This window comes from Actinoplanes lobatus, assembly GCF_014205215.1.
GTDB classification, from domain to species: domain Bacteria; phylum Actinomycetota; class Actinomycetes; order Mycobacteriales; family Micromonosporaceae; genus Actinoplanes; species Actinoplanes lobatus.
On record NZ_JACHNC010000001.1, the window covers coordinates 8,860,694 to 8,976,036 of the forward strand.

The following is a 115,343-nucleotide window of genomic DNA, read 5'->3' on the forward strand; positions in this document are numbered from 1 at the left end:
GTCGAGGCGGTGCTCACCGACGCGGGCGCCACCGCCGTCACGGCGGCCGCACCGGCGCACGTCCGGGAGGCCCGCCGGCTGGTCTTCGACGTGCTCACCCCGGAGCAGGTGGAGCAGCTCACCCGGATCGGCTACCAGCTGCTGCGGGCCGCCGCGCCGCACCTCACAGCCTGTTTGGAGGTTCCCGCGGCCCGGCCGCCGGACTAGGCAGGGTCCTGCCGATCGGTGAGGTTCCCTTCCGGCGACGCCGACCCGGGATGAAACGCAGAGCCCAGCATGCCGAAGGCCTGATACAACGGGTGCGTGTGCCCGGTTCGGCTGACACTCAGCCGTCGCAACTGGTGTCGCTACCGGCACGTCCGCAAGGCGGCGACCGGAGGGGGTGCAGATGACGCTCGCTGAGGTGTTTCGTCATGTCGAGACGTTGGACGGTGACCCGTGGCCGTCAGTGCGTGAGCTGGCCATGAGCGGAGACGGCTCGCTGATCCCGCCCGTTCAGGCCGCGCTGGAACGGTATCTCGACGAGGGCAACTGGTACGGCCGGGACCTCATGGTCTACATCCTGGCCGGCCTTCGCGGGGTTGCCGCCTTCCCGCTGCTGCTGCGTGCCTTCGCCCGTCCCCTGCGGGGTAACGACCTCGACAATTTCTGCGCATGGCTGGCCGACATCATGGAGACGGACCCGGCGGCGTGCCGTCCCACCATCATGTCGTTCATCGCCACCGGCCATCGCGACCTGCGCAGTGCCGGGCTGTGGGCCCTCGGCCATGTCGTCCAGCCCAGCGACGTGGAACTGCTGCGGCAGGCGCTGGCCGACCCCGACCCAAGGATCCGTCAAGACGCGCTTGGCGCGCTGGGAGTGCCGCGACCCGCCGCGACCTGAAGGCCCGCTGCGCACGGCATACAGGTCGTCGGCGGTTGCGCGGCAAGATGCCGAAACCTCAGCGGGGCTGACATGACTGGCTACTCAAACAAGGGACGCCTGTGTCGTGTCGACGATGGCCGGTACTCTCGGCTCGAACAGGCACGTCCACCTCATCTGGGGAGATCATTGTGCGTCTGCGAACTGTGGTCCTGACCATCACGGCATTCGTGCTCGCCACCATCGCTGCCATCCTGGCCAGCCCGGGCGCCGCCATGGCCGGTTACACCTGGTCCAACTGAGGCGCGCGGAGCCCACCGCCCACGTGGCGCTGGTGGGCCTGACCCGCCTCGACGGACATCCGAACCGACGGTCGGCTGGTGGCACCCTGGTCTCACTGAGATACGGAACCCACCGCCGCCGTCGAAGCCACCGGGCCACGCGGAGTGGTGACTGTCTGGCGGCGCCATCGCTGGATGAATTCCGCGCAGTCAACGAGGTGGGGTCGCCGTCCAGGCCTGTCGCACGGATCTGCTGCCGACCGGGCGGGCGGCGGTCGTGACGTGTGTTGAACTGGGACATGCAGATACGCCCCGCGGAACTGGCGGCGATCCGTGCCGGTGATGTCGATGTGGCATTCCGCCGGTGGGAACAGCCTCGCGTCAGGATCGGTACCCGGATGCGTACCGCGGTCGGACTGGTTGAGATCACATCCGTCGACCGCGTGCCGGTGAGTTCGCTGACCGCCGCGGACGCCCGCCGGGCCGGTGCGGTGTCCCTGGCCGCGCTCCGGCGGGGGTTGGACCGTGTGCACCCCGACCGGCCGATTTATCGGATCGGGCTTAGGTACGCGGACGTCGACCCTCGGCACGCGCTGCGCGACGCGGTTCCCGACGCTGCGGAGATCGACACGATCGTCGCGTGGCTCGACCGGCTCGACCAGGCCTCGCCGACCGGGCCCTGGACTCGGGAAACCCTCCTGCTGATCGACGAACTGCCGGCCACCCGGGCACCTGACCTCGCACAACGGGCGGGGCGCGACACCCCGGCGTTCAAACAGAATGTGCGCAAGCTGAAGGAACGCGGTCTGACCGAATCGCTCGACATCGGCTACCGGCTTTCGGCGCGCGGCGCCGCCGTCCTGGACCACGAGGGACATCCCCGGCCGTCCCTGGGCCGACCGGAGCCGGAGCCGGGTGTTCCGCTGCCGCACCTCGGCGCAGCCGCGACCCGCGCGCTCACCGCGCACGGCCTCATTCGCCTTGAGCAGGTCGCCAGGCTCACCGAGAGCGAGGTGCGAGCACTGCACGGAGTCGGGCCGTACGCCCTTGACCATCTCCGAGCAGCGATGGAAGCGGCCGGTCTGGCCTTCCGTGGCGATCCCACAGAATCAGGGTGACCTGATCCAACGGCTGGCGCTGCGGCCAACACCGCAAGGCGGCGTCGCGGAGCCGATGAGCTGTGCCGAGCCACCGCGGCGTCTATCCGCTTGCTACACCCAAAATCTTCACAAGATTCAAGAGGGTGTCTTCGACGAATACGTTCTTGGCAGTGAGAGCCTGTGCGACCACCGTCGAATCGACGCTGCTACCGGCTTCACGGGCCCAGCCGACGATATGAGCAATCGCCTCTGGCAGCGGCTGCTCGAGTGCTGGCGCACCCAATTCTTCCGCGGTTTCCGGGTGCAGATAGACATGCCAGTGGTTGCCGCCAGGACTGGTGGCTTCCACGTCCGCGACGTCGCTGTCGAAGATGTAGGCGCACAACGCCGGTGCGCGGGTGACGGCAACCACCTCCTGCGGCTTCAGCGGTGAGTCTCTGTCAACCCACATGCAGCGCCAGCCGTCGTCGAAAACCAGTTCGTCAAGGACAGGCATCTCTCCGCTCAGCGATGAGCCGGCCACCGGCTGCTCGAACCGCGCGACGACGATCACTCCCGAATAACCCATCCTGCCTCCTTACGGGTTGCTCGACGTATTTTGGCGCATCATCGTGGTGGGGCTTGAACATGGGCCGTGCCCCCGCCACGGACCACGCGATTCGGGTCGCCCTCGGCATTGCACTCCGATGACGCGGTGGGCTGGTCCGGAGCGGCACTTGTGCTGGGAGCCGGAGGTCTGAACGGCGAACTCAGGCAGGGTGGCGCATCGGTTCCGGGATCAGGCCGAGGAGTGCCAGGCCGTGGGCGAAGCCGTCGTCCGTGGCCGTCCTGGTGGTGAAGGTGGCGGCGGCGCGTACCGCTGGGTGGGCGTTGCCCATCGCGACCGAACGGCCGCAGCAGGCGAACATCGGAAGGTCGTTGGGCATGTCGCCGAAGGCGACGGCCTCCTCCGGGGTGCGGCCGAGCACGGTGAGCCCGCGCCGGATCCCGGTCGCCTTGTCGACGCCGAGCGGGTTGACGTCGACCAGACGCTCCGCCGAGTAGGTCAGGTTGAGCCGGCCGGCGAAACCGGCGGCGGTGAGCTGGGCGATCAGGTCGTCCGAGGTCAGTGTGGGGTGCCGGATGGCGGCGGCGTAGCCGGGGCGGTCCGCGAGGGCGTCCGGCTCGACGGCTCGCCACGGCTCCCGCGGCGCCCGGCCGCGGAGTTCGAGGTAGGCGGGCGTCATCTTCCAGACGTCCACGCCGAACACCGACATGCCCGCGCCCGGCACCGTGCCGACGAACGCGGCGAGGTCAGCCAGGTCCGTGGTGGCGATGGTCTCCTGCCAGAGGATCTCACCGGTCGCCGGAGCCCAGCCGAGAGCGCCACCGTTGCCGACGACCAGGGCGAGATGTTCCGCGAACAGGCCCAGCCGGGAGACACCGGCCGGGGTTCGCGCGGTCACGGCCACGAGTGGAACGTCCCGGTCTCGCAGCGCGGCCGCGGCGGCCAGCGTGGCGGAACTGATCGTGTCCCCGTGCGGAACGACCGTTCCGTCGAGATCGGTGACCACGACCCGGCAGGCGCTCCCAGGATCCCCCGGCCCACTCTCGCGCACTTGGTAGCCCATAGAAGCGACATGCTTGCAGCCACCGCCCGGCGCCGCCACCCGAGACCTCAGGCCCGAGGCCCGCCGGGGCAGGGCAAGGGAGGTGGCTCAGAGCAGCAGCGTCGGCGGCACCTCCAGATCCTCGGACTTGTAGAGGGCCGCGACGGCCGCCGGGTCGTCCGCGGCGCAGGTGGCGGCGATGGTGTCGATCAGGGCGTCGTAGCCGGGGCCGGTCCGGTTCTGGTACGACGCCTCCATGCGGCCCCACTCGTCCCATGGGAGGATCTCCACCCGGTTGAGGGCGGCCAGATCCCGGATCGCGTTGCCCCGGATCTCGGCCGGACCGAAATTCTCCGTGCCGGGCACGCCGAAGACCGCCCCGTCGGCCTGCCCGGCCCGGAACAGCACCCACGCCTCGCCGCCGGTCAGGAACTCGCCGGGCCGCAGGGCCGCCGGATCCGGCCGGCCGCCCGGCCCGAACGGCGACGGCGGCAGCGTGGTCAGCGAGATGGTCTCCGGATCGGCGCGAACCCACGGCGCCCCGGCCGCCGGGCGGAACTCCACCACCCAGTGGTCCAGCGCCAGACCGGGCTGGAAGTAGGCCCCGAACCCGCAGCGCACCCGGGCCGGAATCCCCCGGTGGCGCAACAGCGCGCAGGTCAGCACGGCGAAGTGGCGGCAGGTGCCGATGACGCGGCGCTCGGGTGGGCGGGGCACGGTCAGCGGCGACGGATCGAGCGCCAGCAACGCGCGGATCAGGCGGGCCGCGGGCCGGAACTGGTTTTCCCCGAAGCGGCCGGGTGGTGGGCCGAGCTGCCCGGCGTCACCGGGCTGGATGACCAGGTGCTGCGCGAGCCGCAGGATGGCCGCGGGCTCCTCCGGCAGGTCCGCGAGGGCGCCGCGGTCGATCGTCGCGAGATCGGTGAGCGGGCCCGCTGAGGCATAATCGATGGTCCCCGTCATGTCCGGCATCGTAAACGCGGGGTGTGACAATCTCCCGAGTCCTACGTGGTGGCCGGGCGGCGCAGCTCCGTCTCGGAGAGGGCAGCCGGCTCGTCGTAGCCGAGCAGCGTGAGCAGGTTGCCGGTGGCCCGGTTGAAGGCCTCGGTGATGTCGTCGTCGAAGTGGTTGCGCCAGTCGCCGGCCTCGCCCTTGCGGTAGTGCGAGACCGCGCCGGCGCCCTTCTTGTCGTTCATCCGGCCGAAGCTGTACCGGTCGAGCAGAGTCGCCATCTCGGCGGGCGGGACGATGATCCCGCAGTGCCGGAAGAGGCGGTCGACCTGGGCGGCCTGGTCCGGGCCGACCAGGTCCTCGTAGCGGAAGAGCGCGACCTCGGCGGTGGACGGCGCCTTCACCCAGGAGCGGACGGCGTTGAACGTGCCCTTGCGGGCGAGGTGGTCGACCAGGTAGAGCAGGCCGTCCTTCTTCGACTTCTCCCGCAGGTTCCGGCGGACCTCGAGCACGTCACCCATCGGGCCGTGCGAGTCCTTGGTGGAGAAGTAGCTCGACACGACCAGGTCCCGCGGATCGCGATAGACGAAGAACGCGCGGTGAGCGTCGGGCTTCGGTGTGGTGTCGAAACGTTTACGGGAGAAGAACAGCGACAGTGCGATCCGGTTCGGCGGGCAGACCCGCGGATGGCTCCAGTTGTAGAAGCGCGGATCGTACGTCAGCAGGCCCGAGTACCGGTACGCGATCGGGTCGCTGAACAACGATTTGATCCACTGGCTGGCGGTCTTGCGGACCGCGCAGTGATAGATGTTCACGTATTCACAGCGTTCGACGACCGGCACGGTGAGGCGAAGCCGTGTGTTGTGGGCTTCGAGCTGTGCCCTTCGTGCGAGTACACGCATGGATTCGGGTGCGTGCTGCTTGGCGAACATGACCGTGCGATTGAGCATCGTCTGAGTCCGAATCTTTATCCCGGCCGGAGCGGTGCGGTTGTGCACTTTACAAGAGTCTCGACTTTGTTACGAGGGTGTCTCGCCTCAGGTTCACCTGAGAGTTCAATGTGAATTTCCATCGGGTGTCCGGTGTGGTGCGTGGCGCCGGGCGGCTCGGGTGCTCATGCCGGGTCCAACGACGAAGACGTACGAAACGGTGCACATCAGGCACGATGCTTAACGATCTTGAAGGGCGAAAGGTCATACTTTTGACCTATGCCGTTCCGGCAGGCCCACAACGCGCCGCACCTGATACTGAAATCGACCGCAGGCGAAATCGGATCGCATCCCGTGAAAGAGGAGAACCTTCGTGGCACGCAAGTATCTGGCGATCGCATCGGTGCTGGCGGCGGCGTCCGCCGGCGCCGCCGTTCCCGGTCCCGCCCAGGCCGATCCCGGTGACCGGAGCGTCAATGTGACCGTACGGAATTTCAGCGACGAAAGGCTGAGTCTGGTCGAATTCGATGTCTCCGAGGGGGAATGGCTGGTGAGACCCCCGAAGGGCGTCAACCGGAACAAGACGGCGACATTCTCGGCGGAGTCGACGAAGGACACCGGCGGCACAGCGGCCACCGCCACCTACAAGACACGTTTCGGCAAGGTGGAATTCTATTTGAGCAACCCGTGGACGCAGAGCAGCGACTACATCTGCGACGTCCCCGACGAACTGCGCTGTGACGTCGAAGGCGCCGGCGACGCGAACGAGGCCAAAATCGCCTACGTCATCCACTACAGCTGACCGGCGGTGGCCGGCGTCCACGGCGCCGGCTACCGCTCCACGGCCAGACGCACCCCCAGGCCGATCAGGATACCGCCGGTGGTGGCGTCGATCCGGCGGCTCAGCGTGCGCCGCTGCCGCAACCACGAGCCGATCCGGCCGGCGCCGACCCCCACGGCCCCGTCGATCAGGAACTCCAAGAAGATCAGAACCGCCCCGAGTACGGCGAACTGCGCCCACACCGACCCCCGCGCCGGATCCACGAACTGGGGCAGGAACGCCACCGAGAACGCGATCATCTTCGGGTTGGACAGATTGGTCAGGAACCCGCTCAGATACGCGCGCCGGCCGGTGGCGCCCGGCTTCTCCGACAGCACCTCCCCGCGCCGCCGGATCATCCGGACACCGAGCCAGCCGAGATAGACCGCCCCGGCCACCCGCAGCACGACGAACGCCTCCGGGACCGCGGTGAACAGCGCGCTCAACCCGGCGGCGGCCACCAGTACGTGCACCGCCTCGCTGGTGGCCAGTCCCGCCGTGGCCAGCAACCCGGCCCGCGGCCCACCCCGCATCCCACAGCTCAGCACGAACAGCATGTCCGGCCCCGGCGCCAGCATGGCGACGATCGTGGCGACGGTGAACGCGGCGAGAAGATGCGGATCCAACGGCATACGGCCAAGCCTGCCGACGGCCCAGCACAAGATCCATAGCCGGTGACGGAGGCTGAGCATAAGGTTGGCCGATGCTCGACCCCCGCCGGCTGCGCCTGCTGCGTGACGTCGCGGCCACCGGCACCATCGCCGCCGCCGCGGAACTGGCCGGATGCACCGCGGCGGCCGCCTCCCAGCAACTCGCCGCCCTGGAACGCGACCTGGGCGCGGCACTGCTGGAACGCTCGGCACGCAGCGTCCGGCTCACCGAGGCCGGCCGGGTCCTCGCCGACCACGCCGGCCCGCTGCTCGCCGGCATCGACGAGGCCGAACGCGCGGTTCGCGACGTGGCCGGACTGCGCGGGGGCACCCTGCGGGTCGCCGCCTTCGCCACCGCCGCGATCGGGTTCGTCGTCCCGGCGCTGACCACCTTCCGGCGCCGCCACCCCGACGTCGAACTGCGCTTCACCGAACTCGAATCGGCCGAGGCACTGCCCGAGCTGCGCGCCGGAACGGTCGATCTGGCGGTCACCCACGAGTACGCGCCACTGTCCCGGCCCGACCTGCGCGGCTTCGACCAGCGGCCGCTCTACCGCGAACCGATGCTGCTCGCCGTACCCCGCAAGGACGCACCGGCCGCAAGCGGCCCGATCGACCTGGCCGACTTCGCCGGCGCGGCCTGGGTCGCGGCACTGACCAGCACCGGCTTCCAGGCCGCCACCGAGATGGCCTGCCGGGCCGCCGACTTCGAACCACGGATCGAGACACGGGTGCACAGCTATCCGATGGCACTGGCCATGGTGGCCGCCGGATTCGGGGTCGCCCTCGTGCCGCGGCTCGCCGCCACGCCGCAGCCCGGGCTCGTGCACCTGCCGATCGCCCGGCCCACCGGGCTGGCCCGCCAGATCTACGCCACCACCCGGACCACCGACCGCTCCCCGGCGGTCCGGCACCTGTCCCGCTATCTGGTGGAGGCGCTCAAGGCGGCCACCTGAGCCAGAGTGTCGGCAGGACGCGATCGGCGGGCGAGCGGCTGTTCGACGGGGTTCCGCCACTCAAGCTGGAGCAGACCGGCTCCCGGGCCGCCTCGCTGGTCACCCACGTCACCCTCCGGGTGGGCTGGCGCGCACCGGTCACCATGACGTCGGCCGTCGGAGCACCGCCGGTTCGACGCCGGCCGCACGGTGTTCACCGGGCGGCCCGACGATGTGGACGTGTCGTTGACGGGGATCCGCTATCTCGGCCTGGCCGGAACGGTGCTGCTGGTGATCGGCGGTCGGCTCGGCGGCGCGCTGCCCACCGCCGATCTGGACGCCACACCGGCGAGCGTGGCGCGCGGCCCGCACGGGCTGGTGATCCTGGCGTGCTGGCTGGTGGGGACGGGTCTGCAGGCGTACGCCTGGTGGTCCGGCCGGGATCGGACGCCGTCGGTGCGCTGGGTTCTCGTCACCGCGGCGCTGTGGACCCTGCCGTTCCTTCTGGCGCCCCCGATGGGCAGCCGGGACGTGTATTCCTACGTCTGCCAGGGTGAGATGTTCCGGCACGGGATCGACCCGTACCACCATGGCGTGAACGCGCTGCCCTGCACCTGGATCGACACGGTCTCGATGAACTGGCGGGACACGGTCACCCCGTACGGCCCGCTCTTCATCCTGATCGCCGCCGCGGCGGTGGCGGTGGGCGCAAGCCTGGCCGGCGCCATTTTCATGCTGCGGCTGGCCGCACTGGCCGGAATCGTCGCGGTCGCCGTCGCCCTGCCGCCGCTGGCGCGCCGCTGCGGCATCCCGCCGCAGCGGGCCCTCTGGCTGGCGCTCGCCGGGCCGCTGGCCGGTGCCCACCTGCTCGCCGCGCCACACAACGACGCGGTCATGCTCGGCCTGGCGGTGGTCGCTCTTGCCCTGATCGTACGATCGGGAGCACGCACATCCTGGCTGCTCCCCGCCGGTGCGCTGCTCGGCCTGGCGATCTCCGTGAAGCTCACCGCCCTGGTGATCGTCCCGTTCGCGATCCTGGCCGCCGGACCGCTGCGCCGGGCCGCCGTGACGATCGGCGGTGGTGCGGCCGCGGCCCTGGTGACCCTCACCGTGGCGAGCGGCCTGGGCTGGGGCTGGATTCCGGCCACCGGCGTGGGCACCTCGCTGATCCAGTTCACCTCCCCGCCGACCGCGGTCGGGATGACCCTCACCTACCTGGGCAAGACCGTGCACCCCGGGTTCGACGCGGTGCCCGTGGTCCGCGCCCTGGCCGTCGTCCTGCTCGCCGCCACCCTGGTCCACCTCTGGTGGCGCGCCTACCGTGCCGCCGACCGCACCCGGGCCGCCCTGCACGGCGCCGCCCTGGCGCTGGCCGCGACCGTCCTGCTGGCCCCGGTCCTGCACCCGTGGTACCTGCTGTGGCCGCTCACCCTGCTCGCCGCCACCACCCGCCGCACCACGGCGATCATGGCGGCCACCGTGGTGTGCGCGTTCTCGGTGCTGCCGGACGGCGGCGGGCTGGCCCGGTTCGTCAAGTTCCCCGGCGCCCCGATCGCCACCGTGCTGCTCGCCGTCCTGCTGGTCATGGCTATCAGGCGACGCACAGGCTCCGCACAACCCACTCCTGAGCCCGCGACGTCTTCTTGAGCCGTCCCCGCCGCACCGCGATCAAGGATGGCCCGCATGCTCGACCACAAGCTCTCCCGCCGCTCGTTCGGCGCCGCGCTCGCCGGCGCCTTCGGAGTGGCCGTCCTCGCCGGCTGCGGCCTGAAGAGCGGAACGACGGCGGCGGCGTCCACCACCGCCACGGCCGGCAGCGGACTGTTCGACGCCACGCTGGTCCACGACATCGACGTCATGTTCGAGCAGTCCGACTACGACACGATGATCGACGCCTTCCTGAACGACGGCGACAAGAACTGGATCGAGGCGGATGTCACGATCGACGGCACCACGTTCGAGAAGGCCGGGCTGCGGCTCAAGGGCAACTCGTCGCTGAAGGGCCTCACCAAGTCGGGCAGCACCGAGTCCAGCGGCACCCAGCAGCAGCGTGGCGGCGGGCCGGGCGGCAGCGTCTCCGCCGAGAACCCGCAGGACCTGCCGTGGCTGGTGCGGCTCGACAAGTTCACCGCCGGGCAGGCGTACGGCGGGTACACCGAGTTCGTGGTCCGCTCGAACACCACGAAGTCGGCGCTGAACGAGGCGGTCGCCCTGGAACTGCTGGGCCTGGCCGGGCTGGCCACCCAGAAGTCGGCGTCCACCCGGCTCAAGGTCAACGGCGGCGACCAGGTGCTGCGCCTCATTGTCGAGAACCTGGGCGACAAATGGGATTCCGACAACTTCGGCGCGGCCGGGATCCTCTACAAGGCGGAGAGCGGCGGCGACTACTCGTACCGGGGTGAGGACGCCGAGAGCTACAAGGACGTCTTCGACCAGGAGACCGACTCCGGCAACCCCGACCTGGTCCCGTTGATCGCCTTCCTCAAGTTCATCAACCAGTCCAAGGACGCGGCCTTCACGTCCGATCTGGGCTCGCACCTGGACGTGTCGGCGTTCGCGACCTACCTGGCGTTCCAGGAACTGGTCAAGAACACGGACGACATCGACGGGCCGGGCAACAACTCGTACCTGCGCTACACGACCGGCAAGGACCAGTTCACCGTGGTGGCCTGGGACCACAACCTGGCCTTCGGCGGGATGGGCGGCGGCGGTGGCCGTGGCGGAAACCCGGGCGGCGGGCAGATGCAGCCGCCGACCGACGGCAACGCACCGGCCGGCGGAGGCCAGCGCAACGGCAACGGCGGCGGGGGTGGACGGCCCGGTGGCCGCAGCAACATCCTGGTCCAGCGGTTCAACGCCGACACCACCTTCAAAGCGGCGTACGACAAAGCGCTCACCGACCTCAAGGCCAGTCTCTACACCAGCGGCAAGGCCACCGAGATCCTCCAGAAGCGGGCCGCGGTGCTGACGGCCCACGCGAGCGACCTGGTCCCCGCCGACACCGTCACGAGCGAGTCCGACCAGATCAAGGCCTACTTCACGGCCTGAGCCGGGCGGCGCGAGCCCGGGCGGAGTGGGACGAGGTCGAGTCCGGGGCGCGGGCCACGGCCGCCGGATCGGCCGCTTTCCGGCGGCCGCCGTTGCTGGAGGTCTGCGCGGAGTTGTACGCGGAGGCCGAGCGCTCCGGGCTCGGGGCCGCGGACATGGCGGCCGTGGTTCGCGCCCTCGAGGACCGTTCCACCCGCTGACCCCAGTAGACACCGGCCAGCACCAGCCCGATTCCGGCCACCGCCGTGGCGGTCAGGTGCTCGCCGCCGATGCCCACGCCGATCAGCACGGCCCACACCGGCTCGGTGCCCAGCAGCAGGCTGGCCCGGGCCGCCGAGGTCCGCCGGATCGCCCACAACTGCACCAGGAACGCGAACACGCTGCACCCCAGCGCCAGGTAGAGCACACCCAGCCACTGCGCGGTCCCGAATCCGGCGGCGGTGGGCAGAAGCGCCGGCCCGGCCGCCACGCCGAAGACGACCGTCCCGACGACCGTCTGCACCGTGGTCAGCGTGACCGTGTCGTAGCCGGGCCTGGCGAGCCGCCCGGAGAGCGTCACGTGGGCGGCGCGGACCACGGCGGCGGCCAGGATCAGCGCGTCACCGGCCGACGGCGACCGCAGCCCGGGGCCCGCGACCAGGAGCGCCACCCCGGCCGTCGCCGTCGCGGCGGCCAGCAGGAACCGGCCCGGCAGCCCGCCCTGCATCAGCGCGGTGAGCAGGATGGTCAGGCTGATCAGCACGCCGGCGTTGGTGGCGCTGGTCTGCGACACCCCGTACGTCTCCAGCACCAGCACCGACGCCTGCGTGCACCCGAGCAGGACGCCGGCGCCCAGTTCCCGCCGTCCCGGCCGGCGTGTGACAGCCAGCGGCAGCAGGGCGGCCGTCGACACGAGGTAGCGCAGCGCCAGCACCACGAGCACGCCCCCGGCCACGGTCAGGGTCTTGGCCGCCAGGTAGCTGCTGCCCCAGATCACGGCCACGGCCAGCAGTAGAAGGTCTCCGGTCACATCGGGAAGCGTGTGGGCGTTCGATCCGGTAGACAAGACGGCAACCAGTGAATCGACGATGTAGTAGGCCTAATGGATCCGCATCACCTGAGACTGTTGCGCGAGCTGGGAGAGCGGGGCAGCGTGGCGGCCGTCGCCCGTTCGCTGCACATCACGCCGTCCGCGGTGTCCCAGCAGTTGAACACCCTGCAACGGTCGGCGCGGGTGCCGCTGACCGAGCGCAGCGGCCGCCGGCTGGTGCTCACCGAGGCCGGGCGGGCCCTGGCGGCGGCCGCCGTCGAGGTGATGACCGCGCTCGACCGGGCGTCCCGGGCGGTCGGCGACTACCTGGACGATCCGGCCGCCCCGGTGACCGTGGCCGCGTTCCACAGCGCCGGGCTCACCTGGTTCGCCCCGCTCATCGCCCGGCTCGCCGCGACCGGCGGGCCGCCGGTGCGCTGCTGCGACGAGGATGTGGCACACGCCGACTTCCCGCCACTGGTCGGCGACTACGACCTGGTGCTGGCGCACCGGCTCGCGCACAGCCCGCCCTGGCCGGTCGACCGGCTGACCGTCGTGCCGCTGATCCACGAGCCGCTGTACGTCGCCATGTCGGTGGACCACCCGCTCGCCGCCCGGGAGCGGCTCACCGCGGCCGCCGTGAGCGCGTTCCCCTGGATCAGCGTGCACGAGGGGTTTCCCCTGGAGGGCGTGCTGACCGCGATCGCGGCGGCGGCCGGGCGACCACTGGACGTGGCGCACCGGATCAACGAGTTCACCGTGGCCGCGTCGGTGGTCGCGTCGGGCGCGGCGCTGGCGCTGCTGCCGGGGCGCACCACGCTGCCGGATCCGCGGCTGGCGCTGCGGCCTCTCGCGGATCTGCCGGCGGGCCGGCACATCGACGTGCTGACCAGGCCGGAGACGCTGCACCGGGCGTCGGTGCGCACGGTTCTGGACGTGCTGCGGGAGATCGCGAGCTAGGTGACCGGCGTCAAACGCGCTGGCGCAGCAGGGGTGGGTGCAGGAGGGTGGCCGGGCCGCGGCGGAAGAGCTGGGCGGGGCGGCCGCGGTCGCGGATGGCCGTGCCTCCGGTGGGTTCGATGAAGCCCTCGGCGCCGGTCACCTTGCGGTGGAAGTTGCGCGGGTCGAGGCGGGTCCGCCAGACGGTCTCGTAGACGGCACGCAGGTCGGCGACGGTGAACTCGGTGGGGCAGAAGGCCGTGGCCAGTGGGGTGTACTCGAGTTTGGCGCGGGCCCGTTCCAGGCCGTCGGCGAGGATGCGGCCGTGGTCGAAGGCCAGTTCGCCCGCGGTGATGTCGGCGGCGGGACGCCACTCGGCGCCGGCGGCGTCGCTGCCGGGCACCGGGGCCGGCAGGTCGGGCAGCAGGGCCAGGTAGGCGACGGTCACGACGCGGCCGCGCGGGTCGCGGCCGGGGGTGCCGTAGGTCGCCAGCTGTTCGAAGTGGCCGTGCTGCGGGTCGAGGCCGGTCTCCTCGCGCAGTTCGCGGGCCGCGGCCTCGCCGAGGTCCTCGCCGGGCAGGACGAAACCGCCGGGTAGCGCCCACCGGTCCGGGTAGGGCGGGATGCCCCGGCGGATCAGCAGCACCTGGAGCGCGGCCTGCCGGATGGTCAGCAGCACGAGGTCCACGGTGACCGACACCACGTTTAGCGTCATGTTGACGATAATAGCGTCCCAGGATTATCGTCATCACGACGAAAAAGCGAGTGAAGAAGTGAAGGACGGCTGAGATGGCTGACGTGACGCGACGACTGCACCTGCGGCACCTGCGCGGGGCCCCGGCCAGCTGGGTCAGCCACACCGTCAAGGGGCGCCCCAAGCAGTCCGGGACGGGGCTGTCGTTCTGGTACCGGCCGTTGACCGCGGTGCTGTCCGAGGTCCCGGTGGACGACCGGGAGCTGCCGCTGCTGTTCCACGCCCGGACCGGCGACTTCGCCGACGTGACCGTGCAGGCGACGGTCACCTACCGGTTCAGTGACCCGGCAGCGGCCGCGGGGCGCCTCGACTTCTCGATCGACCCGTTCACCGGCAAGTGGCGCGGTCAGCCCCTCGACCAGGTGGCGACGCTGCTGGCCGAGCTGGCCCAGCAGCCGGCCCTCGACGTGCTGGCCCGGGTGCCCCTGGGTGAGGCGCTGACCAGCGGCATCGCCCCGGTCCGCCAGTCGGTCGCGGACGCGCTGGCCGGCGACCCCCGGCTCAGCGAGACGGGTGTCTCGGTGGTCAGCGCCCGGGTCGTGGCGATCCGGCCGGAGCCGGACATCGAACGAGCGTTGCAGACGCCGACCCGCGAGCAGGTGCAGCAGGAGGCGGACAAGGCGACGTACGCCCGCCGCGCGCACGCCGTGCAGCAGGAGCGGCAGATCGCCGAGAACGAGTTGCAGAGCAAGATCGAGCTGGCCCGCCGGCAGCAGGAGCTGGTCGAACAGCACGGCGCCAACACCCGCCGGGAGGCCGAGCTGGACGCCGAGACCCAGCTGGTCGCCGCGAAGGCGGACGCCGACCGCAAGGAGATCGCCAGCATCGCGGCCGGGGAGCGGACCCGGCGCAGCGCCGTCACCGAGGCCGAGGCCACCCGGGCGCGCGACGAGGCCCGGGCGGCCGGGGCGCGGATCGTCGGTCTGGCCGAGGCGGAGGCGGAGGCGGCGCGCCTGGCCGCGTACCGGGACCTGCCGCCCGCGGTTCTCCAGGCGCTGGCGCTCAAGGAACTGGCCGGCCACCTGCCCGCGGTGAACGAGCTGACGATCACCCCGGACGTGCTCACCAAGCTGGTCGGGCGGCTCGGCCGGTGAGCCGGCTACAACCAGAGGCGAGGCGATGAGCAGCCTGGCTCCGCGGGTGGTGGTCGTGTCCCGGCGCAGTGAGCTCGACGAGCTGCTGGCCCGGCACGGCACGCTGGGTGCGGCCGCGTACTTCCTGCGCCAGCGCGGCCGCGACCTGGACGAGGTCACCGCCCGGCACGAGGCGCTGCGGGCCGCGCTCACCGAGGTGGGCGCGGCGGTGCCGGCGGACTGGCGGCGCGGTCATGTGGAGCGGGCCGATCTGCCGCGGTTCCTGTTCGCGCCGGAGGACGTGGTGGTCGCGGTCGGCCAGGACGGGCTGGTCGCGAACGTGGCGAAGTACCTGGACGGACAGCCCGTGATCGGGGTGGACCCGGAGCCGGGCCGCAATCCGGGGGTGTTGTCGCGGCACCGGGCGGCCGGGGTGGCGGCCCGGCTGCGCGACGCCGGCCGGCACACCGAGGAGCGGACGATGGTGGTGGCCCGGCTCGACGACGGCCAGGAGCTGTACGGGCTGAACGAGGTGTACGTCGGCCACGCCGGCCACCAGTCGGCCCGGTACGTGCTGACCACTCCGGACGGTGACCGGGAGCGGCAGTCGTCGTCCGGGCTGATCGCCGGCACCGGCACCGGGGCGACCGGCTGGTGCGCGTCGATCGCCCGGGAGCGGGCCGCCGCGCCGCCGCCGCCGGGGCCCGGTGACGCCGAGCTGTGCTGGTTCGTCCGGGAGGCGTGGCCCTCCCCCGCGACCGGGGTGCGGCAGACCGCCGGGCGGCTCACCGCGACCGCCGAGCTGGAGCTGACCAGCGAGTCGGAGCGCCTGGTCGTCTTCGCGGACGGGCTGGAGCCGGACGCGCTGGAGCTGTCCTGGGGCCAGCGGGTCCGGATCGGCGTGGCGTCGCGGAGACTGCGGCTGGTCTAGGCCAGGAGGGCTTCGCGCATCTCCTTGCCGGGGTTGAAGCCGCCGACGACCCGGCTGGTGGCCGGGTCGCGGACGTCGACGGTGTTGTTGCGGCGCATCTGCTCGCGGATCGGCGACGGCAGCGGCGGCGCGTCGGGCATGGCGTCGCGCAGGTCGCGGGCGGCCGCGACGAGGCGGGCCGCGAGGGTGGCGGAGTCCGTGTCGGGGAGCACGCCGCCGTACTCCCAGCCGGCCGTGACCAGGTCGAGCAGCTCCAGGACGTGGGTCAGGACCGGGTTCCCGTCGACGATCCGGACCAGCTGCTTGGCCTGGTTCCCGGCGACGGTCACGGCCGCGGTCGTCTGCACGTACGGATGGAAGGCACCGGCCGGCACCGTGGTCAAGGGTGACCGGAGCCGCGTGCCGGCGCTCTGCCAGGTCCAGCGGTAGTCGCGGCGCTCGACCGGGAAGCCCTGGGCGGCCATCGCCGCGAACGCGGTGTCCGCGGACTCGCGCAGCACGAGGGTCGCGGTGACGAGCCCGTCGTCACCGTCGAGCAGCGCGGCCGCCTCGGCGGCCTGGTCGGCGAACCGGGCCTGTGCCTGTCCGCCGAACCGGGTGCGCAGCTCGCGGAGCAGCTCCTGCTGGCGGCCGGGGTCCGTCTGCGCCTGCCGCCCACCCGACCCGAACCGGAACCACCGCATGTCGCCTCGTCTCAGCCGCCTCGAAGATCGCGCAACATGGTAGTCGCCGAGACGGGACCGCGTGCGACCGGATCGTGTCTATAATGACAACCGTTTCCAGCAGAAGTCGCTGAGACCGCGCCGGAATGCCCCGTTTGCCGGCGGGGCACTCCGGCGTTTCTCACACCGTGACCGGGCCCAGCTGGCCGGTGACGTCGCCGTGGGCGGCGCGGACCCAGCCCTTGCCGGCGACCCGCAGGTGAAGAGTGCGCATGAGGTCCTCGCGCCGGCCGGCGGAGATCGGCCGGAACTCGGCGTGCCGCGCGATGTTCGCCAGGGGGGCGGCGTCGTCCAGGTCCTGCGGCCGCGGCGGGCTGCCGGCCTGGCGGGCCCGGCGCAGACCGGCCTGCATGCCGAGGACCGCGATCGGGGCGACGCCCAGCTCCCGTTCCAGGTACTGGCGGTCCAGGTCGTCGGCCACCTTGTTCCCGACGACCGCCACGGCGTCCGCCACGCCGGCCGCCGCCGCCAGCTCCCGGTAGCGGCGGGCCACCGACACCGACTCCGGCGTGGGCTCGGCCACCACGACGATCATGTCGAACTGGGCGTGCAGCGAGTTCGCGAACGCGTCCGTCCCGGCGACCATGTCGCAGACCACCCAGCCGTCGTCGGCCGGATCCAGGTGGGAGAGCAGGTTCTCCAGGATGGCGAGATGCCCGTGGTAGCAGCCGGATCCGATGTCCCCGGGCTCGTAGGTGCCGACGTGCAGGACGTGCGACCGGTCGTCGAGCGGTGTCGCGTGCCGGGCCAGGACCGGGTCCGCAGGGTCGAGGGTGACCAGTCGCGATCCGGGGCCCGGCGGTGTCGTCGCCACGAAGTGGTCCACCCCGGCGATCCGGGTGTTGCCGCCGAGCAGGTGGGTGCGCACCGATCGCACGTTGTCCGGGTGCGACAGCGCGTCCTCGGCGCGCGCGGTCACACCGAGAAGGGGCGCGAGGTGCACGTTGACGTCCGCGTCGACGGCCAGGACCCGGTGCCCGGCCGCCCGCAGGTGCTGCACGAAAAGCGCCGCCAGGGTGCTCTTCCCGCTGCCGCCCTTGCCAGTGAAAGCGATTTTCATTTGCATGAAGGTAAGGATGGCACGGCGTGGTGGCAAGCACCGCCACTCCGCGATTCCGGTTCGGTACACCTACGTGAACCGCTCCGCGCCGGGACGGGCCGGCGCCACCAGGGTGCCGCGGTCGGCGTACCGGGAACGGGTTTGATCGGTCTCCGGACGGGCGCCGAGGTTGACCACCAGGGCCGTGGCGAACTCGGCGCCGAGCAGGCGCCAGCGCGAGGCCGGGGCCGGCGCGGCCGCCGGGCGGTGAGTGGCGGGGAAGGTCATCGGGAAGGTCATCTGCGTCATGTGAGGAAGCGTGACCCCCGATCTCGGGTCTCCCCCATGAGCCTGCTGTGGGCTTGCTGACGGCCCGTGCCGGCCGGTGGCGCCGTCATGGCAGGGTATGCGCCGTGATGGGAGTTCTACTGATGGCCGCGCTGACCGGAGCGCCCGTCGCCACGGCCGGACCGGCCGAGACCGTGTGCCGGATCGAGGACGACCGGCTCGTGGAGATCTCCGGCCTGGTCAGCGACGGCAGCGGCTACGTGGTGATCAACGACAGCTCCGACGACGCGGACCGGCGGCGGATCTTCTTCCTGGACGAGGACTGTGCGGTGACCCGGACGGTGAAGTACCCGTCGGAGCCGCGCGACACCGAGGACCTCACCCGCGCCGCCGACGGGACGTTGTGGGTGGGCGACACCGGCGACAACGACAAGGAGCGGGACTCCGTCGTGCTGTGGCGGCTGGACCCGGGATCGAAGAAGCCGGAACTGTTCCGGCTGGTCTACCCGGACGGGCCGCACGACGCGGAGGCGCTGCTGGTGGGCGCGGACGGCGTACCGGTGATCGTGACGAAGGATCCGCTGACCGCCGGGGTGTACGTGCCGGACGGTGAGTTGCGCGCCGACGGGACCACGACGCTGCGCCGGGCCGGCGCCTGGGGGATCCCGATCGGCACCGGGACCAGCAATCCGTACGGGATCCGGGGCCGGGCCGTGGTGACCGGCGGCGCGGTCAGCCCGGACGGTCGGCGGGTGGCGTTGCGGACGTACGCGGACGCGTTCGAGTTCGACGTGCCGGACGGTGACGTGGTGCGGGCGATCACCGAGGGCACGGCCACGCCGGTGGCGTTGCCGGACGAGCCGCAGGGTGAGTCGCTCGCGTATTCCTCGGACGGGACCGCCCTGTTGACGGTCTCCGAGGGCAAGGGCGGGGTGCCGCTGCTGCGCTACCCGTCGGCGTTGCCGGTCCCACCCTCGCCGTCGCCGTCGCCGTCCCCCGTCGTCGAGGCCACCTCCCCCCTGGACAGGCCGTTCCCGGTCGGCGCGATGATCGCCGGGATCGCCTTCGCCGGGGCAGCCGTCACACTGTTCGCCATGCGGCGCCGCCACCATTTGTGATCCGTTTTCTCCCCTCTTCCGTACCCATTCCGGAAGGGGGGAGAATCTTGCTGATCAAACGGCGTGTCATCGCTCCCGAAGTCCTCCTCCGGGGCGCGGCCATGCATTTTCTACAGCATTCCACAATGGACATGGATGTCCTCGCCACCGAGCTGGCGATCAGCCGGGCGACGCTCTACCGGGCGGCCGGCAGCCGGGACACCCTGCTCGGCGAGGTGTTCTGGGCGATCGGGCGGCTGCTGATCGAGGAGGCGTCCGGGGAGGTCACCGCGACCGGCCCGGACCGGGTCATCGGGATCTCCCGGCAGTTCGCCGAACTGGTCGACTCGGCCCAGCAGCTGCGCGCCTTCATCGCCGAGGAGCCGCAGACCGCGGCGCGGGTGCTGTTCACGACGGCCGCCGACGTGAACCACCGGGCGGTCGACGCGCAGCTCGCGATCTTCGTGGAGTCCGGGATCGAGGGCGAGCCCGGGGATCTGCGGAGTCGGGCCTTCATGTACGTACGGACCCTGGAGTCGGTGCTGTACGGCCCGCTGCTGGGCAGCGGGCCGATCGCCTTCGAGTCGGCGGAGCCGGCTCTGCGGGCGCTGCTCACACCGTGAAGGCGTCGCAGGTGCTGCGGTACTCGCTGACCGCCGTGCCCGCGCCCGGGCCGGGGCAGACGAACTGCCGGTAGCGGGTGTCGTCGTCGACGAACAGTTTCAGCCAGGCGACGCTGGTGGCGGCGATGGTGGCGTTCGGGGTGTTCGGCGCGAAGTGGCTGGCGTTGTTCAGCTCCAGGTAGGCCTTGCCGGGGCCGGACGGCAGGCTCTGGAAGAACGGTTCGGCGTGGCTGCGGACCGGGGCGATGGCGTCGGACTCCGCGCCGATGATCAGCGTCGGCACGGTGTCCCGGCTGAACGACTTGGTCAGGTTCCACGGGGTGAGCGGGATGGCGGCCTGTAGTTCGGGGCGGCTGCGGGCCGCCTCCAGGGCTCCGCCGCCGCCCATCGAGTGACCCATCACCGCCACCCGGGAGGCGTCGATCCGGGTCCGGGCGCTGCTCTGGCCGGTCAGGAAGTCGGCGGCGGCGAGCAACTGGCGGCCGCGACCGGCGGGCTGGTCGGACGTGGTCAGCGTGTCGATGTTGAACACCACGAACCCCTGTGAGGCGATCCGCGGGGCCAGCCAGGCCATGCTCGACCTACGGGCGGTGAAGCCGGGTGCGATGACCACCGCGCCGAAGGTGCCGGCACCGGTGCCGGTCGGGAAGTAGATGTCGCCGCCACCGAAGCCGGTCACCGAGGCGCGGGCGACGGAGGTCTGCGAGATCGCGAACGGTCCGCGTGCCGCCGCGATGCTGTTCGCGCTCGGCGCCGGGCCCCGCTGGAAACTGTCGGTGGCGGCGTCGGCACGCGGGATGAGCGTGATCCCGGCGGCGCCGATCGCGACGGCCGTCGCAATTCCGAATAGGCGCGGAATCGTCTTGCCCAATGTTCTCTCCCCACTGACGAAACGATTGTCTGCGTGGAAAGCGTGACTCCGGAATTCGCGGTCGCCAACGGTTCTGCGATTGTTGAGACGGGGGTCCAGGCAAATCCGGTGAATCGGGCGTCACTGATGGACAGCGACTGGTCGCCCACTGTTAATAATCAGATCGATTGATGGTCAGCAATCTCCACCACCGTCTGGCGCATGGATCGCCGAACCCTTCTTCGCAGCACCGTGGCCGGAGCCGGAGGCTTGGCTCTGCCCTTCACCGCGTGGTCGGCCGCGTACGCCGCACCCGCCCAGAACGCGACCGGACCCTACGGCGCGCTCCAGGCCGCCGACGCCAACGGCATCCAGCTGCCGGCCGGCTTCACCAGCACGGTGATCGCCCGCTCCCGGCAGACGGTGCCCGGCACCTCGTACGTCTGGCACGACGCGCCCGACGGCGGCGCGGTCATCCCCAACGGCTCCGGCTGGGTCTACGTCTCCAACTCCGAGGTCAGCTCGTCGGCCGGCGGCGGGGCGTCCCGGATCCTGTTCGACGGAGGCGGCGCGATCGTCGGCGCCTCCCGCATCCTGTCCGGCACCAACCAGAACTGCGCGGGCGGCAAGACCCCGTGGAACACCTGGCTGAGCTGCGAGGAGGTGGACCTGGGCCGGGTCTGGGAGACCTACCCGCTCGGCGGTACGGCGGTGGCGCGGCCGGCGATGGGCCGGTTCAAACATGAGGCGGCCGCGGCCGACCCGGTACGCCAGGTGATCTACCTGACCGAGGACGAGACGAACGGCCGGTTCTACCGGTTCGTGCCCACCACCTGGGGCGACCTGTCCTCCGGCACACTCCAGGTCCTCGTCGCGGGCTCCGGCACGTCCGGGTCGTTCACCTGGGCTGACGTGCCCGACCCGGACGGCTCGCCGACGCGTACCCGCAGTCAGGTGTCCGGGTCGAAGTCGTTCAACGGCGGCGAGGGCTGCCACTACGCCGACGACACCGTCTGGTTCACCACCAAGGGCGACAACCGGGTGTGGCAGGTCAACCTGCTGGCCGGCACGTACGAGCCGGCGTACGACGACAGCCTGGTCTCCCCCGGGACGGCCCCGCTGACCGGCGTCGACAACGTGACCGGGTCGTCGTACGGGGACCTCTACGTCGCGGAGGACGGCGGCAACATGGAGATCTGCCTGATCACGCCGGACGACAAGATCTCGGTGTTCCTGCGGGTCACCGGGCAGGGCTCGTCGGAGTTGTGCGGCCCGGCGTTCACCCCGGCCGGCAACCGGCTCTACTTCTCGTCGCAGCGCGGCACGACCGGGGCGTCGTCGGGCGGCATCACCTACTGCGTGACCGGGCCGTTCCGGACCTGAGGACGGGTCGCGTCGGCGATCGCCTTGTGTGACACGTGCGCGGTGAGGCCGCCGTCGACCACGATCTCCGCCCCGTTGACGTACGCCGACTCGTCCGAGATCAGGTAGACGATCAACGGGGCGACATCGGCCGGGACACCGACCCGGCCGAGCGGGATCTCCGGTAGCGCCGCGTCGAAGAACGCCTGCGGCGCCGACTCCATGAGCGGCGTGTCGATCAGGCCGGGCATCACCGCGTTCACCCGGATGCCGCGGATCCCCAGTTCCAGTGACGCGCTGCGGGTCAGGCCCCGCAGCGCCCACTTGCTGGCCGTGTAGGGCGCCGCGGCGTGCCCGGAGACTGCCGCCACCGAGCAGATGTTGACGATCGACGAGCCGGCCGGCATGAGCGGGACCAGGGTTTTCATGGCCAGCATCGGACCGGTCACGTTGATCGCCATGGTCCGTTCCCAGGCGGCCACGTCGATGTCCGGGAGCCGGTCACGGCCGGTCACCCCGGCGTTGTTGACCAGGGCGTCGAGCCGCCCGTGCCGGTCGAGGATCTCGGCGGCCAGCTCCTCCCACTGGTCCAGGCGGGTGACGTCCAGATGGCGTACGCCCGGGCCGTCGAGCACGTCGGCCGCGATCACCGTGGCGCCCTCGGCCCGCAGCGCCGCCGCCTCGGCCGCACCCTGCCCGCGGGCCGCGCCGGTGACCACCACGACCTTGCCCTCGCACCGCATGGTCAACCTCCCATGGCGGAGACGCCGCCGTCGATCGCGATGTCCGCGCCGTTGATGAACGTGGCGTCGTCGGAGGCCAGGAACGCGGCCAGTTTCGCCACGTCCGACGGCTCACCGACGCGCCGGGACGGGGTCATCGCCAGCAGGCCGGGCACCGGGCCGTCCGGATCGTCGACGAACTGCGCGGTCTCCGGCGTACGGATCATGCCGGGCGAGATGGTGTTGGCACGGATGCCCACGTCGGCGCCCTGCGCCGCCAGATGCTTCGTGAAGGCCAGCACCCCGCCCTTGGCCGCGCCGTGCGGCGCCATCGGCACGAACGCCACCCCGCGCTTGGCAGCCACCGACGCAACGTTGAGAATCACGCCACCGCCACGCTCGACCAGCCGCGGCCACGCCGCCCGGGTGCAGTGGAACACCAGGTGCAGCTCGTTGCGGATGGTGAAAAACCAGTCGTCCAACGGCATCGTGTCGACCGGGCCGTGCCGCAGCGCCGACGCGTTGTTGTAGAGGATGTCGACACCGCCGAACGCCTCCACCGCGGCCGCCACCCAGGCGTCCGCGCCGGTTTGTTCGCCCAGGTCGACCGGGGCGAGCGAGCGCATCATGCCGCCGGCCTCGCGGACCAGCCGCTCGGTCTCGGCGTTGGCGGCCGCGTCCAGGTCCGCGCCGAACACCCGCGCTCCACGCGCCGCGAACTCGCGGGCCGCGGCCCGGCCCACTCCCCTGCCGGTGCCGCTGATCAGCGCCACCTTCCCGGTCAGATCGGTCACGCCGCACGCTCCACCAGCTCGAGCAGATTGCCTTCCGGATCGGCGACATACGCCATGGTCACGCCAGGTTCGGGCGACGGGCCGGGTGCCATCACCGGCTTCGCGCCGAGGTCCAGCAGGTGCCGATAGGCAGAACCCACATCCGGTACGCCGAAAGCGCAGTGCCCGAAGCCGTGCCGCAGCACCTCGGCGGCCGGGTGCCCGGCGGGTTCGGCGTGCACGCCGCCGGGACGGTGCAGCAGCTCGAAGCGGTAGCCGTACTCGTCGTGGATCAGCATCACGATGTCCAGGTCCACCGGGTCGACCCGCAGCCGCAGCTCGACCCGCAGCCCGAAGGCGGCGGTGTACCAGGCCTCGGCGGCGGCCAGGTCGGCCACGCTCAGTCCGACGTGATCGAGTTTCATGACGGCAGCCAATCAAAGTGGCGCGGATCTCAGAAATCATTCGTCGACATGCCTGGTATGGCGACGCCGGCCCCGCGCGGCAAGCGGGTCAGCCTCACCGTGGACGGGGTGCCGACCGCGCTCCAGGCCGGTACGACGTACAGCGGGACGCTGGTCCTGACCGTCTCGTAGGTCCCGTATCGGTCGACCACCGAATCCGGTGGGAAAACGTCCAAGATCCGGCCGACCAGGTTGCAGGGCGGCCACCCCGTATCGACCGGGGTGGCCGCCTCCCTACCGCAGCGCGGGGCGCGCCCACCGCGGCGAGGGCGAGCGTGCCCGAGACAGTGGAGCCCAGGCAGACCAGCATCGGCAGGGTGCGCTGGGCACGGACGGCGACGTCTTTCGTGGTCAGAGGCTACGGGCGGTGATGTCGCCGTGGGTGGTGGTGGCCTTGATGGTGAGTGCGGCGGTGGGGCCGTCGGTGTTGAGCAGGGTGTTGTGGACGCGGCCGTAGCCGGTGCCGGCGTCGAGGGTGGCCGAGACACCCTTGGCGGCGGCGATGGTCAGGTTGCCCATCTGTGCGCTCAGCACGACGGTGCCGGCGGTGGCCTCGGCGACGGTGATGTCGCCCTTCTGGGTGCTGATCTCGGCGGGGCCGGTGAGCCGTCCGATGGTGATGTCGGCGCCGAGTGCGTCGATCGTCAGGCTGCCGGCTTCGTCGATCTTGACGGTGCCGTGCAGGCCGGTGGCGGTGACGTCGCCGAGCCGGCCGACGCCGCGGAACTCGGCGGCGCCCGCGGTGGCTTCGATCCGTGAGCCGGACGGCACCTGGAGGGTGACCTCGACGGTGCCGGACGGGCCGAACATCTGCTTCGTCGCGGCGGGGCCGGTGACCCGCAGCACGCCGTCGGTGAACTCGACGGTGGTCTGCTCGGCGGCCTTCACGTCGCGGCTCTTGCCGGGGTCGGTCGGGCGGACCTCGACGGTGGTGTCCGTGCGGTCGGCGGCGATCACCTGGATGCGGCCGGCGGGGATGTTCAGAACGGCGGTGACGGCGGTGGTGGTGTCGAACTTGTTCATGATGTTCTCCTCGCGAACTCGTTGTTTCCGATGCGGGAAACGCTACGTTGCGTTCGCAAGTCTGGCAACAAGCTTGTTGCACTGGAGTGGCAAACATGCAGTTCAGAGCCATCATTTCGTTGCAACGGGCGTACAGTTAACGCAATGGATGCGTTGCAATGGGGTGAGATGAACGCTACTGGGGCGCGACGGCCGAGACGCCTTGGAGGCCGGTTGCACCGGCGATGATCCGGGCAGCCTCATATAATTCATCCGATAAGGCGCGGCACACGGAACGGGGGTGCAGCGGTGGTCGGCATACCCATGCCCGACAGGGCCATCCTCGACGCCCCGGCCCGGCTACATGCCGTCTCGCAAGCCCGCGAAACCTTCGCCGGCATGCCCGTCCGCTTCGATGCCATCGCCCGGATGACCGCCCGTCTCACCAACGCGCCCATCGCGATGATCTCCCTGCTCGGCGACGCCGAAGAAGAGCTCATCGGGCGGTACGGGGTTCCCGGGTGGTCCGCACCGGACCGGCACGGTGCACGCCGCCACACGCTCTGCGCCCACGTGGTCTGCGGCAACCAGGTGCTCGCGGTCGACGAGCTGCTTGCGGGCGAGGTCGCGTCCGACGATCCGCTGCTCGTCGACGGCGGAATTCGTGCCTTCGCCGGCGCCCCGCTCCGTGACGAGGACGGCCGGCCGTTGGGTGCGGTGTCGGTCGCCGACACCGTGGCGCGCGCGTGGAGTCCGGACGAACTCGCGGTACTCGCCGAGGTCGCCGAGATGCTCCGGTTCGCGCCGGACGGCGAGCCCGGGCAGACCGGCCGGGCCTGGCCGTCGAGCATGCAAGCCGGCTTCGAGGGGGACCGTCGGTTCTTCGCCGCGCTCCTGGACAGCCTGCAGGTCGGCGTGGTGGTGGCCGACAGCACGGGCCGGCCGGTGCTGGTCAACCAGATGGCACGCAAGCGGAACAGGGTTCCCGACGGCCTCTCTGCGGACGAGGCCATCTCAGCGGTCTGTCGCCGGCTGCACCACCCCGACGGCACTCCGTTCGAGCGACACGAGATGGTCTACATGCGGGCGCTCGTCGACGAAACCGTGCAGCGAGCTGAATCGATCTTGCAAGGTCCCGGGTTCCAGGACCAGCACGTGCTCGCCTACGGTAAGGCGCTCCGCACCGACGAGGGCGAGCTGCTCGGCAGCGTCACGACGGTCCTGGACGTCACCGACCGGTGGCGCGCCGACCGGTTCCGCGAGTGCAATCTGCGGATCGCCACCATGCTCAACCACGCCGACACCGTCGAAGAGGCTGGTCCGGAGCTGGTCAGCGCGCTGGGCGAGGCCCTGGACTGGCCGTGCGCCGCGCTCTGGCTGGCCAACCCGGCCGAACAGGTGCTCGACCTCGTCGCGCACCACGTCGACCCCGGCATCGCGCTCGCCGCGCCGATTCCGGCACGGATGGGACCCGGCGCGAGCGTGACGGGTGAGTGCTGGCAGAGCGGCACGCTGCGGTGGGTTCCGCGATATGCCGAGTCCCGGTACGCCCGCGGGCCCGAAGCTCAGGAGTTCAGCCCGGCCGGCGACGGGCCGCTTCTCCACACAGCGGTGGCGGTGCCGATCCGCGATGAGGATTGCGTCGTCGGCGTGCTGACCTGCTTCGCCGACACGGTCGAACACGACAGGCCGTTGCTCACCGGCCTGCTCGAGGACATCGCCGAGCAGGTCGGCTACTTCCTCGCCCGTCGCCACAGCATGGAGCTGGCGATGCAGTTGGTCCGCGCGAGGGACGACTTCATCGCCCTGGCCGGGCATGAGCTGCGCACGCCTCTGACGTCGATCACCACCTGCAGCGACCTGCTGCTGGAGGACGACCAGCTGTCCGACGACGCGCGTGAGCTGGTCGAGATCGTCAGCCGCAACGTCGGATCCGTGCATGCGATCATCGACGACCTGCTCGACCTCGCCGCCCTGGAGTCGGGCCATCTGCGACCGCAGTTGCTGCCGGTCGACCTGGTCGCCATCGTCTCCGCCGCGATCGCGGAGCTCGGCGATCAAGCGGGGACACGGCTGCACACCTGCTTGCCGAGCACGGTCATGCTGGCCGGCGACGCCCGGCGGTTGCGTCAGGTGGTGGACAACCTGCTCTCCAACGCCGTCAAGTACAGCCCCGACGGCGGTGACATCCATGTCGAGTTGGTCGCCGGGGAGGACTTCGCGGAGCTCGCCGTCACCGACAACGGTATCGGCATCCCCCCGGACGACCGGGACCGGCTGTTCGACCGTTTCTACCGAGGCGGCAACGCCCGCCACAACATCCCCGGAACAGGGCTCGGGCTGACCCTGGTGCGAACCATCGTGCAGGCGCACTGCGGCACCGTGGCCCTGGATTCCACCAAGAAGGACGGGACCCGCATCCTCGTACGCCTACCGCTGCACGCCGCGGCGACGACCCCGGCCGACGGACAGCCCGGTATCGCGCTGCGCTACCCCCTGCGGGGCGTGTTCCGGCCGCTGGGGCCGAACCGGCACGTGCCGGATTGAAACCCGTCTCCGGTACGGGTACGCCTACCCTCTGCGGCATGCCCGCCCATGAGCAGCTCGGTCTCGGCACGCCGCATGATCCGTTCCATGCGGCCACCATCGGCGCTCATGCCCGTTCCCGGACACTCACAGCGAATGGCATGAGCTCCTGCACGAGTGCGGGCGGAGGGATTCGAACCCCCTGAGCGATGCACCTGGTTTACAGCCAGGCCCGACTCTCCAACGTCGGCGCGCCCGCGTGAGGGTGACCGGCCGGACTCGAACCGAGCCGCCTCACCGCCACCATGCCCGCCGCCGGACATGCCGGTGACGGGGTCGTACCCGTGCCGGGACTCGAACCCGGGACAGCCGGTTTGTAGGACCGGTGCTCTCGCCGCTGAGCTACACGGGCATGCGTGTTCCGGCCTGGAATCGAACCAGGGACCTCCGTCTTGTCGAGGCGGCGCTCTACCAACTGAGCTACCGGAACGGGAGCGGGGACGGGATTTGAACCACGTGATCTCGGACTTATGAGGCCCGCGAGGACGACCGAACTCCTCTACCCCGCAGTACGCCGTCGGGGACTCGAACCCCGGACATGCCGCTTAAGAGGCGGCAGCTCTACCAGCTGAGCTAACGGCGCGTGACGTCCCTTGGGCGGGACTACGTGGACCCGGTCGGAGTCGAACCGACAACCTTCGCTGTGCAAAAGCGTTGCTCTACCAATTGGAGCTACAGGCCCGTGGGTGTTCTGTGCTGGACACGAGCGGCTACGGGGAGTCGAACCCCGGTCTCCGCCATGGCGAGGCGGCGCACTGACCGTTGTGCTAAAGCCGCAAGCACGCTGGTCGCGCGCTTGAAAGTGATGCCGGGGGCCGAACCCCCATCGAAACATGCCATTCGCTGTTGAGTTGAGAGAGAACAATTCCGCTGAACGAATTCAGGGCGTGCATGAATGACACGGCGTTCGATGATGGAACAGCCGCGGGAAAACAGGAAAGCCGCCCGTTCCCCGAGTGCCGAGGTGGGCGGCTAGGACGCAGAATCCGCTGCGCTATCCACTCCACCAACCCGGGCCATGACCTCGCCGGGGCAGTCGCGCCGCCACGACGGGCACGGCATACCCATATCGCTTGGCCCAGGCTCGGGCGGTCACGCAGGTCGGCTGCGTCGACATGACGGTTCAACTCCCTTCGACGATCATGGTGTTGCGGGTTCTTCACCCGCCTCACCGGCGTTGAGATCACTCTGCACCATGCCGGCGGCCCGCGCGACGTATTTATGAGTCGTCCTGTCGTTCACGCCCGTCCGCGGGAGATCAAATATCATGATCGTCGATGTCCTGACCTGGAGCTTTCGCTTCACTCTGCCGTAGTTACGTCAGGAAGACCTTTACTTTCGTCGATCTCATCCATAGATTCTGCTGTATCAGGCATCACTGATATCAGCGAGCCGTTAACGCGACGACGCCCTTCGGCGGGACGCCAGGCCATCCCCATCCTTTTTAGATCTTGGGTGCTCTGCCGCGTCCATTTCGGCTCGAGAGGAACGGAGACGCATGGACGACACCGCCGACCGGACCCGACCAACGTTCTCCCGGCGTTCCCTGATCGCCGCCGGCACGCTGGGCGCCGCCGTACCCGCCATCGGCGGCGCGGCGACCCTGCCGGGCACCCCCGCACGCGCGGTCCTCTCCGTCACCAGACGGGTGACGATCTACGCCGAGGCCCTGCCGGGTGGCCTCTTCGGTTACGGGCTGCAACCCGGGCAGGCCACCGTGCCCGGTCCCGTGCTGGAGATCTACGAGGGGGACACGCTCGAGATCACGCTGGTCAACACCACGAACCAGCGTCTGTCCATCCATCCGCACGGGGTGGACTACAGCACCGGGTCCGACGGCAGTCCGCTGAACGACTCGTACAACGATCCGGGTGAGACACGCACCTACGTGTGGCGTTCACGGGAGATGTTCGCGGCCGCCGGTCGCCGTCTCATGCCGGGCAGCGCCGGTTACTGGCACTACCACGACCACGCCATGGGGACCGACCACGGCACCGCGGGCGTGGCCCGAGGGCTCTACGGCGCGCTGATCGTGCGCCGCCGGGGCGACATCCTGCCGGACAAGCAGTTCACCGTGGTCTTCCACGACATGACGATCAACAACCGGACGGCGCCCGACACGCCCCTGTTCGAGGCCGATCTCGGCCAGCGGGTGGAGTGGATCGCGATCGGGCACGGCAACCTGTTCCACACCTTCCACCTGCACGCGCATCGGTGGGTGGACAACCGCACCGGCATGCTGGAGAGCCTGAGCGACCCCAGTCCGGCGATCGACAACAAGGACCTCAACCCGGGTAGCTCCTTCGGCTTCCAGGTGCTGGCCGGTGAGGGCGTCGGCCCCGGCGCCTGGATGTACCACTGCCACGTGCAGAACCACTCCGACGGCGGCATGGCGGGGATCTTCCTGGTCCGCAACGCGGACGGCAGCATGCCGCCCGGCGCCGAGGAGGCCATCCACCGTTTCCAGGGTCACGCCCACCCCACCTCGGCGGGCCACTCCGATCATCAGGGGGCCAACGGATGAGCGCACGGGCACCACGACGAGGGCTCGCCGTCGTCACGGCGATGGCGCTGGTGATGGGCATGACACCGGCCTTGGGGAGCGCCGTTCCGGCATCGGCCGCCGTGGCGGAGCAGATCTCGGTGATCGTCTTCCACGGCGCGGCGGCGGAGCAGGAGGACCCGGTCACCACCGCCGCGCAGACCATCCAGCAGCTCGGGCAGGCAGCCGGAATCAGCGTCGAGGTCACCAGCGACCCGGCCGTGTTCACGGCCGCGGAACTGGCCGGGCACCGGGCGGTGGTGTTCCTGTCGGCGGGCGGCACGGCCCTGTCGCGTGATCAGGAGAGCGCGCTCACGGCGTACATCAGAGGGGGTGGTGGTTTTGTCGGCATCGCCGACGCGGCGAAGGCGCAGCTGGACTCGGCCTGGTTCACCGGCCTGATCGGCACCCGCCCGGCCGGCGCCGTCCCGGCCGCCGAGCCGGTCGCCAAGGTCGGCGCCAACGCCGAGAATCCGCCCAACGAGACCAAGGAGAAGCTGGCCGACGGCGATGCGAACACCAAATGGCTGGCCCGCAGCACCACCGGCTGGGTGAGTTACGAACTGGCCGCCCCCAAGGCGATCACGGGGTACGCGCTCACCTCGGCCAACGACGCGGCGGGGCGCGACCCCAGGGACTGGTCGTTGCAGACCTCACCGGACGGGCAGACGTGGACCGACGTGGACCGGCGCACCGGGCAGACGTTCCCCGACCGGTTCCAGACCCGCCGCTTCGACCTGGCCGCACCGCAGAACGCGAAGTTCTTCCGGTTGAACGTCACCGCCAACTCCGGTGAACCGCTCATCCAGCTCGCCGAGCTGAGGCTGTTCACCGCCGACAGCACGGCGCCGGGCTCCCCCGCGGTCAACCGTTCCGTCGTCGACGTGCTCGACCGGCGGCATCCGGCCACCGAGGGCCTGCCGGCCACCATCACCCGGGCGGACCGCTGGTACAACTGGTCCCCGAACCCGATCGGTACGGTGCACACCCTCGCCCAGGTCGAGGAGCGCCACTACAACCCGGGGCAGAGCGCCAACGGGCCGTTCCATCCGGTGTCGTGGTGCCGCGACTACGAGGGCGGACGGTCCTTCTACACCGGCATGGGCCACACCGCGGACAGCTACGCCGAAGCCGGCTTCCGGCAGCACCTGACCGGCGCACTGGGCTGGGCGACCGGCATCGTCCGCGGCGACTGCCAGGCGACCATCGCGGCCAACTACCGGACCGAGCGGCTGACCGTGGCCAACCAGAGCGGGCAGCTCGACCAGATCGGCGAACCGCACGGGCTGACCATCGCCGGTGACGGCACGGTCTTCTACGTGGGCAAGGCGGCCTGCCCGAGCGGGCCGGTCGTCAGCTGGGACGACCCCAAGGTCGGGCTGGGTTGCGGCACCATCCACTCCTGGAACCCGCGCACCAGACAGGTCAAGCTGCTGACCACGCTGCCGGTGATGGGCAACCGGGGAAGCGGTTCGGAGCTGGTGAAGAACGAGGAGGGTCTGCTCGGCATCGTGCCGGACCCGCGGTTCGCCGAGAACGGCTGGCTCTACGTCTACTGGATGCCGCACGAGTCGATCGACCGGGTCAAGCGCATCGGGCAGCGCACCGTCAGCCGGTTCACCTACGACCGCGAGACCCAGAGCATCGATCAGGCGACCCGCAAGGACCTGCTGCGGTTCCCGGTGCAGATCCACAGCTGCTGCCACGCCGGCGGCGGCATGGCCTTCGACAGGCAGGGCAATCTGTACGTCGGTTCCGGGGACAGCAACTCGTCGGAGGGTTCGCAGGGGTACTCCGGCAACAACTGGACCCAGGAGTACGCCGGGCTGTCCTTCCAGGACGCGCGCCGTACCGCCGGCAACACCGACGACCTGGCCGGGAAGATCATCCGCATTCATCCGGAGCCGGACGGGACGTACACGATTCCCGAGGGCAACCTCTTTCCGCCCGGTACCGAAAAAGCCCGGCCGGAGATCTACGTGATGGGCGTACGCAACATCGCCCGCCTGCAGATCGACCCGGAACACGACTGGCTGACCGCCGGCTGGGTCGGTCCGGACGCCGCACAGCCGAACCCCGAACTGGGGCCGGCGAAGTACGAGACGGCCACCGTCATCACCTCGGCCGGCAACCAGGGCTGGCCGTACTGCATGGGCAACCGGCAGCCGTACCGTGACCGCAGCACCACCGACGCCACCGTGCTCACCGGCTGGTACGACTGCGACAACCTGAGGAACACCTCACCGCGCAACACCGGCCTGGTGGACATCCCACCCGCCCGGGACAACATGATCTGGTACGCGCCGGGCGGCGGCGGCCCGGTCTTCCCGCCGCGCGCCGACGGCAGCGGCATTCCCACCTACAACGCCGCCGACGCCGTGTACACGCAGCCGTACCTGCGCGGCGGCGGCCAGGCGATCATGTCGGGGCCGACGTACCACCGCGACCGAGTCGACCCCGGCAGCACGGTCGCCTGGCCGGCCTACTGGGACGACAAGTGGTTCATCGGCGACCAGTCCAACTCCGCCAACCGGGTGGCGGTCACCCTCGACCCGGCCGGGGCGCCACCGCAGAGGCCGCCGCTGTTCGGCGAGTCGCTGCGGGCGATCCTGCCCGGCGGCAATGCCGACAACCGGCTGATGAGCTGGATGGACGCCAAGTTCGGCCCGGACGGCGCGCTGTACCTGCTCGACTACGGCGGCGGCTTCTTCAGCCTGCACCCGGCGCAGAAGCTGCTGCGCGTGACCTACACCGGTGGGGCGCCGACCCCCGCGCCGGCCGCGGCTTCGGTGGCGGTGCAGAACAAACCTCTGGCGTACGCCTTCACCGGCTCCCGATCCGGTGGAGTCAGCCACCTGTGGGAGTTCGGCGACGGCGCGAGTTCGGCGGTCGCCGACCCGCAGCACGTGTACGCCGATCCCGGAAGCTACACCGTCCGGCACACCGTGACCTACGCCGACGGTGAGAAGGCCACCGTGACGGTGGCCGTGAACGCCGGATGCGCCGTACCGGACGACCGGACCACCGTGTTCCTGGCCGACAGTGACACCGGGGTGCCGAACAAGGCGGCCGGCGGTGGCTGCACGATCAACGACCTGATCGACGACGAGAGCACCTGGGCCGGCCACGACGGTTTCGTACGCCATGTCACCGCGGTGGCCGGTGAACTCCAGGACGACGGCCTGCTCACCGCCCGGCAGGCGGGCACGCTGACCCGCGCGGCGGCGGCCGGCCCGGTCGGCCGGCCCGGCCACACCGGGTACGAGCCGCTGTTCGACGGCACCGCCCGGTCGCTGCGGGACTGGGTCCAGGCGCCGTCCGGGTCGTTCGGCATCCAACCGGACGGCTCGCTGCGGCCCTCCGGCGGCCTGGGAATGCTCTGGCACACGGGAGAGTTCGGGGACTTCTCGCTGCGGCTCCAGTTCCGCGACGTCGCACCCGGCACGTCGCGCGGCAACAGCGGGGTGTTCACCCGGTTCCCGGACCCGCGAATCCCGGTGGACCAGCGGCCGCCGGGCAGTTGCGGCACGTTCGGCTCGGCACGCACCTCGGCGGCCTGGGTGGCCATCTACTGCGGGCACGAGGTGCAGATCTACGACGGCGACACCGGGGAGCCGCAGAAGACCGGCTCGATCTACAACTTCGACCCGGTGCCGCTGCCGGACGCCCGCGCCACCCCGAAGAACGTGTGGAACGACTACGAGATCCGTGTCGTGGGGCAGCGCTACACCATCATCCGCGACGGCGTGGTGATCAACGAGTTCGACAACACCCCCGGCAAGACGTCGTCACGGGCCTCGGACCCGCCGACCGACCTGCGTCAGTTCCTGCGCGGGCACGTCGGGCTGCAGAACCACGGCGACAACGACCTGATCGAGTTCCGCAACATCCGCGTACGCAAGCTCTGAGCCGGTGGGGCCGGCCGGTGTCCCGGCCGGTCCCACCATCGGGAAAGGTGCCAACACTTGCGAACATCCGTGAGCCGGCGCGCCGGCGCGGCGCTGATCGGCCTGCTGCTCGCCGTGCTGCCGGTCGCCACGCCATCCGCGGTGGCCGGCGACGCACAGACCTTGACCTGGACCGTCGACGACGACATCACCAGATACCGCAGCGCACCGGCCACCGCCGAGGCCGGCGTGACCACCATCGTCTTCGAGAACAGCGCGGCCACCGGCAACACGACCGGGATGCCGCACACCCTGACCTTCGACACCAGCGCCGAGGGCTACAACCACGACGTCACCCTGAACATCCTGGCCGGCCCGTTCGACGTGAACAACGGCCGGCACCAGGCCACCGTCACCCTCACGCCGGGCAGGTACCGCTACTACTGCACCATCCCGGGCCACACCACCATGGTCGGCGAACTCACCGTCACCGGCGGCGGAGGCGGGGACACCACCGCGCCCACGGTGACCGGCGGCGTGACCGGAACCCGCAACGCCGACGGACACTACGTCGGCTCGGCCACCGTCACGGTGACCGCCGCCGACACCGGCTCCGGCGTGCACACCGTGGAATACCAGATGGACGACACCAGCTGGCGGCCGTACACCGCACCGGTCGCGGTCACCGCGATCGGCGACCACGCGGTGCAGTTCCGTGCCGCCGACCACGCCGGCAACGTCTCCCCCACCGGCTCGGTCTCGTTCCGCGTCGTGGCGGGCGACTCCACCCCGCCGACGACGGCCATCGCCCTGACCGGCGACCGGGACACCGCGGGACGCTATCTCGGCGCGGCGACCGCCACTGTCACCGCGGCCGACACCGGGTCGGGCGTGGACCGGGTCGAATACCAGCTCGACGGCGGCGCCTGGAGCGCCTGGACGGCGCCGCTGGTGATCAGCGCCCTCGGCGCGCACATGCTGCACTCACGGGCCACCGACAAGGCCGGCAACGTGTCGGCCGAACAGATGGCGCACTTCACCGTGGTGGAGCGGCCCGTCGAGGACACCACCCCACCCGCGGTCGCCGCCGGCGTGACCGGCCGGCGTGATCCCGCGGGCGACTACATCGGTACGGCGACCGTCACCGTCACCGCCACCGATGCCGGTTCCGGAGTGGACACCGTGGATTACCGGCAGGACTCGGGCGCGTGGACGGCGTACACCTCGCCGCTCGCGGTGAACGTGCCCGGCACCCACACCGTCCGCTACCGGGCGACCGACAACGCCGGCAACACCGCCGCCGAACAGCAGGTGTCGTTCACCGTGGCCGGAACCGGCGCCGATGCCTGCCCGGACTCCGACACCCGGGACACCGTGATCATCGACGGCGCCGACACCCGGGTGCCCAACACCGACTCCGGCAACGGCTGCACCGTCAACGACCTGATCGCCGAGAACGCCCAGTACCCGAACCACGCCGCCTTCGTCCGGCACGTCGAATCCGTCACCGCCGGCCTGGTCACCGCGGGGAAGCTGACCTCACGGCAGGCCGGAGCGATCGTACGGGCCGCCGCACGATCCGGAGTCGGCTCATGACCATCACCCGTACCTCGACGCCCGGGAGCGCACTCATGCGACGTACCGCCGCCCTCGCCGCCCTGACCACCGCCGTCGTCACCGGTTCCCTGCTGCCGTGGCTGTCAGCCGCCAACGCCGGCCTGGTCACGCACTGCATCGGCACCGGCGGTGCGGTGACCGTTCCCAACGACCTGCTCGTTCCCGCCGGGGAGTCGTGCGCGCTGACCGGCACCGTCATCACCGGCAACGTCACCGTGGCGGCCGGCGCCAACCTGGTGATCGACGGCGGCCGGACGGAGGGGACGATCCGCGTCGCCGCGGACGGCTATCTCGACGCCCGCGCCACCACGATCGGCGGCTCCGTGGTCCTGGCGTCCGGCGGCTACGGCGTGTTCCTGAAAGACGCGACGAGCGGCGCGGTCACCGTACGCCCGAAGGGCACCGCGCCGATCGACAGCTTCCTGTTCACCGAAGGCGCACGCATCACCGGCACGGTCAACACCCAGGGCGGGGAGGTACGCCTCGGCGAGGCGACCGAGGTCGCCGGCAATCTCGTCAGCTCCGGCACCTATTACACCGACCTGCACGACTCGTTCGTGGACGGCACGCTGTCGGTGCTCAACAGCAGCACCGGGACCGTCGTGTGCGGAAGTGCCGTGCGCGGCAAGGCGACGTTCGCCGGCAACGTCGGCGGCGTCCAGCTCGGCCCGAACGGCGCCCTGGACAGCTGCGCCTCCGGCGGCTACTTCGGCGGCGACGTCAGCGTCACCGACACCACCGGCGCGACGATCCTGGACGACAACATCATCGACGGTCAGCTGACCGCACACAGCAACGAACCGGCCGCCGTCATCGCCGCGAACAATCGCATCCGCCGCGGGGTGGCCGGGGCGCCACCCGCCACGGCCGCGCAGAGGCAGCAGGCATCGGCGGTGACCACCCCGCGGCAGGAGACGGTCCAGGAACGCGCCGAGGATCGCCGGTCCACGGCCGTGCAGGAGGCGGACGCGGCCGGCCGGGCACACCTGTAACAGGTACCGCTGACTCTCGCGTCCTTCCTCAGCGGATCAGCGTTCGGTGAGGCGTCCACAGTGACGCCTCACCGAACGCCGCGGATCCGCTATCGGCAGACGTGGTCGGCGAGGAACCGCTGCCACGGCACGGCGTCCGGGTCGTCGGTCGTACTGACGTGCCAGCCGCCGGTCGGGTACGGGCGCAGCGGGTACAACGGGACCTCGATCGTGTGCGGCCCGGTCAGGCGCCGGATGCGTACCGGGATCGGCTGGGCCGAGGCAGGCACCGCGCGGCAGTCGGTGACGTGGTAGTAGACCTTGATGCTCAGGGTCTCACCGGGCGGTAACACGTAAGGGCGGTCGGGGGTCAGCGTCTCGCCTCCGGTACGCGTCATCTGCAGGGCTTCGTCGTAGTAGAGGTTGCCGACGGTGACCCGTTCGACCGTCATGCCCGGCCGGTCTTCCTCCACCCCGACGATGGTCAGCGACATCTGGTTGTCGTTCGTGACGTCGAATCCCTGTGCGACGTGCTCGGTCGGCGCCGCGTACCGGCGGTTGACCATGGATTCCGTCTTGGCCAGAGGGTTCGTGGCGTCGCCGTAGACGAACCAGCCGAACCAGCCGGGATGGGCGGTCAGCCGCGGGGCGAGCACCCCGGAACGGTCGATCACCACGGCGGCGACGACCAGAGCGAGCAGCACGGCCGCGATCAGGGCGAGGCGCCGGCGCGTACGCACGGGCAGCATCCCGGTCCGCGGATCCAGCCCACGCCACACCTCATCGGTCAGCACGGAGTCAGACGGCACGGCAGGAATGTATCAGCAACTTGGTACATTGTGGAGATGAGCTTCTGGCTGCTGATCGTCACACTGCCGGTCGCCGTCGCGCTGTTCACCACGGTGCTGACCGATCTCCCGGCGCAACAGGCCGCGGTTCGCCGGTTCGCCGAACGCCAGAACCTCGTGGTCACCGCGGAAAACGGCGCTCGGATCGTCGACTATCTGGCCACGGTCCGGCGCTGGCGCTCAGCCGGGCTCGCCGCCGCGCTCACCGCGTACACGATCGTCGACGTGCGCAACAACCGGCTCAGCCTGAGCGTGACGTTTCTGCTGGCCGGATGGTTCGCCGGCGCGGTGATCGCCGAGGCGCGGCTGGCGGCTCTGCCGCCGGGCCGGCCGGGCGCCGGACTGACGCCGCGCACCGCGGCCCGTTACCTTCCCGCCGCCCAGCGGCACGCGCTGCCTGCCGCGATCCTGGCCTTCGCCGCACTGGCGGCGGCCGGCGACGCGCCATCGGGCCGGCTGGCAGCGCTTTCCGCCGCCGTCGCCGCCGTCACGGCACTGGTGGCCTTGACCGTACGCCGGATCCTGCTGCGCCCACAGCCCGTCGCAACCGCCGGTGTGCTGGCCGCCGACGAGGCGATCCGGTCCCGGTCGTTGCACGCGGTGACCGCCGCCGGAACGACCCTGGTCGCCTACTGCGCCGCGGACCTGCTGCTGCGCGCGGTCGCCGACCGGTCCGCGAATCTCGCGCTGTTGCTGATCCCCGTGGTCGCGATCGGGGTGCCGTGGTGGGGCTGGCGCCAGGGAACCGCCCGGCCACGACCGGCATGATCGTCACCATCGACCCGGGTAGCACCGTCCCGCCGTACGACCAGATCCGGGAACAGCTGGCCACGATGATCCGGGCGGGGGCGTTGGCCGCCGGGGTGCGCCTGCCGTCGATCCGCCAACTCGCAGCCGACCTGGGGCTGGCCCCGAACACGGTGGCCCGCTCCTACCGCGAACTGGAGTCGGCCGGGCTCATCGTCACCCGGGTCGGCCGGGGAACCACGGTGTCGCAGGTTCCCACGCTGCCCGCAGCCGAGCGGCAGCGGCTGCTGCAAGCCGCCGCCGATTCCTACCTCGCCACCGCGGCCCGCCTGGGCAGCACCGTCGACGAAGCGATTGCGGCGCTGCGCTCCAGGGCGTGATCCCATCGACCGAGACCTCGCTTCGGCTTCACCGGCGCCGACGACCTCGCGACCGTCGACGCCACACCGGGCGGGTAACGATGCCGGCGGCGGCGCAGTCGACGTTTCCCATGTGGCCGGCGACAGCGGCAGTGCCGGTGCGCAGGTGACGGCGTTCGTCAAGCAATGATGCCCGCCGCTACGACTGCCACCAGGCTTGATGCGCGCAATAACATTTTTCTCGAAAATATTTTTCGTCATCCCATTCCGGCGCCGCCGACCATTTGTTTTCGGCATATTGACGAACCGCAACGCCGAGGTAACAATTCACTCCACGGAGAGCGCTCTCTCATCGGTGCCGCACGGCACCGCCGTCCCCGCCGTACGTCTGTCCTCACAAACGCGCGGCAACCCGTCCGACAGGCAGGTCCATGACACCCCCGACACTGACTTCCCCACCGCCGCAGACACTCCGCCGCGGGCGGGTCGTACTGAGCGCCGTCCTCGCCGCGACCCTCGGCATCACCGTCGTCTCGGTCGCCACCGACGCCAGTGCCGCGGACGCCCTGATCTCGCAGGGCAAGCCGGCCACCGCCTCGTCCCTCGAGAGCACCGCCTTCCCCGCGTCCAACGCGGTCGACGGCAACACCGGAACCCGCTGGTCCAGCACGTTCGCCGACCCGCAGTGGCTGCAGGTCGACCTGGGCAGCACCCAGTCGATCAGCCAGGTCGTACTGAACTGGGAAGCGGCCTACGCCTCGGCCTTCACCATTCAGACGTCGGCGGACGGCAGCACCTGGACGAACATCAGCCCGGTCACGGTCGGCCAGAACGGCTCGCAGACCCTGAACGTCACCGGTAGCGGCCGGTACGTGCGGATGAACGGCACCACCCGCGCCACCCCGTACGGCTATTCGCTCTGGGAGTTCCAGGTCTTCGGCGGAAGCGGAACCAACCCGTCGCTGCCCACCTCGGACACCCCCGACCTGGGCTCCAACGTGCGCATCTTCGACCCGTCCACACCGGCGGCGACCATCCAGTCGGCGGTGGACCAGGCGTTCAACGCGCAGCTGCGCAGCTCGACCGCGCAGTTCGGATCCCAGCGCCACGTGTTCCTGTTCAAGCCCGGCACCTACGGGCGGGTGTGGGCCAACGTCGGGTTCTACACCTCGCTGGCCGGTCTCGGTCTCAACCCCGACGACGTGACGATCAACGGCGCGGTCAACGTCGACTCCGGCTGGAACTACGGCGACGAGTCCAATGCGACGCAGAACTTCTGGCGCAGCATGGAGAACCTGTCGATCGTGCCCGAGGGCGGCACCAACCGGTGGGCGGTCTCCCAGGCCGCCCCGATGCGCCGGGTGCACATCAAGGGCAACCTGACGTTGGCGCCGTCGAACCAGGACAACGGGCAGGGCTACTCCAGCGGCGGTTACCTGGCCGACTCGGTGGTCGACGGTGTCGTCTCCTCCGGTTCCCAGCAGCAGTGGTACACCCGGGACAGCCGGATCGGGCGCTGGGACGGCGGTGTCTGGAACATGGTGTACTCCGGTGTCCAGGGCGCCCCGGCCAACGCGTTCCCGAACCCGCCGCACACCACCCTGGCGACCACGCCGGTGACGCGGGAGAAGCCTTTCCTGTACGTCGACAGCGCCGGTCTCTACCGTGTCTTCGTACCCGCTCTGCGGCGCGACTCCGCGGGCGCCAACTGGCCGAACACGGCCGGCACGTCGATTCCGATGCGGGAGTTCTACGTCGCCAAGCCCGGTGACAGCGCCGCCCGGATCAACTCGGCTCTGGCCCAGGGCCTGAACCTGTTCTTCACCCCGGGCACCTACACCCTCAACGACACCATCCGGGTCACCCGCGCCAACACCGTGGTCACCGGCATCGGCTTCCCGACCCTGATCCCGGCCGGCGGGGTCGAGGCGCTGAACGTCGCCGACGTCGACGGGGTCAAGATCAGCGGTTTGACCTTCGACGCGGGTACGGTCAACAGCCCCACCCTGATGAGCGTCGGGAGCGCCGGCGTGCACACCGACCACGCCGCGAACCCGGTCAGCGTGCAGGACGTCTTCTTCCGGATCGGCAGCAGCGTCCAGGGCAAGGCCACCACCACCCTCGCCGTGCACAGCGACGACACGATCATCGACCACATCTGGGCCTGGCGGGCCGACCACGGCGGCGCGCCCACCGGCTGGGCGGTCAACACCGGCGACACCGGCCTGCTCGTCAACGGCGACGACGTCCTGGCCACCGGCCTGTTCGTCGAGCACTACCAGAAGTACGAGGTGATCTGGAACGGTAACCGCGGGCGGACGATCTTCTTCCAGAACGAGAAGCCGTACGACGTACCCAACCAGGCCGCCTGGACCGGGCCCCGCGGGAACGGGTACGCCGCCTACAAGGTCGCCGACAACGTCACCGACCACGAACTGTGGGGCGGCGGCTCCTACGCCTTCTTCAGCGCCAACCCCAGCGTGCGGGTGGACCGGGCGTTCGAGGTGCCCAACCGGTCGGGTGTCCGGCTCCGCAGTGTCCTGACCGTGTCGCTCGGTGACGTCGGCACCATCGCCAACGTCGTCAACGACGTCGGTGGCGCCGTCCCCAACCCCGCCGGCAACACCACGCCGCGCAACGTCGTCGCGTACCCCTGATCCCTTGAAGTCACAGCAACACTGATGTGAACGGCGGCCACCGGTGCGACTCGCACCGGTGGCCGCCCTCATCACATCGCCCGGCGGGTGACTGTCCTCAGTGCGGCCTGGCTCGCGAGTGGGCGGCCAACCGTGACGACCGTCAGAACCTGATCAGCTTGGTCGGGCGGTTTCCGAATCCCGGCGGCCGGTACCGATGGGAGGCAGGAGGCAGCCGATGACGATCGCCAGAATCGGCAGCACGGACAGGATGGCGAGCGGCTCCGCCCCGTAGATCACGAAACCGCCCCAGTACACCGAGGGCCCCGGTCCATTGCGTTGGGTGTTGGCCATCAGGGAGCCGGCCTCGGTGGGGATGTTGCCCAGGCAAGCGGGGGCGAGCATCAGCAGCGTGACGGAACAGAGGCCCACGTACGCCCGCTGCATCCCCCGGCTGTGCCGCCGCCAGCGCCGCGAGGTGAAGAGCCCGAGCAGCAGGCCGAGCAGCGCGCCGGCCAGACCGCCGGTGACGGTGTCGCGCAGGTGGCTGGTCGGCTCGGCCCACATCAGGTCGTACCCCAGGGTGGCCGGATTGAATTCGTCAGCCTGGGTGAACTGCGCCGCGGCGAGGTATCCGCCGCGCGTGCCGGTCACCTCGACAGTCGCCAGCGGCGAGGTTTGAATCGTGCTGTGCACGTCCTGCCAGCCGCCCGCACGCATCTGCTCGGCGACGGCGGCGGCGACCTCCTCGGGGCCGGCTTGCGCGGGCGCGGTGCCGGTCACGTGGGCCCGGCCCACCCGTACCCCCGTGCCGCCGTGCAGGGTGTTCTTGCTGTACGGGTTCCAGAAGGTGTGCCGCCCGTAGTAGTCGACCCGGTCGTCGAATGCTCCCGGCAGGACGGTGGGCGCGAGCCGGATCGCGGTGACCCGATCCGGCGCCATCGGGTCCACGTCCCGCCACGCGATCCAGGAGCCGAGCGCGACCCCGCTCAGCCCGCCGAGCAGCGCCGCGAGGATCGCGACCAGAAACGCTCGCCCGCCGAACCCGGCGATCCACCGGCCTCGGCCACCCCGCTGCGGTGGGGTGGGCTGCTGCGCCTGGTCCGGACCACCGGTGTCGAGTAGCGTCATGGCCGCCAATATACGGTCCATCGGCCACATGGCCAGGAAGCCGGCGCCCCACGGTTCCGGCAGTGGCCAACTTTGACAGGCAGAAAGAAAGGCCCACCCCGTCTGGGGTGGGCCTTTCTATCACGTTGAGTCCGGCGGCGTCCTACTCTCCCACACCCTCCCGAGTGCAGTACCATCGGCGCTGAAGGGCTTAGCTACCGGGTTCGGAATGTAACCGGGCGTTTCCCCTCCGCTATGACCACCGAAACAGCCATCAGCGTGGAACAAACCAGCAACCCAAAGTCTTTCAACCCTGGGGTGGTTGTTCGTTTGCTGTGAATCACACAGTGGACGCAAGTAAAATGTTTAGGGTGGTTAAGCCCTCGGCCTATTAGTACCGGTCAACTCAACACGTTACCGTGCTTACATCTCCGGCCTATCAACCCAGTAGTCTAGCTGGGAGCCTTACCCACTCAAAGGTGGTGGGATACCTCATCTCGAAGCAGGCTTCCCGCTTAGATGCTTTCAGCGGTTATCCCTTCCGAACGTAGCCAACCAGCCATGCTCCTGGCGGAACAACTGGCACACCAGAGGTTCGTCCGTCCCGGTCCTCTCGTACTAGGGACAGCCCTTCTCAAGTATCCAACGCGCACGGCGGATAGGGACCGAACTGTCTCACGACGTTCTAAACCCAGCTCGCGTACCGCTTTAATGGGCGAACAGCCCAACCCTTGGGACCTGCTACAGCCCCAGGATGCGACGAGCCGACATCGAGGTGCCAAACCATCCCGTCGATATGGACTCTTGGGGAAGATCAGCCTGTTATCCCCGGGGTACCTTTTATCCGTTGAGCGACACCGCTTCCACACGCAAGTGCCGGATCACTAGTCCCGACTTTCGTCCCTGCTCGACCCGTCAGTCTCACAGTCAAGCTCCCTTGTGCACTTACACTCAACACCTGATTGCCAACCAGGCTGAGGGAACCTTTGGGCGCCTCCGTTACCCTTTAGGAGGCAACCGCCCCAGTTAAACTACCCACCAGACACTGTCCCTCGACCCGATCAGGGCCGCAAGTTAGATACCCAAACCCAACAGAGTGGTATTTCAACAATGACTCCACCCGAACTGGCGTCCGAGCTTCACAGTCTCCCACCTATCCTACACAATTAAATTCAGATACCAATGTCAAGCTATAGTAAAGGTCCCGGGGTCTTTCCGTCCTGCCGCGCGTAACGAGCATCTTTACTCGTACTGCAATTTCGCCGGGCCTGTGGTTGAGACAGTGGGGAAGTCGTTACGCCATTCGTGCAGGTCGGAACTTACCCGACAAGGAATTTCGCTACCTTAGGATGGTTATAGTTACCACCGCCGTTTACTGGCGCTTAAGTTCTCCGCTTCGCCCCGAAGAGCTAACAGGTCCCCTTAACGTTCCAGCACCGGGCAGGCGTCAGTCCATATACATCGTCTTACGACTTGGCATGGACCTGTGTTTTTAGTAAACAGTCGCTTCCCCCTGCTCTCTGCGGCCATACCACGCTCCACCCGCAAGGGGCTTCACGCGTCCGGCCCCCCTTCTCCCTAAGTTACGGGGGCAATTTGCCGAGTTCCTTAACCACAGTTCACCCGTCGCCTCGGTATTCTCTACCTGACCACCTGTGTCGGTTTGGGGTACGGGCCGCTCAGAACATCGCTAGAGGCTTTTCTCGGCAGCATAGGATCAATGACTTCACCAGAACGGCTCGGCATCACGTCTCAGACTATATGCACCGCGGATTTGCCTACGGTACGTCCTACACGCTTACCCCGGCACAACCACCGGCCGGGATCATCTACCTTCCTGCGTCACCCCATCGCTAAACTACTACCCACCAAGTTCCTAGTCTCCATGCTTTTTGGTCCGAAGACCGCCGGCACTTCAAGTAGTTAGTACAGTGAGGTTCGTCTTGGGCGCTCTTTTGCGGGTACGGGAATATCAACCCGTTATCCATCGACTACGCCTCTCGGCCTCGCCTTAGGCCCCGACTCACCCAGGGCGGATTAGCCTGGCCCTGGAACCCTTGGTCATCCGGCGGAAGGGGTTCTCACCCTTCATTCGCTACTCATGCCTGCATTCTCACTCGTGTAGCGTCCACGGCTGGATCACTCCGCCGCTTCACCCGCAACACGACGCTCCCCTACCCATCAACACGCCTGGATCATGATCCGAAAACCATGACCGAGCAAAGTGTCAATGCCACAGCTTCGGCGGTGTGCTTGAGCCCCGCTACATTGTCGGCGCGGAACCACTTGACCAGTGAGCTATTACGCACTCTTTAAAGGGTGGCTGCTTCTAAGCCAACCTCCTGGTTGTCCATGCGATCCCACATCCTTTTCCACTTAGCACACGCTTAGGGGCCTTAGCTGGCGATCTGGGCTGTTTCCCTCTCGACTACGAAGCTTATCCCCCGCAGTCTCACTGCCGCGCTCTCACTTACCGGCATTCGGAGTTTGGCTGATTTCAGTAAGCTTGTGGGCCCCCTAGACCATCCAGTGCTCTACCTCCGGCAAGAAACACGCGACGCTGCACCTAAATGCATTTCGGGGAGAACCAGCTATCACGGAGTTTGATTGGCCTTTCACCCCTAACCACAGGTCATCCCCCAACTTTTCAACGTTGGTGGGTTCGGTCCTCCACGCGGTCTTACCCACGCTTCAACCTGCCCATGGCTAGATCACTCCGCTTCGGGTCTAGAGCATGCGACTAAAAACGCCCTATTAAGACTCGCTTTCGCTACGGCTTCCCCACACGGGTTAACCTCGCCACATGCCACTAACTCGCAGGCTCATTCTTCAAAAGGCACGCCATCACCCCGAAAGGCTCTGACGGATTGTAGGCGAACGGTTTCAGGTACTATTTCACTCCCCTCCCGGGGTACTTTTCACCATTCCCTCACGGTACTTGTCCGCTATCGGTCACCAGGAAGTATTCAGCCTTACCAGGTGGTCCTGGCAGATTCACAGCAGATTCTAGGAGTCCGCTGCTACTCGGGAACACCACAAAGAGGTCATACACTTTCGTCTACCGGGCTCTCACCGTCTACGGCCGACTTTCCCACGTCGTTCGACTAGCATAAGACTTTGTAACTCTTCGACTGTCTGTCAGAACAATCAAGTGGGTCCCACAACCCCTCACGTGCAACGCCTGACAGCTATCACACACGCAAGGTTTAGGCTACATCCGCTTTCGCTCGCCACTACTCACGGAATCACGGTTGTTTTCTCTTCCTACGGGTACTGAGATGTTTCACTTCCCCGCGTTCCCCTCACATGCCCTATGAATTCAGGCATGGATGACACGACATGACTCGTGCCAGGTTTCCCCATTCGGACATCCTGGGATCACAGCTAGGTTGGCAGCTCCCCCAGGCCTATCGCGGCCTCCTACGTCCTTCATCGGCTCCTGGTGCCAAGGCATCCACCGTTCGCCCTTGACAACTTAACCACAGAAAACAAGATGCTCGCGTCCACTGTGCAATTCTCAACCAACGACCAACCCACAACCTGATCCAGCCCAACATCAGCACCACCACGTGGTCGATATGAAGGGCCAGGTCGTGCCTGGCATTGAAAAACAACCACCCATATCTCAGGGCGCCGGCGAACCGGCTAGTTAGGGTTGTTCTTTCAGATACCCAACAGGGTGCTTTCTTTGTCGCCAGAATCCAGCCGCACCGACCCGCGTTCCACGCCACCGAAGCAGCTGTACTAACAAAGGCCGGCCGTTGCCGGTTCTGACTAGCCAGTGTCTCCGCCTGTGAGCACCCCGGTCGAGCATTCGTCGACCGCGGGCTACTGACCCACTTTCGTAGGTTAGTTGCTCCTTAGAAAGGAGGTGATCCAGCCGCACCTTCCGGTACGGCTACCTTGTTACGACTTCGTCCCAATCGCCAGCCCCACCTTCGACGGCTCCCTCCCTTACGGGTTAGGCCACCGGCTTCGGGTGTTGCCGACTTTCGTGACGTGACGGGCGGTGTGTACAAGGCCCGGGAACGTATTCACCGCAGCGTTGCTGATCTGCGATTACTAGCGACTCCGACTTCACGGGGTCGAGTTGCAGACCCCGATCCGAACTGAGACCGGCTTTTTGGGATTCGCTCAACCTCACGGTCTCGCAGCCCTTTGTACCGGCCATTGTAGCATGCGTGAAGCCCTGGACATAAGGGGCATGATGACTTGACGTCATCCCCACCTTCCTCCGAGTTGACCCCGGCAGTCTTCGATGAGTCCCCGCCATTACGCGCTGGCAACATCGAACGAGGGTTGCGCTCGTTGCGGGACTTAACCCAACATCTCACGACACGAGCTGACGACAGCCATGCACCACCTGTGCACGACCCCGAAGGACCCCCCATCTCTGGAGGATTTCCGTGCATGTCAAACCCAGGTAAGGTTCTTCGCGTTGCATCGAATTAATCCGCATGCTCCGCCGCTTGTGCGGGCCCCCGTCAATTCCTTTGAGTTTTAGCCTTGCGGCCGTACTCCCCAGGCGGGGCGCTTAATGCGTTAGCTGCGGCGCAGAAACCCGGAGAGGGTCCCCACACCTAGCGCCCAACGTTTACAGCGTGGACTACCAGGGTATCTAATCCTGTTCGCTCCCCACGCTTTCGCTCCTCAGCGTCAGTATCGGCCCAGAGACCCGCCTTCGCCACCGGTGTTCCTCCTGATATCTGCGCATTTCACCGCTACACCAGGAATTCCAGTCTCCCCTACCGAACTCTAGCCTGCCCGTATCGAATGCAATGTCAGAGTTGAGCCCTGAGATTTCACATTCGACGCGACAAGCCGCCTACGAGCTCTTTACGCCCAATAAATCCGGACAACGCTCGCGCCCTACGTCTTACCGCGGCTGCTGGCACGTAGTTGGCCGGCGCTTCTTCTGCAGGTACCGTCACTTGCGCTTCGTCCCTGCTGAAAGAGGTTTACAACCCGAAGGCCGTCATCCCTCACGCGGCGTCGCTGCATCAGGCTTCCGCCCATTGTGCAATATTCCCCACTGCTGCCTCCCGTAGGAGTCTGGGCCGTGTCTCAGTCCCAGTGTGGCCGGTCGCCCTCTCAGGCCGGCTACCCGTCGTCGCCTTGGTAGGCCATTACCCCACCAACAAGCTGATAGGCCGCGAGTCCATCCCAGACCGAAAAACTTTCCACACAGACTTCATGCGAAGCTGTGTCGTATTCGGTATTAGCCCCCGTTTCCGAGGGTTATCCCAAAGTCCAGGGCAGGTTACTCACGTGTTACTCACCCGTTCGCCGCTCGAGTACCCCGAAGGGCCTTTCCGCTCGACTTGCATGTGTTAAGCACGCCGCCAGCGTTCGTCCTGAGCCAGGATCAAACTCTCCAACAAAATCTGTTGAACAATCGTCCCGGCAACATAAAAGTTGCCAAAGGAATCCTCAACCCGTCCGAAGACAGGCCGGGGTATTGCCATAATTGGCACTGGCTTATCAAGCACCCTGTTGAGTTCTCAAAGAACAACCGCACACCATCAAACCGTTCCGCATTCCGCGGCCCGTTCTCCGGGGCACTCGCTCTACTTTACCCGCCGTTTCCGCCGTGTCAAATCCGCGTTTCGCAACCGAATTCAGCACCACAGAAACTGCACAGGCACCCCAAAAGAAGCACGACGCTAGATCGTACAATCTTGTTTGAGGTTTCCTCCAGGACGGCCGCGCCGGGCCCCCAAATCAGGTCCCGCTCGCTCGCCCGTTTCCCTGGCGGCCCGACAAACATTACCCGCCCCTTCCCGCAACATCAAATCGGGGGTCCCGCCGGCACACCGATGGGATCCGGTGGTGACCGCGGCGCGAGCCCGAACGAATCCGGAGTCGGATGCGCTGGCGCTCGGGCAGGTCTGATCCCTGTAGACCTGCCCGAGCGCCGGCATCGGCGCGTAGGACACGGCGGAACACGACCGGCCGCTCATCATCCGGCGGCTGCTCGGGCGACTCGAGCAGGTCGAGTGGGTCAGCCGAGATCGGTGATGATCTCCTGTGCTGCTCGCCGGCCGGTCTCGACCGCGCCGTTCAGGTAGCCCTGGTATTCGAGCGAGGTGTGCTCACCGGCGAAGTGGCAGCCGTTCACGGCCTCCTCCTCGACCCCGGTGATGGTGGTGTACTGGCCCGGGGCGTAGTAGGAGTACGACCCGCGGGTCCATGGGTAGGCGGTCCAGTACTGGAGGGTCGCCTTGCCGTTCCATGACGTGGTCAGGCCGGGAACGGTCGGTTCGGCCTGTGCGAGGAACCTCTTGGCGTACTCGGCGGTGTTGAGGGTGGCGAAATCGGCGCCGGCGCTGCCGCCGGTGAAGTTGACCAGGACTCCGGCGGTGCCGGTCTGTCCTCGCGTCACCTCCCAGGTGTTCTGGAACCCGAGGTCGGTGAAGACCTCACCGGTGTAGCCGAGCCGGTTCCAGACGCGTTCGGAGAACTGCATGTGCAGCTTGGTGTTGGTACCCATGTTGGAGGTGTTGATGGCGGTGAGCTTGCGGGCGGGGAAGCCCGCCAGGGAGAGGTCGACGTCCCGCAGCAGGCTGAACGGCAACGCGAGGATCACCCGGTCGGCCGTGACCGTGGTGGAACGTCCCGGCCCCGTGCTCGGTCCGACGGTGACGGCCCAGCCGCTGCTGGTACGGCTGAGGGCCCGGAGGGCGGTACCGGTGGTGATCTGCCCGGGCAGTTTCGCCGCCAGTCTACTGACGATGAGGTCGTTGCCGCCGGTGACGTGGAACGCCTCGTCGGAGGGGCCGAACAGGGTGATGTCGTCGGACTCCTGGTATCCGAACAGGTAGACCAGGTTGAGCGCGGACTGCTCGCTGCTGTCCGCCCCGTACTCGATGGTGAAGGCCGTGGAGAGCAGCCGGCCGGCCTTCGACCGGATGCCGCCCGGCACCCGCGTGTTGATCCAGTCGTCGATCGACATCGCGTCGAGTTTCCGGCCCTGCCGGGTGGAGCTGTAGTAGGTGGTGGGGAAGTCGGCGGCTTCGGCGTCGGCGGCGGCGCGGGCCGCGACGACGCTGAGGTCGCGCTGCGCGTCGGCGTAGGACCAGGGTGCGCCGTCGAAGTAGTACAGCGGCTCGGTTCCGGCCGGTTCCGCTTCGATCAGGTTCGTGGTCTTCAGGCCGAGTTCGTCGATGAGCCCGAGGATCGCGTCGTGTCCGGTGTCGATGAGTTCGCCGCCGTGCTCGACGATCTGGCCGCCGAACGTGGACCGGTCGGTGTAACAGCGGCCGCCGATCCGGTCAGCGGCTTCGATGACGGTTGCCCGGTAGCCCGCTTTGCGGAGTTCGTAGGCCGCGGTCAGCCCGGCCAGGCCGGCGCCGACCACGACGATGTCGGCGGTGGAGGCGGCGCGTGCGGGTGTCTCGGCGGAGAGGCCGGCGCCGGTGAGGCCCAGCGCCGCTACGGACGCCGCTGACGTCCGGAGCAGGGTCCGCCGGGAGATGCCTGCCTGCTCGGGTGCTTGCCGGGTGGCCCGGGCCGCGATGCGGTGCAGGGTGCGGAGCATGGGGGTGCGAGACATCGGTTTCCTTGTTCTTCGGGGGGCGGTACGTGGGGACGTGCTGAATGCGTGGCGCTGCTACCAGCGCCGTTCGACGGGTCCCGCGGTGCCGAAGACGCGGTTGCGGCCGGCCGACTTGGCCTGTCGCAGGGCCAGTTCGGCGTGCTCGATCAGTTCGCTGGAGCCGGCGCCGTCGTCGTGCAGGCTGGCGAGACCGATCGATACGGTGACCCGGACGTCCTCCTGGTCGCCGACGGCGAACTTCTCCCGCTCGACCACCTCTCGGATGCGGACCGCGGCGCCGTTGAGGTCGGCGCCGCCGTAGCCGGGCAGAACGGCGGCGAACATGTTGTCGCCCATCCGTCCGAGGATCGCGGCGTTGCCGCAGAGGCGGACCAGCCGGTGCGCCAGATCGGCGAGCACCTCGTGTCCACCGGGCTGTCCGTGGATCTGTTCGATGAGCTTGAACTGGTCGACGTCGAGCAGAATGATGCCCACCTCGTGCCGATGTTGCTGTCCCCGTTCGACCTCCAGGTCGAGGTGGGACAACAGCACGCCGCGGGCGTTCAGTCCGGTCAGATCGTCGACGATCGCGAGCCGCTGCTGGATGCCGAGAACCATCCACATCCTGGTGATCACCAGGGCGAACAGGCTGACACCGCACAGCAGGACGATCGGTGCGCCCGCGTGTTGTTCGGTGACGTACCGCGCGTAGAGCACCACCATGGGGAGCAGGGCCGCGAGCGACAGCAGGAGCACCCGGCCGGCCGTGACGCTGGGCAGCGCCACCTTGGCCCGCCGGTCCAGGGTCCGCATGCTCGGGTGCAGTGCGGCCGCGCCGAGCAGCACGTACTCGCAGAGCCACAGCACGTCCGGCGCGCCGCCGTCCTGATAGGTGTCGTTGGCGGTCTGCAGCCCGTACAGCATGTCGGCCGCGAGCATGGCCAGGAGGCTGGCCATCAACAGACGGAACGCCGTCGAGCGGGAGCCGGCGCCGACGGCGAGCCGGATGGCGGTGGCCAGCACGATCAGGTCCATGACCGGATAGGCGATGGAGACCAGGACGCTCGCCATGGACTCGGACGCGTCGAAGCCGGTGACGAGCGGGCCGATCAGATATACCCACCAGAGCATTCCGAGACCGAGCGCCAGGATCACCGCGTCCAGCAGGGTCGCCATGTCCCAGGCCGGCGTCCGGCGGCGTACCAGCAGGACCAGCGCCGCACCCACGAGCGGGTACTGCAACAGGTAGAACAGGTCGGCCACGGATGGGAAGGCGTCGCTGTCGAAGAACGCGTGGGCGATGTAGTAGGCGATGTCGCCGACGGTGTAGGAGAACTGTCCAGCGGCGAGCAGCAGCCATGACAACCGCCGTGAACGGCGCACACGCTGTGCTCCGGCGATCACCGCCCAGGTGGTGGCAGCGCTGATGCCCATGTAGTAGAAGTTCTGCCCGTCACCGCCGAGTCCGACGTAGGGCAGCAGGAGAAATCCGACTATTGCTAAGAAGCCTAACGCCGCGAACCAGGCGGACGCTGAGGCCGACGGGGCCGATCGGTTGACCGGACCCGCCATACCGGTGGAATACACGGTCATCACTTTGGACGGGAAGGTTCCGGAGGTGCAGAGCCGTCCGTACGAGTTGATCTATCTAATTAGATCTAAGAAATGGATGTATGACGATATAAACATTGATCACTTGCTGCTACCCTAGAAACACTTAACGTTATTAAATATTTGAACCGTCCCCCGCTGGCCGATCTGACGTTGCAGCGAGCCGGTGGCCGCCCGCAGCGAGATGACGACCGGGCCGGCGCCTTTGTCAGTCGGTGAGTTTGTTGAGTGTGGCGAGATAGCCCTGCTCGTAGCCGGTGTCGTTGGGGTGGTAGGTGGCGGTGAGGGCGAGCAGATCGACCCGGTTGAGCCACGGTGTGCCCGAGCAGACCCGGTGCCCCTCGAAGGCCGTCCGGACGTCGGCGAAGGTGAATCCCGCCGCCTGGGCCCGAGCCGCGATCAGGTCGTCCAGCCGGTCCGCGGTGTCGTTGAGAGCCTGCCGTTTGACCAGGCTGAGGCCGCCGGGGCAGGTGCCGGGCTCGAAGAGCCATGGATAGCCGACCACCACCACCTCGGCGTCCGGGGCGGCCGCACGGATCGCGGCGTTGACGGTGTCGAGCCGGCCGGGAAGATCGTTCTCCAGGATCTCGTTGCCGTCCGCGATCGCGCCGAGGCAACTGTCGTCGCTCCACAGCACGCAGGTGACGATCGTGTCGATGAAGCCGATGTCGTTGCCGCCGACGGTGAGCGTCACCAGGTCGGAGCCGGCGCCGAGCGCGGAGATCTGCTCGCTGAGCACGTCGCTGGTCCGGTCCCGGGCACAGGCGAGATTCTGGTACGAGGTGACGGCGTGCGACGCGGCCCAGAGCGCCGGGTAACCCGTGGACCGCCGGCCGCAGGAGTCGCCCGAGGCGCTGGAACCGGTGCCCGCCGCGTACGAGTCACCGAGTGCCACATAGTCCACCGCGGCCACCGCGGCTCCGGCCGGAACGGCGGTGCCGCCGAGGAACAGAACACCGACCGTAAAAGGTAGCCAGGCACGCACGATCGTTGATCCTTCCGGGGTGGACAGCGCCGGAAAGAATCATCACCGAGAATGCCCGCCGAATAGTCAACGCGCTTATACCGTCCAGTAACAACGGGGAGCGCCGCCGGCTACCCGTCCCGAACCGCGGAGCGCAACCGCAGGGCGAGGTCCAGCGTCGTCAGGTACCGGGTACGTTCGGGCCAGCGCGGCGGCGCGGCCGCAACGCTCGCACGGCCGGCATCGATCGCCTCGTCCAGGTCCACGATGCGCCGGGTCGTCGTGAATCGCCGGGTCAGCATGCCGCACAGGTTGTTGAGGCAGCGAGCCCGTCCGACCGGGTCGGTGCTGACCCGGACCGCGGACCGGGTGACGCTGATCGCCTCCTCGAGATCCACGAGGTCGCCTAGCAGTAAGAACCTGGCGGTCAGTACTTTGCCGAGATTGGCCAGCTCGGTGCCACTTCCGCTGTCGCCGGGGACGGCGACAGCGGCCCGGGCCGTCGTCACCGCCTCGTCCAGGTCGCCAGGCCCGCGCCGGATCTCCAGGCTGACCGCGAGATTCGACAGCGCCTTTCGCCGGGTCGCGGCATCCGCGCCGGATGTGGCCACCGCCGCCCGCGTGTGACTGATCGCCTCGTCGAGGTCGGCCTTCCGGCCCCGTCGCTGGAACCGGCCCACCAGCGCGCCGCCCAGATGCTGCAGCGCCCGAGCGTGGTCCTTGTGCTCCGGACCGGCTTCGGTGGCGGCCCGCAGACTGAGTACCTGCTCCGTTTCGTCGTCCGCCGACCAGGCGATTCTCAGCCGTTCGTCCAGTACCGAGGCGAGGTGCAGCAGGTGCGGGACACGCGCGCCGGGATCCGCCTCGCGAGCGGCCTGCCGGCTGACCGTCACCGCCTCGTCGAGGTTCCGCCGCTCCCAGGTACGGCCGTACCGGACGCCGAGCGCCTGCCCGAGCATGGACAGCCAGGTGACTCGCTCGTCCGGCGCCGGGGTGCCGCCGAGGGCACCGCGGCAGGTCGCGACGACCTCGTCGAGATCGGCGAGCGCCTCGGCTCGGCGGTAGCGCTCCCAGAGCGCATGCGCGAGCGCAAGGCGGAGTTCCGGCACCGGATCCGCTTCGGCCATACCGGCCCGGGCCGCATTCACGATCCGATCAAGATCGGCCAAAAGACCGGTACGGTCGAAGCAGGCCCGCACCGCCCGCACCAGGGCCCGGTGGATGGTGGCGCTGGTGGGGCGGGCGCGTGTCGCGGCCTCGGCCAGGCTGACCGCCTCGGTCAGGGCGGCGACATCGCCGTACGCCCGATACTGCGACAGCCGGGCGCTGCTGAGATTGGTCAGGAAGTCGGCCCGGGCGAGCGTCGCCACCGCCGCCCGGCCGAACGCCACCGCCTCGTCGAGCTCCGTGAGATCGGAGTTGTCGGCGTAGCGCAACTGCGCCGCGACGCTCAGGTCGGACAGGGCAGCGGCTCGCCGCGGATCCTCCGGTGCGGTCGCCTGCACGATCCGGTAGAGCAGACCGGTGGCGTACGGAAGGCCGGTGACGTCACCGGACGTGACGGCGGGCTCGAGTAACGCTCGCGCCTGACGTTCGTACTCCTCGATCAGCGGCTCCCGCAACGGCGCCGGCAGCAGGAGCGGATCGGCCTGCCCGACCGGCACGAACAGGTCGGTCGCTCGCCGCAGCGCGGGCAAACCGCCGTCGGGGTCGGCCTCGAACCGGCACCAGTACAGCCACCCCGCCACGGCCGCGACCTCCACCGGCAACGTGGCCGGGCCGGCCGCCCGCACCAGTTCCTCGGCCTGCTCGGCGGCCGCTCGGCTCAGCACGGCGGCGGCGTCGCCGTACTCGCGGAAGGCGGTGACCCGCGCCCGGACCGCCGTCAGCAGATCGGCGACCACGTCATGCACTCCCATCACTCGAACGTGGGCAGCACTAAAGTTGGCGGACCTGCTCCGTTCGACGATGGGGAGTTCATGTCCGCGCCAGACCTCCTCTCCGATCTGACGGACCGGGTCCGGGCGTACGAGCGAGGCGAACCCGCCGGGGTCTGCGACCCTCGGATCGTGGACCACGTGGTGCGGCTCATGGGGTCCGCCATCGCCTCGGGCGACACGAACCAGATCGTCGCCACGGCCAAGGTCGTGGTGCAGGCACATTGGTACCGGCATCAGGCCACCGGGCACGAGTTCGAGCTGCAGAGCGCGCTCAGTCTCGCCTCCCTCCTCACCGGCCTCGACGCCGGCGCCGTCCCACCGCCGGTCGCGGAGTGCCTGAACGAGCGGGGTCGTCGCGCCGACGAGGGCGTACGCCTGCTGGGCCAGGTGGTCAGCGGCAGCGACCCGAACGCGCTCGATCGCGCCGTCGCCCTGCTGACCGCGGCCCTGCACGCGACGGCCTCCGCCGAGCTCAGCCACGCGGTCCTGTCGACCAACCTCGGCAGCGCGCTGCGGATCCGGTTCGAGCGCCACGGCGACGGAGCCGACCTGGAGAGGGCGATCGAGTTGCACACCGCGGCGATGAACGCCACCGGCACCGGTCGTCCGGGGGCGACGGTCAACCTGGCCGGGGTGATGCACCTGCGGTTCAAGCTGGGCGGCGACCGCGCCGACCTGGACCGGTGCGTCGAGTTGCTGACCACCGCGGTGGACCTCTCGGGCTCGGACGACGCCGCCCGGCTCGGGGCCATGACCAGTCTCGGCAACATGCTGAACCTGCGGTTCCACCACACCGGCCGGACGACCGACCTCGACCGGGCGATCAGCCTGCTCGGCGACGCGCTGCGGCAGACCCCGCACCACGATCACGACACCCGCCAGTTCCATCTCGGCGGGGCTCACCTGAGCAGGTTCCGGTCGCTCGGCGCCACGGCGGACCTCGACAAGGCGATCCCCCTGCTCGCCGCAGCGGCCGACGCCACCGGGCCGGATCACCCGGAGCGCGCCTTCCGGCTGCGGGAACTGGGAGACGCGTACCAGCGCCGCTTCACCCGACGGCATGACCCGGCGGACCTGGAGCGGGCAGCCGACTGTCTCGACGCGGTGGCCCAGGCCGGCACGCATGAATACGTCAACCTCGGGATGGTTCTGGTCGAACTGTTCCAGCAGCGCGGCGATCCGGATCACCTCGATCGTGCGATCGAGGTCCTCACCACCGCCGGTGCCCTCTCCGATCTCGGCAACGCCTTGCACATGAGATTCCGGCATCGGCACCGGTCCGCTGACCTCGAGGGCGCGATCAGCCGGCTGACCGAGGCACTGGCGGCCACCGACCGAGGCTCCGAGCAATCCGGCTACACGGCGTCGAATCTGGCCGTAGCGCTGCAGACCCGGTACCACTGGCACGCCGACCCGGATGATCTCGAGCGGGTCATCGACCTTCTCGGTACCGCCCTGCCGCTGTTGAGCCCGGACGACCCGAAGCGGGTCGGGCTGCTGTGCAACCTCGGCACCGCGCTGCACGACCGCTTCGACCTGCACCAGCGACCGGCCGACCTGGACCAGGCCATCGCCTTGCTCGGCACCGCCGCGAACACCGCCGCCGCCATCCACCAGGACGGCGCCGCCGTGCTGGGGAATCTCGGCGCCGCGATGGCCGCCCGGTTCCAGCACCACCGCCACCGGGCGGACCTCGGCCAGGCCGTCGACGCGCATGCGGCCGCGATGGCCGCCACCGGCCCGCACCACGTCGACTTCCCGATCCGCCAGCAAAGCCTGGCCGGCGCGCTCTACGCCCGCTTCCAGGAGCTGGGCGACGAGGCGGACCTCCGGCGGGCGGAGGGCCTCTGGTCACAGGCGGGGCGGAAGGCCACGACGCCGGCCGGCCTGCGGGTCAGCGCCGGTCGTGAACGTGCCGCCGCGATCGCCCAGACGTACGGGCCCGGCGCCGCCGCCGACGCCTACGGTGAGGTCGTCGACCTGCTGCCGCTGCTGATCCAACGCGGATCCCACCGGTCCGACCAGTACCTTCAGCTTCGGCGCTACGCGTTCGGACTGGCCGGCGACGCCGCCGCGACGGCAGTGGCCGCGAACCGCGGCAAGGACGCGGCCGAAACGCTCGAACAGGGCCGGGGACTGCTGTGGGCCCAGCTGCTCGACACCCGGTCCGACCTGACTCGCCTCTGGCGAGTGAACCCCGCGCTGGCGGCGCGCCTCACGGCCTTGCGCACTGAACTCGATCATCCGGCCGGCGGGGACGCCGCGGGCTAACCGGTCACTCCTTGCGGACGGGCGGAAATACGTTTCTCCGATTGCCCGCGCTCCCTAGGATCTCCCGTGGTCAAGGAGGATGACAGGTTGAGCGATTTCCAGCAGTTCGTAGTGGATGTGACTACACGTCTGTCCGCGATGTCCAAGGGCGAGTTGTACGTCGTCGGCGACGGTCTCGACCGGGACTCGCTCTGGCTCACCTTTCTCGATTCCTTCCCCGCCGGCACCAATCCCCGGTTCCGTGAGCGGTCCGAATACGACTGCTCGACCTGCCGCGGGTTCATCAAGAACTTCGGTAACGTCGTCGAGATCCACAACGGACAGATTCGTACCGTCTGGTCCGGGGTTTCCGCGTCCGACCCGGTCTTCTCCGTCGTCGCCGCAGCAATGGACGAATTCGTCGGCACGCTGCCGTTGTCCGGCATTTTTCGGTCCAGCGAGGCGCAGTACGGGACGAGCACGACCCGGACGCTGCGCGACGGCCAGGTCGAGGTGTGGCACCACCTGCACGGCCGGGTGGAGAAGCAGCACCGCACCAAGGACGTCGGCGCGGCGCGGGGCACCTTCGACGCCGCGGTGCAGGTGTTCCAGCGTGGCCTGGCCGAGCTGACCCAGCACGCTCTGGACACCGTCGTCGACCTCATCGACGGCAACGCCCTCTATCGCGGCACGGAGCATCGCCGGGCGGTGACCGAGTTCCGGTCGCTGCGGAACCGGTGGACGCAGGCGGCCGACCCACGGGCCTTCGTGTTCGCCAACGCCATGAACCCGGCGGCCCGGTTCCGCAACACGGTGATCGGCACCCTCGTCCAGGATCTCTCCGCGGGCGTCGACCTGGAGCAGGCGGTCCGGTCGTTCGAGACGAAGGTGGCGCCGCAGAACTACCAGCGCCCCACGGCGTTGATCACCCCGGCCATGGTCAAGGCCGCCATGAGGACCATCGGCGAGCTGGGTATCGAGGAGTCGTTGCAGCGACGGTTCGCCCGGCTGTCCGACGTGTCGGTCACCAACGTGCTGTGGGTCGACAACGACACGCAGTCGCGGATGAAGGACGGCATCGAAGGACTGCTCATGCAGGCGGCCACCACGAGTTCGGCAGGTGCGCGCCTCCGTGACGCGACGCCGGAGGAGGTTCCCGTGGTCGCCTTCATGAAGGACATCCTGCCCGGCGCCGCGTCCATCGACCTGTGGGTGGCCAACAGCCACGAACCGCACTTCGTCAGTCTCACCACCGGCCGGAACCCGGCCGCCCCGCGGCTGTTCACCTGGGACAACGACTTCGCCTGGTCGTACGGCGGCAACGTCACCGACTCGATCAAGGAGAAGGTCAAGCGGGCCGGCGGCAACGTCACCGGCAAACTGCGGGTGAGCCTGTCCTGGTTCAACCACGACGACCTCGATCTGCACGTGTTCGAACCCGACGGCACCCACATCTGGTACCAGGACAAGCGCAACAAACTGGACGTCGACATGAACGCGAACGGGCCGTTCTCCCGCGAGCCGGTGGAGAACGTCACCTGGGCCGGCAAGATCGCCGACGGCGAGTACCGGATCGAGGTGAACCAGTTCCGTAAGCGGGACAGCAGCGGGGCCGGTTTCGTGATCGAGACCGAGAGCAACGGAAAGATCGAGCATTACAGCTACGAGCGGGCGGTCGGCCACAAGGAGACCGTCGAGGTGGGCCGGATGACGGTCGCCGGAGAGGTGATCACCGCTTTCCGGCCGGGTAAGGACATGCAGTCGGGCAGCGCCGGAAAGGGCCTGTGGGGCATCACCACCGAACAGTTCGTGCCGGTGTCCACCGTCATGTACTCGCCGAACTACTTCGACGACAACGAGGTCGGCAACCGCCACTACTTCTTCATGCTGAAGGGGTGCGTGAACGACCAGCCGACCCGGGGGATCTACAACGAGTTCCTCCGCGGTGACCTGCACCAGCACCGCAAGGTGTTCGAGGTTCTCGGCGACCGCACCAAGTGCGAGCCGTCCCCGGATCAGCTGTCCGGCCTCGGCTTCAGCTCCACGGTCCGCAACTCGGTGGTCGCCAAGGTGACCATGACCGGCGGCCGGCGCCGCCTCATCAGCATCCAGTTCTGATTCCCTACCCCGACATCCGAGAGAGGCCACCGTGACCATTTTCGAGAAGGCCACGCGGGAGAAGTTCCGCTACCCGTCGACCAAGGGCCTGCTGACCACGGAACAGCTGTGGGAGCTTCCGCTGACCGCCAAGTCCGGCTTCAGCCTCGATGACGTGGCCAAGGCCGTGAACGCCGAACTCAAGGCCGTCGACACCGAGTCGTTCGTGGCCACCGAGACCAATCCGGCCAAGGCGGCCTTGGAGGCCAAGTTGGAGGTCGTCAAGCACGTCATCGCCATCCGCCTCGCGGAGGAGCAGGCGGCGAAGGCAGCGGCGGCCAAGAAGCTGGAGAAGGAAAAGCTGCTGGCGGTCCTGGGTCGCAAGCAGGACGCGGTCCTGGAGAACCTGACCGAGGCGGAGCTGCTGGCCCGAATCAATAACCTGTAGCCCGCCGAAAAGCGGATGAGAGATCGGCCCAGCGCCTCGCCGCCGGGGCCGATCTCTGTGGCTGGCCAGCCAAGGATTCTGCGCTCCTTGACCCCCGTGACCAGCGCCGCCCATCGCTGGGAAGATCCGGCGCTGTCGAGCGTCCACCTCGACGAGGTCGCGTGGGCGGAGTCTGGACGAATTTGGACGCGAGAGTGGCACGGCGTAGGACGGCCGCGCGGCGAGCGGCCGGTGTCACGGTCAGCTCTGCGCGGGTGCGTCGAGTTCGGCCAGGTGAACGCGGATCTGGTCGGCCTCGGGCAGCCCGAGGTCGACGTAGTGGGTGAGGGCCTGCCGGTACTCGTCGCGGGCCCGCCCGGGGTCGGCGAGGGCGCGGTGGACGTCGCCGAGACCGGCGTGGGCACGGGCCTGCTGATGACGGTTGCCGGTGACGCCGGCGATGGCGCGGGCGGCAGTGTGGTGGGCCAGTGCGTCAGCGGTCCGCCCGGCGGCGCGGGACACCTCGCCGAGCCCGTTGCACACCCATGCCTCGTTGTCCTGGTTGCCGGTCTCCTGGAAGACGGTCAGGGCCTGCTGGTAGTACTCGGTGGCCTCGTCGAGCCGGTCGAGGCGGGCGTGCAGCGAGCCGAGGCTCTCCAGCGCACCGGCTTCGGAGGTGCGGTCGCCGATCTGCCGGTACAGCCGCAGGGCCTGCTCGAGGTGGTCGCCGGCCGCTTCGTACCGGCCCATGTGGACGTCGAGTTCGCCGAGGCCGTGCAGCGCCACGGCTTCACCGCGCGGGTTGCCGGTCTGGCGGGACACGGTCAGTGACTGACGGTAGTAGTCGGCGGCCTCGTCGAGGCGGCCCGCGCGTTCCATGACAGCTCCGAGCCCGCCCAGCGTGGTGGCCTCTCCGATGCGGTCGCCGATGCGCCGGTCGAGCTCCAGGGCCTGCTGCTTGTATTCGATGGCATCCGGGTATCGGCCGGTCCGTTCCGCGATGGTGCCGATGTTGAAGAGAACCCGCGCCTGCCCAGCCGTGTCGGCGGTCTGCCGGAACAGCTCGAGAGCCTGCCGGAGGTGGTCGTCGGCCGCGTCGGGCCGGCCAAGCCGCAGGTGGGCGATGGCAAGACCGCTCAGGGCGTGGGCCTGCCCCGCCAGGTCACCGCTGTCGCGGGCGGCGCGGTAGGCGTGGCCGTGCACGGTCAGGGCGTCGTTGTGGTGGCCGCCTTGAAGGTAGCGGGACAGGGTACGGGCCAGTCGGGTGGTGTGGTCCGGCCACCCGTGCGTAGCGGTGTGGTTGGCGACGGCGACCAGGGTGGGCCGTTCGGTGTCCAGCCAGTCGAGCGCGTCCGGGCGATCGGTCAGGGGCGGGACGGGGGTGCCGGCCGGGGAGACGTACGGTCGGACGTTGGCCTCGCCGGGCAGCAGGATCTCCATCGCGGCCGCGGTGGTGGCCAGGTAGTAGTCGTACAGGCGGGTGAGGGCGGCGCGGCGTGCGGGTGGGGAGTCATGGTCGTGGGCGCGCACGGTGGCGTAGGCGCGGACCAGGTCGTGGAGGACGTACCGGCCTGCCGTGGCCTGCTGGATGAGGTGATCACGGAACAGGGCGCCCAGGCAGGCTTCGGCGGTGTCGAGGGCGGTGTCCGTGAGGGCGGCTGCGGCGTACGCGTCGAAGTCCTGGCCGGGGTGCAGGGCGACCAGGCGGAGCAGACGCTGCTGGTCGGTGGGGAGGTGCCGGTAGGACAGGTCGAGAGCCAGTTCGACGCCGGCCTCGAGGCGCCGGTCACGGTGGCGCTCGTCGAGCCGATCGGCGTGGTCGGTCAATGTCCAGCCCACGGTGTTGCGGATGTGGCCGGCGATGAGGCCCAGTGCCAAGGGTAGGTAGCCGCAGCGTCGCGCGATCCGGGCGATCGCATCCGGATTCGGGCCGATGGGCAGCTCGGACACGGCGGCGGTCAGGAAGGCCGTCGCCTCGTCCGGGTCGAAGACGTCGACGGTGAGCTGGGCGGTGGGGTGCAGCTCGGCGAGGCTGCGCCGGCTGGTGACCAGGGTGACGCAGCCCGGCACGTCGGGCAGGAGCGGACGGACCTGTTCGGCGGTGGCCGCGTTGTCGAGCACGATCAGGGCCCGGGTGCCGGCGAGGCGGTTGCGGTAGGCGGCGGCGCGGGCGGCCAACTGGTGGGGTATCTGATGGCCGGGCATGCCGAGCAGCCGCAGGAATCCGTCGAGGACCGCCGCCGGCTCGGCCGGCGGCTGGGTGGGGTCGGGGTGGAAGCCGCGCAGATTGACGAACAGAACCCGGTCGAACTGTTCCTCCCGAAGGAACAGATGTCCGGCGTGGACGGCCAGCTGGGTCTTGCCGACCCCGGCCATGCCCTCGATTGCCGAGATCACCACCGCGCTGCCGGCCCGGGTGGCTTGCCGGACGGCGTCGCTCAGCCGGTTCAGCTCACCGGTCCGGCCGGCGAATCCCACCAGATCCCGCGGCAGGGTGTCCTGGACCCGTACCTGGGAGACCGCCTCGACCTCTCCGCCGATGACGCGCAGGGCCTGCCGCCATTGCGTCACGTACCCGGTGTCGTCGCGAAGGGCCTGGACCACGGCGACGACCAGGTCGGTGTTCAGCCGTCGCCGGCCGGCTTGAAAGCAGTTCGCCACCGTTGACCGTCGCGCCAGCTCGCCGGCCGGCCGGCCCTGCACGGTCCAGGCCGCGTTGACCCGCTCCTTGATCGTCTCGTACGAGGGGTCGCCGGCCCAGATCTTCAGCAGGCGTAACCGTTCGACGAGGCCGTCGACGGTGCCGGCCTCGGCGGGATCGGGCGGCGTGGCGAAGGTGTCCCGCGGCATGGCACCTCCATGGAGATGGTTCTCGACGTCGTAGCGGGTTCGAGGCTAGTACTCCAGCCGGGGATCGCGATCACGGGTCGATGAGGGCTTGTCGCTGGGCTTCTTGACCGAGTGGATCATCGCGTACGAAGCTCACTCGGATGAAACGTGTCATGCCTGCCTTGACCAGGACCGCGGCGACTGCCGCGACCATCTTCCTGGTGGCGCTCTGCCTGCGGCCCGCGATCACCGCGGTCGGGCCGTTGTTGCCACAGATCAGCGTGGACGTCGGGCTCGGCGAGGCGGCGCAGGGGCTGTTGGGGGCGCTGCCGTTGCTCGCGTTCGCGTTCGTGTCGCCGCAGGTGCATCGGATGGCCGGGCGGCTCGGGATGGAACGGGCGGTGCTCGCGGCGCTGCTGGTGCTGGCGGTGGGGACGCTGGTGCGGTCCTACACGGGACATGCGGGGCTGTGGGTGGGCACGATGGTGATCGGGTGTGCGATCGCGGTCGGGAACGTGCTGGTTCCCGCCATCGTGAAACGTGACTACGCGTCGAATGTGTCGCGGGCGACCGGGTTCTATACGGCATTCATCACGATCGGGGCGTCGGCGGCCTCGGCGGTGGCGGTTCCGGTCGCGGACGCCGTGGACTGGCGGTTGTCGCTGGCCGTGTGGGGCGGGCTGGCGCTGGCCGTCGCGGCGGTATGGCTGCCCCGGGCGCGCACCACGCCCGTTCCGGAGGTGGTCGCGGTCACCGGTTCCGTGGCGGTGTGGCGGCAGCCGCGGGCCTGGATGATCACCGCGTTCATGGGCCTGCAGTCGACGTGCTTCTACGTGCTGGTGACGTGGCTGCCGACGATCGAGATCGCGGCCGGGTTCCCGGAGCAGGTTGCGGGGTTGCACCTGTTCCTGTTCCAGGGAATGGGGATCCTGGGCGGGCTGACGATCCCTCTGCTGCTGCGTGATCCTGGGACCCGTCAGCTGGGTGCGGTCGTGGCGAGTCTCCCGGTGATCGTCGCGGTGCTGGGGCTGCTGGCCGCGCCGGGGCTGGCCGTCGTGTGGGCGGGCATCGCCGGGCTGGGGCAGGGTGCCGCGCTGGTGACGGCGTTGACGCTGATCAGTCTGGGTGGGCGGACCGCGGCGGAGACGACCCGGCTGTCCGGGATGGCGCAGTCGCTCGGGTATCTCCTCGCGGCGGCCGGGCCGGTGGCGGCCGGGATCCTCGCCGAGCAGACCGGCGCGTGGGACGCGACGTTGGTCATGATCGTGGGGTTGGGCGTGTTGCAGGTCGGGGCGGGGCTCATGGGAGCCCGGCCCGGATCCTGAGGGCGGGCCTGGGTGTGCTGAAGGCCTGGGTGTGCTGACTGCCTGGGTGTGCTGACTGCCTGGGTGGGGGGTCCTAGGATCCCGATCATGATGCGGGCGCTTGTTCTCACTGCTCCGGGCAAGGCCGAGGTACGTGAGGTGCCCGTGCCGATCGCCGCGCCCGGGCAGGTGATCATCGACGTCGAGCGGGTCGGCGTGTGCGGCACCGACGTCGAGCTGTTCACCGGCGAGATGAGTTACCTGCACAGTGGGGTGTCGTCGTACCCGCTACGTCCCGGGCACGAGTGGTCGGGGACGGTGCGCTCGGCCGGGGCGGGCGTCGGCGAGTCGTGGATCGGACGGCGGGTCACCGGCGACACCATGATCGGCTGCGGTGACTGCCGACGGTGCCTCGCCGGACGGCATCACGTCTGCCCCGAACGACATGAGCTGGGCATTCGCGACGGGCTTCCAGGAGCGCTGGCCGAGCAGATGGCGTTTCCGGCGGCCTACCTGCACCCGCTCCCGGACTCGGTCGACGCGACGGCCGGCGCGATGGTCGAGCCGGCCGGCAACGCCCAGCGCTGTGTCGACGCCGCCGATCTCACGGCCGGGGAACGGCTGCTGATCCTGGGCACCGGCACGATCGGCCTGCTCACCGCGATGCTGGCCCGGGCGCACGGGCTGGAGGTGCACCTGCTCGGGCAGGAACTGGGGTTCGCCCGGTCGCTGGGCTTCTCGCAGTCCTGGGATGCAGCATCCCTGCCCACGCTGTCCTGGGATGCGGTTGTCGACGCCACCAACGCGCCGTCGATGCCGGGCCTCGCGGTGTCGCTCGTCGAACCGGGACGCCGCGTGGTCTACATCGGCCTGTCCGGAACACCCAGCATGATCGACACCCGGGACGCCGTACTGAAGGACGTCACCACCGTCGGGATCCTCGGCGCGTCGGCCGGTCTCGCGAACGCCGTCGCGGCCTTCGCGTCGGGGGCGATCGATCCGCGGCCGCTGGTCGCCGCGACGGTCGGTCTGGAGGAGGCCGCGGCCGTCCTGTCCGGTTCACGCCCGGTGGGCGCGGGGCCCGGGCCGAAAATCCAGATCAACCCCCAGATCGCGTACGGGTGACGCTCACGCCCTAACCCAGGTGTGAGCCCCGGCCGGCGTGTGAAGAGGTGAGGTCGCGTCACGCGTGGCGCTCCGGTTCCTCACAACGCCCACTCGAAGGGATCAGGATGGACCGATGCCGCCACGCGTACTCCTCTTCACCCGCACGACCGGTTTCCGGCACGACTCGATCCCATCCGCGGTCACCGCGCTCACCGGGCGGGACGACCTCCGGGTGACCGCCTCCGAGGATCCGGCCGACGTCGCCGCCTGCGACCGTTTCGACGCCGTCGTCTTCGTCTCGACCTCGGGCGATGTGCTCGGCGAGCGGGCCCGGGACGCCCTGCGCTCGTTCGTCGAGGGCGGCCGGGGGGTTGCCGGGGTGCACGCCGCCACCACCACCGAGCCGTCCTGGGACTGGTGGCCGGATCTGCTCGGCGCCCGTTTCGCCGGCCATCCCGAGGGCGTGCAGCCCGCGACCGTCGACGTCGTTCCCACCGGTCATCCGTCGACCGCGCACCTGCCGCCGGCCTGGCACTTCACCGACGAGTGGTACGCCTTCTCCGACGTCCGCCCCGGCTCCACGCTGCTGCTCGGCGTGGACGAGTCCACCTACGCCCCGGGAGAGTTCGGGATGCCGTCGCCGCACCCGCAGGCGTGGTTCCGCCAGGTGGGCGCGGGCCGTTCCTGGTACACCGGGCTCGGCCACCGAGAAGAGGCCTGGTCGGACCACCTCTTCCTGACGCACGTGGTCAACGGCGTCCGGTGGACGGCGGAGTAGAAGCGACCTCACCACTAGGTCTTGATCGAGCGACTCGTGGGCCTGCCAGGAGGTCCGGCGGTCGGTCACGGAGAAAGCATGGAGTACAGGACGGCCTGCCTGTGGTCGGCCGTCGTGGCCGACCAGGTCGAGGCCGCCGTCGCGGAAGTAGTCGGTGACGCCCCACGCCGAGTGCATCATCTCAAGGACGGCGTCCTGGTCGCTGGCCCAGAGTGCGGCGAAGACCGCCACGTGCCGGGGCAGGCGTAGCCCGTACACCCGCCGGACCCGTTCGGCGACCAGCGGGAACCGCTCGGTCATGGTGGCGAGGGCCGTTTCCCGTGTCGTCATCAGCGGACCCTAGGCAGTCGTGAGGTAGCGGAGGTCGCGGGCCACCTCGGAGTAGGCGACCGGGTCGAGGTCACCGGTGGTCACGCCGGTGACGTGCTGGGGCTGGTCGGGGTCCTGCCAGTGGTAGCCGGGCGCGTACCGGATCTGGGTGTCCGCCCGTTCCAGTGACGTGTGGCCGTGGCCGAACCGCCAGCCGAGCGAGCTGAGGGTGAACAGTTTGCGGCCGGTGACCGGCTGTCCGACGAATGACTCCAGCGTCACCTCGGACGGTGTGTACAACTCCCGGCCGACCTGTGGGAACGGCTGGATGATCGCGTAGTCGGTGAGGATCTCGGCCCACGACGGCTGGTCGGCGGCGAAGTGCCATGGATGGGCCACCCCGACGGTGGCGGCGTCGTCGAGGTTCCAGGCCTTGTCGTCGAGGTCGGCGAACGAGCGGTCCTCGGCGGCCCGGAACACGACCGGCCCCGGCTGGTCGAAAGGCCCGTCGAAGCTGGCCCAGAGCAGCCGTTGGGTGAGCTGCCACATGAACGGGTGGTCGACGAGGAAGCGGCGGAACTCGGCGCCGGTCCACCGGCGGCCGGTGACCATCGCCTCCTCGATCGCGCGGATCCGTTCGGCGCCGACCGTCTTGGCCTCCTTCTTGAGGTCGGTGAACCGCCGGTACGCCTCGCCGGCCAGGGTCTGGTCGTCGGTCTTGGCGGGCCGGGGCAGCCGGGCGAGCCGCCGGCCGTCCTCGCCGGCCACCCACGGTTGCAGCTGCTCGTCGAAGCCGATGGTGAACCGCCGTGGCCCGTAGTCCAGGACGGCCGGCCCGAACTCCGGCACGATCCGGTCGGCGAGTTGCTCCGGTGTCAGCCCGCGGACCACGGCGACACCGTCGAGCCGTTGCCTGGCGAACCGCCGGAACCCTTCGGTCCTCGCCTTGCGGCTGAGCCGGCTCAGGTGGGTGAGCGCCACGTCGGTGCCGATGGCGGCGAGCACATCCATGCCGGTACGCACGCGCCCGCTCGCCGTCGCCCATCCGGGGAACAGTGCGGTCAGCTCGGGCACCACGGTGTCGTCGCCGAGGGCGGCCAGCGCCACCATGGCGAGGTTGTTCTTCGGCGGGAACTCGGCGGCCCGCCACTGCTCGAAGATCGCCCACGCGAAGACGCCCAGGTCCCGGGGCTCGCAAAGGTCCCGGATCTCGGCGATCTCCAGCCGCGGCGAACCGATCTTGGAGAGGGCGATCAGCTCGCAGAGGCGGCGGACCGCGGTCTCGGGCAGCCGGTCACCGCCGTCGCGCAGGGCCGGCGCCGGCAGCAGGGCCACGACCAGCCACTCCGGCAGACCCGGCACCCGGGACAGCTTCCCGGCGAGCACCGGCGGCGCACCACCACTTCCACCGGACAACGGCCCGGTGATCGCCTCAACCCGGGCGAGGGCCGCCGGGTCGAGGGCCGGCAGTTCCTCGGCGACCGCGCCCGGGTAGGCGAGCACGTGGTTGCGCAGCAGCACGCCGAGGCTGTCGCGGGACGCCAGCACACGCAACGCGAGCCGCGGGTCGCGTTTGGCGGCGGTCAGGAACGCCGGAAGGTAGTGCTTGCCGTCGATCCGGTCCACCACCAGGGTGAGCGCCTCCTCGGTGGGGATGGCGGCGAGCGCGACGACGGCCCGTTTCTCGTCGTCGGCGCTGTCGATCGGATGCTGCCAGTTGGCCGTGTCCAGCAGGTGCGCCCAGCCGGCGCCGATACCGGCGCCGCCGCTTTCGAGGAGCTCCGCGGCAGTGCCCCGGATCTCGGCGGGCAGGTGCGGAACCAGCTCGGGCCGGGTGAGCACGATGCCACCGAAAAGGTCACACGACACCGCGTCGTCGCGTTCGGCGAGCATCCGCAGCGCCCGCACCGGGTAGCGGCTCAGCACCCCGGACTTGAGCAGCTGGCCGGGGCGGTGCCGGGCGCCGTCGAGGGCGGCGGCCAGCACGATCCGGAACGCGTCGTCGGTCGGGATCTGCGCCATCAGCTTGATCACCGGCGGTGGGAGCCGATCGCGGTCGCGCCACCGGTCGTCCTGGAACCGGAACAGGTCGCGGTAGAACCGCTGGTCCAGGTACGGCGCGGCGGCCGGGCCGACCCCGTCGAGGACGGTGCCGGCCTCGGCGATCCGCGGGAACGTGAACAGTGTGTCCGGGGCGACGCCGTGCAGCGCCTCCAGGTGGCCGGTGGTGCTCGCGGCCAGGACGAGCAGGCTGACCAGGGGCCGGGTCTCATCGGTGACCCAGTCGGCGGCGGCCGCGCAGTCCGCGTCCACCCAATCGGTGCGGGTGGGCGCCAGGTAGGAGGTGACGATCCGGCCGGCCGGCTCCGAACGGTAGCCGGCCAGGACGTCGACGGCCTGCTCGTACTCCCCGGTGGGGGCCGCCGCGAGGTGCGCCCGCACGGCTTTGAGGTTGCCGTACAGGCCGTAGAGGTCGTCGTTGCGCCACACCGACTCGTAGGTGTCCTCGGTGGTGTCCGGGTCCACTCTCCACAATCGGCCGCCGGCATACAGCAGGGTCGCCTCCACGGCCGCCCGGGCGGCGAAGGCGGCTCCGGCGCGCGTCACCCACAGGTCGGCGAGCAGCCGGCCGTGCTCGCCCGAGCGCCCGGCCCCCAGCAGCACGGCGACCGCGGCGCCGATCGGGTCGGTGTCGCCGCCCAGGGCGGCCAGATGTCGCTGGCCCACCGCGTACAGATCAGGGTTATAGGTCGTCGGGCGTTGAGCCCGTTTCTCCCGCAGCCGGACGGCGCGTTCGGAGGCCAGGTGGGCGGTGAGCAGCTCGGCCGCGTCGCCGGGAGCCTCCGCTGGCACCGCGATCCCGCCCTGGCGTGGGTGCAGGCCCTCGCGCCAGGCGGTCGGCAGCACCCACGTGTCCTCGTTCGGCAGCACGGCATCTCCCCGCTTCGGTCACTGGACCACGAAGGTTAGACCTCGGGTACGACAGAATGTCGGCGTGCAGATGTCCGTCTTGATCGCCCAGGTCCCCACCGTCTGGGACGTCGCCACCAATCTGGCTACCTACCGTGAGGTCCTGGCCGAGGCCCGGCCCGGCGACGTGGTCCTGTTCCCGGAGGGGATGCTCTCCGGCTATGCCGAGGACCTGTCGCCATTGGACACGCTCGATCCCGTGGAGGTCCGCGACGCTGTCGATCAGGCCGCCGGCCTGGCCCGGGAGAGGAAGGCGCACGTGTTCTGCGGGTCCGTGCTGCCCGAGGAGCGGGGCTGGTCGAACGCCGCCCTGCATCTCTCCCCCGACCGCCCGCCGCACGTCTACCGGAAGATCAATCTGGCGATGAACGAGCGCGACCGAATGACGGCGGGTGACCGCCTGGAGACGACGACCGTGCACGGTGTCACCGCGGCGATCCAGCTGTGCCGGGAGATCCGTTTCCCGGAGCAGTGGCAGCATCTGGCCGCCGCCGGCGCGCGTTTCCTGGTCTATCTGACCAACGCCACGAATCCGCGCGAGCCGGACGGTGTCTGGCGTTCCCACCTGGTCAGCCGGGCCGCCGAGAACCAGCGTTTCGTGCTTTCCGCAAACATCCCCGATCCGGCGCAGCATTGCCCGAGCATGATCGTCTCTCCGCGCGGTGAGGTGTTGGCCGAGCTGCCGATGGGCGAGAAGGGCCTGCTCCGGCACACTTTCGACCCGACCGAGTCGAGCGACTGGTATCTCGGCCAGCGCCGCCGGGACGTGATCTCGCTGACATATCACGGCTGAGACCGCCCCCACCGGCGGCCGATCCCACACACGGCCGCCGGCCGGCCCCCTTGCGGTCCGGAGCTCGGCAAAACCCCGGCACCCCTTCATCGCACTGAACCGCCGCGTCAAGCAGAAACCCCCACTTATCTCTCACCCAGAGCGCAGCAAGACCTTCCCCCCTATTTCGTACGGGCGGCGAACAGAACCGTGGCCACCCCGCGAGGCGCTGCCCACTCACGCCTGTGCCGCGCCCGCCGGGCTGAGCTGCCGGGCCGGGCTTTCGTATGGGCGGTCCGGCCGGCAGGGTCCACAATGGGCCGCATGCTTCGTCGATGGCGACCGCGACCGTCCGGCCAGGTGGTGACCGGCAGCGTCGTCTTCGGCGACGTCGTCCAGATCACGGACGTCGGCGGTGACGTAACGGTCAACCCGTCCCCACGGCCGTACCGGGTCGCTCCGGCCATCGTCGAGGCCGCCGAACTCACCGCCGACCGGGCCCGAGCCCAGCCGAGCCGACTGCTGCTGGCCCGCCACCAGGTCGTGCCGTTCACCGGCCGCACCCGCACCCTCGACGAACTCGGCACGTGGATCACCGGCCCCGATCCGGTGGCGGCCCGCCTGATACACGCCGCCGGCGGCCAGGGCAAAACCCGCCTGGCCGCCGAGGTGACGAAACAATGCGCCACCTCGGGCTGGACGGTGTGGGCGGTCACCCACACCGCGACACCGGTCCCCGGCTCCCGCGTCGATCTGCCCAGCGGTGCCTTGCTGGCAGTCGTCGACTACGCCGACCGCTGGCCCGTCTCAGCGCTACAGGCCCTGCTCACCCAGTTGCGGCAACTCCACGCCCGGGCCGGCACGACCGTACGGGTGCTGCTGCTGTCCCGCTCCTCCGGCTACTGGTGGCAGGCGGTCGCCAAACAGGCCGAGTCCGACGGCGTCGAAACCTCCTCGGCCGCTCTCCCCGCCCTGGCCGCCGACAGCGACGACGACCGCCTCGCCCTGTTCACCACGGCCGCGGCCCACTTCGGCAAGGCGCTGCATCCGGCGTACCCCGGACCGTGGCCCGCCCCCGATCTGACCGCTCCCGGATTCGCGCAGGTCCTGGCCGTGCACATGGCCGCCTTGGCGGCCGTCGACGCCCACCGCCACGGCAGCGACCCGCCCGCACATCCGCATGCCGTCTCGGCCTACCTGCTCGGCCGCGAACAGGCCCACTGGCAGGAACTGCACGCCCGGCGCGAAAACCCGCTGACCACCGCGCCCACCGCCATGCAGCGCACCGCCTACGTCGCCGTCCTGGCCGGGTCACTCCCCCGCCCCGACGCCCGGCAGGCCCTCATCCAGGTCGCCCTGGCCGGCGACCCGCCCACCGCCGACCAGCTCATCGACGACCACAAGATCTGCTATCCCCCGGCCGACAGGCGCACCGTCCTGGAACCACTGCTCCCCGACCGCCTGGCCGAGGACTTCCTGGCCCTGTCCACACCCGGTCACGACCTCGACGACGATCTCGCCCTTCTCACCGACGACTGGACCCTGACCGCCCCCGGAGCCCTCCTGGAAGGCGGAGATCCAACCGGATGGATCATCGGCATGATCAACACTCTGGTGGAAGCGGCTCACCGGTGGCCGCACATCGCCGACGACGTGCTGTACCCCCTCATACGCCGTCATCCCGAGCTGATCACTTCCACGGGCGGCGCCACCTTGGCCCGCCTCGTATCGATCCCAGAGATCGACGTGTCCGTCCTCGAGGCCCTCGAGCCGCATCTGCCACTCGAACGGCACGCCGACTTCGATCTTGCCGCCGCCTCGATCAGCAGCCACCTGACCCGCCACCGCCTCGCCCACGCCAGCGACCCCTCGATATGCGCCGCCCTCCACGCCGAACACTCGTGGCGACTGGACAATGCCGGACGGCACGACGAGGCCCTGGCCGCCGCGGAGCAGGCCACCGCCGGCTATCTCGACCTCGCCGCGGAGAACCCGGCGGAACATGCGGCCGATCTCGGGGGCTCACTGGTCAATCTCAGCAACCAGATGGCACGGCTGAGCCGCCTCACAGAGGCTCTCACCGCAGCGGAGGAAGGCGTCTCCATCTTCCGCGGTCTGGCCTCCGACGATCCCGGCACCCACCTGCCCGATCTGGCCGCCTCGCTGATCGGCCTCGGTAATCGCCTGACCGAGGTGGGCCGCCTTGACGGGGCCCTCGCCGCGACGGAGGAAGCCGTCGCGGTCTGTCGCCGGCTCGCCGACGACGACCCCGACACCTACCTTTCCGACCTCGCCATGTCGATGAACAATCTCGGCAACCGCTTGTCACGCCTGGGCCGTAGTGCGGAGGCGGTGTCACCGGCGGAGACGGCCACGGCGCTCTGCCGCGAACTGGCCACCATCGCCCCAGCCACTCACCTGCCCGATCTCGCCCTGTGCCTCACCAACCTCGGCAACACGCTCTTCGCACTGGGTAACCGAGAGCGGGCCGTTTCCGCGTCCGGTGAAGCAGCGGAGATCTACCGACGGCTCGCCGACAACAACCCCGGCGTCTACCTCGAACAACTGGCGCTGTCGCTGAACAATCTCGGGGCACATCTCGCGGCTCAGGGCCGGTCTGACGAGGCGGTGGCCGCGGCGGAGGAGGCGCTGGCCATCCGGCGGCGTCTGGCCGATCTCCGCCCCGGCTCCCACCTACCCGGCCTGGCGGCATCGCTGGCCAATCTGGGGCTGTTCGTCTCACGGCTGGGCGATCACGAACGAGCGATCACGCTGGTCGAGGAATCGAACGCCATTCAGCGGCGTCTCGCCGAAAGCCATCCTGCCGTCCACCTGCAGGCTCTGGCGGTATCGCTGAGCAATCTCAGCGTCCAGTACCTGGAGACGGATCGTGTGGCGGAATCGCTAGCGGCGGCTCAGGAGGCCGCGGCGATCCACCGTGACCTGGTCACCGCGAATCCCGTGCCGCATCTCTCTGACCTCGCACAGTCGTTGTGCAACCTCAGCAACTCACAGGTCCGGATCGGTCTGCGCCGACAGGCCCTGGCAACGGCTCGAGAGGCCACCACGATCTCCCGGCGGTTGGCCACCGACGACCCCGGTGCCCACTTGCCGCTCCTCACGACTTCGTTGCACATCCTCGGCCAGCGGCTCAGCCACCAGGGCGACTGGCCCATGGCACTTGCCGTGGCGGACGAGGCGACTGACATCATCCGCGGGCTGGCACGGCAGAATCCGGAGGCCCACCTTGCCGATCTCGCGAAATCGTTGATGACGTATGCGGACCTGTGCACGATGGCGCAGAGGAATCTACGCCAGGCCTTGAGCTGCGCGATCGAATCGCTTCGGATCTACAAACTCTTGATGGCACGGACACCGGACGAATTCGAGGCATTGTCGTTCCGGGCCGGACTGGTGTTCGCCAACGTCCTGGCCAAGCTCGGCGAGGACGGCAAGGCGGCGATCGTTCGCACCCGGCTGCGACAGATCGCCGGATTCACCGAGAACGGCTGAACCGACACCCGCCATGCCACGTCGGCGATTCCTGTCTCAGGCGGCGTCGTCCGGAAGCGGGCGGCGGCCGGCGAAGCCGAGGTCGGCGCGGTGGTACCAGGTGATGTCGGTGTCGCCTTCGAGCCAGCACAGCAGGACCGGGACGCCGTCCAGGTCGGCCGGGAAGTCGACCAGCAGCGGGGCGACGCCCTTGAGTTCGGCGCCGGTCTCCTGGATCTCGGTCATCAGCTCGTTGAGGCGGGCCTCGGCGGCCTTGCGCTCCGGCAGCCCGCCCAGCCTGGTCGGCTCGCCACCGGGGACCAGGGCTGCGGACAGCTCGACCATGTCGGCGCGCAGGGTGATGACCTCGTCGAGGACCGGGCGCAGCCGGGCCAGTTCGGTACGTGCTTCCGCGAGCGTGAACAACCCCATACAGCAGAGTCTGTCACCCGGAAGGGAACGGCCCGGCGAACACCCGCCGAGCCGTTCGGTGAACGTGGGGAGATCAGACCGTCAGGGTCCAGGAGCCGATGGTGCCGGTGTCGGACGAGTAGACGTCCTGCACCCGCAGCTGCCAGGTGCCGTCGGCCGCCTCGCTGGACAGGTTCGCCGTGTAGGTGGTCTGCACGTTGTCGGCGCTGTCCGAGCTGCTGCTGCTCTTCAGGGTGTAGGTGGAGGCGTCCGGCGCGACCAGGGTGACGACCAGGTCACCCCGGTACGTGTGGGTGATGTCGACCGCCACGGTGGAGGTGGAGGAGGCGGACCGGCCGCAACCGGAGATGGTGATGGAGCTGGTCACCGCGGATCCGGCGTCCGGGATCGCGACGTCCGTACCGTTGGTGCCGGTGCATCCCGCCGGGGTCTCGCCCCCGCCGTCACCGCTGTCGCCGACCTGGAGCAGCAGGTTGGGTGAGCCGGTTCCGGCGCTGGTGACCTTGCCGCTGACCGCGTTGGAGGTGAGCGCCGAGGCGACCTGTGCGGGGGTGTAGGACGGGTTGTCCTGGAGTACGAGGGCGGCGGCGCCGACGACGTGCGGGGTGGCCATCGACGTACCGCTGATGGTGCTTGTCGCCGTGGTGCTGGTGTACCAGGCGGAGGTGATCGACGAGCCCGGCGCGAAGATGTCCAGGCTGCTGCCGTAGTTGGAGTAGCTGGCGCGGGCGTCGGTGCTGGTGGTGGCGCCGACGGTGATGGCGCTGGCGACCCGGGCCGGGGAGTAGGAGGAGGCGTTCGCGTTGTCGTTGCCGGCCGCGACGCCGTACGTGATGCCGGCCGCGATCGAGTTGGCGACCGCCGTGTCGAGGGTGGTGCTGGCGCTGCCGCCGAGGCTCATGTTGGCGACCGCCGGCTTGATCGCGTTGCTGGTCACCCAGTTGACGCCGGAGATGACGCCGGCCGTGGTGCCGCTGCCGTCGCAGTCGAGGACCCGGACGCCGACCAGCTGCACCGCCTTGGCCACGCCGTACGTCGATCCGCCGACCGTCCCGGCGACGTGCGTGCCGTGGCCGTTGCAGTCGGTGGCGTCGCTGTCGCTGTCGACGAAGTCGTAGCCGCTGACCGCGCGCCCGCCGAACTGGCCGTGCGTGGTCAGGATGCCGGTGTCGATGATGTAGGCGTGCACGCCGGACGCGGTGTTCGGGTAGGTGTAGGTGGTCGACAGCGGCAGGCTCTCCTGGTCGATGCGGTCGAGGCCCCAGGTGGCGCCGGTCTGTGTGCCCTCGGCCAGCCGGATGATCTGGTTCTGCTCGACGTAGGCGACGGCCGGGTCGGCGGCCAGCCGGGCGGCGTCACCGGCGTCGATGCGCGCCTCGAAGCCCTTGAGGACCCTGGCGTACACCTCTTCGACGGCGCCGTCGTACTTGCCGGCGAGTTTCCCGGCCCGGCTGCCGAGGGTGCTGGTGGTGCCGTCCTTGAGCACGACGATGTAGCTGCCCTCGATGGCGTCGGGCGAGTTCGCCTGCCGGATGGCGCCGGTCGGTTCGGCGGCCGTGGCGGGCGTGCCGAAGGCGGCGAGCGTGGTGACGGTCAGCGCGAGGGTGCCCACGCCGGAGATCGTTCGGAGTCTCACGTCCCCTGTTCCCTTTCGGTCGGTTCTGGAAAGGAGCCGTCGTCCCCCTAACGGCTTTCACCAGCGGACGCTACTGAGCGGTAGATAGACAGGGGTAGATCGCGGGTGACCCATTCCGGTCGTGATATGCCCACACATATCGGCCGAACCACGCAAGCGGGATAACCCTTGCATGCCCCCGCCGAGCGGCCTCGAGGAGATCTACTAGGTTGTGCATCCGTGCTGATCAGAGTGCGGGACACCGCGATCCGGACGCTCCTGTCCCCCTGCGGGTGGATCGTCGGGGTGGCGATCTATCTGTTCGCCCGGTGGGCGCAGGCCCAATACGACGCCCTCAGTGTCGGCGCGTGTGACCTGGGCATCTTCTACCAGGCTGTGCAGGGCTGGGCGCACGGCGGCTGGCCGATGGTGCCGATCAAGGGGTACGTGCAGCTGGGCGACCACTTCTCACCGGTCTTCGCCCTGCTCGCGCCGCTGGTGTGGATCCATGACTCGGCGATCACCCTGGTGTACGCCCAGATCGTCCTGATCTGCCTGTCCGGCATCCCGATCTACCACATCTTCCGCCGCCGCCACGGCATCGCGGTCGGTACCGGGATGCTCATCGCGTACCTGTGCAGTCATGCCGTCTTCGGCACCGTCGCCTTCCCGGTTCACGAGGTGATGTTCGGCGCATTGTTCCTGGCCTGGGGCCTGGAACGGATGCTCGCCGGGAAGTGGACGCAGGCGACGATCCTGTTCGCGGCGCTCGTCACGGTCAAGGAGGACGGCGGCCTCCTGTGCGCCATGCTCGGCCTCTACGCGCTGCTCAACCGGCGGTGGAAGCACGGCGGGTTCCTGATCGCCTGGGGCGCCTCGTGGTTCCTGGTGACACTCAAGTTCATCATCCCGAACCTCAACCCGGGCGGCTTCACCTACGCCAAGGACTACCAGGCCAGCCTGCACGCGGACGGGATCTTCGCCGGCATCCCGTACATGATCACGCACCCGCTCGAGATCCTGAACCTGATGACCGACGAGCCCGCCAAGCTCACCACCTGGGAACAACTGCTGATCCCGGTCGGCTTCGCGGCGCTCGCGTCCCCGCTGATCCTGATGATCGCGCCGGTGATGCTGAGCCGGATGCTGTCGTCGCGCAACACCCAGTGGTCCTCCGACCTCTACTACGACATGCCGCTCATCCCGATCCTGTTCGCCGCGGTCGCCGACGGCTTCCGCCGGATCGGCAGCCTCGTCGACCGGGCCCGCGGCCTGGGCCCCGACCCCGACCTGGCGATGGCGCCCCGCAGCACACCCGCCGAGGAACCGAAACGCCCCTGGTACCAGTTCCGCACCGCGACCGTCATGGCCGCCATCGCCGCACCGGTGTTCATCTTCTTCGCCGTCCAGGACCTTCAAAATCACAAAATCGTCGATTGGTACGAGGGGACAGCGGCCCCGTTCAACAACGCCACCGTGGTCGCGGAGGCCACCGACGCCCTGGAGCGCATCCCGAAGGGCGTCACCGTACGGGCCAGCAACAACCTGCTGATCCCGCTGCTGCCCACCAACGAGGTGACCCTGATCGGCTCGAACGTCGACAAGGGCGACTGGGCCGTCGTCGACATCTGGAACCCGAGCTGCCCGATCGGCCGCACCGAGATCCCCCAGATCATGAAACAGCTCGACCAGATGGGCTTCCGCCAGGTCTACAACGGCGGCCGCATCATCGTCCTCCAGCGCACCGCCCCCGCCACCCAGCCGATCCGGGGCACCGGCACCGCCAGTTGACCGGCTCCCACGCGGGTGAGCGGCTGCGGTCGGCGGGTGGGTGGCAGTGGCGAGGTCGCGGCGGATAGTCTCCGGCGGGTGCGAGGGCCGAGGCTGCGACCAGGTGATCGGGTCCGTGTCGTGTCGCCGGCCAGTTTCCCCGGCGCGGAGTGGGCCGAGCAGGTCGTGGCGACGCTGGCGGGTTGGGGGTTGCGGCCCGAGCTCGGTAGGCATGCCCTCGACCGGCGTGGTTTCCTGGCCGGCCGCGACGAGGACCGGCTTGCCGATGTCAACGATGCCCTACGCGATCCCGGGGTGCGGGCGGTCGTCGCGGCTACCGGCGGCGCAGGGGCGTACCGGATCGTGGACGGCCTGGACCTGGCCGCGGTCCGCGCCGACCCGAAGCCGGTCGTGGGGTTCAGCGACATCACCAATCTGCACATCGCCCTGTGGACGGCGACCGGCCTGGCCGGAGTCCACGGCTGCGTGGGCACCGGCGGCCGCACCGACGAGTCGTGCCGGCAGCTGCTGTTCGACACCGGCCCGCTCACTCTGCGTGCCGAACCTTCCCCGGTGACCGTCCCGGGCCGGGCGACGGGGATCCTCGTCGGCGGAAACGCCGGTGCGCTGAGCAACTTTCTCGGTGCCGGGCTGCCGCGTCTCGATGGCGTGATCCTCTGCCTCGAAGGTCCGCAGAACCCGCATTTCGACCGGATGCTCTGGGGCATGCTGCGGGCCGGGCTGCTCGACGGGATCCGCGGTGTCGCCATCGGTGATCTCACCGGGCTCGACCCGAGCGTTGCCGATCCGGGCCCCGACCAGGCCGCGACCGTCATCCGCGAACGTCTGGGCGGCCTCGGCGTGCCGATTCTCGGCGGGTTGCCCTTTGGACATCGTGCGGATCAGGTGTGTCTTCCACTGGGCGTTGCGGCGACGCTCGACGCGGACGCGGGCCGGCTGACCGCCGACTCGGCGGTGTGCTGATGAACACCACCCTGCTCAACCAGGCCCTGCGCGACCCGGCGGTCCGGGCGGTCGTCCTCGACGACGGCGATCACCGCCTGCTCGACGGTCTCGACCTCGATGCCGTACGCGCCGACCCCAAACCGATCATCGGTACGGGCGGCGCCACCTTCGTCCACCTGGAACTATGGCGTGAGTGCGGCCTGGTCGGCTACCACGGTGACGGAGAAGTCCAGCCCAGCCCGCTGCGGCTCACGGGCGAGTGCTGGGTGCCCGGCCGAGCCCGGGGTGTTCTGCTCGGTGGCAGCCTCGGCGCGCTGCGGGCGATGCTCGGCGCGGGCCTGCCCCGCCTCGACGGCGCGATCCTGCTGCTCACCGGCGAACGCACCCAAGGCCTGGGCCAAGTCGACCGGCAACTGACCCACCTGATCCGTGCGGGCGCCCTCCAGGGCATCCGCGGCATAGCGGTCGGCCACTTCACCGGCTTCGACGGCCTCGTCGACCGCGACTGGAACCTCGACGACGTCCTCACCGACCACCTGCACGCCCTCGGCGTACCGGTGCTGGCCGACCTGCTGATCGGCCCCGGACGACCGCCGGTCCCCATCGGCGTCCCCGCCGTCATCGACACGACCGAAGCACTACTGACGATCGGCTGAACGCCCCGGCCCCGACGTAACGACGGCGCGGACAGCCGCGTTTCAACGGCTCGCACGCTGGTGAAGTACCGTCGCCGCCATGATCGGTCGTAGTGACGCCGCCGCCCTCGCGCGTCTGCTTCACCGGCATGTCACCGCAAGTCGGATGCCGAACCCGGCCCGCTCCCGTCACGGTGTGTGACATCGTCGTCGGTGGCTCGCGCCTGCGCCGCCCGTTAGCGGCAGATCGCGTGGGTTGGCGCTGGCCAACTAGCCTGCAGCCATGAGTTTGATCAGCGAGTCCGCTCGGTGAGAAGCCGGCGCATCAGCTCCCGTCAGGTCGTTCTGACGGCCACGTTCCTGTCGCTGGCGGCCGGCGGCGCCGCGGCCTGCGACAGCTCCTCGCCGGATGAGTGGGAGTCAGCGGACAACTCTGGTTACACCTACGACGCCGCTGCCGAGGCGGAGGATTCCGAGCTGCCGGTAACCACGGCGCCCACGACGGCTCCGGTCAAGCCGGCGGCCAAGCCGGTCACGATCGCGCCCACCGAGGAGCCCATGGACCAGGCGGTGTTCTACTGCGCCGACGAGGAGGGCATGGTCGTCGAGGAGGAGTCCTGCGCCGAGGAGGACAGCGGCCTCTACTTCATCTGGCACTCCCCCACGTACTCGCGTGGCTACCCGGTCGGCACCTACCTTGATGGCGGCGACTACTTCCCGGCCGGTGACCGGGCGAGCCGGCGGGCGTTCCAGCTGCCCGCCACGGGCGCGGTGTCCAACGGCACGGTGAAGACCAATGTCGTCGGCCGCTCCAGCGGGGGTTCCACGACCGTCGGCGGCGACACCTCCTCCGGAGGCTGAGCCAGGCACGCACACCGGCGGATCAGTACGCCGGGCGGAAGGCTGGACCGGTTTCGCGGCTGGCCGGCCAGTAGGTCGAGCGCACATCGAACGCCGCTGAGATGGTTGGGGCGCGGCCGGCCACCCGAACAGCTCGACGTGGGAGATGACCAGGCGTGCCTCAACCACGACATTACCTAATATTTTACGCAATGACCGACACCTATCGCCAGGGTGAGATGTATGCAAATATGTGCAGGCGACGATCTTCGGTTCGCGGATCAACTGTCGACCCGGTCATTCTGCGGAGGGTCGATGGTGAGTGTCCCGGTCAGCCAGTCAAAGTAGGGGTGAGGATGACGGTCATAAAATCCTGGGCTCGGCGCTCCGCCATCATGGTCGGCGTCGTTCTGTTCGCGATAGTAGGTCTGGGCAATCCGGCTTTGGCCGGAGGATGGAACGAAAGCTACTTCGCAAGTCACTGCGGTGCGACGCGGGAGTCGCCGGTCGCGGGTGTGTACTGGCAGGCTTGCTCGATCGCCGTACTCGAATCGACCAATCCCCTTGCCACCGCGGCCAAGCCCTATGTGCTGATCTCCAATCACACGTCAACCGGACACTACGTTCAGGCTTGGCTGACTTTGTGGAGCGAAGGCTCCCTGAAGGCCCCGGCGGACAGTTGCCCGACGATATTGCTCGGGGCAGGCAAGAAGATGACTTGCTGGGGAGACCGAGTGATCATTGACTATTTGGATAATCAACAGTCACGGGGGCAGATTGCGATTGACGGTCAATATGACGTCTGGGCATGGGGGCAGACGTGGACTTTCCGGTAAGCCCCCTGGCTGTACCGCGGTAAAGACGTCGGCGCCGAAGACAGGTGCCGGGTCGGGAAACGGGCCTGGATCGATCCGGGCCCGTTTCCCGGGCTCGCCTGTTGAACCCGACGGCTCCTGGCCTCGGCCCTTCGTCAAGGGCCGCCCGCGTTGGGCGCGGGCAGCGACGGGACCCAGCGCGCGTCCTCTGGGGCAGTTGTGCAAACCGATCCAAACCGCTGGCACACTCGAAACATGCGAAGGTCGCTCGGTGACGGCTGGTCTATCCAGCTTCCGAAGGAATGGCGTGAAGACCACACGGATGGTGCGATGGCCGCCTGGCGCGCTGCCGGCAAGAGCATGCGTGCTTTCCCAGGGGATGACTACCGCTGCGCGACAACCCTCGATGTCCTTGCCGACATTGAGCGCGAACTGCCGCTGAACCCAACCGGCAAGGTCAGCGAGGGCGGTAGCAACGGGGTCGGCGTGCGAGCCGCGTGGTTCTACCGCGACCCCGGCGAAGGTCTTCGGTACGCCCTTTGGGGCTATAGCTTCACCGGCACTGACTCAACTCGATATCTGGTGACCCGGTTCCACAGCGAGGACACCGACAACGCCGAGTGGGCCTTCTCCGCCTGGCGTTCCATAACATATGAGTCCTGAAGTGGGCCTCGCCGGAAACCGCATTCGCCTTCAAATGACGCGAGATGGCGCTATCGGCACCCTATATATCAGTTCGCCGATCTGTGGAGAGTCGACGAACCGCCATTTTGAACGCGCTCTCATCGGCCGTGTCCGCGCGCTGGCCGCGTCGGCCAAACAGCAACGCCGCGTAGCGCACAGATCACGGAAGGTGATGATTCTTCAAAAGCGTACGCTCCATGATCTGCGGAGAGGAATCCCGCTTAACCCCTCATCGGAGGTATCGATCGTGTCTGATCTGGCTGGCCTACTCGCCCGAGTGCGGCTACTTCCCGGCGCAGACCGATTTCTGCACGAACACGCTCGTGCACTGCCGCAGCCGGACCAACTCTGCGGCCCATTTCTGGGCAGTCTGGCAATAGCCGCAGGAACTGCCGTGGCCTACGGTGGTACCGGCTCGGTCATCGATTTGGCGAAGGCAGCGCGCAGCGCACTGTGGCCGCGCGATCTGCCCGGTGGGAGGCCACCTGGCGAGAGCCCTCATCCGGTGGATCCGCTCGCGACGCGGCGACTGGATCAGGCGGCGAGCCCTTGGGAAGCAGGGACGCAGGCGTTTCGCCTCGGCAAGGCGATCGAAGAGATGTCCCCGTTGTGCTGTATCCCGGCATCGGGGACCTGGACGGCGGAGTCCGTCGCCACGTTGCTGAACCCTGAAGGTTCCGGCGACGGTAATCGCAAATGTCGACACCGCCCGGCTTTGGGGAAGTCAAAGTGCGACAGCCCTGGAACACTATCTGAACACCGGCGATGACTCCGACGGGCCACCTCCAGAGTGGCAGGTGGGGCACTTCGTCGCACTTTATGGAACTCTGACCGGTGAGCGCGGAACCCTCGTGGCGGTCGCCGATACTTACCCGTCGTTGGGTGACAACGGTCGCCTGTTGCAGCCTGCCTCCCGTGTGGCGGCGGCTCTCGCCCGCGATCGGCCGGGTACCGGAGGCGTCCTCGTTGTAGTTGCCAGCCACTCGGTTTCCGAAGCGGAGCAAGCCATTCAGCGAGCGGGCCTGCAGACGGTCTGGTGGTTCAATTGACCAGCGCAAGCGCCGAGCGAGGGCAAGCATTCTCGGGTCCCCTCGATTTCGCTACGCGCAGGTAGTCGGGTAGCCCCGACGCATTGCTGCGCCGGGGCCCCCTCAGAACCGTGCGTGCAACTCGTCGCGGCACACGGCTCAAGCAAGCCACTCGGGCGATTTCAGGAGTTCAGAGGTGCTGGTTCCTGCTGTCCGCCGGTGGTTCGGCGGAGGCAGAAGGAGTGAACGAGTCGGGCGTCGTCCGATAGGCCGTTCCCGTAGACGGCGATGATTTGTCTGGTTATCGCCTTGCGGGCGGTGCGGTGCCACTGTTCCCACTCGCGTGGGCTTTGTGGCTCGCGGTCGGCGTGCAGCAGTAGCTCTCCGCAGATCGGGCAGGTTCCGTGCTGCCTGCGGAGCAGGTGCAGGGTTCTGCGGTCGAGTAGCGGTTGGTTCTTGCTGCGCCGTTCGGCCCAGTAGCCGGCCTGGGCGGGGTCGTCCGGAGACGCGTTCCCGCGGACCAGCCGGTGCCGGACGATCTTCGTCCAGGCGAACTTGGGGAGGTAGGCGCCGCTGTTGCGGTCGCCGAACACCCAGCGGTCCTGCCTGTCCGGGTTGTACCGGCCGAAGTACCTGTTGACGATCCAGGGTCTCGGCTTGTGGGGATGGCTGTGGCAGGCCCACTTGTAGGTGAGCCGCCACAGGTGCACGTCCAGCGCTGCGAACACGATGGACGATGCGGCCCCTCGGTAGTAGTTCGCCCAGCCCCGCACGATCGGATTGATCTTCGCGAGGACTGTCGCCGGGTTCGTGCCGCGCAGGGCCCGGAACTCGGCGGACAGGCGATGCCTGACTCGTTTGACGGCGGCCTTGCTGGGTTTCATCAGGAGCTTGCCGTTGCGTCGGCGGGCGGTGAACCCGAGGAAGTCGAACCCGTCGTCGAGGTGGACGATTCTCGTCTTGTCCTCGTTGAAGGTCAGACCTCTCGGTGCCAGCCATGCGGCGAGCCGCGTTTTGACGTCTTCGGCCTGCTGCTTGGAGTAGCAGAGGGCGACCATGTCATCGGCGTATCTGATCAGCGAAGGGGAGCCACGTTTTGTTCGCTGCGGATCGCTGCGTTCTTTGCGGACTCCTGCCGCCTCTTCCAACCCATGCAATGCAATATTCAACAGCAGGGGACTAATGACCCCGCCTTGCGGAGTTCCCGCGTCAGTGGGGGTAAATCCCTTACCTTTCTCGAATACGCCCGCTTTCAACCAGCCCCGGATTTTGGTCCGGCCGGGGAAATTCCCGATGGTGGCGAGGAGACGGTCGTGGTCGATTTTGTCGAATGCTGCGGTGAGGTCCGCGTCCAGCACCCACAGGCGTTGCGCGGTCGCGCCGCACGCCGTCACATGAATGACTTGGATCGCGTCCTGGCAGCTGCGGCCCGGCCGGAACCCGTAACTCTTGGGCTCGAACCTGGCCTCCCATTCGGGTTCCAGGGCGTTACGGTGCCGCGCCTGGTGGACGCGGTCCGAGATGACAGGAATGCCGAGCGGGCGCTGTTTCCCATTGGCTTTCGGAATGTATACCCGCTTGACCGCGAGCGGCATGAACGACTGTGCGGTGCGATGTGTCTGCTCCGCCAGGTCCATGCGTGCCGGGGAGGTCAACGCGACCTGCCCGTCGATGCCCGCCGTCGCGCGTCCAGCGTTGTGCTGCGCGACCTGGCGCACGCTGACCAGCGTGTTGGACCAGCTGCGCAGCATCAGTTTCTGCAGGTTCCTGACCTGGGGCCAGTCCCCGTCCTTCGTCGCCTTGAAGATCCTGCCTCGTAGCCGCCGTACGTTCTCCTCGTGGCGTCGCCAGGCGACGTTGTCCCAGTTCGGTGAGTCGTCCTCAGGTCCGTTCACTCCGAGGGCCGCCATCGCAACATCGAAAGCAAAAGCCGTCATCTGTGTCTAACTTGTCCTTCGGTTCCGGTGGTTCCGGTGCTTCGTCGTCAAAGACTCACCCGCCACACGTCAGCCTGCTTTCGCAGCCGGGCACCAGGCCCGATATCCGGCCAGTTATACGACGACGGCCGGTCGGAGGACCGGTCGTTGATGCCGCCGTTTTCCTGTCACCTTTCAGTCACCGGCATTCGCTTCTTGGGCATCCTGTTCCCATCACGGAGTTAAACTCTCCTCACGGTCGGCCTACCACAGAAAATCCTGCGGACCGTAACGGGGTTTCCACGTTCCACACGCGTGAGACACGGCCGGGTCGGGTGCCCTCTTAACCCCGGAGGCGACGGTATCCACACGACCGTCGAAGAGTCCTCGGTCGTCGTCTGCCGACTTCCAGCGGCCAGCCTCTTTGTCTCCCCGGCACTACTGTCCGACCCGGAGAGTTGCCGTGACGAGGCATCAACGAGGGTTCACCATATTCACCCTTTCGGCCTTCCCCTCACCTGTAACACCCAGTCGGAATGGGCGCCCTTGGGCTTTTCCCTGAGCTCCGCACCCGGCAATCACTCGCCACGCACGTCAGGGCGGGGACCGATCTCAGATACTGACCGGGAGCTACGTCTCGGGCATCAAACCCGACCTCCAATCGACGTACTCACTCACTTCGTGCGACCTCGTGTCGCACCTCATTTCGGCAGATCCGGAGGCCGGTTGACGCGACGTGACTTGACGGGAGTCCCTTCGGTCGCCGACGGCCTCTTCCGCGTACGCGTCCGGGAGGCGATCGGGCGGCTCCGGAAAGTGTCGTAGGGGCGTGCCACGATGGCGGGCATGGATGGGAGTGCGCTGCTGGACCGGCTGTTGGCCGACGCGGAGACCGACCCTGACGTGCGCGGGGTGGTGCTGACCGGGTCGGCCGCTCGGGGCATGGTCACCGCCCACTCCGACTGTGACGTCACCGTCGTGGTGACCGGGCCGGCGCTGGCCCGGTGGCAGCGGGTGCGATCGTCCGAGCTGGATCAGGCGGTGGTCACGGTCGAAGCGCTGGCTGACACGTCGGTGCACTGGCCACGATATGGCTACCGGGGCGCCCGTGTCCTGCTCGACCGGCTCGGCGGTGGCATCGCCGACCTGGTCGAGCGGCAGGCCACCCCCACGGCGGAGGAGACGCGGGCCTGGTCGCGGGACTTCCTGGATGCGTATGTGAACCAGCTCTACCGGGCCGTCAAGAGCCACCGGGACGGTGCGGCGGCGGCCGGCCTGCTCGATGAGCTGGAGAGCGTGCCGTGGCTGTTGTCGACGGTGTTCGCGCTGCACGGGCGGCTGCGGCCGTACAACAAGTATCTGGCCTGGGAGCTGGCCACCCACCCGCTGCCCGGCCGGTGGACTGCCGCCCTGGAGCCGGGACGGCTGCCCGGTCGTGCGCTGAGCCTCTTCCCGGCGGTCGCCGGCCTGGCCCGCGACCGGGGTCACGGCGACGTCCTCGACGGGTGGGGCGCCGACATCGCCCTGATCCTGCGGCAGGCGAGGAGGTCCGGTGTCAGCGGTCGTTGAGGCGGGCGAGCACGCCCTCGATGAACGGGGCCTTCCCCGCCCGGTAACGGGGCCGGTCGTGAGGGTCGGCGGCGGCCAGCGCCGTCTTGAGGCGGCCGTATTCGGCGGCGTCCTCGGGGCATCGGCGCAGGTGGTCACGGAAGGCAATCAGTTTCGGCACCAGCGGATCGCTTTCCTCGTACACATGCAGGTGGTGTGTCCGGAGGCCGGGGTCCGGAAAGCAGAAGCTCCATTTGCGGCCGGTCTCGTCGCCGGGCTCGGGCGCGTGCGCCCAGCCGATCCGCGCCAGCGGCGCGATCGCCGCGGCCCCGGCCGGGTAGGCGCTGATCCGCGCGGCCATGTCGATGATCGGTTTGGCCGGCAGGCCGGGGACCGCGGTGCTGCCGATGTGCTCGATGTCGCCGGCCAGCCACGGCCGGAGCACGGCGGTCAGCCGGCGGCGCTCGCGGTCGAAGTCGTCCGCCCAGGCCGCCCGGTGCGGCACCATCCGGATCGGATCGCGTCTGTGCTGCGACGGCATCCGGTCACCATATCGGGGCTGGGCTAACGTGAGCGCGGTGAAGAGGTCGTTCCCGGAGACGTTCGCGCAGCTGCTCAAGGCCCGGTTTCCGGTGCTCTACCTGGAGACGCATGAGGAACAGCGTGCCCTGCACAAGATCTCGCTGATCGCGGGGAACCCGGATCTGGTGCGGGTGCCGCGCCCGGTCTGGTCGTGGACGATCACCGGCGGGCTGATCCAGCCGGACGGGGAGGTCCGGTCGAACACCGGGCGGGTCATGGACTCGCTCAAGATTGTGCACCGGCTCGAGGAGCCGGGCGTGTTCGTCTTCCGTGACCTGCACCCGCTCACCGTGGACGGGCAGTATCCGCAGAACATGGAGGTGGTGCGGATGCTGCGGGACATCGCGCACGCCTTCCGGACCGGGCGGCACCCACGGACGCTGGTGCTGCTGTCGCCGGTGCTGAGCCTGCCCACCGAACTGGCCAAGGACATCACGATCGTCGACTTCCCGCTGCCCGGCGAGGCGGAGCGCGGGGCGCTGCTGGACGCGATGATCCGCTCGAACAGCGGGAGCGGGCGGCTGCGGGTGGATCTCGACGAGGCGGGGCGGGAGCGGTTCGTCGCGGCGGCGGCCGGACTGACCATGCAGGAGGCGGAGAACGCGTACGCGCGGGCGATGGCCAACGATGCGGTGCTGGACCTGAGCGACGTCGACATCGTGCACGACGAGAAGCGCCAGACCGTACGGAAATCGGGGGTTCTGGAATTCATCACCACCGGGACCGTGCTCGACGACGTCGGCGGGCTCGGCAATCTCAAGTCCTGGCTGGTCAAACGCAACGGCTCGTGGCTGCCCGAGGCCGCCGAGTACGGCCTGCCCGCCCCGCGCGGCGTCCTGATCACCGGCGTGCCGGGCTGCGGCAAGTCGCTCACCGCCAAGGCCATGTCGACGGTGTGGGGTCTGCCGCTGCTGCGCTTCGACATCGGGCGGGTGTTCTCCGGGCTGGTCGGGTCCAGTGAGCACAACATGCGGACCGCGCTGCGGATCGCCGAGGCCGTCGCCCCGTGTGTGCTGTGGGTCGACGAGATCGAGAAGGGTTTCGCCGGCGGGACCGGCGACTCCGGCACCGGCGCCCGCGTCTTCGGCACCTTCCTCACCTGGATGCAGGAGAAGAGCCGGCCGGTGTTCGTGATCGCGACCGCCAACGACTTCGACGGGCTGCCACCCGAGCTGCTGCGCAAGGGCCGGTTCGACGAGACGTTCTTCGTCGACCTGCCGAGCCGCGCGGAACGGGTGGATGTGTGGCGGGTGCACCTGCTGCGGGCGCTGCGCCATCCCCGGGCCGCGGGCGAGCTGCCGGTCGGCGCGGATCTGCTGGGCGAGCTGGCCGGGCTGACCACCGGCTACTCCGGCGCCGAGATCGAGCAGGCCGTCACGGTCGCCCTGTTCGACGCGTTCTCCGAGCGCCGGCCGTTGAGCCGCGACGATCTGGTGCGCGCCGTGATGAGCATCATCCCGCTCAGTGTGACCCAGGCCGAGCGCATCGACGGTCTGCGCGCCTGGGCCCGCAACCGTGCCGTGTCCGCGACCAGCACCGATGACTGGGATCTGACCGACCGTCCGGGGGCACCAGGGCGGTAGGGTGTCCGCACACCGACGAAGAACGGGGGGCTCCCGTGAGCGTGTCACTGCTGTTGGTCCCGTTGGCGATGGCCGGCGCGGCCGCCATTCAGGCCCGGGCCGCCGGGCAGTCCGACGGTGTCTGCGACGTCCGGACCCGGATGCGCGACGTCACCCTGCTGGGCGAGGCGCTGCGCGACACCGGCGCCACCGTCGTCACGTCCGGCGAGACGCTGACCGCCGTCTGGGGTGAGACGAAGGCGTCCGCCACGTTCACCCGGGACGCCGAGGGCATCTGGGGCGCGCACTTCACCGGGATCCAGCAGGATCGGGCGGTCGAGCTGGTCACCGCGGTCGACGAGGCCTACGGGCGCCGGGTGCAGCGGGCGGTTCTGGAGCGGCTGCGCGACCAGGCGCCGGCGGCCGGGCTCCGGCTGGAGTCCGAATCGGTCACCGACGACGCCGTCCGGCTGGTCTTCGAGGTGGAGCGGGAGCGGTCATGAACAAGCCACGGATCGTCGTCACCGTCAACGGCGACGGCACGGTCAGCGCCGAGACCCTCGACATCCTCGGTGACCGTTGCCTCGACTACATCGCCGTCCTCGAAGATCTGATCGGCGGGAAGGTGCAGTCCAGCGCCTTCACCGACGACTACACGCGCCAGCACCACACCGCACAGGAACAGCAGGTGAACCGTGACGTGGACCCCGCCTAGCCAGGGTTTCCCACCACCATCGCCGAAGCCGCAGGGCCCGGCGCGGCTCTCGTGGCGGCTCGGTCACAGCGCCTGGGTGCTTCTGCCGATCCTCAGTTTCGGCTGCCTGAGCGGCGCCGGTTTCCTCTACGTCGGCGTCCGGGCGCGCCGCCACGCGTGGTCGATCGCCGGCGTCGTCTACAGCGTCATCGCCAACGCCGCGTTCTTCACCGGGCCGACCCTGCCGAAGGATTCGGTGGCCTCCGACCTCGCCGTCGTGGCGCTGCTGATCGTCTGGATGATCTCGGTGGTCCACGCGCTGGTCATCAACAGCGCGTGGTTGCAATGGCGGGCCGGCCACCAGCCGTGGTACGCGCAACAGGTCGCGCCGTGGGCCGGCGTTCCGGCGCCCGGCCCGGTTCCGCCCCAGGTGCAGGGCCTCGTGCCTCCGCCGGGCCAGTTCTACGGCGCCCAGCCATCGATGCCCCAGCCGTATGCCGTTCCCCCGCAGGCGACTGCGGCGCAGCACGCGCCCATGGCGCCGCCGGCTTCTTTCGCGCAGCTGGAGGTCAACAGCGCCACGGTGGAGCAGCTCGCCGCGCTGCCGGGCGTCGGTCCGGAGCGGGCCGCCCAAGCGGTGTCCGCCCGCGGCTCGCGGGGCGGTTTCGCGTCGCTCGCCGAGTTCGCGGACGCCGCGTCGCTGGCCCCGCACGAGTTCGTCGCTGTCCGCGACCGGCTGACCTGCGCCGCACCGGCTCCGGCGCCACAGCAGGACCATGACCAGCCGTTCGGGCGCATCGTCGATGTCTGAGACGCCGCTCGTGCGGGTGGCCCGCTTCCTTGAGCGGACCACCGCCGAGGGGCCCGGCGAACGCAGCGCGATCTGGGTGCAGGGTTGCTCCATCCGGTGCGCCGGCTGCTTCAACCCACACCTGTTCGGTACGCGCGGCGGCACGCCCACCACACCGGAGAGCCTGGTCGACCGGGTCGTGGCGGCCGGCACCTCCGGCGTGACCCTCCTGGGCGGGGAGCCGTTCGAGCAGGCCGCGGGCTTGGCAGCGGTGGCGGCCGGGGTGCGGCGGGCCGGGCTCACCGTCATGACGTTCACGGGGTACGAGTACGCGTACCTCCGAACCTCAGCGGACGAGCATGTGGCCGCCCTGCTCAGCGCGACCGATCTCCTGGTCGCGGGCCCGTTCCGGCAGGACCTGATCGATCACGAGCGGCCGTGGGTGGGCTCCACCAACCAGGAGTTCCTCCACCTGACCGACCGTCTCGCCGACGTGACCGGCCCGGACCGCGTCGAGGTGACCGTGTCGGCGACCGGGGACATCGCCGTCAACGGCTGGGCCGACTCCGACACTCTCGACGCCCTGCTCGCCGGCCTCCCCGCCGGCCGCGCCCGCCCGTCAGCACACTGACCCGGCCGGCGGGTTCCGGCGCCTGTCCACCTTTCGGCCGAGTCGGCTGCTCCGAAATCGTGCTGGGGACAGATCCTCGCCAGGCGCCGGCCCGCCTATGGTCGGCGCCATGAAGATCAGCCAGGGCGTGGGGACGACGGCTCCGGTCGCGGGTTTCCTCTTGGGATTCCTCGACTTCGTCTGGATCAAGTACGTTCCGTTCCCGTTCGGCGGGCTCGGGAACTCGATCGCCGTCTGGGCCGTGGCCGCGTTCCTGCTCACGTTCCACTCTCGCTGGAGTCTGCCGCGCGCCACCGTCGGTGCGGTGGTCTTCCTCGTCGTGGCCGTGCCGAGTTACTACGTGGCGGCGGCGCTGATCCAGAACGACGACTGGGCCAACATCTACGCGCCTTACTCGTTGCTGTGGATGTTGCTCGGCGTGGTCGCCGGCGCCGTGTTCGGCGCGGGCGGCGGCATCGCCCGTACCCCCTCGCGCCGGCGGATCCCGGCGCTCGCGCTGCCCGCCGCGGTCCTGTTGGCCGAGGCCGTCCTCCAGCTGTTCCGTCTCGGCGATCCCGGCGTCGTGCTCTCGGAGACTCTCGGCTACGTCGGGGTCCTGGTGGCGGCGGCGGTCGGGGTCACCCTCGTCGTCGCGCCGGCCTGGCGGGTACGCGCGCAGGTCCTGGCGTGCGCGGTGCCGCTGACCGCGGCCGGAGGCGTGCTGCTCTTCGCGAGCGGATTCCGCTGACCGACGGCGCAGCGGTCCATGAAACCCCGCAAAACCATGCAAGGTACGCGATATCGTCGGCGCCATGGGGGATCTCCTCTGCGACGCGACCGTGATCATCCCCGCCCACAACGCGGGCGCTCAGATCGACGCCCAGCTCGCCGCGCTCGCCGCCCAGCGGTACGACGGTGTCTGGGAGGTCCTCGTCGTGGACAACGGGTCGACCGACGACACCGCCGCCGTAGCCCTGCGCTGGGCGGGCCGGCTCCCCGGGCTGCGGGTGATTCGTGAGGACAGGCTCGGCGTCAACTACGCGCGCAACGCCGGCGCCCGGGTGGCGCGGGGCGAGATCCTGGCGTTCTGCGACGCGGACGACGTGGCCACCCCGTCGTGGCTGGGCGAGCTGGTCGCGGCCTGCGCGGATGCCGACATCGCCGGCGGCTACCTCGACCAGGCGGCGCTCAACAGCCCGCGCGCGCAGGCGTCCCGGCTCGCGAACCCCACCGACCGGCTGCCGCTGATCATGGACTGGCTCCCGTACGCGACCGGCGCCTGCATGGCGGTCCGCGCCACGGTGTTCGGCAAGCTCGACGGCTTCGACGAGACGTACGCGGACGGTGGCGGCGACGACGTCGAACTCTGCCTGCGCGCCCAGTTCGCCGGGCACACCGTCGCGTTCGCGCCCGGGGCGGTGATGCGCTACCGGCTGCGTGCGGGGCTGCGGCAGATCGCCCGTCAGCAGTTCGGGTACGGTCGCGCCGACGCACGCCTGTTCCGGGATTTCCGCGGGCGGGGCCTCACCGTCAACAGCACCGGTGAGGCCGCCCGGGGGTGGCTCGGACTCCTGCTCAGAGCGTATGTCCTGGGTGATCCCGACCGGGCGGGACTCTGGGTGTGCGAGGCCGCGTGGCGGGCCGGGCGGCTGCGGGGAAGCCTCCAACAGCGGGTGTGGTGCCCGTGAGCGGCGCGTCCCGGCCGGTTCGGGCCTGCCTGTCGGGCGAGGACCTCGACTGGCTCGGCGGCCGCGCCCTCTGTGTGGCGCTCGATCTGCGGACCACGGTGAGCACTTCTCCACCTGACGACTCGGGGGGTGAGCACACCCCGTGGGCCGGCGCCGTATGGGACTTCCTCCGCCCGCGCGTCGAGCACCTGGCACCCGCCCCGACACCGGTCCGCGTCTCCAGCCAGGCCCCGATCGCCAGCGGGCTGTCCAGCTCGACCGCTCTGATCATGGCGATCTTCGACGTGTACGCGCCGCACGCGCCCCGCAGCGACCGGGTGCGGTGGGCGTACGAGTTCGAGTTCGCGTTCTGCAACGGCGGTGGCATGGACCAGCTCGCCATCGATCTCGGCGGTGTCACCTGTTTCGAGGGACGCCCCACCGGACTGCCACGGGTGGCCGGGCACGTGGCGTTCCCGGGCGAGTGGGCTCTGATCATCGTCGACTCACGGTCCCCGAAGTCCACCCCGGACCACATCAGGAACGTCCGCGCGCAGCAACAGGGCAAGGATCCGGAGCTGGCCGCCTACATCCGCCGCTGCGACGTCGCCACCGATGTCGCCTGGGCGGCGATCGGCCGTCGCGACCTGCGAGCGCTGGGTGAGGCGATGACCGAGGCGCACCGGGCCATGCGCGATCACCAGCGGATGTCCACGCCGCTGCTGGAAGGGCTGCGCGCGCTCGCCGGCGACGCCGGAGGCCTGGCCATGAAGGTGACCGGCGCGGGCGGTGGAGGCGCTCTCGTCGGCGTCTGCCGCGCCGAGGACGCGCCGTCGGTGGCGGAGGCCATCCGGGACGCCTACCGCGCGGACGGTTCCGCCGCCGTCGTCCTGGAGACGGTCGCGGCGCCGCCGAACCATTCGTAGGCGAGCCACTGCGCGTAGTGGTGCAGCCGGAAGCGGATCTCCGGCGACACCGTGGACGTGCCGTGCGCGGCCGGCGCCGGTCTGAGGTCGCGGACCGGAACGGGACGCACCGCCTCCGCGACGGCGAGGGCGAATTCCCGCAGCGGATACGCGGGCGGCCGTTGCGCCGTGGCCTCGCGCGCGAGGTCGCCGGCCAGCTCTCGAACGTGCAGCGGGCGCACCAGCGCGGGATGGGCGCCGGTGAGCAGAATCGGCCGGGACCGCAGTGCCTGCCACACCAGCGACCCGATCAGGCCGTCCGGTCCGCAGCCGGGGCCGTAGAGGTCGCCGTCGACCGCCCGGGGGTCGGCGCCGTCGTCCGCGATCGTCACCGCCGTGCCGCTCTCGGCGAGGTAGGCGGCGAGGTGCGCGGTCAGCGGCCGGTCGCCGGGCCGCACCGCGATGCGCCGCCGGGCCGGGGGCGGATGCAGCGGATCACCGCGGCCGGCCTCGACCGCGCGGGCGGCGTGTTCGGCGAGTCGCCGTACGGTGGGCTCGTCGAGCCCGTCGCCGCCGCGCTGGCTGACACCGCCCGGTCCGATCGTGCGCAGCGCCTCGGCCACGACGGGGCCGGACGACGGCCCTCCGCGGGAGAGCAGGCCCAACGCGTAGCCGGTGAGCCGGACGTCGTGGTCCGCGACGGCGCGAAGGCGTGCCTCCGGAGCACCGAGCAGCCGCAGCCTCGCCCCGGTCTCCAGGTGCAGCCAGTCGCCGTCCGGTGAGCGCTCCAGACATTGCGCCACACCGTTTTTCAGGAACGGCACCAGCGGCGGTGGATTCCGCATGATCCGCGGCGGCTCGTCCGGCGCCACCGGCAGGAAGCACGCCGACCGGCGCGGTCCCCGGAACGCGTTGCCCACGATGCTGGGCCCGTCCAGGTGCTCGGCCAGGTTCGGCGCCGAGACGAGGCAGCGGACCCCGGCCGCGCGCAGGTGCCGCTGCATGAGGATGTCGTCCGGCCAGCCTTCGGCCGCGTGTTCCCGGGCCATCCGCGCGTAGCCGATCGCGGTGTCGCGCGGCAGCACCAGCGCGGCGCACGGGATGTACTCGCCCACGGCCGGCACCCAGTTCGCCCCGGTCAGAGCACCGAGCCGGACCATCGCCCCGGTCCGTGAGTCCCAGATCGCGAACAGCGCCAGCGCGGCGTCCGGGGCGGCCTCGATCGCGTCCAGGATTCGCTCCCACGCGCCCTCGGCCAGCAGCATGTCGTCCTGGAGCACCAGATGGTGGGTGCTGTCCTCGGGCACCGTCCCCCAGGCGGCGACCGCGGTGCGCAGTACCGTCGGCGGGCCGTCCGGCTGGGGGTCGGACACGATCCGGAGCAGTCCGGGCGGCGCCTGTGCGGCCGTCCGGGCGCCCGCGTCGCCCCGCCCGGGGTGGGTCAGGACGGAGCCGTCGAGGCGGTACGGCCCCCGGGCCAGGCTCATGAGAGACCGGCCCAGCGCGACCACGCGGCGACCGTGGCGAGTCCCTCGTCCAGGGTGATCGCCGGGCGGAACCCCGTCTCGGCGAGGCGTGTGCCGTCGATGCGTGTGACACGCCGGAAGAACTCCCGTTCACGCTGCGGCCAGTTCGCACTGTCGGGAAGGTCGAGTTGCGTCTGTCCCAGCAGGTCCCGGTACCTGTCGTAGTAGTCGCCCCAGGTGGTGGCCGCCGGCCCGGCGAGCAGGAATCGCCGCCCGTCGACGGCCGGCGCCGTCACCAGGTGAGTGATCGCACCGGCGACGTCGTGCACGTGGACGACGTCGCAGGTCCCGCCCCCGCCACTGGGCAGGCAGGCGTTGTCCGCCCGCAGCAGCCGCAGCGGCCGGACCGTCCACACCGGGCCGAACGGTCCGTACACGGCGGCGGGTTGCAGGCAGACGACCTCGGCCGGGCCGCCGGCCCGGTGCAGCGCCAGGCGCTCGGCGGCGGCCTTCTGCGCGGCGTAGGAGAGGTCGTCCGGCGCCGGCTCCAGCGCCGGCGAGTCCTCGGTCAGCACCGGGCCGGAGTCCGTCCGGTAGACGGCGGCGCTGCTCACGTGGACCACACGCCGCGCGCCGGCCCTGGTCGCGGCCGTCACCGCCGCCGCTGTGCCGTCGACCGTCACGCTCCACCGCTCCGCCGGTTCGCCGCGGCTGCCGTAGACGGCGTGGACCACCACATCACAGCCGCGGAACGCCTCCTCCAGGGCGACGGCGTCGCGCGTGTCGGCGCGGGCGAACCGCAGCCGGCCCGGGGCGCGGTGGGCCAGCCGGGCACGGCCCGCATGCGTACGGGTCACCGCGACGACCTCGCGTGCGCCCGCGTCCAGCAGATGTTCGACGACGTGGGCGCCGATGAACCCGTTCGCCCCGGTCACCGCGACCCGCATCGTGCCCAGTGGCGGCGACGGCCGGGGTGGCTCGGCCGGCTCCCAGAGCCGTGCCACGCGGGACGTCGGCCGGCAGCGGTCCAGGAGTGCCACGGTCGCCTCGGCGTCGGCGAGGGTGGCCAGTTCCGGCACCGGTTCGCCCTGGATGCCCCGTCCGAAGAGCACGAGCTGGTGGCGGAAGAGGCCCGCGCGGGTGAGCAGCGCCGGGTCGGGGGCGGGAACCGGCTCCGGTGGCTGTCCGTCGATCGTCTGGCTCGCGGCGCGTTCGGTGCCGACGGTCAGGGTGCCGGCCGTGCCTTCGAAGACGATCCGGTTCTCCAGGGTCCGCAGCCGGCTCAGGGTCACCTCCGCGGTCACGTCGCCGAAGGCCAGCCGGAGTTCCGCCTCGGAGGCGGCTCCCCCGTCGGAGTTGTCCGCGTAGGACAGCGGTTCACCGGGGCCGCCGAGCCAGTGGGCGAGCAGGTCGAGGATGTGCGGGCCGAGGTCGGCCAGTACGCCGCCGCCCGGCCCGGGCGAGAAGGTGAACGGGCTCGCGGCGGGCCAGGCGTAGACGGCGCCCTCCCGCCAGCGGATACGGCGCAGGCGGCCCAGCCGGCCGGAGGCCAGTTGCGCGGCGACCCATCCGGTCGCCGGGTAGAGGCGCCGGACGTGGGCGGGGACCACCGGAGTGCCGCTCGTACGCAGCTGAGCGAGGGCGGGCACGGTCAGCGCGACGGGCTTCTCCACCAGCACGGGAGTGCCGGCGGCGGCCAGCCGCCCGGCTATCGCGGCGTGGCTGGCCGGGCCGGTGGCGACCAGCGCCGCGTCCACCCGGCCCGGAAGTTCGCCGACATCGGCGAAGACGTCCACGGGGTGACCGAGCGCGCCGGCGACGGCACGCAGGCGGGACGGGTCCCGGTCGACCAGCGCGGTGACCCGGAACGGCGGGTCGGGGCTGAGCAGCGCGGGCAGGTGGCACAGTTCGGTGACCGCGCCGCAGCCGACGAGAGCGAGCCGTTTCATCGAGGGCTCCCCGCCGGGTGCACGACCCAGACGCCCGGTTCCCAGTACGTGCCGAGGTCGGCGTTCCGGTCGATGTGCAGCGGGGCGAGACCGTGCGGGAACACGTACTCGCCGGATTCGGGGAACGCCATGCCTGTCCATTGCTCCCAGTCACGCAACGTGCCGGTGATGAGCGACGAGCGGGACGCCGAGGCGCCGAGTGTGCCGCCGAGGGAGACGTGGGTGCGGATCCACGGGTCGAACGGCTCGCCGGACTCGGTGGTCCAGGCCGCGTAGCGTTCGATGGGGGTGAGCGGGTAGCGCTCCTTCCAGGTGGGGCGCAGCGGCGCCACCAGGGTGCCGAGCCCGGCGGAGGCGGCCAGGTGGCGCAGGGCCGTGAGCATGGTGAAGGCGTGCCGTCGACCGCGGTGGGCGGGCGCGACCTCGATGCCGAGCGCGCACAGCGCCGTGGCCGGGCGGCCGGAGAACCCCTCGACGATGGCGGCGTCGATGCCGGGCAGGGCCGGGTCCCACGCGACCGGGATGGAACGCGCGACCGCGAGCACCTCGTCGCTCTCGCCGTCGACGAGCGCGAGCTGACAGTCGCCGAACTCCGCGAAGAGCCGTTTCCAGTAGCCGGCCATCACGTCACCGTGCAGGTTGTACTCGGGCAGCACCCCGTCGAACAGCGCGGGGATCCGATCCCAGAGCTCGGCTCGCGAGGCGTGATCGACCACGGTCATGACGAACCCTCCACGGTGAAGGCCGGTCCGTCGCAGCCGTGGACGTGTACCGGGCCGAGCGGCGGATATGCGGTGAGAGCGGATCGGATCAGCGACGAGTGTTCGAGGATCTCGGTGCGGGGCCGGGACCGGGATCGCAGGTGCCCGTGGTGGCCCTCGGAGAACACGTTCCGGCCGTGGAACGTGTAGATGTAGAGGTGGCCCTGTCCGTGGAGATGCTGGACGGGCACCTCCCGGTGCAGGTCCATCAGCAGTTGCCAGTCCTCGCCGTAGTGTTCGTACCGGCCGGTCCGCGGGTACCGGAAGCGTGCCTCGCGGGTCATCAGCATCGTCGTCGGGAGCAGCGGATACTCCGCGGCCGGCGGACGGTTCCAGTCGATCCAGTGCAGCTCGCCGCGGGCGGCGAACAGCTGGAGGTGGTCACCGAGGAACGAGCTGTGCGCTCCCGCGGCCCGCAGCGCCGCCACCTGCACGGTGAGCCGGTCGGGATGGCTGAGGTCGTCGTCGTCCCACACACAGACCAGCTCCCCGCCGGCCGCGTCGAGCGACAGGTTGCGCAGCGCTCCGAGTCTCAGGCCCGGATCCGCGCCGATGAGCACGGCGCGATCGACGCCGTACGCGCGCAGCGAGGCCCGCAACCGGGCGGCGTAAGTCCGGTCGCCCTGCGAGACGATGACCAGTTCCCGGTCCGGATGGCGTTGCGCGGCGAAACAGCGGATCGCGCGGTCGGCCAGCTCCGGCCGGTCCCGGGTGACCATCAGGCAGCTCACCGACGGGGTCAAGAGGCCACCGCCTCCCACACGATCGCGGCCGGCATGTCCTTCCAGGCCGCCATGGCCGCGTCGGCGACCTTCTCCTCGTAGCCGCCGGGCGGCAACGGGCCCGCGAACAACGGCTCCCGGCAGGTGCGCACGACGAGCCCGTGGTCGGCGAAGGCCGCGAGGTAGTCACTCGCGAGGTGCACGTGGTAGGGCACGAACCCCAGGCCGCCCTCCGGGCGTACGAACATCGCCGGTCCCTGCAACAGCGTCATGAACGGGTGCGGGTCGGTGACGATCAGGCGACCGCCCGGTACGAGGACCCGGCGCAGCTCCCCGACGGCCCGGCTCAGCTCGGCCACGTGGGCGAGCGCGAGCGCACAGACGACCACGTCGAACGACGCGTCCGGCAGCGGCAGCTTCTCCAGGGAGCCGGTCTCGAACCGGGCGGCGGGCACCTTCCCGGCCGCCTTGGCGAGCATCTGGGGCGACTGGTCGACGCCGACCACGTCGTGGCCGAGCGCGCTGAGCCGGGCCGCGTGCCGCCCGGTGCCGCAGGCCGCGTCGAGCGCGTATCCGGGTGGCAGGCCGGCCATCAGGTCGGCGACCACGGGTTCCTCGGCGGCGATGACGAAGTTCGGCAGCGTGTCGTAGCGGGCGGCCCATGCCGCGTACCCCTCCGCCGGGGCGAACTCGGTGAGCGGCTTACCGGCGGCCGGCTCGGGCTGCGCGAGGCGGCGCAGTTCGGCGGTGCGGGCGGCCACGAAACCGTCGTCCGCGGTGGTCGCGGTACGCAGCAGGGCCAGCCCCACGATGCCCATCGTCAGTTCACGCATGCGAGCTCGATGCGCCATCCTCGCCTCCATCCATCCGATATCAATAGATCATGATTTCTCATGAGATTGAGGGCTATTTCGGTCGGGAGAGCGTGGCGGTGGGCGAGACCATCCGCATCCATGCCTCGACCACCGCGCCACGCTTCCGGGTCGACTTCTTCAAGCTCGGAGCCAAGCCGCGGTACGCCGGGAGCACGCCCTGGCTGCCCGGGCGGCACCGGCCCCGGCCGCTCGTCGCAGGCCGCGCCGATCCCTCGGTGGACTGGGGCTGGGACGCCTACCCCTTCACTCCCGCCGGCGACTGGGAGCCCGGCCTGTACGCCGCCTTCTTCGAGACCGCCGACGTCACGCCGGCCCTGCGGCCCCTGAAGGGGTTCGGCCGCGACAGCCTGGTGGTACGCCCACACCGGGCGGAGAACCGTGTGCTCTGCAAGGTCTCGACGTTCACCAGGCACGCCTACAACCGTGGCGACGGCGCCGGCTTCACCGACGGGGCCAGCCTCTACGACGACCCGGTCCACATCCCCGGGCAGGGGCACAAGGTGAGCTTCCGCCGGGCGGGCGGCATCGACTTCCTCGCGTACTGGGACGCACCGTTCCTCGCCTGGCTCGAAAACAACGGGTACACCGTGGACCTCTGCACCGACCTGGACCTGCACGAGGACCCGGACCTGCTCACCGGCTACCGCCTGCTGCTGAGCGTCGGGCACGACGAGTACTGGAGCACCGAGATGCGCACGCACACGACGGCCTTCGCCGGGAACGGCGGCAACGTGGCCTTCCTGAGCGGCAACACCTGCTGGTGGCGGGTACGGGTGACCGACGGCGGCACCGCCTTCGTCTCCGACACCGACCATCGCGTCGACGACGTCTGCCCGCGGCTGCCCGCGCCGGACCTGTGGTGGACGATCGCGCCGGAGAACGCGCTGACCGGCGTCAGCTTCCGCAACGGCGGCATGTGGCCGGGCGGCTGGCCCGGCGACCGGCCACGCACCGGTTTCACCGTGCAGCACGCGGACCACTGGGTCTTCGCCGGCACGGGCCTGCGCGACGGCGACCGGCTCGGCGAGGGCACCGGACTGATCGGGTACGAGTGCGACGGCGCCGCGTTCGTCCGCGACGAGCATGGTGTCGCACGTCCGAGCGGTGCCGACGGCACCCCACCGGACTTCACGATCCTCGGCATCGCCGAACTGACCCCGGTCCACGACGACCTCCACCACCCGCGCGCGGGCCACTGGAACTGCGCCGACCGCGAGGCGGACGGACCCCGGGCGGCCACCATGGGCGTACACACCCTGGGCGCCGGCACGGTCTTCACCGGCGCGTCCACCGACTGGCCGGTGGTGACCGCGAGCGGCGCCGCTCCCGCGGTCGAGCAGGTCACCCGCAACGTGCTGGACCGGCTGGGCGGCTGAGGTCACAGCAGCTCCCGCGCCAGCGGCACGACCTCGTCCAGACCGCCGATGCGCCACACCGCGCTCGCGCGTGGGGGCACCGTCTGACCGGCCCGCTCGGCGGCACGCCACAGCAGCGCGGCGGGCATGCCGATCGCCCGGGGCCCGGCGACGTCCGGGCCCCACATGTCACCGACGAACAACGTCTTCTCGGGTACGAGCCCGCAGGCCCCGAGGGTCGCCCGGTAGATGCGTGGATCCGGCTTGCGCATGCCGGCCCGGGCCGAGGTCACCGCGACGGTGAACTGTCCGTCGAGGCCGCTCTCCCGCAGCGCCGCGTCCAGGTCCCAATGCCAGTTGGAGCAGACCGCCGTCCGGAAACCCTGGCGGCGCAGTTCGGTGAGAGTGGGCAGCGCGTCGGCGTACCGTTGCATGGTCATGGCCTTGGTCTCCCGGTCGAGATCGGCGACCAGGGCGTCGGCGCGTGATTCGGGCACACCACACCGGACGGCATGCGTACGCCACCGGCTCAGTTCCCAGCGCCGGTAGGTCCGTTCCGTGCGCGACGCGTCCTCGTGGCACTCGCCGTCCGCGGGCGCGTGATCCCAGGACTCGCCCCACGCCGCGGCGAGTTCGGCGAGGCCGTGCCGGGCGAACACCTCGCGGTGCGAGCGCCAGGCGCCGGGCCGGGCCAGGGTCCCGTTGAAGTCGAACACCACGCCACGCGGCATCAGAATCGTCCGCAGCGGTTGGGGAAGTAGTCCTCGAGACCTCCCTCACGCCAGATGTCGACGGTGGCGCAGTGCAGGCCGCCACCGAACGGTCCCACCGCGCGGAACGGCACCGGCACGACCTCCATGCCGAGGCCGTCGAGCTGTTCGGCGAGGCGTACCTCCTCGGCCTCGACGCACACCGTCCTCGGGTCGAGGTTGAGGATGTTGACCGCGAGCCAGGGGCTGCAGAACGACAGCCGGGGGTGGTGCTTCCAGCTGGCCGGTTGCACGGCCTCGACCACCTGCCAGTCGTTGACCTCGAAGTACTTCACCAACTCCGGGTCGGCGGGGCGCTCGCCGTTGTGCAGCACCAGGCCGGGACGCAGCGGCACCCAGGTCGCGTCGATGTGCAGCGGATGGGTGTTGGTGAAGGTCACCTCGTGCACCCGATGGTCCGGGAAGTGCCGGCGCAGCCAGTCCACGCCTTTGCGGTTGGTGACCAGCGACAGCTGGACGAACAGGTCCACGCCGAAGCGGGCGATGTCCGCCGCGTCGAACAGCGGCTCCTCCTCGGTGAGCACGAGGTCGTGCTCGGCCACCCGGGCGAGCTGTTCCGCCTTGGACAGCGTCTGGTACTCGTTCCAGAAACCCGGCACGAAGCTGGCATCGGTGAGCCGGGGCTTGGGCGCGGCCTCCCACCGCATGTCCGGGTCCGCCTCGAACAGTTCCTGGAGTACCGGCCGATAGCACAGGTACTCGAACCAGCGGCTGCGGTAGCACATGGTGGCCTCGAGGATCTCGTTGCCGACCGTGATGAGCACGTCCCGGGGCGGCATGCAGCCGAAGCCGGTCGGATGCTCCCAGTCCGGGGTGGACACCGGCTGCGAGAAGTCGATCGGGGTGGGCCGGGAGACCTGGACGCCGCGCGCGGCCAGCTGGACCGCGAACGCGTCGAGCTGCTCGTTCGCGGCCGCGGTCATCTCCTCGGGCATCGGCCCGTAGGTGCCGAGCGGGAAGCCATCGGCCGGGAAGTCCCGTTGCACGGCCGGCTCGGGCGCCTGCACCATCGTGCCGTCGGCGCGCCCGACCAGCACATGCCGCAGCGGGTCCCATCCGTTCCATGAGTTCACTCGCACAGTCGTGTCTCCCTCGGCGATTGCAGAGAAATGGCTCGGCGCTTTCAGATGAAGAGGTCGTGGTCGTGCTCGAGCACCGGCTGTGCCCGGCCGGCGGCGATCTCGTCGAGCTCGAGGTTGGACGCGTGCCGGGCGCAGTGGAACCGGCAGTCACGCGACGGGTCGATGATGCCGCGGTCGGAGCGGCGCCAGATGTCCGGCAACGGCTCGGTCACGGCGTCACCGAGCCGGGCGGCCGGATTGCCCCGGTGGTAGGGACAGACGTAGACGCCGGACGGGGTCACCAGGGTGCGCAGCTCCGTCACACCGCAGCGGTGGTAATCCTTGGGCTGCACCGGACCGGCGCGGCGCTGAACGGAGTCGATCGTCGACGAGTTCACGACCTCGAAGCCGTCACCGGCCAGCCGGCGTGCCGCATCGATCTGCGCGTTCACCTCCCGCAGGATCTCCGGGCTCAGGTCGATGAGGTGATGCTCGTCGTCGAATTGGGCCTTCACCTCGAAGAAGTCGCAACCGATGTCGCGCGCCAGCTCCGCGGCGGCCAGGATCTCGCCGTGATTGCCCTCGATCACACCGTCCGGCCCGCTCCTGACGATCACCAGGTAGGAGTAGCCGAGCGCGCCCTTCTTCACCTCGGCCAGCTTGCGCATGTTGTCGATCACCCGGTCGAAAGCGCTGCCGCCCCGGCGGTCAGGGCGCACCAGCCGGAAGGTCTCCGGGGTGGCGGCATCGACGGAGACCCGGACCCAGTCCGCGTACGTGGCGAGCTCGTCGAGGTTGTGGTCGATCATCGTGCCGTTGGTGACCACGCCGACCGCGATGCCGGCCTCACCGAGCGTGGTGATGACCCGGCGCGTGCCGCGATGCGCGAGCGGTTCCCCACCGCCGATCAGGATGACCGCGCGCACATCGAGTTCCACCAACTCTCCGGCGAGTTCGGCGAGCCGCTCCGGTGAGAAACGTCCCTGGTTCAGCAACTTGCCGCTGATGCATTCAGGACAGGCCAGGTCGCAGAAAGTGGTGGGGTCGAGGTCGACCACGAGCGGGCCGGCCGACCGCCGGCCGGTCGCGACCCGGGCGACCACCGGAAATGTGCTGGGCTGGTAGAGCTTGGCCACCAGGTCCATCCGGTCAATGGTCACGCGCTTGCCGCCCTTCACAGAAATGAATCCGCATAAACAGTCGCGGAACTGAGAGTCATCCGGCGACCCAACCCTAGAGAGCACCGGAGAACCGGCGTAGCGGTTCCGAAAAGTTGCGGTCAGCGGCGGGGAATTGCCGGAATCCGGGTGGCGGCCGGTTACGATCCCTCGCGAAAACGCGTTTGCCAGGAGGCGAATACAACCGCTTGACCTGGGTATACCCCGCATCTTTCCCGGCCAGGAATGTCGGAGGATTGCCAAACGACCGACATTTCGGCTGTTGTGCACGATGCCACGGAGATTGCCGGGAATAGGAGTCGTCAATAGTTTCCGGGCGCATATCCCCCGGCAATAACCGTCATAGGCTCACACCGTGGAACTGGACCCGAAGACGCGACGGTGGACCCTCAGCCGGCTGCCGCCCGGCACCGAGATCCTCGCCGTCGAGGAGCTACGCGGCGGCTGGTCCTCCCTCGTCCGCGGCCTGCACACCAGCGACGGGGACTACGTCCTGCGCAGCATGACGCGCCCCGAACTGGCCGAGCGCGCTCACGACATGCTGACCCGGGAGACGCTCGTCCTGCGCATGCTGGAATCCGCCGGCTTCCCCGCGCCGCGCACGCTCGGCACCGACCTGTCCGGTGACCAGTGCGGATGGCCGTCACTGCTGATGACACGGTTGCCGGGCCGAGTCGAGATCGGCGACGACGGCGCGGCGGGCACGCGGGCGCTCGCGCTGGCCCGCCGGCTCGCCGCGATCCACCGGCTCCGGCCACCGTCGCCGCTGCCGGAATACGTTCCGTGGGCCTGGCCCGGCGAGATCAAATACCCTGGGCACACCGTCCACGCCGAACTGTGGCGCCGAGCCGAGGACCTGATCACGAGGAATCCGCCGCGCTACCCGGGCCGGTTCCTGCACCGCGACTTCCACCCGGGCAACGTCCTCTTCGACGACACGGGCGCCCTCACCGGCGTCATCGACTGGACCGAGTCCTCGTACGGGCCGGCCGACCTGGACGTCGCCCACTGCGCGACGATGCTGGCGCTGCTGCACGGCGACGCGCTCTCCGACGCGTTCGTGGACGCCTACCGCGCGGCCGGCGGGCAACTCGCGACGGATCGCGCCACCCACCTGTACTGGCGGCTGCTGGACGCCCTGTCATTCGCGCCCGACGCGCCCAACGCCGGGGAGGCGTGGCGCGGACTCGGCCGCCACGACCTGACCCCCGACGTGCTCGCCCGCGCGCTCGAACGCCACCTCGGCTATCTGATCCGCACGTTCGGCTGACCAGGATCACCCCAGCGGTCCCACGAGTCCGTTCCGACTCTGTCTGGCCCGCCAGTACGGAGCCGGCGACGCGACTGGCCCAGCCGGCAACCGTGAGGTGTCGCAATAGCCCTGGCCGGGCCTACGGGCCTACCGGGTCGACCAGCGGTGGGAGCTTTACTGCCACCGGAGTCGACTCGTTCGTGGTGTCGCCATTGCCGAGCGGACCCTCGCCCCAGCAGTAGGTCTTGGTGTCGCTGCCCAGCCCGCATGTGTGGAAGTGACCGGCGGTGAGCTGGGTGAAGCTCACGCCAGCCGGGGCGGCGATCGGCACCGGAGTCGCCCGATCCGCGGTGTCGCCGTTGCCCAGCTGACCGGAAGAGCCGCTGCCCCAGCAGTAGGCCTTGGAGTCGCTGCCCAGCCCGCATGTGTGGCTGTAGATGGCGGTGAGCTGGGTGAAGCTCACCCCTGGCGGGGCGGTGATCGGCACCGGAGTCGCCTGATCCGCAGTGTCGCCGTTGCCCAGCCGGCCGTTGGAGCCGTCGCCCCAGCAGTAGGTTGTGGTGTCGCTGCCCAGCCCGCACGTGTGATCGTTGTCAGCGGTGAGCTGGGTGAAGCTCACCCCAGCCGGGGCAGTGACCGGAACCGGAGTCGCTCTATCCCCGGTGTGCCCGGTCTCGCCGGTCCCCAACTGCCCATGAAAGTTGTCGCCCCAGCAGTAGGCCTTGCTGTCATTACCCAGCCCGCACGTGTGAGTCGTACCGGCGGTGAGCTGGGCGAAACCAACCCCGTCCGGGGCTGTGACCGGCACCGGAGTCAACTGCATCACCGTGTCGGTGTCGCCGTTGCCCAGCTGACCGGCGTAGCCGCCGCCCCAGCAGTAGGCCTTGGAGTCGCTGCTCAGCCCGCATGTGTGGTTGTAGCCAGCGGTGAGCTGGATGAAGCTCACCCCTGCCGGGGCAGTGACCGGCACCGGAGCCGGCCGATCCGCGGTGTCGCCGGTCCCCAGCTGCCCATGAAAGTTGTAGCCCCAGCAGTAGGCCTTGGAGTCGCTGCTCAGCCCGCACGTGTGGGACCAGCCGGCGGTGAGCCGCGTGAAGCCCACTCCAGCCGGGGCGGCGACCGCCACCGGCGTCAACTGATACGCGGGGTCGGCGTCGGCGTTGCCCAGCTGACCGTTGCCGCCCCAGCCCCAGCAGTAGGCCTTCGCGTCGCTGTCCAGCGCGCACGTGTGATTCATACCGGCGGTCACCTGCACGAACTGCACGCTCGGTCCAGGTTCAGGACCCGGGTCGAGCCCTTCGACCTTGAGCGTGAGATTCGCGGTGGCGGTCCGGCGCTTGGTGTCGGTGAACCGGACGGTGATGGTGATGGTGCCCGCTTCTGTTGCGGTGCCGGTGATCAGCCCGGCGGTGCTCAGTGACAGGCCGGTCGGCAGGGTGCCGGCGGCGACCGACCAGGTGCCGGCGCGTTTGTCCGATGTGGCCAGCTGCGCACGGTAGGCGGTGTCGAGTTCCGCGGTCGGCAGTGAGCGGGTGGCGATGACCGGCGGGCCGTCGACCACGGTGAGGGCGATCTGACGGTCGGTGTGCTGCGGCACGTAGTCGGTGAACCGGACCGTGAACCGCCGGCTGCCGACCGCGGTGGGCGTGCCGGAGATCAATCCGCTCGCCGAGAGCCGCAGCCCCGCGGGCAGCGTCCCGGACGCCAGCTTCCAGCTGCCCCGGCGGCCCGCGGTGAGCTTCAACTGTGCCCGGTAGGGACGACCGGTAGCGGCCGACGGAAGCGTCTTGGTGGCGATGACCGCCTTCTTGGGCGGGGCGGGCACGTAGAGCAGCCGGTTGGGTGAACCGACGGTGTCGCGTACCTTGCCCGTCGTGGCCTGCCGGACCAGCGCGTCCCGGACCGCCCCCGGCGACAGGCCGGGGTTCGCGGCGAGCAGCAGCGCGGCGGCCCCCGCGACGTGCGGGGAGGCCATGGAGGTGCCGCTCTTGGTGGCGGTCGCCGTGTTGCTGTACACGCCCGCTGACGTGATGTCGACCCCGGGCGCGAAGATGTCGACGCAGCTGCCGTAGTCGGAGAAGGAAGCTCGCCGGTCACGGTAGTCCGTCGCGGCGACGGTGATGGCGGGCTTCAGCCCGGACGGGCTGCCGTAGCAGGCGTTCTCGTCCTCATTGCCCGCGGCGACGACGTAGGTGATGCCGCTGTCGATGGAGTTCTTGACCGCAGTGTCGATGGCGGCGCTGTAGGAGCCGCCCAGGCTCATGTTCGCCACGGCCGGATGGATAGCGTTCTCGGTCACCCAGTCGATGCCGGCGACGACGTCGCTGTTCCAGCCGCTGCCCTCGCAGTCGAGCACCCGGACGGAGACCAGGCGGGCGCTCTTGGCGACGCCGTACCGGGCCCCGCCGATGCTGCCCGCCACGTGCGTGCCGTGGCCGGCGCAGTCGGCGGCGTTCGCGTCGTCGTCGACGAAGTCGTAGCCGGAACTCGCCCGTCCGCCGAACTCGCGGTGCGAGGTCCGGATACCGGTGTCGATGACGTACGCCCGCACGCCGGCCCCGCCGCTCGACGGTGTGTAGGTACCGGACAGCTTCGACGATCGTGCGTCGATCCGGTCGAGCGACCACGGCGCTTTGCGCTGGGTCGCCGAAAGCCGGACGCGCCGGTCACGCTCCACGACCGCCACCGACGGATCCGCCGCGAGCCGGCGTGCCTGACTTGCCGACAGCGAGGCGGTGAAGCCCGGTGTGCCCGCACCGAACACCCGGTCGACCCGGCCGCCCGCCAGCGCGCGAGCCGCCCCGGAGACACCCTGCGCGAAGACCCGGTCGCGGCGCAGCATCACGATGTAACGCCCCGACGCTGTCCCACCGGCGTCCTGGGCGGAAGCGAACGCCGCCGCAGCCGGGGCTGCCGCCGTTCCGAGCAAGGTGACGGCCACCGCCGATCCCAGCACCTGAGGGATGCGGAATCCGAACCGACCGGAACGATGCGACATCGATGGCCACCTCAACCTGAACACGGGATGTGAGCGCGCGACGGAGACACCGCGAAAGATGCCCCCAGGGGATGCACCCACGATGTCCGCAGTCCGGCGCCCTCCCGGGACACGTCCGGGAGCAACCCCGTTGCCGCGGCCCCGGGCAGAGGAAGACGAAAACGACCCGCCACCCGTGCGTAGCGGGTGGCGGGTCGTGGGGAGGGTCTCAGGCGGGGATGGGGCGGCGGCGGCCTACCGAGAGGACGTCGAGGAGGAGGGCCGCCATGGCGACGACGCCGAGCAGGGCCAGGCCGAGGGCGTACGACTGGAAGTGGCCGTAGATGGCGCCCATGAGCAGCGGCGGAATGAAGCCGCCGAGACCGCCGGCCGCGCCGACGATGCCGGTGACCGCGCCGACCTGGTTGGCCGGGGCCAGCTGGGCGACCAGGGCGAAGGTGGCGCCGGAGCCGGCGCCCAGGGCGGCGGCCATCATCAGGAAGGCGATGGTGCCGAGCGGGGCCAGGCCGGGGGTGAAGGACTGCACGATCGCGCCGGCCACGACGACGCCCAGGGAGACCGCCAGGACGCGGCTGGGGGCGACCCGGTCGGAGAGCCAGCCGCCGACGGGGCGCATCACGACTGCCAGGAGGACGAAGCCGGCCATCCGGTTCGCGGCGTCGGCCTGGGTGAGGCCGTACGCGGTCTTCAGGTAGGCGGGCAGGTAGACCGAGAAGGCGACGTACCCACCGAAGGCGACCGCGTACAGGGCGGAGGCCTGCCAGGTGACGCGCAGGCGCAGGGCCGAGCCGAGGCGGGCGCCCAGGGAGGTGGTGGGGACCACCCGGTTGGGGGCGTCGCGCAGCACCAGCCAGGAGACTCCGGCGTAGACGGCCAGGACGGTGGCGGTGATGACGAACGGGGTGGCGGTGCCGTTGGCGTCGACCAGCTTGACGGTGGTGAGGGCGCTGATCGCGGTGCCGCCCATGCCGACGCCGAAGACGCCGACCGCGAAGCCGCGGCGGGACGGCGGGAACCAGGCGTTGACGAACGGGACGCCGACCGCGAAGGCGGTGCCGCCGATGCCCAGGAAGAAGCCGCCGACCAGGAGCGAGACGAGGGCGTCGTGGCCGAACAGGCCCAGGTAGAGGACCGGGACGATGGTGGTCAGGGAGATCAGCGGGAACATGATCCGGCCGCCGTAGCGGTCGGTGAGCGCGCCGACCGGGATGCGGCCGACGGAGCCGACCACGACCGGTACGGCCACCAGCAGCGCCTGCTGGAAGGGGGTGAGGTCGAGCACCGCCTGGAACTTGGTGGCGAGCGGGCTGAGCAGCGCCCAGGCCCAGAAGTTGACGGCGAAGCCGATCGTCGCCAGGGCGAGCATCAGCCCTGCCGAACGGGTGCGGGCCTGGGGTGCGCTCATGATCTAACTCCGTTGTCCGAGTGGTCCGACAACCTCAGACTTCCGGTTCGTAACCGCCGCGGACAGGGACCTTGGACCCGTTCGGACCGGGCCCTGATCCCCGGGCCCCGTGGGTCAGCGGAGCACGGCGACCAGGAAGTCGGAGCCCGGGCCGAAGGGCCGAAGGTCCCAGGTGCCCAGCAGCAGGTCGGGGGTGAGGCCGGCGGTGGCCGCGTCGGCGAGGAACTCGTCGAACTCGTAGCCACGCCCGGCCCCGAAGCCGATCACGGCCCGGCCGCCGTCGGCCAGGTGGGCGCTGAAGCGGCGCAGGATCTCGACCCGGGTGGACGGGCCGGCGAACGTCATCACGTTGCCGGCGCAGACGATCACGTCGTACCGGTCCGGGAGGTCGAGTTCGCTGAGGTCGCCGACCTGCCAGCGGGGGCCGGGATGCTGTGCTTGTGCTTCGGCGATCAGTTCCGGGTCCAGGTCGACGCCGGTGACGTCGTGGCCGGACGCGGCGAGGTGGCCGCCGACCCGGCCGGTGCCGCAGCCGGCGTCCAGGATCCGGGAGCCGCGCGGCACCATGGCGTCGATCATGCGGGCCTCGCCGGCCAGGTCGTCGCCGCGGGCCGCCATCGCGCGGAACCGGTCGATGTACCACCGGGAGTGGCCCGGGTTCTCCGCGATCTTCTGCAGCCAGAGGTTGTCGGTGCTGGTCATGGCGCGGTTGCTACCTCTTCTATCCAGCCGAGGGCGGCGATCGCGGCGGGGAAGCCGCAGGTGGTGACGGCCGCAAGCGCGACGGCGCGGACCTCGTCGAGGCTCGCGCCGTGCTGTAGTGCCTTGCGAACGTTGGAGCGTACCGCGCCCTCGGCCTCGGCGCCGACCGCGATGGCCAGCTTGATCAACCGATCGGTACGGTCGTCGAACGGGTTGCGTTCCCGGATGGTGCGGGCCAGGTTGCCCTGTGCCTCGGCCACCTCCGGGAACCGTTCGAGAAACTGCTGGTAGATGCCGGGAAGGTAGTCGTCGCTCATGCCTTCACGGTAGGACGTCCGGGCTGATCGGAAGGCTGAACGGAAGGCCGGAGGGACGGCTGGCCGGACGGGCGGGCGGCGGAGACGGTGCGGACAGCCGACGGGGCGGGCTGCGGCGTGGGGGCGGGGCCGCGGCGGCCGCGGTAGACGACGTACGGCCGCCACAGGTAGGCCAGCGGCGCCGACCACACGTGCACGAGCCGGGTGAACGGCCACATCGCCAGGAACAGGAACCCGCCGATGGCGTGCAGCTGGAACACCAGCGGCGCGTCGGCCATCAGTGACGGGTCGGGCTGGAGGTAGAAGATCTGCCGGAACCAGACGGCCAGCGTCTCCCGGTAGTCGTAGCCCTCGCCGAACAGGTTGATCACGACGGTGCCGCTCATCCCGAGCACGACCATGGCGGCGAGCGCCGCGTACAGCACCTTGTCCATGGTCGTGGTGACCCGCCGGATCCGGCCACTGACGAACCGCCGGGCGATCAGCAGCGACAGGCCGGCGACCAGCATGACCCCGGTGATCACGCCGCCGGTGACGGAAACCAGGTGGTAGAGGTGTTCCGACACTCCCAGGAACGAGGTCAGGGAGGCCGGGACGAGCAGGCCCATCGCGTGCCCGGCGATCACCCCGAAGGCGCCGAGGTGGAACAGCGGGGAGCCGAGCCGCAGCAGCCGGTTCTCCAGGATCTGGCTGGTGTGGGTGGTCCAGCCGAACTGGTCGTGCCGCCACCGCCAGATGTGCCCGCCGATGAACATGCCGATGCACACGTAGGGGACGACGATCCAGACAAATGTGCTCATCTGCACACCTCCGCGTAGGGAGCGAGGTTGGGGCCCATGCCCACCGCGTCGAGACCGACGGTCTCGACCGGCGGGCCGTCGAAGGCCAGGGCGGTGAGGGCTTCCCGGTCCGCGTCGGTGAGCTGCGGCAACAGCTCACAGACGACATCAAGGACCATGGCGTACGGCGTACGCGTCTCGTGCAGTGCGGCCCGCAGCAGTTCGATGCCCTGCCGGTGCTGGCGCAGCGGGGCCTCGCCGTCGCCGGGCCCGGCCGTGGCCGCGAATTCGAGCACGATCGGCAGCAGGTCGGGCAGTTCCCCGTCGGCGAGCCGCAGCCCGTGCGCCCGGTAGCGCTGTTTGAGCATGAGCAGGGCCATCCCCCGCTTGCGGGTGTCGCCGTGCAGGTAGTAGGTGAGGTAGAGCCCGGAGCGGCGGCGCAGGTCGAACGTCTGCACGTAGTGCCGCTGCACCTCGATCGGGCTGGTGGTGAGCAGCCAGTCGACGAAGCTCTCCAGGCCGTCGACGCCGGCCGCGGCGGCGCGTAGTTCGCCGCCGGCCGCGAGGAGTTCGTCGTCGGGGTAGGTGAGCAGCAGCGACGTGAGCTGGAAGATCCGTGAGCGGTCCATGGTCAGGGCCTCCGGGTGCTGAGGATGACCGGCACCGGGCCGCCGCCCATGCCGGGGCCGCCCTCACCGTCGAGGGAGCAGCCGCCGAGGTCCTCCAGGGCGGCCGCGGTCTTGGCGTGGGCGGCCGGGATGACGTACCGCTCGTCGTATTTGGCGATGGCGAGCAGCCGGTACATGGCCTCCACCTGGTCGGCGGTCATGCCGATGCCGTCGAGCAGTTCGTTCGCGACGGTGCCGTCCAGGGTGCGGGCCCGCATGTAGGCGCGCATGGCGGCCAGTTTCATCAGCACTCCCCCGGCCACCGCGGTGTCGCCGGCGGTGAACAGCGAAGCCAGGTATTCGACGGGGATCCGCAGGTCCTCGATGGTGTGGAAGATGTCGTCGGCGTCGGTGTCGTCGCGGCCGGCGGCGCCCGCGGCGTCCAGCACCGGTGACAGCGGCGGCACGTACCAGACCATCGGCAGGGTGCGGTATTCCGGGTGCAGCGGCAGGGCGATCCGGTACTCGCTGATCAGCTTCCAGACCGGGGAGGCCATGGCCGCGTCGATCCACTCCTCGGGGTGGCCGGCCTCGCGGGCGGCCTGCTGCACGGCCGGGTCGAAGGGGTCGAGGAAGACGCCGCGCTGGGCGTCCAGGAGTTCCTCCTCGGGCACGGTCGCCGCGGCGAGGACGGCGTCCTCGTCGTACCAGAGAATGCCGAGGTAGCGGAGGCGGCCGACGCAGGTCTCCGAGCAGATGGTGGGCTGACCGGCCTCGATGCGCGGGAAGCAGAAGGTGCACTTCTCGGCCTTGCCGGTGGCGTGGTTGACGTAGACCTTCTTGTACGGGCACGCCGACACGCACATCCGCCAGCCGCGGCAGCGGTCCTGGTCCACCAGGACGATGCCGTCCTCCTCGCGCTTGTACATGGCGCCGGACGGGCAGGCCGACACGCACGCCGGGTTGAGGCAGTGCTCGCAGATCCGCGGCAGGTGGAACATGAAGGTCTTCTCGAACTCGAACTTGACCTTGTCGGCGAGGCCGCGCAGGTTCGGGTCCTGGTCCATGGTGTCGCCGCCGAGGGAGTCCTCCCAGTTGGCGCCCCACTCGATCGACATGGGTTCGCCGGTCAGCTTGGAGTAGGGCTTCTTCACCGGGGTGTCGGTGAGCCCGCCCGGCGCGCTGACCAGGATGTCCTTGTCGAACGTGGCCGGCTCGTAGTAGTCGTCGATGGTCGGCAGGTCCGGGTTGGCGAAGATCTTTCCCAAGCGAGAAAGACGGCCGCCGGAGCGGAGCACCAGGCGGCCCTTGCCGTCCAGCTTCCAGCCGCCCTTCCAGCGCTCCTGGTCCTCGTAGTGCTTCGGGTAGCCGATGCCCGGCTTGGTCTCGACGTTGTTGAACCAGACGTACTCGGTGCCCTCCCGGTTGGTCCATGTCTGCTTGCACGTGACCGAGCAGGTGTGGCAGCCGATGCACTTGTCCAGGTTCATCACCATGGCGACCTGCGCTCTGATGCGCATCAGTACTCCACCTCCTGCGTGCGGCGGCGGATCACGGTGATCTCGTCGCGCTGGCTGCCGATCGGGCCGTAGTAGTTGAAGGCGTAGGTGAGCTGGGCGTGCCCGCCGGCCAGGTGGGTGGGCTTGACCAGCAGCCGGGTCATCGAGTTGTGGTAGCCGCCGCGCCGCTTCGACTTCTCCGCCAGGGGGACGTTCACCGTGCGCTCCGGCGAGTGGTACTGGAAGACGGTGCCCTCGGGCATCCGGTGGCTGACCACGGCACGGGCCACGACCAGGCCGTTGCGGTTGTGGGCCTCGATCCACTCGTTGTCGCGTACCCCGATCTTGGCGGCGTCCTGGACGCTCATCCAGATGACCGGGCCGCCACGGGACAGGGCCAGCATCAGCTCGTTGTCGTGGTACATCGAGTGGATCGACCACTTGGCGTGCGGGGTCAGGAACCGGACGGTCACTCCCCCGTCGACGGCGTCGCCGGGCTTGCCGAAGTGGCGGGCCATGTTCAGCGGCGGCCGGAAGGCGGGCAGCTGCTCGCCCAGTTCGGCGACCCAGTCGTGCTCGACGAAGAAGTGCTGGCGGCCGGTGATGGTGTGCCACGGCTTGAGCCGCTCGACGTTGATGGTGAACGGCGAGTAGCGGCGGCCACCCTTCTCCGAACCGGACCACTCCGGGCTGGTGAAGACCGGCTGCGGCGCCTCCTGGGTCTCGGAGAAGGTGACCCGGTCGTTCTCGTGACCCTCGATCAGGTCGGTGAACCGCTGGCCGGTGCGCTTCTCCAGTTCCTGGAAGCCGGCGTGCGCGACCCGGCCGTTGGTGGTGCCGGAGAAGGAGAGGATCGCCTCGCACATCCGGTCGGCGGTGGCCAGTGACGGCCGCCCGTCGATCACCCCGTTCTGGTGCTTCAGGTAGTCGACCTCCGGCTTCACGTCGACCGTGATCGCCTTGGTGGTGGTGCCGAGCTTCTCCATGAGCGGGCCGACCGTACGCATCTTCTTGCCGATCAGTGTGTAGTCGCGCTCGATCTCGATCAGCTTCGGCATGGTCTTACCCGGTTGAAGCGAGCACTCGCCGAACTTCCAGTCGCGGACCCGGCCGCTGGGCATGGCCAGCTCGTCCGGGGTGTCGTGCTGCAACGGCGCGGCCAGCACGTCCTTACGCACGCCGAGGTGGGTCACGGCCAGCTCGCTGACCTTGTCGGCCAGGGCCAGGAACGTGTCGTAGTCGGTGTGCGCGTCGGCGGGCGGCTCGACGGCCGGGCTGAACGCGTGCACGAACGGGTGCATGTCGGTGGTGGAGATGTCGTGCTTCTCGTACCAGGTGGCGGCCGGCAGGACCACGTCGGCGTGCAGGCCGGTGTTGGTCATCCGGAAGTCGATCGCGGTGAGCAGGTCGAGCTTGCCGACCGGGGCCTCGTCACGCCAGGTCACGTCGCGGGGCCGGTTCTCCGGGTCGCATTCGGTCGCCGTCTCCAGAGACGAGACGCCGAGCAGGTGGCGCATGAAGTACTCGTTGCCCTTGCCGGACGACCCGAGCAGGTTGGCCCGCCACAGGGTCAGGCAACGGGGGAAGTTCGCCGGGTCGTCCGGGTCCTCCGCGACCGTACCCAAGTCGCCGTTTTGAAGGCTTTTGACAACGTAGTCCTGGACCGACTCACCGGCGGCCGCGGCCGCGTCGGCGATGTCGAGCGGGTTCCGGTTGAAGAACGGGTGACCGGGGCTCCAGCCCATCCGCTGCGCCGCGGCGACCGTGTCGGCGAACGCCATCCCGGCGAACCGCCCGGTGCCCAGCGGCGACGCCAGCTCGTCGGCCGGGACCCGCTCGTAACGCCACTGGTCGGTGTGCAGGTACCAGAACGGGGTGGACGCCTGGTGCCGCATCGGCCGCTGCCAGTCGAAGGCGAAGCTCATGTGCTGCTGGCCGGTGACCGGCCGGGCCTTCTCCTGGCCGACGTAGTGCGCCCAGCCGCCGCCGTTGACACCCTGGCAGCCGGTGAGCGTGACCAGCGAGATGAAGGCGCGGTAGGTCATGTCGGAGTGGAACCACTGGTTGGCGCCGGCCCCGAGGACGATCATCGACCGGCCGCGGCTGCGCTCGGCGTTGCGGGCGAACTCGCGGCCGATCTTGATGGCGAGCCGGGCCGGAACCCCGGTGATCTTCTCCTGCCAGGCGGGGGTGTTCGGCGAGTCGGCGTCGTCGTATCCGGTCGGCCATTCACCGGGCAGATCGCCGCGGCGCACCCCGTACTGGGCCATGACCAGGTCGAACACGGTGGTGACCAGGTGCTCTCCCACCCGCCGGACCGGAACGCCACGGCGGATCGTGGAACCGCCCTCGGTGTCACCGATGTCGAAACGGGCCAGCTCGACCTCGACGGCCTCTTCACTGTCGAGACCGACCGCGGGGACCACGTCCCCGAGGTCGAGGTTCCAGCGGCCCGGCTCGGCGTAGCGGTAGCCGAGCGAGCCGTTCGGTACGACCAGCTCGCCGGTGACCGAGTCGACGAGCACCGTCTTGTGGTCACCATCGGCGTGACCCAGGTCAGTGGCGGTCAGGAAACGGTCGGCCTTCCCATCACGCAAGATCACCAAGAACGGCAGGTCCGTAAATTTCCGGACATAGTCGGTGAAGTAGTCCACCTGCCGGTCGCGGAAGAACTCGGTCAGGACCACGTGGCCCATCGCCATGGCCAGCGCCCCGTCGGTGCCCGGATGCGGCGCCAGCCAGTCGTCGGCGAACTTCACGTTGTCGGCGTAGTCCGGCGACACGGCCACGACCTTGGTGCCCTTGTAGCGGGCCTCGGCCAGGAAGTGCGCGTCCGGCGTACGGGTGACCGGGATGTTGGAACCCCACATCATCAGATACGTGGCGTTCCACCAGTCGCCGGCCTCCGGCACATCGGTCTGGTCGCCCCAGATCTGCGGCGAGGCGATCGGCAGGTCGGCGTACCAGTCGTAGAAGCTCAGCAGGGTGCCGCCGAGCAGCGCGTGATAGCGGGTGCCGGCCGCGAACGACGCCATCGACATCGCCGGGATCGGCGAGAACCCGACCACCCGGTCCGGCCCGAACGTCTTCACCGTGTAGACGTGCGCGGCCGCCATCAGCTCGATCGCCTCGTCCCACGACGCCCGCACGAAACCGCCGCGCCCACGCTGCCCCTTGTAGGCCATCGCCTTCAGCGGCGTCTCCACGATCTCGGCCCACGCGGCCACCGGGTCACCCAGCCGCTGCCGCGCCTCCCGGAACATCTCGGCCAGAACACCACGCAGGTACGGGTGACGCACACGCGACGGCGAGTACTCGTACCAGGAGAAGGACGCCCCACGAGGGCAGCCGCGCGGCTCGTAGTCCGGCGCGTCCGGTCCCGTCGTCGGATAGTCGGTGGCCTGGTGCTCCCAGGTGATCAGCCCGTCCTTGACGAACACGTTCCACGAGCAGGAGCCGGTGCAGTTGACGCCGTGGGTGGAGCGCACCACCTTGTCGTAGCGCCACCGGTCGCGGTAGAACGAGTCCCATTCGTTGCCGTCGACCTGGTGCAGCGTGCGCCCGTGGTCACCGATCGTCTCTCGGGTCAGGAAGCGGCGTGCGCCCAGAAGTGGGCCGGTCCCGGGGTCCAGTGACACGGTCATCGTCCTTTGCGGTGGTTCTGCCCGGCGGTCGCCCGGCACACCCCCACCCTTTCCGACCAAAGCCCGAATAGCCTGAGCCGCCGGTCCCGCAACGGTCGGGACCAAGGTCCCGGACTCGCGGGACCCGGGACCCGGGTGTTCAATGGCGGGCATGACGAGCCCGGATCTCGCCGAGGTGGCCCGCCGCGCCGGCGTCTCGGCCGCGACCGCCTCCCGGGTGCTGTCCGGCCGCGGCCCCGCCTCCACGGCCAGCCGGGACGCGGTGCGCCGGGCCGCCGCCGAACTCGGGTACGTGCCGCACCCGGTGGCCCGCCGCCTGGCCCGGGGCGCCGGCACCCGGATCCTGTTCGCCGTCCGGGACCGGCGGGCCGGCATCGTGCACGACCCGTACGTCGCCCGGGCCGCCGCCGCGATGGCCGCCGCCGTCGACCCGGACGGTCTCG

The 115,343-nt window shown here is 69.7% G+C and carries 94 protein-coding genes, 7 tRNA genes and 3 rRNA genes (2 of these 104 running past the window's edge); 51 read left to right on the plus strand and 53 right to left on the minus strand.

The window, feature by feature from the left end; all coding sequences use genetic code 11:
* From BJ964_RS40455 to BJ964_RS40465, 3 genes are all read left to right on the plus strand, one after another.
* A protein-coding gene (locus BJ964_RS40455) for a MarR family winged helix-turn-helix transcriptional regulator (protein WP_203832756.1) crosses the window boundary here: on the plus strand, nt 1-207 show its 3' portion. 306 nt of this gene lie to the left of the window's left edge; only the last 207 of its 513 coding nucleotides appear in the window; its start codon lies beyond the left edge, outside the window; the stop codon is at nt 205-207.
* A 181-nt stretch (nt 208-388) separates the two neighbouring features.
* Nucleotides 389-883, plus strand: a complete 495-nt coding sequence (locus tag BJ964_RS40460; RefSeq protein ID WP_188125605.1) for a HEAT repeat domain-containing protein — start codon at nt 389-391, stop codon at nt 881-883.
* 544 nt (nt 884-1,427) lie between these two features.
* Nucleotides 1,428-2,261 carry a hypothetical protein gene (locus BJ964_RS40465; protein ID WP_229807357.1) on the plus strand — a complete coding sequence of 278 codons (834 nt, stop codon included), beginning with the start codon at nt 1,428-1,430 and terminating at the stop codon, nt 2,259-2,261.
* 82 nt (nt 2,262-2,343) lie between these two features.
* Here the strand turns inward: BJ964_RS40465 and BJ964_RS40470 are convergent, their stop codons facing one another.
* The 4 genes from BJ964_RS40470 to BJ964_RS40485 form a co-directional block, all read right to left on the minus strand.
* The gene (locus BJ964_RS40470) at nt 2,344-2,811 is read right to left on the minus strand and encodes a hypothetical protein (protein ID WP_188125606.1); all 468 of its coding nucleotides are present in this window, start codon (nt 2,809-2,811) and stop codon (nt 2,344-2,346) included.
* Nucleotides 2,812-2,992: 181 nt separating this feature from the next.
* Nucleotides 2,993-3,841 (minus strand): HAD family hydrolase, encoded by an 849-nt coding sequence (locus tag BJ964_RS40475; RefSeq protein ID WP_188125607.1) that lies wholly within the window; start codon nt 3,839-3,841, stop codon nt 2,993-2,995.
* A gap of 99 nt (nt 3,842-3,940) precedes the next feature.
* Nucleotides 3,941-4,795, minus strand: coding sequence for a transglutaminase-like domain-containing protein (locus BJ964_RS40480; protein ID WP_188125608.1), 855 nt, complete (start codon nt 4,793-4,795; stop codon nt 3,941-3,943).
* 41 nt (nt 4,796-4,836) lie between these two features.
* Nucleotides 4,837-5,733 (minus strand): sulfotransferase domain-containing protein, encoded by an 897-nt coding sequence (locus tag BJ964_RS40485; protein ID WP_188125609.1) that lies wholly within the window; start codon nt 5,731-5,733, stop codon nt 4,837-4,839.
* A 352-nt stretch (nt 5,734-6,085) separates the two neighbouring features.
* Here BJ964_RS40485 and BJ964_RS40490 point away from each other — a divergent pair, with 352 nt between their 5' ends.
* Entirely contained in the window at nt 6,086-6,514 is a 429-nt protein-coding gene (locus BJ964_RS40490; protein ID WP_188125610.1) for a hypothetical protein, read from the plus strand.
* Between the two features lie 29 nt (nt 6,515-6,543).
* Here the strand turns inward: BJ964_RS40490 and BJ964_RS40495 are convergent, their stop codons facing one another.
* On the minus strand, nt 6,544-7,164 hold the full coding sequence (locus tag BJ964_RS40495) for a LysE family translocator (protein WP_188125611.1): 621 nt from the start codon (nt 7,162-7,164) through the stop codon (nt 6,544-6,546).
* Between the two features lie 71 nt (nt 7,165-7,235).
* Between BJ964_RS40495 and BJ964_RS40500 the strand changes: the two genes are divergently transcribed.
* The 3 genes from BJ964_RS40500 (at nt 7,236) to BJ964_RS40510 (ending at nt 11,165) form a co-directional block, all read left to right on the plus strand.
* On the plus strand, nt 7,236-8,138 hold the full coding sequence (locus tag BJ964_RS40500) for a LysR family transcriptional regulator (RefSeq protein ID WP_188125612.1): 903 nt from the start codon (nt 7,236-7,238) through the stop codon (nt 8,136-8,138).
* A 219-nt stretch (nt 8,139-8,357) separates the two neighbouring features.
* Nucleotides 8,358-9,764, plus strand: coding sequence for a polyprenol phosphomannose-dependent alpha 1,6 mannosyltransferase MptB (gene mptB / locus BJ964_RS40505; RefSeq protein ID WP_188125613.1), 1,407 nt, complete (start codon nt 8,358-8,360; stop codon nt 9,762-9,764).
* A 36-nt stretch (nt 9,765-9,800) separates the two neighbouring features.
* Nucleotides 9,801-11,165 (plus strand): CotH kinase family protein, encoded by a 1,365-nt coding sequence (locus tag BJ964_RS40510; protein WP_188125614.1) that lies wholly within the window; start codon nt 9,801-9,803, stop codon nt 11,163-11,165.
* On the opposite strand, the gene BJ964_RS40515 is transcribed toward BJ964_RS40510, so the two are convergent.
* A complete protein-coding gene (locus BJ964_RS40515) occupies nt 11,155-12,174 on the minus strand; it encodes a DMT family transporter (protein WP_229807356.1) in 1,020 nt (339 codons plus the stop codon). The two genes, BJ964_RS40510 and BJ964_RS40515, sit on opposite strands and share 11 nt — an antisense overlap.
* Before the next feature lie 72 nt (nt 12,175-12,246).
* Here BJ964_RS40515 and BJ964_RS40520 point away from each other — a divergent pair, with 72 nt between their 5' ends.
* Entirely contained in the window at nt 12,247-13,134 is an 888-nt protein-coding gene (locus tag BJ964_RS40520; protein WP_188125616.1) for a LysR family transcriptional regulator, read from the plus strand.
* 10 nt (nt 13,135-13,144) lie between these two features.
* Here BJ964_RS40520 and BJ964_RS40525 read toward each other — a convergent pair whose 3' ends face one another.
* Nucleotides 13,145-13,828 (minus strand): NUDIX hydrolase, encoded by a 684-nt coding sequence (locus BJ964_RS40525; protein ID WP_188125617.1) that lies wholly within the window; start codon nt 13,826-13,828, stop codon nt 13,145-13,147.
* 74 nt (nt 13,829-13,902) lie between these two features.
* Here BJ964_RS40525 and BJ964_RS40530 point away from each other — a divergent pair, with 74 nt between their 5' ends.
* Both BJ964_RS40530 and BJ964_RS40535 read left to right on the plus strand, forming a co-directional pair.
* Nucleotides 13,903-14,961: an SPFH domain-containing protein gene (locus tag BJ964_RS40530; protein WP_188125618.1), complete on the plus strand. Its 1,059-nt coding sequence runs from the start codon at nt 13,903-13,905 to the stop codon at nt 14,959-14,961.
* Between the two features lie 25 nt (nt 14,962-14,986).
* Nucleotides 14,987-15,871 carry an NAD(+)/NADH kinase gene (locus tag BJ964_RS40535; RefSeq protein WP_188125619.1) on the plus strand — a complete coding sequence of 295 codons (885 nt, stop codon included), beginning with the start codon at nt 14,987-14,989 and terminating at the stop codon, nt 15,869-15,871.
* Here the strand turns inward: BJ964_RS40535 and BJ964_RS40540 are convergent.
* The 3 genes from BJ964_RS40540 to BJ964_RS40550 all read right to left on the minus strand — a co-directional run bounded on the left by BJ964_RS40540 (nt 15,868) and on the right by BJ964_RS40550 (nt 17,941).
* Nucleotides 15,868-16,554, minus strand: coding sequence for a hypothetical protein (locus BJ964_RS40540; protein ID WP_188125620.1), 687 nt, complete (start codon nt 16,552-16,554; stop codon nt 15,868-15,870). The genes BJ964_RS40535 and BJ964_RS40540 overlap by 4 nt on opposite strands.
* Nucleotides 16,555-16,714: 160 nt before the next feature.
* Complete coding sequence (locus BJ964_RS40545) at nt 16,715-17,653, minus strand: nucleotide-binding protein (RefSeq protein WP_188125621.1); 939 nt, start codon at nt 17,651-17,653, stop codon at nt 16,715-16,717.
* Between the two features lie 69 nt (nt 17,654-17,722).
* Nucleotides 17,723-17,941: a hypothetical protein gene (locus BJ964_RS40550; RefSeq protein WP_188125622.1), complete on the minus strand. Its 219-nt coding sequence runs from the start codon at nt 17,939-17,941 to the stop codon at nt 17,723-17,725.
* Nucleotides 17,942-18,048: 107 nt separating this feature from the next.
* On the opposite strand from BJ964_RS40550, the gene BJ964_RS40555 reads away from it, so the two are divergent.
* Nucleotides 18,049-19,038: a hypothetical protein gene (locus BJ964_RS40555; protein WP_188125623.1), complete on the plus strand. Its 990-nt coding sequence runs from the start codon at nt 18,049-18,051 to the stop codon at nt 19,036-19,038.
* Between the two features lie 125 nt (nt 19,039-19,163).
* Complete coding sequence (locus BJ964_RS40560) at nt 19,164-19,640, plus strand: QsdR family transcriptional regulator (protein WP_188125624.1); 477 nt, start codon at nt 19,164-19,166, stop codon at nt 19,638-19,640.
* On the opposite strand, the gene BJ964_RS40565 is transcribed toward BJ964_RS40560, so the two are convergent.
* On the minus strand, nt 19,630-20,511 hold the full coding sequence (locus tag BJ964_RS40565; protein WP_188125625.1) for an alpha/beta hydrolase family protein: 882 nt from the start codon (nt 20,509-20,511) through the stop codon (nt 19,630-19,632). The genes BJ964_RS40560 and BJ964_RS40565 overlap by 11 nt on opposite strands.
* Nucleotides 20,512-20,712: 201 nt before the next feature.
* Here BJ964_RS40565 and BJ964_RS40570 point away from each other — a divergent pair, with 201 nt between their 5' ends.
* Nucleotides 20,713-21,873 carry an alkaline phosphatase PhoX gene (locus tag BJ964_RS40570; protein WP_188125626.1) on the plus strand — a complete coding sequence of 387 codons (1,161 nt, stop codon included), beginning with the start codon at nt 20,713-20,715 and terminating at the stop codon, nt 21,871-21,873.
* On the opposite strand, the gene BJ964_RS40575 is transcribed toward BJ964_RS40570, so the two are convergent.
* From BJ964_RS40575 to BJ964_RS40585, 3 genes are read right to left on the minus strand one after another with little or no spacing between them, the layout of a single operon-like run.
* Complete coding sequence (locus tag BJ964_RS40575) at nt 21,843-22,595, minus strand: SDR family NAD(P)-dependent oxidoreductase (protein ID WP_188125627.1); 753 nt, start codon at nt 22,593-22,595, stop codon at nt 21,843-21,845. The genes BJ964_RS40570 and BJ964_RS40575 overlap by 31 nt on opposite strands.
* A gap of 2 nt (nt 22,596-22,597) precedes the next feature.
* Nucleotides 22,598-23,368, minus strand: a complete 771-nt coding sequence (locus BJ964_RS40580) for an SDR family NAD(P)-dependent oxidoreductase (protein ID WP_188125628.1) — start codon at nt 23,366-23,368, stop codon at nt 22,598-22,600.
* Complete coding sequence (locus BJ964_RS40585) at nt 23,365-23,772, minus strand: VOC family protein (RefSeq protein ID WP_188125629.1); 408 nt, start codon at nt 23,770-23,772, stop codon at nt 23,365-23,367. Before BJ964_RS40585 ends, BJ964_RS40580 begins: the two co-directional genes overlap by 4 nt.
* 48 nt (nt 23,773-23,820) lie before the next feature.
* On the opposite strand from BJ964_RS40585, the gene BJ964_RS48735 reads away from it, so the two are divergent.
* Nucleotides 23,821-23,943, plus strand: coding sequence for a hypothetical protein (locus BJ964_RS48735; protein WP_262479419.1), 123 nt, complete (start codon nt 23,821-23,823; stop codon nt 23,941-23,943).
* 219 nt (nt 23,944-24,162) lie between these two features.
* Here the strand turns inward: BJ964_RS48735 and BJ964_RS40590 are convergent, their stop codons facing one another.
* The gene (locus tag BJ964_RS40590) at nt 24,163-24,834 is read right to left on the minus strand and encodes a DUF4097 family beta strand repeat-containing protein (RefSeq protein ID WP_188125630.1); all 672 of its coding nucleotides are present in this window, start codon (nt 24,832-24,834) and stop codon (nt 24,163-24,165) included.
* A gap of 303 nt (nt 24,835-25,137) precedes the next feature.
* Here BJ964_RS40590 and BJ964_RS40595 point away from each other — a divergent pair, with 303 nt between their 5' ends.
* Nucleotides 25,138-27,360, plus strand: a complete 2,223-nt coding sequence (locus tag BJ964_RS40595) for a sensor histidine kinase (RefSeq protein ID WP_188125631.1) — start codon at nt 25,138-25,140, stop codon at nt 27,358-27,360.
* 157 nt (nt 27,361-27,517) lie between these two features.
* Here the strand turns inward: BJ964_RS40595 and BJ964_RS40600 are convergent.
* The 7 genes from BJ964_RS40600 to BJ964_RS40630 all read right to left on the minus strand — a co-directional run bounded on the left by BJ964_RS40600 (nt 27,518) and on the right by BJ964_RS40630 (nt 28,176).
* A tRNA-Tyr gene (locus BJ964_RS40600) sits at nt 27,518-27,598 on the minus strand.
* A gap of 80 nt (nt 27,599-27,678) precedes the next feature.
* Nucleotides 27,679-27,751: transfer RNA gene (locus tag BJ964_RS40605), tRNA-Val, on the minus strand.
* Between the two features lie 5 nt (nt 27,752-27,756).
* Nucleotides 27,757-27,829 (minus strand) — tRNA-Val (locus BJ964_RS40610).
* Nucleotides 27,830-27,831: 2 nt separating this feature from the next.
* Nucleotides 27,832-27,908: transfer RNA gene (locus tag BJ964_RS40615), tRNA-Met, on the minus strand.
* 1 nt (nt 27,909) lies between these two features.
* Nucleotides 27,910-27,982, minus strand: a tRNA-Lys gene (locus tag BJ964_RS40620).
* Between the two features lie 25 nt (nt 27,983-28,007).
* Nucleotides 28,008-28,081, minus strand: a tRNA-Ala gene (locus BJ964_RS40625).
* Between the two features lie 23 nt (nt 28,082-28,104).
* Nucleotides 28,105-28,176, minus strand: a tRNA-Gly gene (locus BJ964_RS40630).
* Nucleotides 28,177-28,897: 721 nt separating this feature from the next.
* Between BJ964_RS40630 and BJ964_RS40635 the strand changes: the two genes are divergently transcribed.
* Genes BJ964_RS40635 through BJ964_RS40650 form a run of 4 tightly spaced genes read left to right on the plus strand, consistent with a single transcriptional unit; the run spans nt 28,898 to nt 36,437 of the window.
* Nucleotides 28,898-29,923 carry a multicopper oxidase domain-containing protein gene (locus BJ964_RS40635; protein WP_188125632.1) on the plus strand — a complete coding sequence of 342 codons (1,026 nt, stop codon included), beginning with the start codon at nt 28,898-28,900 and terminating at the stop codon, nt 29,921-29,923.
* Nucleotides 29,920-33,849 carry a ThuA domain-containing protein gene (locus BJ964_RS40640; protein ID WP_188125633.1) on the plus strand — a complete coding sequence of 1,310 codons (3,930 nt, stop codon included), beginning with the start codon at nt 29,920-29,922 and terminating at the stop codon, nt 33,847-33,849. Before BJ964_RS40635 ends, BJ964_RS40640 begins: the two co-directional genes overlap by 4 nt.
* Nucleotides 33,850-33,906: 57 nt before the next feature.
* Nucleotides 33,907-35,424, plus strand: a complete 1,518-nt coding sequence (locus BJ964_RS40645; RefSeq protein WP_223149699.1) for an OmpL47-type beta-barrel domain-containing protein — start codon at nt 33,907-33,909, stop codon at nt 35,422-35,424.
* A 35-nt stretch (nt 35,425-35,459) separates the two neighbouring features.
* A complete protein-coding gene (locus BJ964_RS40650; protein WP_188125634.1) occupies nt 35,460-36,437 on the plus strand; it encodes a hypothetical protein in 978 nt (325 codons plus the stop codon).
* Nucleotides 36,438-36,526: 89 nt separating this feature from the next.
* On the opposite strand, the gene BJ964_RS40655 is transcribed toward BJ964_RS40650, so the two are convergent.
* Nucleotides 36,527-37,225, minus strand: coding sequence for a hypothetical protein (locus BJ964_RS40655; protein WP_188125635.1), 699 nt, complete (start codon nt 37,223-37,225; stop codon nt 36,527-36,529).
* Nucleotides 37,226-37,261: 36 nt separating this feature from the next.
* On the opposite strand from BJ964_RS40655, the gene BJ964_RS40660 reads away from it, so the two are divergent.
* The 3 genes from BJ964_RS40660 (at nt 37,262) to BJ964_RS40670 (ending at nt 41,027) form a co-directional block, all read left to right on the plus strand.
* Nucleotides 37,262-38,032 carry a hypothetical protein gene (locus tag BJ964_RS40660; RefSeq protein WP_188125636.1) on the plus strand — a complete coding sequence of 257 codons (771 nt, stop codon included), beginning with the start codon at nt 37,262-37,264 and terminating at the stop codon, nt 38,030-38,032.
* Nucleotides 38,029-38,391, plus strand: a complete 363-nt coding sequence (locus BJ964_RS40665) for a GntR family transcriptional regulator (protein ID WP_188125637.1) — start codon at nt 38,029-38,031, stop codon at nt 38,389-38,391. Before BJ964_RS40660 ends, BJ964_RS40665 begins: the two co-directional genes overlap by 4 nt.
* A 410-nt stretch (nt 38,392-38,801) precedes the next feature.
* Nucleotides 38,802-41,027 (plus strand): galactose-binding domain-containing protein, encoded by a 2,226-nt coding sequence (locus BJ964_RS40670; RefSeq protein WP_188125638.1) that lies wholly within the window; start codon nt 38,802-38,804, stop codon nt 41,025-41,027.
* Between the two features lie 153 nt (nt 41,028-41,180).
* Here BJ964_RS40670 and BJ964_RS40675 read toward each other — a convergent pair whose 3' ends face one another.
* The 8 genes from BJ964_RS40675 to BJ964_RS40710 form a co-directional block, all read right to left on the minus strand.
* A complete protein-coding gene (locus tag BJ964_RS40675) occupies nt 41,181-42,137 on the minus strand; it encodes a hypothetical protein (protein ID WP_188125639.1) in 957 nt (318 codons plus the stop codon).
* A gap of 129 nt (nt 42,138-42,266) precedes the next feature.
* A 5S ribosomal RNA gene (gene rrf, locus BJ964_RS40680) occupies nt 42,267-42,383 on the minus strand.
* Between the two features lie 104 nt (nt 42,384-42,487).
* Nucleotides 42,488-45,597 (minus strand): 23S ribosomal RNA (locus tag BJ964_RS40685).
* Between the two features lie 383 nt (nt 45,598-45,980).
* Nucleotides 45,981-47,497, minus strand: a 16S ribosomal RNA gene (locus BJ964_RS40690).
* The 16S, 23S and 5S rRNA genes sit together here, the layout of an rRNA operon.
* A 620-nt stretch (nt 47,498-48,117) precedes the next feature.
* On the minus strand, nt 48,118-49,668 hold the full coding sequence (locus BJ964_RS40695) for a flavin monoamine oxidase family protein (RefSeq protein ID WP_188125640.1): 1,551 nt from the start codon (nt 49,666-49,668) through the stop codon (nt 48,118-48,120).
* Between the two features lie 57 nt (nt 49,669-49,725).
* A complete protein-coding gene (locus tag BJ964_RS40700; protein WP_188125641.1) occupies nt 49,726-51,084 on the minus strand; it encodes a GGDEF domain-containing protein in 1,359 nt (452 codons plus the stop codon).
* Between the two features lie 385 nt (nt 51,085-51,469).
* Nucleotides 51,470-52,246, minus strand: a complete 777-nt coding sequence (locus BJ964_RS40705; RefSeq protein ID WP_188125642.1) for an SGNH/GDSL hydrolase family protein — start codon at nt 52,244-52,246, stop codon at nt 51,470-51,472.
* 110 nt (nt 52,247-52,356) lie between these two features.
* Nucleotides 52,357-54,144 carry a tetratricopeptide repeat protein gene (locus tag BJ964_RS40710; protein ID WP_188125643.1) on the minus strand — a complete coding sequence of 596 codons (1,788 nt, stop codon included), beginning with the start codon at nt 54,142-54,144 and terminating at the stop codon, nt 52,357-52,359.
* A 60-nt stretch (nt 54,145-54,204) separates the two neighbouring features.
* Here BJ964_RS40710 and BJ964_RS40715 point away from each other — a divergent pair, with 60 nt between their 5' ends.
* The 3 genes from BJ964_RS40715 (at nt 54,205) to BJ964_RS40725 (ending at nt 58,960) form a co-directional block, all read left to right on the plus strand.
* Entirely contained in the window at nt 54,205-56,436 is a 2,232-nt protein-coding gene (locus BJ964_RS40715; protein WP_188125644.1) for a tetratricopeptide repeat protein, read from the plus strand.
* An 87-nt stretch (nt 56,437-56,523) separates the two neighbouring features.
* Nucleotides 56,524-58,533 carry a hypothetical protein gene (locus BJ964_RS40720; protein ID WP_188125645.1) on the plus strand — a complete coding sequence of 670 codons (2,010 nt, stop codon included), beginning with the start codon at nt 56,524-56,526 and terminating at the stop codon, nt 58,531-58,533.
* 31 nt (nt 58,534-58,564) lie between these two features.
* Nucleotides 58,565-58,960, plus strand: a complete 396-nt coding sequence (locus BJ964_RS40725) for a hypothetical protein (RefSeq protein ID WP_188125646.1) — start codon at nt 58,565-58,567, stop codon at nt 58,958-58,960.
* Nucleotides 58,961-59,200: 240 nt separating this feature from the next.
* Here BJ964_RS40725 and BJ964_RS40730 read toward each other — a convergent pair whose 3' ends face one another.
* Entirely contained in the window at nt 59,201-61,789 is a 2,589-nt protein-coding gene (locus BJ964_RS40730; RefSeq protein ID WP_188125647.1) for a tetratricopeptide repeat protein, read from the minus strand.
* Nucleotides 61,790-61,941: 152 nt separating this feature from the next.
* On the opposite strand from BJ964_RS40730, the gene BJ964_RS40735 reads away from it, so the two are divergent.
* From BJ964_RS40735 to BJ964_RS40750, 4 genes are all read left to right on the plus strand, one after another.
* Nucleotides 61,942-63,093, plus strand: a complete 1,152-nt coding sequence (locus tag BJ964_RS40735; RefSeq protein ID WP_188125648.1) for an MFS transporter — start codon at nt 61,942-61,944, stop codon at nt 63,091-63,093.
* A gap of 87 nt (nt 63,094-63,180) precedes the next feature.
* Entirely contained in the window at nt 63,181-64,197 is a 1,017-nt protein-coding gene (locus BJ964_RS40740; RefSeq protein ID WP_229807032.1) for a zinc-dependent alcohol dehydrogenase, read from the plus strand.
* A gap of 115 nt (nt 64,198-64,312) precedes the next feature.
* Nucleotides 64,313-64,957, plus strand: coding sequence for a ThuA domain-containing protein (locus tag BJ964_RS40745; protein WP_188125649.1), 645 nt, complete (start codon nt 64,313-64,315; stop codon nt 64,955-64,957).
* 78 nt (nt 64,958-65,035) lie between these two features.
* On the plus strand, nt 65,036-65,206 hold the full coding sequence (locus tag BJ964_RS40750) for a hypothetical protein (protein WP_188125650.1): 171 nt from the start codon (nt 65,036-65,038) through the stop codon (nt 65,204-65,206).
* Nucleotides 65,207-65,296: 90 nt separating this feature from the next.
* Here BJ964_RS40750 and BJ964_RS40755 read toward each other — a convergent pair whose 3' ends face one another.
* Complete coding sequence (locus BJ964_RS40755) at nt 65,297-68,197, minus strand: DUF4132 domain-containing protein (protein WP_188125651.1); 2,901 nt, start codon at nt 68,195-68,197, stop codon at nt 65,297-65,299.
* A gap of 70 nt (nt 68,198-68,267) precedes the next feature.
* On the opposite strand from BJ964_RS40755, the gene BJ964_RS40760 reads away from it, so the two are divergent.
* Both BJ964_RS40760 and BJ964_RS40765 read left to right on the plus strand, forming a co-directional pair.
* The gene (locus BJ964_RS40760) at nt 68,268-69,029 is read left to right on the plus strand and encodes a carbon-nitrogen hydrolase family protein (protein ID WP_188127442.1); all 762 of its coding nucleotides are present in this window, start codon (nt 68,268-68,270) and stop codon (nt 69,027-69,029) included.
* 303 nt (nt 69,030-69,332) lie between these two features.
* Entirely contained in the window at nt 69,333-72,521 is a 3,189-nt protein-coding gene (locus BJ964_RS40765) for a tetratricopeptide repeat protein (protein WP_188125652.1), read from the plus strand.
* 36 nt (nt 72,522-72,557) lie between these two features.
* On the opposite strand, the gene BJ964_RS40770 is transcribed toward BJ964_RS40765, so the two are convergent.
* Nucleotides 72,558-72,932: a DUF2203 domain-containing protein gene (locus BJ964_RS40770; RefSeq protein ID WP_188125653.1), complete on the minus strand. Its 375-nt coding sequence runs from the start codon at nt 72,930-72,932 to the stop codon at nt 72,558-72,560.
* A gap of 73 nt (nt 72,933-73,005) precedes the next feature.
* Complete coding sequence (locus BJ964_RS40775; protein WP_407650821.1) at nt 73,006-74,568, minus strand: S8 family peptidase; 1,563 nt, start codon at nt 74,566-74,568, stop codon at nt 73,006-73,008.
* 219 nt (nt 74,569-74,787) lie between these two features.
* Between BJ964_RS40775 and BJ964_RS40780 the strand changes: the two genes are divergently transcribed.
* From BJ964_RS40780 to BJ964_RS49640, 8 genes are all read left to right on the plus strand, one after another.
* Nucleotides 74,788-76,338, plus strand: coding sequence for a DUF2079 domain-containing protein (locus tag BJ964_RS40780; RefSeq protein WP_188125654.1), 1,551 nt, complete (start codon nt 74,788-74,790; stop codon nt 76,336-76,338).
* A 120-nt stretch (nt 76,339-76,458) separates the two neighbouring features.
* Nucleotides 76,459-77,301 (plus strand): S66 peptidase family protein, encoded by an 843-nt coding sequence (locus BJ964_RS40785; RefSeq protein ID WP_229807033.1) that lies wholly within the window; start codon nt 76,459-76,461, stop codon nt 77,299-77,301.
* Nucleotides 77,301-77,939 (plus strand): LD-carboxypeptidase, encoded by a 639-nt coding sequence (locus BJ964_RS40790; protein ID WP_188125656.1) that lies wholly within the window; start codon nt 77,301-77,303, stop codon nt 77,937-77,939. Before BJ964_RS40785 ends, BJ964_RS40790 begins: the two co-directional genes overlap by 1 nt.
* A gap of 288 nt (nt 77,940-78,227) precedes the next feature.
* Nucleotides 78,228-78,779, plus strand: a complete 552-nt coding sequence (locus BJ964_RS40795; protein ID WP_188125657.1) for a hypothetical protein — start codon at nt 78,228-78,230, stop codon at nt 78,777-78,779.
* A 191-nt stretch (nt 78,780-78,970) separates the two neighbouring features.
* A complete protein-coding gene (locus tag BJ964_RS40800; RefSeq protein WP_188125658.1) occupies nt 78,971-79,594 on the plus strand; it encodes a hypothetical protein in 624 nt (207 codons plus the stop codon).
* Between the two features lie 234 nt (nt 79,595-79,828).
* Entirely contained in the window at nt 79,829-80,236 is a 408-nt protein-coding gene (locus tag BJ964_RS40805; protein ID WP_188125659.1) for a hypothetical protein, read from the plus strand.
* Nucleotides 80,237-80,429: 193 nt separating this feature from the next.
* Complete coding sequence (locus BJ964_RS49635; RefSeq protein WP_407650861.1) at nt 80,430-81,026, plus strand: DUF6885 family protein; 597 nt, start codon at nt 80,430-80,432, stop codon at nt 81,024-81,026.
* Nucleotides 80,947-81,306: a DUF6885 family protein gene (locus BJ964_RS49640; protein WP_407650862.1), complete on the plus strand. Its 360-nt coding sequence runs from the start codon at nt 80,947-80,949 to the stop codon at nt 81,304-81,306. Before BJ964_RS49635 ends, BJ964_RS49640 begins: the two co-directional genes overlap by 80 nt.
* A 161-nt stretch (nt 81,307-81,467) precedes the next feature.
* Here BJ964_RS49640 and ltrA read toward each other — a convergent pair whose 3' ends face one another.
* Nucleotides 81,468-83,195: a group II intron reverse transcriptase/maturase gene (gene ltrA, locus BJ964_RS40810; protein ID WP_188125660.1), complete on the minus strand. Its 1,728-nt coding sequence runs from the start codon at nt 83,193-83,195 to the stop codon at nt 81,468-81,470.
* A gap of 852 nt (nt 83,196-84,047) precedes the next feature.
* Here ltrA and BJ964_RS40815 point away from each other — a divergent pair.
* Nucleotides 84,048-84,770, plus strand: coding sequence for a nucleotidyltransferase family protein (locus tag BJ964_RS40815; protein ID WP_188125661.1), 723 nt, complete (start codon nt 84,048-84,050; stop codon nt 84,768-84,770).
* On the opposite strand, the gene BJ964_RS40820 is transcribed toward BJ964_RS40815, so the two are convergent.
* Nucleotides 84,757-85,290, minus strand: a complete 534-nt coding sequence (locus BJ964_RS40820) for a GrpB family protein (protein WP_188125662.1) — start codon at nt 85,288-85,290, stop codon at nt 84,757-84,759. The two genes, BJ964_RS40815 and BJ964_RS40820, sit on opposite strands and share 14 nt — an antisense overlap.
* 37 nt (nt 85,291-85,327) lie before the next feature.
* Between BJ964_RS40820 and BJ964_RS40825 the strand changes: the two genes are divergently transcribed.
* The 8 genes from BJ964_RS40825 to BJ964_RS40860 all read left to right on the plus strand — a co-directional run bounded on the left by BJ964_RS40825 (nt 85,328) and on the right by BJ964_RS40860 (nt 91,580).
* Nucleotides 85,328-86,914 (plus strand): AAA family ATPase, encoded by a 1,587-nt coding sequence (locus tag BJ964_RS40825; RefSeq protein ID WP_188127591.1) that lies wholly within the window; start codon nt 85,328-85,330, stop codon nt 86,912-86,914.
* 35 nt (nt 86,915-86,949) lie between these two features.
* The gene (locus BJ964_RS40830; RefSeq protein WP_188125663.1) at nt 86,950-87,396 is read left to right on the plus strand and encodes a hypothetical protein; all 447 of its coding nucleotides are present in this window, start codon (nt 86,950-86,952) and stop codon (nt 87,394-87,396) included.
* Nucleotides 87,393-87,608, plus strand: a complete 216-nt coding sequence (locus BJ964_RS40835) for a DUF2997 domain-containing protein (RefSeq protein WP_188125664.1) — start codon at nt 87,393-87,395, stop codon at nt 87,606-87,608. Before BJ964_RS40830 ends, BJ964_RS40835 begins: the two co-directional genes overlap by 4 nt.
* A 76-nt stretch (nt 87,609-87,684) precedes the next feature.
* The gene (locus BJ964_RS47610; RefSeq protein WP_203832573.1) at nt 87,685-88,398 is read left to right on the plus strand and encodes a ComEA family DNA-binding protein; all 714 of its coding nucleotides are present in this window, start codon (nt 87,685-87,687) and stop codon (nt 88,396-88,398) included.
* Nucleotides 88,391-89,008: a 4Fe-4S single cluster domain-containing protein gene (locus BJ964_RS40845; RefSeq protein ID WP_188125665.1), complete on the plus strand. Its 618-nt coding sequence runs from the start codon at nt 88,391-88,393 to the stop codon at nt 89,006-89,008. Before BJ964_RS47610 ends, BJ964_RS40845 begins: the two co-directional genes overlap by 8 nt.
* Before the next feature lie 109 nt (nt 89,009-89,117).
* Nucleotides 89,118-89,735 carry a DUF6518 family protein gene (locus BJ964_RS40850; RefSeq protein WP_188125666.1) on the plus strand — a complete coding sequence of 206 codons (618 nt, stop codon included), beginning with the start codon at nt 89,118-89,120 and terminating at the stop codon, nt 89,733-89,735.
* 64 nt (nt 89,736-89,799) lie between these two features.
* Nucleotides 89,800-90,675: a glycosyltransferase gene (locus tag BJ964_RS40855; RefSeq protein WP_188125667.1), complete on the plus strand. Its 876-nt coding sequence runs from the start codon at nt 89,800-89,802 to the stop codon at nt 90,673-90,675.
* Nucleotides 90,672-91,580, plus strand: coding sequence for a mevalonate kinase family protein (locus BJ964_RS40860; RefSeq protein WP_188125668.1), 909 nt, complete (start codon nt 90,672-90,674; stop codon nt 91,578-91,580). Before BJ964_RS40855 ends, BJ964_RS40860 begins: the two co-directional genes overlap by 4 nt.
* Here the strand turns inward: BJ964_RS40860 and BJ964_RS40865 are convergent.
* The 5 genes from BJ964_RS40865 to BJ964_RS40885 are packed head-to-tail and all read right to left on the minus strand — an operon-like array spanning nt 91,514 to nt 97,290.
* On the minus strand, nt 91,514-93,070 hold the full coding sequence (locus BJ964_RS40865; protein WP_188125669.1) for a serine/threonine-protein kinase: 1,557 nt from the start codon (nt 93,068-93,070) through the stop codon (nt 91,514-91,516). The genes BJ964_RS40860 and BJ964_RS40865 overlap by 67 nt on opposite strands.
* Nucleotides 93,043-94,974: an NAD-dependent epimerase/dehydratase family protein gene (locus tag BJ964_RS40870; protein ID WP_188125670.1), complete on the minus strand. Its 1,932-nt coding sequence runs from the start codon at nt 94,972-94,974 to the stop codon at nt 93,043-93,045. The genes BJ964_RS40865 and BJ964_RS40870 overlap by 28 nt, the downstream gene beginning before the upstream one ends.
* Nucleotides 94,971-95,696: an N-acetyltransferase gene (locus BJ964_RS40875; RefSeq protein ID WP_188125671.1), complete on the minus strand. Its 726-nt coding sequence runs from the start codon at nt 95,694-95,696 to the stop codon at nt 94,971-94,973. Before BJ964_RS40875 ends, BJ964_RS40870 begins: the two co-directional genes overlap by 4 nt.
* Nucleotides 95,693-96,478, minus strand: a complete 786-nt coding sequence (locus BJ964_RS40880; protein ID WP_188125672.1) for a glycosyltransferase family 2 protein — start codon at nt 96,476-96,478, stop codon at nt 95,693-95,695. The genes BJ964_RS40875 and BJ964_RS40880 overlap by 4 nt, the downstream gene beginning before the upstream one ends.
* Nucleotides 96,475-97,290 carry a class I SAM-dependent methyltransferase gene (locus tag BJ964_RS40885; protein WP_203832572.1) on the minus strand — a complete coding sequence of 272 codons (816 nt, stop codon included), beginning with the start codon at nt 97,288-97,290 and terminating at the stop codon, nt 96,475-96,477. Before BJ964_RS40885 ends, BJ964_RS40880 begins: the two co-directional genes overlap by 4 nt.
* Before the next feature lie 50 nt (nt 97,291-97,340).
* Between BJ964_RS40885 and BJ964_RS40890 the strand changes: the two genes are divergently transcribed.
* Nucleotides 97,341-98,708 carry a N,N-dimethylformamidase beta subunit family domain-containing protein gene (locus BJ964_RS40890; RefSeq protein WP_188125673.1) on the plus strand — a complete coding sequence of 456 codons (1,368 nt, stop codon included), beginning with the start codon at nt 97,341-97,343 and terminating at the stop codon, nt 98,706-98,708.
* Between the two features lie 2 nt (nt 98,709-98,710).
* On the opposite strand, the gene BJ964_RS40895 is transcribed toward BJ964_RS40890, so the two are convergent.
* Genes BJ964_RS40895 through BJ964_RS40905 form a run of 3 tightly spaced genes read right to left on the minus strand, consistent with a single transcriptional unit; the run spans nt 98,711 to nt 101,678 of the window.
* Entirely contained in the window at nt 98,711-99,418 is a 708-nt protein-coding gene (locus tag BJ964_RS40895; protein ID WP_188125674.1) for an HAD family hydrolase, read from the minus strand.
* Nucleotides 99,418-100,536 (minus strand): serine/threonine protein kinase, encoded by a 1,119-nt coding sequence (locus tag BJ964_RS40900; RefSeq protein WP_203832571.1) that lies wholly within the window; start codon nt 100,534-100,536, stop codon nt 99,418-99,420. Before BJ964_RS40900 ends, BJ964_RS40895 begins: the two co-directional genes overlap by 1 nt.
* 44 nt (nt 100,537-100,580) lie before the next feature.
* On the minus strand, nt 100,581-101,678 hold the full coding sequence (locus BJ964_RS40905; protein WP_188125675.1) for a radical SAM protein: 1,098 nt from the start codon (nt 101,676-101,678) through the stop codon (nt 100,581-100,583).
* Nucleotides 101,679-102,051: 373 nt separating this feature from the next.
* Between BJ964_RS40905 and BJ964_RS40910 the strand changes: the two genes are divergently transcribed.
* The gene (locus BJ964_RS40910) at nt 102,052-102,966 is read left to right on the plus strand and encodes a phosphotransferase family protein (protein WP_188125676.1); all 915 of its coding nucleotides are present in this window, start codon (nt 102,052-102,054) and stop codon (nt 102,964-102,966) included.
* Between the two features lie 121 nt (nt 102,967-103,087).
* On the opposite strand, the gene BJ964_RS40915 is transcribed toward BJ964_RS40910, so the two are convergent.
* From BJ964_RS40915 to BJ964_RS40950, 8 genes are all read right to left on the minus strand, one after another.
* The gene (locus BJ964_RS40915; RefSeq protein ID WP_229807034.1) at nt 103,088-105,889 is read right to left on the minus strand and encodes a S8 family serine peptidase; all 2,802 of its coding nucleotides are present in this window, start codon (nt 105,887-105,889) and stop codon (nt 103,088-103,090) included.
* 265 nt (nt 105,890-106,154) lie between these two features.
* Nucleotides 106,155-107,354 (minus strand): MFS transporter, encoded by a 1,200-nt coding sequence (locus BJ964_RS40920; protein WP_407650863.1) that lies wholly within the window; start codon nt 107,352-107,354, stop codon nt 106,155-106,157.
* A 111-nt stretch (nt 107,355-107,465) separates the two neighbouring features.
* Nucleotides 107,466-108,053 carry a class I SAM-dependent methyltransferase gene (locus BJ964_RS40925; protein WP_188125678.1) on the minus strand — a complete coding sequence of 196 codons (588 nt, stop codon included), beginning with the start codon at nt 108,051-108,053 and terminating at the stop codon, nt 107,466-107,468.
* Nucleotides 108,050-108,370, minus strand: a complete 321-nt coding sequence (locus BJ964_RS40930; protein WP_188125679.1) for a carboxymuconolactone decarboxylase family protein — start codon at nt 108,368-108,370, stop codon at nt 108,050-108,052. Before BJ964_RS40930 ends, BJ964_RS40925 begins: the two co-directional genes overlap by 4 nt.
* The gene (gene narI / locus BJ964_RS40935; protein WP_188125680.1) at nt 108,367-109,170 is read right to left on the minus strand and encodes a respiratory nitrate reductase subunit gamma; all 804 of its coding nucleotides are present in this window, start codon (nt 109,168-109,170) and stop codon (nt 108,367-108,369) included. The genes BJ964_RS40930 and narI overlap by 4 nt, the downstream gene beginning before the upstream one ends.
* Nucleotides 109,167-109,778: a nitrate reductase molybdenum cofactor assembly chaperone gene (narJ, locus tag BJ964_RS40940; RefSeq protein ID WP_188125681.1), complete on the minus strand. Its 612-nt coding sequence runs from the start codon at nt 109,776-109,778 to the stop codon at nt 109,167-109,169. The genes narI and narJ overlap by 4 nt, the downstream gene beginning before the upstream one ends.
* A gap of 2 nt (nt 109,779-109,780) precedes the next feature.
* A complete protein-coding gene (gene narH / locus BJ964_RS40945; RefSeq protein WP_188125682.1) occupies nt 109,781-111,277 on the minus strand; it encodes a nitrate reductase subunit beta in 1,497 nt (498 codons plus the stop codon).
* Nucleotides 111,277-114,900 (minus strand): nitrate reductase subunit alpha, encoded by a 3,624-nt coding sequence (locus tag BJ964_RS40950; protein WP_188125683.1) that lies wholly within the window; start codon nt 114,898-114,900, stop codon nt 111,277-111,279. The genes narH and BJ964_RS40950 overlap by 1 nt, the downstream gene beginning before the upstream one ends.
* Nucleotides 114,901-115,042: 142 nt before the next feature.
* Here BJ964_RS40950 and BJ964_RS40955 point away from each other — a divergent pair, with 142 nt between their 5' ends.
* A protein-coding gene (locus BJ964_RS40955; RefSeq protein ID WP_407650822.1) for a LacI family DNA-binding transcriptional regulator crosses the window boundary here: on the plus strand, nt 115,043-115,343 show its 5' portion. It continues 659 nt past the right edge of the window; 301 of the gene's 960 nt are visible here — the first part of the coding sequence; the start codon lies at nt 115,043-115,045; its stop codon lies beyond the right edge, outside the window.

What these genes read in the sequence shown, in the direction of transcription:
- BJ964_RS40815 (WP_188125661.1), top strand. Translation starts at nt 84,048, where the DNA reads ATGGATGGGAGTGCGCTGCTGGACCGGCTGTTGGCCGACGCGGAGACC.
- BJ964_RS40870 (WP_188125670.1), bottom strand. Translation starts at nt 94,974, where the DNA reads ATGAAACGGCTCGCTCTCGTCGGCTGCGGCGCGGTCACCGAACTGTGC.
- BJ964_RS40640 (WP_188125633.1), top strand. Translation starts at nt 29,920, where the DNA reads ATGAGCGCACGGGCACCACGACGAGGGCTCGCCGTCGTCACGGCGATG.
- BJ964_RS40635 (WP_188125632.1), top strand. Translation starts at nt 28,898, where the DNA reads ATGGACGACACCGCCGACCGGACCCGACCAACGTTCTCCCGGCGTTCC.
- BJ964_RS40660 (WP_188125636.1), top strand. Translation starts at nt 37,262, where the DNA reads ATGAGCTTCTGGCTGCTGATCGTCACACTGCCGGTCGCCGTCGCGCTG.
- BJ964_RS49635 (WP_407650861.1), top strand. Translation starts at nt 80,430, where the DNA reads ATGATTCTTCAAAAGCGTACGCTCCATGATCTGCGGAGAGGAATCCCG.
- narJ (WP_188125681.1), bottom strand. Translation starts at nt 109,778, where the DNA reads ATGGACCGCTCACGGATCTTCCAGCTCACGTCGCTGCTGCTCACCTAC.
- BJ964_RS40550 (WP_188125622.1), bottom strand. Translation starts at nt 17,941, where the DNA reads ATGACGCAGATGACCTTCCCGATGACCTTCCCCGCCACTCACCGCCCG.
- BJ964_RS40540 (WP_188125620.1), bottom strand. Translation starts at nt 16,554, where the DNA reads ATGCGGTGGTTCCGGTTCGGGTCGGGTGGGCGGCAGGCGCAGACGGAC.
- BJ964_RS40715 (WP_188125644.1), top strand. Translation starts at nt 54,205, where the DNA reads ATGTCCGCGCCAGACCTCCTCTCCGATCTGACGGACCGGGTCCGGGCG.
- BJ964_RS40855 (WP_188125667.1), top strand. Translation starts at nt 89,800, where the DNA reads ATGGGGGATCTCCTCTGCGACGCGACCGTGATCATCCCCGCCCACAAC.
- BJ964_RS40585 (WP_188125629.1), bottom strand. Translation starts at nt 23,772, where the DNA reads ATGAAACTCGATCACGTCGGACTGAGCGTGGCCGACCTGGCCGCCGCC.
- narI (WP_188125680.1), bottom strand. Translation starts at nt 109,170, where the DNA reads ATGAGCACATTTGTCTGGATCGTCGTCCCCTACGTGTGCATCGGCATG.
- BJ964_RS40890 (WP_188125673.1), top strand. Translation starts at nt 97,341, where the DNA reads ATGATTTCTCATGAGATTGAGGGCTATTTCGGTCGGGAGAGCGTGGCG.
- BJ964_RS40790 (WP_188125656.1), top strand. Translation starts at nt 77,301, where the DNA reads ATGAACACCACCCTGCTCAACCAGGCCCTGCGCGACCCGGCGGTCCGG.
- BJ964_RS40740 (WP_229807032.1), top strand. Translation starts at nt 63,181, where the DNA reads ATGATGCGGGCGCTTGTTCTCACTGCTCCGGGCAAGGCCGAGGTACGT.
- BJ964_RS40665 (WP_188125637.1), top strand. Translation starts at nt 38,029, where the DNA reads ATGATCGTCACCATCGACCCGGGTAGCACCGTCCCGCCGTACGACCAG.
- BJ964_RS40895 (WP_188125674.1), bottom strand. Translation starts at nt 99,418, where the DNA reads ATGCCGCGTGGCGTGGTGTTCGACTTCAACGGGACCCTGGCCCGGCCC.
- narH (WP_188125682.1), bottom strand. Translation starts at nt 111,277, where the DNA reads ATGCGCATCAGAGCGCAGGTCGCCATGGTGATGAACCTGGACAAGTGC.
- BJ964_RS40800 (WP_188125658.1), top strand. Translation starts at nt 78,971, where the DNA reads ATGACCGACACCTATCGCCAGGGTGAGATGTATGCAAATATGTGCAGG.
- BJ964_RS40710 (WP_188125643.1), bottom strand. Translation starts at nt 54,144, where the DNA reads ATGGGAGTGCATGACGTGGTCGCCGATCTGCTGACGGCGGTCCGGGCG.
- BJ964_RS40675 (WP_188125639.1), bottom strand. Translation starts at nt 42,137, where the DNA reads ATGACGCTACTCGACACCGGTGGTCCGGACCAGGCGCAGCAGCCCACC.
- BJ964_RS40735 (WP_188125648.1), top strand. Translation starts at nt 61,942, where the DNA reads ATGCCTGCCTTGACCAGGACCGCGGCGACTGCCGCGACCATCTTCCTG.
- BJ964_RS40820 (WP_188125662.1), bottom strand. Translation starts at nt 85,290, where the DNA reads ATGCCGTCGCAGCACAGACGCGATCCGATCCGGATGGTGCCGCACCGG.
- BJ964_RS40650 (WP_188125634.1), top strand. Translation starts at nt 35,460, where the DNA reads ATGCGACGTACCGCCGCCCTCGCCGCCCTGACCACCGCCGTCGTCACC.
- BJ964_RS40590 (WP_188125630.1), bottom strand. Translation starts at nt 24,834, where the DNA reads ATGAACAAGTTCGACACCACCACCGCCGTCACCGCCGTTCTGAACATC.
- BJ964_RS40530 (WP_188125618.1), top strand. Translation starts at nt 13,903, where the DNA reads ATGGCTGACGTGACGCGACGACTGCACCTGCGGCACCTGCGCGGGGCC.
- BJ964_RS40925 (WP_188125678.1), bottom strand. Translation starts at nt 108,053, where the DNA reads ATGACCAGCACCGACAACCTCTGGCTGCAGAAGATCGCGGAGAACCCG.
- BJ964_RS40885 (WP_203832572.1), bottom strand. Translation starts at nt 97,290, where the DNA reads ATGCGTGAACTGACGATGGGCATCGTGGGGCTGGCCCTGCTGCGTACC.
- BJ964_RS40460 (WP_188125605.1), top strand. Translation starts at nt 389, where the DNA reads ATGACGCTCGCTGAGGTGTTTCGTCATGTCGAGACGTTGGACGGTGAC.
- BJ964_RS40670 (WP_188125638.1), top strand. Translation starts at nt 38,802, where the DNA reads ATGACACCCCCGACACTGACTTCCCCACCGCCGCAGACACTCCGCCGC.
- BJ964_RS40805 (WP_188125659.1), top strand. Translation starts at nt 79,829, where the DNA reads ATGCGAAGGTCGCTCGGTGACGGCTGGTCTATCCAGCTTCCGAAGGAA.
- BJ964_RS40845 (WP_188125665.1), top strand. Translation starts at nt 88,391, where the DNA reads ATGTCTGAGACGCCGCTCGTGCGGGTGGCCCGCTTCCTTGAGCGGACC.
- BJ964_RS40555 (WP_188125623.1), top strand. Translation starts at nt 18,049, where the DNA reads ATGGGAGTTCTACTGATGGCCGCGCTGACCGGAGCGCCCGTCGCCACG.
- BJ964_RS40570 (WP_188125626.1), top strand. Translation starts at nt 20,713, where the DNA reads ATGGATCGCCGAACCCTTCTTCGCAGCACCGTGGCCGGAGCCGGAGGC.
- BJ964_RS40560 (WP_188125624.1), top strand. Translation starts at nt 19,164, where the DNA reads ATGGACATGGATGTCCTCGCCACCGAGCTGGCGATCAGCCGGGCGACG.
- BJ964_RS40850 (WP_188125666.1), top strand. Translation starts at nt 89,118, where the DNA reads ATGAAGATCAGCCAGGGCGTGGGGACGACGGCTCCGGTCGCGGGTTTC.
- ltrA (WP_188125660.1), bottom strand. Translation starts at nt 83,195, where the DNA reads ATGGCGGCCCTCGGAGTGAACGGACCTGAGGACGACTCACCGAACTGG.
- BJ964_RS40495 (WP_188125611.1), bottom strand. Translation starts at nt 7,164, where the DNA reads ATGCCGTTGGATCCGCATCTTCTCGCCGCGTTCACCGTCGCCACGATC.
- BJ964_RS40545 (WP_188125621.1), bottom strand. Translation starts at nt 17,653, where the DNA reads ATGAAAATCGCTTTCACTGGCAAGGGCGGCAGCGGGAAGAGCACCCTG.
- BJ964_RS40485 (WP_188125609.1), bottom strand. Translation starts at nt 5,733, where the DNA reads ATGCTCAATCGCACGGTCATGTTCGCCAAGCAGCACGCACCCGAATCC.
- BJ964_RS40765 (WP_188125652.1), top strand. Translation starts at nt 69,333, where the DNA reads ATGCTTCGTCGATGGCGACCGCGACCGTCCGGCCAGGTGGTGACCGGC.
- BJ964_RS40760 (WP_188127442.1), top strand. Translation starts at nt 68,268, where the DNA reads ATGTCCGTCTTGATCGCCCAGGTCCCCACCGTCTGGGACGTCGCCACC.
- BJ964_RS40745 (WP_188125649.1), top strand. Translation starts at nt 64,313, where the DNA reads ATGCCGCCACGCGTACTCCTCTTCACCCGCACGACCGGTTTCCGGCAC.
- BJ964_RS40520 (WP_188125616.1), top strand. Translation starts at nt 12,247, where the DNA reads ATGGATCCGCATCACCTGAGACTGTTGCGCGAGCTGGGAGAGCGGGGC.
- BJ964_RS40835 (WP_188125664.1), top strand. Translation starts at nt 87,393, where the DNA reads ATGAACAAGCCACGGATCGTCGTCACCGTCAACGGCGACGGCACGGTC.
- BJ964_RS40470 (WP_188125606.1), bottom strand. Translation starts at nt 2,811, where the DNA reads ATGGGTTATTCGGGAGTGATCGTCGTCGCGCGGTTCGAGCAGCCGGTG.
- BJ964_RS40950 (WP_188125683.1), bottom strand. Translation starts at nt 114,900, where the DNA reads ATGACCGTGTCACTGGACCCCGGGACCGGCCCACTTCTGGGCGCACGC.
- BJ964_RS40480 (WP_188125608.1), bottom strand. Translation starts at nt 4,795, where the DNA reads ATGACGGGGACCATCGATTATGCCTCAGCGGGCCCGCTCACCGATCTC.
- BJ964_RS40535 (WP_188125619.1), top strand. Translation starts at nt 14,987, where the DNA reads ATGAGCAGCCTGGCTCCGCGGGTGGTGGTCGTGTCCCGGCGCAGTGAG.
- BJ964_RS40695 (WP_188125640.1), bottom strand. Translation starts at nt 49,668, where the DNA reads ATGTCTCGCACCCCCATGCTCCGCACCCTGCACCGCATCGCGGCCCGG.
- BJ964_RS40575 (WP_188125627.1), bottom strand. Translation starts at nt 22,595, where the DNA reads ATGCGGTGCGAGGGCAAGGTCGTGGTGGTCACCGGCGCGGCCCGCGGG.
- BJ964_RS40525 (WP_188125617.1), bottom strand. Translation starts at nt 13,828, where the DNA reads ATGACGCTAAACGTGGTGTCGGTCACCGTGGACCTCGTGCTGCTGACC.
- BJ964_RS40750 (WP_188125650.1), top strand. Translation starts at nt 65,036, where the DNA reads ATGGAGTACAGGACGGCCTGCCTGTGGTCGGCCGTCGTGGCCGACCAG.
- BJ964_RS48735 (WP_262479419.1), top strand. Translation starts at nt 23,821, where the DNA reads ATGCCTGGTATGGCGACGCCGGCCCCGCGCGGCAAGCGGGTCAGCCTC.
- BJ964_RS40875 (WP_188125671.1), bottom strand. Translation starts at nt 95,696, where the DNA reads ATGACCGTGGTCGATCACGCCTCGCGAGCCGAGCTCTGGGATCGGATC.
- BJ964_RS40500 (WP_188125612.1), top strand. Translation starts at nt 7,236, where the DNA reads ATGCTCGACCCCCGCCGGCTGCGCCTGCTGCGTGACGTCGCGGCCACC.
- BJ964_RS40730 (WP_188125647.1), bottom strand. Translation starts at nt 61,789, where the DNA reads ATGCCGCGGGACACCTTCGCCACGCCGCCCGATCCCGCCGAGGCCGGC.
- BJ964_RS40700 (WP_188125641.1), bottom strand. Translation starts at nt 51,084, where the DNA reads ATGGGCATCAGCGCTGCCACCACCTGGGCGGTGATCGCCGGAGCACAG.
- BJ964_RS40510 (WP_188125614.1), top strand. Translation starts at nt 9,801, where the DNA reads ATGCTCGACCACAAGCTCTCCCGCCGCTCGTTCGGCGCCGCGCTCGCC.
- BJ964_RS40930 (WP_188125679.1), bottom strand. Translation starts at nt 108,370, where the DNA reads ATGAGCGACGACTACCTTCCCGGCATCTACCAGCAGTTTCTCGAACGG.
- BJ964_RS40595 (WP_188125631.1), top strand. Translation starts at nt 25,138, where the DNA reads ATGCCCGACAGGGCCATCCTCGACGCCCCGGCCCGGCTACATGCCGTC.
- BJ964_RS40770 (WP_188125653.1), bottom strand. Translation starts at nt 72,932, where the DNA reads ATGGGGTTGTTCACGCTCGCGGAAGCACGTACCGAACTGGCCCGGCTG.